The organism is Paenibacillus sp. V4I5 (assembly GCF_030817255.1).
Lineage (GTDB): Bacteria > Bacillota > Bacilli > Paenibacillales > NBRC-103111 > Paenibacillus_E.
On sequence record NZ_JAUSZB010000001.1, the window covers coordinates 115,343 to 230,685 of the forward strand.

112 protein-coding genes, 1 tRNA gene and 2 pseudogenes (1 of these 115 cut by a window edge) are annotated in these 115,343 nt (G+C 41.7%); 102 read left to right on the forward strand and 13 right to left on the reverse strand.

What is annotated here, in order from left to right:
• Window positions 1-23, forward strand: the end of a protein-coding gene (locus QFZ78_RS00560) for a GNAT family N-acetyltransferase (RefSeq protein ID WP_307544443.1). 982 nt of this gene lie to the left of the window's left edge; 23 of the gene's 1,005 nt are visible here — the last part of the coding sequence; the start codon falls outside the window, past its left edge; the stop codon is at window positions 21-23.
• 42 nt (window positions 24-65) lie between these two features.
• A complete protein-coding gene (locus QFZ78_RS00565) occupies window positions 66-371 on the forward strand; it encodes a hypothetical protein (RefSeq protein ID WP_307544445.1) in 306 nt (101 codons plus the stop codon).
• Window positions 372-434: 63 nt separating this feature from the next.
• On the opposite strand, the gene QFZ78_RS00570 is transcribed toward QFZ78_RS00565, so the two are convergent.
• On the reverse strand, window positions 435-1,439 hold the full coding sequence (locus QFZ78_RS00570) for a hypothetical protein (RefSeq protein WP_307544447.1): 1,005 nt from the start codon (window positions 1,437-1,439) through the stop codon (window positions 435-437).
• Window positions 1,440-1,937: 498 nt separating this feature from the next.
• Between QFZ78_RS00570 and QFZ78_RS00575 the strand changes: the two genes are divergently transcribed.
• From QFZ78_RS00575 to QFZ78_RS00615, 9 genes are all read left to right on the forward strand, one after another.
• Complete coding sequence (locus tag QFZ78_RS00575; protein ID WP_307544903.1) at window positions 1,938-2,486, forward strand: VanZ family protein; 549 nt, start codon at window positions 1,938-1,940, stop codon at window positions 2,484-2,486.
• 522 nt (window positions 2,487-3,008) lie between these two features.
• Entirely contained in the window at window positions 3,009-3,341 is a 333-nt protein-coding gene (locus QFZ78_RS00580) for a hypothetical protein (RefSeq protein ID WP_307544449.1), read from the forward strand.
• Window positions 3,342-3,846: 505 nt separating this feature from the next.
• The gene (locus QFZ78_RS00585) at window positions 3,847-4,866 is read left to right on the forward strand and encodes a LacI family DNA-binding transcriptional regulator (RefSeq protein WP_307544451.1); all 1,020 of its coding nucleotides are present in this window, start codon (window positions 3,847-3,849) and stop codon (window positions 4,864-4,866) included.
• 185 nt (window positions 4,867-5,051) lie between these two features.
• Entirely contained in the window at window positions 5,052-6,404 is a 1,353-nt protein-coding gene (locus QFZ78_RS00590; RefSeq protein WP_307544453.1) for an extracellular solute-binding protein, read from the forward strand.
• 15 nt (window positions 6,405-6,419) lie between these two features.
• On the forward strand, window positions 6,420-7,358 hold the full coding sequence (locus QFZ78_RS00595) for a carbohydrate ABC transporter permease (RefSeq protein ID WP_307544455.1): 939 nt from the start codon (window positions 6,420-6,422) through the stop codon (window positions 7,356-7,358).
• Between the two features lie 11 nt (window positions 7,359-7,369).
• Window positions 7,370-8,212, forward strand: a complete 843-nt coding sequence (locus QFZ78_RS00600) for a carbohydrate ABC transporter permease (protein ID WP_307544456.1) — start codon at window positions 7,370-7,372, stop codon at window positions 8,210-8,212.
• Window positions 8,213-8,239: 27 nt separating this feature from the next.
• Window positions 8,240-10,189 (forward strand): glycoside hydrolase family 125 protein, encoded by a 1,950-nt coding sequence (locus QFZ78_RS00605; RefSeq protein ID WP_307544458.1) that lies wholly within the window; start codon window positions 8,240-8,242, stop codon window positions 10,187-10,189.
• A gap of 11 nt (window positions 10,190-10,200) precedes the next feature.
• Window positions 10,201-11,340 (forward strand): glycerate kinase, encoded by a 1,140-nt coding sequence (locus tag QFZ78_RS00610; RefSeq protein WP_307544461.1) that lies wholly within the window; start codon window positions 10,201-10,203, stop codon window positions 11,338-11,340.
• 352 nt (window positions 11,341-11,692) lie between these two features.
• Window positions 11,693-12,004, forward strand: a complete 312-nt coding sequence (locus QFZ78_RS00615) for a hypothetical protein (RefSeq protein WP_307544463.1) — start codon at window positions 11,693-11,695, stop codon at window positions 12,002-12,004.
• A gap of 127 nt (window positions 12,005-12,131) precedes the next feature.
• Here QFZ78_RS00615 and QFZ78_RS00620 read toward each other — a convergent pair whose 3' ends face one another.
• Window positions 12,132-12,635, reverse strand: a complete 504-nt coding sequence (locus QFZ78_RS00620) for a P-loop NTPase family protein (protein ID WP_307544465.1) — start codon at window positions 12,633-12,635, stop codon at window positions 12,132-12,134.
• 435 nt (window positions 12,636-13,070) lie between these two features.
• Between QFZ78_RS00620 and QFZ78_RS00625 the strand changes: the two genes are divergently transcribed.
• Window positions 13,071-13,604, forward strand: a complete 534-nt coding sequence (locus QFZ78_RS00625) for a hypothetical protein (protein WP_307544467.1) — start codon at window positions 13,071-13,073, stop codon at window positions 13,602-13,604.
• 613 nt (window positions 13,605-14,217) lie between these two features.
• On the opposite strand, the gene QFZ78_RS00630 is transcribed toward QFZ78_RS00625, so the two are convergent.
• The gene (locus QFZ78_RS00630; RefSeq protein ID WP_307544469.1) at window positions 14,218-14,694 is read right to left on the reverse strand and encodes a YqeG family HAD IIIA-type phosphatase; all 477 of its coding nucleotides are present in this window, start codon (window positions 14,692-14,694) and stop codon (window positions 14,218-14,220) included.
• A 188-nt stretch (window positions 14,695-14,882) separates the two neighbouring features.
• Between QFZ78_RS00630 and QFZ78_RS00635 the strand changes: the two genes are divergently transcribed.
• The 4 genes from QFZ78_RS00635 (at window position 14,883) to QFZ78_RS00650 (ending at window position 17,728) form a co-directional block, all read left to right on the forward strand.
• A complete protein-coding gene (locus QFZ78_RS00635; RefSeq protein WP_307544471.1) occupies window positions 14,883-15,359 on the forward strand; it encodes a GNAT family N-acetyltransferase in 477 nt (158 codons plus the stop codon).
• Between the two features lie 174 nt (window positions 15,360-15,533).
• Window positions 15,534-16,022: a hypothetical protein gene (locus tag QFZ78_RS00640; protein ID WP_307544473.1), complete on the forward strand. Its 489-nt coding sequence runs from the start codon at window positions 15,534-15,536 to the stop codon at window positions 16,020-16,022.
• An 83-nt stretch (window positions 16,023-16,105) separates the two neighbouring features.
• Window positions 16,106-16,717: a hypothetical protein gene (locus QFZ78_RS00645; RefSeq protein WP_307544475.1), complete on the forward strand. Its 612-nt coding sequence runs from the start codon at window positions 16,106-16,108 to the stop codon at window positions 16,715-16,717.
• 501 nt (window positions 16,718-17,218) lie between these two features.
• Window positions 17,219-17,728 (forward strand): hypothetical protein, encoded by a 510-nt coding sequence (locus tag QFZ78_RS00650; RefSeq protein ID WP_307544477.1) that lies wholly within the window; start codon window positions 17,219-17,221, stop codon window positions 17,726-17,728.
• Between the two features lie 297 nt (window positions 17,729-18,025).
• Here QFZ78_RS00650 and QFZ78_RS00655 read toward each other — a convergent pair whose 3' ends face one another.
• The gene (locus QFZ78_RS00655; RefSeq protein ID WP_307544479.1) at window positions 18,026-18,895 is read right to left on the reverse strand and encodes an aminoglycoside 6-adenylyltransferase; all 870 of its coding nucleotides are present in this window, start codon (window positions 18,893-18,895) and stop codon (window positions 18,026-18,028) included.
• 373 nt (window positions 18,896-19,268) lie between these two features.
• Here QFZ78_RS00655 and QFZ78_RS00660 point away from each other — a divergent pair, with 373 nt between their 5' ends.
• The 12 genes and pseudogenes from QFZ78_RS00660 to QFZ78_RS00715 all read left to right on the forward strand — a co-directional run bounded on the left by QFZ78_RS00660 (window position 19,269) and on the right by QFZ78_RS00715 (window position 28,658).
• Window positions 19,269-19,793 (forward strand): protein-tyrosine phosphatase family protein, encoded by a 525-nt coding sequence (locus QFZ78_RS00660; protein ID WP_307544481.1) that lies wholly within the window; start codon window positions 19,269-19,271, stop codon window positions 19,791-19,793.
• Window positions 19,794-19,824: 31 nt separating this feature from the next.
• Window positions 19,825-19,968 (forward strand): annotated as a pseudogene (locus QFZ78_RS00665) (DinB family protein); the annotation flags it as partial.
• A 285-nt stretch (window positions 19,969-20,253) separates the two neighbouring features.
• Window positions 20,254-20,754: an NUDIX domain-containing protein gene (locus tag QFZ78_RS00670; protein WP_307544483.1), complete on the forward strand. Its 501-nt coding sequence runs from the start codon at window positions 20,254-20,256 to the stop codon at window positions 20,752-20,754.
• 166 nt (window positions 20,755-20,920) lie between these two features.
• Window positions 20,921-21,772, forward strand: coding sequence for a protein kinase family protein (locus tag QFZ78_RS00675; RefSeq protein WP_307544485.1), 852 nt, complete (start codon window positions 20,921-20,923; stop codon window positions 21,770-21,772).
• Window positions 21,773-21,962: 190 nt separating this feature from the next.
• On the forward strand, window positions 21,963-22,394 hold the full coding sequence (locus QFZ78_RS00680; protein ID WP_307544487.1) for a hypothetical protein: 432 nt from the start codon (window positions 21,963-21,965) through the stop codon (window positions 22,392-22,394).
• 191 nt (window positions 22,395-22,585) lie between these two features.
• Window positions 22,586-22,891 carry a hypothetical protein gene (locus QFZ78_RS00685; RefSeq protein ID WP_307544488.1) on the forward strand — a complete coding sequence of 102 codons (306 nt, stop codon included), beginning with the start codon at window positions 22,586-22,588 and terminating at the stop codon, window positions 22,889-22,891.
• Between the two features lie 132 nt (window positions 22,892-23,023).
• Window positions 23,024-23,416 carry a hypothetical protein gene (locus QFZ78_RS00690; protein WP_307448881.1) on the forward strand — a complete coding sequence of 131 codons (393 nt, stop codon included), beginning with the start codon at window positions 23,024-23,026 and terminating at the stop codon, window positions 23,414-23,416.
• 177 nt (window positions 23,417-23,593) lie between these two features.
• Window positions 23,594-24,040 carry a hypothetical protein gene (locus QFZ78_RS00695; RefSeq protein ID WP_307544490.1) on the forward strand — a complete coding sequence of 149 codons (447 nt, stop codon included), beginning with the start codon at window positions 23,594-23,596 and terminating at the stop codon, window positions 24,038-24,040.
• A gap of 365 nt (window positions 24,041-24,405) precedes the next feature.
• Window positions 24,406-25,365: a P1 family peptidase gene (locus QFZ78_RS00700; protein ID WP_307544491.1), complete on the forward strand. Its 960-nt coding sequence runs from the start codon at window positions 24,406-24,408 to the stop codon at window positions 25,363-25,365.
• Window positions 25,366-25,570: 205 nt separating this feature from the next.
• Window positions 25,571-26,770 (forward strand): polysaccharide deacetylase family protein, encoded by a 1,200-nt coding sequence (locus tag QFZ78_RS00705; protein WP_307544493.1) that lies wholly within the window; start codon window positions 25,571-25,573, stop codon window positions 26,768-26,770.
• Between the two features lie 204 nt (window positions 26,771-26,974).
• A complete protein-coding gene (locus tag QFZ78_RS00710) occupies window positions 26,975-27,898 on the forward strand; it encodes a phosphotransferase family protein (protein WP_307544495.1) in 924 nt (307 codons plus the stop codon).
• Between the two features lie 229 nt (window positions 27,899-28,127).
• Window positions 28,128-28,658 (forward strand): DinB family protein, encoded by a 531-nt coding sequence (locus QFZ78_RS00715; protein WP_307544498.1) that lies wholly within the window; start codon window positions 28,128-28,130, stop codon window positions 28,656-28,658.
• 290 nt (window positions 28,659-28,948) lie between these two features.
• Here the strand turns inward: QFZ78_RS00715 and QFZ78_RS00720 are convergent, their stop codons facing one another.
• Complete coding sequence (locus tag QFZ78_RS00720; RefSeq protein WP_307544500.1) at window positions 28,949-29,809, reverse strand: AraC family transcriptional regulator; 861 nt, start codon at window positions 29,807-29,809, stop codon at window positions 28,949-28,951.
• 408 nt (window positions 29,810-30,217) lie between these two features.
• Here QFZ78_RS00720 and QFZ78_RS00725 point away from each other — a divergent pair, with 408 nt between their 5' ends.
• Window positions 30,218-31,207: a phosphotransferase enzyme family protein gene (locus tag QFZ78_RS00725; RefSeq protein WP_307544502.1), complete on the forward strand. Its 990-nt coding sequence runs from the start codon at window positions 30,218-30,220 to the stop codon at window positions 31,205-31,207.
• A gap of 404 nt (window positions 31,208-31,611) precedes the next feature.
• Here the strand turns inward: QFZ78_RS00725 and QFZ78_RS00730 are convergent, their stop codons facing one another.
• Window positions 31,612-32,154 (reverse strand): hypothetical protein, encoded by a 543-nt coding sequence (locus QFZ78_RS00730; protein ID WP_307544504.1) that lies wholly within the window; start codon window positions 32,152-32,154, stop codon window positions 31,612-31,614.
• Between the two features lie 517 nt (window positions 32,155-32,671).
• Here QFZ78_RS00730 and QFZ78_RS00735 point away from each other — a divergent pair.
• From QFZ78_RS00735 to QFZ78_RS00780, 10 genes are all read left to right on the forward strand, one after another.
• Window positions 32,672-33,859, forward strand: a complete 1,188-nt coding sequence (locus QFZ78_RS00735; RefSeq protein WP_307544506.1) for an ABC transporter substrate-binding protein — start codon at window positions 32,672-32,674, stop codon at window positions 33,857-33,859.
• Between the two features lie 66 nt (window positions 33,860-33,925).
• Window positions 33,926-34,801 carry a branched-chain amino acid ABC transporter permease gene (locus QFZ78_RS00740; protein WP_307544508.1) on the forward strand — a complete coding sequence of 292 codons (876 nt, stop codon included), beginning with the start codon at window positions 33,926-33,928 and terminating at the stop codon, window positions 34,799-34,801.
• A gap of 13 nt (window positions 34,802-34,814) precedes the next feature.
• Window positions 34,815-35,762 carry a branched-chain amino acid ABC transporter permease gene (locus QFZ78_RS00745; protein ID WP_307544510.1) on the forward strand — a complete coding sequence of 316 codons (948 nt, stop codon included), beginning with the start codon at window positions 34,815-34,817 and terminating at the stop codon, window positions 35,760-35,762.
• Entirely contained in the window at window positions 35,752-36,540 is a 789-nt protein-coding gene (locus QFZ78_RS00750; protein ID WP_307544512.1) for an ABC transporter ATP-binding protein, read from the forward strand. Before QFZ78_RS00745 ends, QFZ78_RS00750 begins: the two co-directional genes overlap by 11 nt.
• The gene (locus QFZ78_RS00755; RefSeq protein ID WP_307544514.1) at window positions 36,533-37,240 is read left to right on the forward strand and encodes an ABC transporter ATP-binding protein; all 708 of its coding nucleotides are present in this window, start codon (window positions 36,533-36,535) and stop codon (window positions 37,238-37,240) included. Before QFZ78_RS00750 ends, QFZ78_RS00755 begins: the two co-directional genes overlap by 8 nt.
• A gap of 916 nt (window positions 37,241-38,156) precedes the next feature.
• The gene (locus QFZ78_RS00760) at window positions 38,157-38,633 is read left to right on the forward strand and encodes a GNAT family N-acetyltransferase (RefSeq protein WP_307544516.1); all 477 of its coding nucleotides are present in this window, start codon (window positions 38,157-38,159) and stop codon (window positions 38,631-38,633) included.
• Between the two features lie 191 nt (window positions 38,634-38,824).
• Complete coding sequence (locus QFZ78_RS00765) at window positions 38,825-39,091, forward strand: hypothetical protein (protein WP_307544518.1); 267 nt, start codon at window positions 38,825-38,827, stop codon at window positions 39,089-39,091.
• Window positions 39,092-39,135: 44 nt separating this feature from the next.
• Window positions 39,136-39,462 carry a hypothetical protein gene (locus QFZ78_RS00770; RefSeq protein WP_307544519.1) on the forward strand — a complete coding sequence of 109 codons (327 nt, stop codon included), beginning with the start codon at window positions 39,136-39,138 and terminating at the stop codon, window positions 39,460-39,462.
• 108 nt (window positions 39,463-39,570) lie between these two features.
• Window positions 39,571-40,026, forward strand: a complete 456-nt coding sequence (locus QFZ78_RS00775) for a DUF6843 domain-containing protein (RefSeq protein WP_307544521.1) — start codon at window positions 39,571-39,573, stop codon at window positions 40,024-40,026.
• A gap of 147 nt (window positions 40,027-40,173) precedes the next feature.
• On the forward strand, window positions 40,174-40,677 hold the full coding sequence (locus QFZ78_RS00780; protein WP_307544522.1) for a shikimate kinase: 504 nt from the start codon (window positions 40,174-40,176) through the stop codon (window positions 40,675-40,677).
• Between the two features lie 107 nt (window positions 40,678-40,784).
• On the opposite strand, the gene QFZ78_RS00785 is transcribed toward QFZ78_RS00780, so the two are convergent.
• The gene (locus QFZ78_RS00785) at window positions 40,785-40,982 is read right to left on the reverse strand and encodes a hypothetical protein (RefSeq protein ID WP_307544524.1); all 198 of its coding nucleotides are present in this window, start codon (window positions 40,980-40,982) and stop codon (window positions 40,785-40,787) included.
• A 259-nt stretch (window positions 40,983-41,241) separates the two neighbouring features.
• On the opposite strand from QFZ78_RS00785, the gene QFZ78_RS00790 reads away from it, so the two are divergent.
• From QFZ78_RS00790 to QFZ78_RS00870, 17 genes are all read left to right on the forward strand, one after another.
• Window positions 41,242-42,084 carry a tyrosine-type recombinase/integrase gene (locus QFZ78_RS00790; protein WP_307544525.1) on the forward strand — a complete coding sequence of 281 codons (843 nt, stop codon included), beginning with the start codon at window positions 41,242-41,244 and terminating at the stop codon, window positions 42,082-42,084.
• A 416-nt stretch (window positions 42,085-42,500) separates the two neighbouring features.
• Entirely contained in the window at window positions 42,501-43,064 is a 564-nt protein-coding gene (gene sigK, locus QFZ78_RS00795; protein ID WP_307544905.1) for an RNA polymerase sporulation sigma factor SigK, read from the forward strand.
• 62 nt (window positions 43,065-43,126) lie between these two features.
• The gene (locus QFZ78_RS00800; protein WP_307544527.1) at window positions 43,127-43,798 is read left to right on the forward strand and encodes an ABC transporter ATP-binding protein; all 672 of its coding nucleotides are present in this window, start codon (window positions 43,127-43,129) and stop codon (window positions 43,796-43,798) included.
• A 511-nt stretch (window positions 43,799-44,309) separates the two neighbouring features.
• Window positions 44,310-44,882 (forward strand): hypothetical protein, encoded by a 573-nt coding sequence (locus tag QFZ78_RS00805; RefSeq protein ID WP_307544529.1) that lies wholly within the window; start codon window positions 44,310-44,312, stop codon window positions 44,880-44,882.
• A 600-nt stretch (window positions 44,883-45,482) separates the two neighbouring features.
• Window positions 45,483-45,755: a hypothetical protein gene (locus tag QFZ78_RS00810; RefSeq protein WP_307544531.1), complete on the forward strand. Its 273-nt coding sequence runs from the start codon at window positions 45,483-45,485 to the stop codon at window positions 45,753-45,755.
• A 125-nt stretch (window positions 45,756-45,880) separates the two neighbouring features.
• Entirely contained in the window at window positions 45,881-46,645 is a 765-nt protein-coding gene (locus tag QFZ78_RS00815; RefSeq protein ID WP_307544532.1) for a DeoR/GlpR family DNA-binding transcription regulator, read from the forward strand.
• Window positions 46,646-46,765: 120 nt separating this feature from the next.
• On the forward strand, window positions 46,766-48,508 hold the full coding sequence (locus QFZ78_RS00820; RefSeq protein ID WP_307544534.1) for a class I mannose-6-phosphate isomerase: 1,743 nt from the start codon (window positions 46,766-46,768) through the stop codon (window positions 48,506-48,508).
• A gap of 28 nt (window positions 48,509-48,536) precedes the next feature.
• Entirely contained in the window at window positions 48,537-49,472 is a 936-nt protein-coding gene (locus QFZ78_RS00825) for an ROK family protein (RefSeq protein WP_307544536.1), read from the forward strand.
• A 12-nt stretch (window positions 49,473-49,484) separates the two neighbouring features.
• Window positions 49,485-50,687, forward strand: a complete 1,203-nt coding sequence (locus QFZ78_RS00830; protein WP_307544538.1) for a CdaR family transcriptional regulator — start codon at window positions 49,485-49,487, stop codon at window positions 50,685-50,687.
• A 101-nt stretch (window positions 50,688-50,788) separates the two neighbouring features.
• Window positions 50,789-52,528 carry a sugar phosphorylase gene (locus tag QFZ78_RS00835; RefSeq protein WP_307544540.1) on the forward strand — a complete coding sequence of 580 codons (1,740 nt, stop codon included), beginning with the start codon at window positions 50,789-50,791 and terminating at the stop codon, window positions 52,526-52,528.
• Window positions 52,525-53,688, forward strand: coding sequence for a glycerate kinase (locus QFZ78_RS00840; RefSeq protein ID WP_307544542.1), 1,164 nt, complete (start codon window positions 52,525-52,527; stop codon window positions 53,686-53,688). Before QFZ78_RS00835 ends, QFZ78_RS00840 begins: the two co-directional genes overlap by 4 nt.
• Window positions 53,685-55,043: a glycosyltransferase family 4 protein gene (locus tag QFZ78_RS00845; protein ID WP_307544543.1), complete on the forward strand. Its 1,359-nt coding sequence runs from the start codon at window positions 53,685-53,687 to the stop codon at window positions 55,041-55,043. Before QFZ78_RS00840 ends, QFZ78_RS00845 begins: the two co-directional genes overlap by 4 nt.
• Window positions 55,040-56,392 carry an ABC transporter substrate-binding protein gene (locus QFZ78_RS00850; protein ID WP_307544544.1) on the forward strand — a complete coding sequence of 451 codons (1,353 nt, stop codon included), beginning with the start codon at window positions 55,040-55,042 and terminating at the stop codon, window positions 56,390-56,392. Before QFZ78_RS00845 ends, QFZ78_RS00850 begins: the two co-directional genes overlap by 4 nt.
• Before the next feature lie 55 nt (window positions 56,393-56,447).
• Window positions 56,448-57,350: a carbohydrate ABC transporter permease gene (locus tag QFZ78_RS00855; protein ID WP_307544546.1), complete on the forward strand. Its 903-nt coding sequence runs from the start codon at window positions 56,448-56,450 to the stop codon at window positions 57,348-57,350.
• A gap of 12 nt (window positions 57,351-57,362) precedes the next feature.
• Window positions 57,363-58,181, forward strand: a complete 819-nt coding sequence (locus QFZ78_RS00860; protein ID WP_307544548.1) for a carbohydrate ABC transporter permease — start codon at window positions 57,363-57,365, stop codon at window positions 58,179-58,181.
• A 15-nt stretch (window positions 58,182-58,196) separates the two neighbouring features.
• The gene (locus tag QFZ78_RS00865; RefSeq protein WP_307544550.1) at window positions 58,197-58,874 is read left to right on the forward strand and encodes an SGNH/GDSL hydrolase family protein; all 678 of its coding nucleotides are present in this window, start codon (window positions 58,197-58,199) and stop codon (window positions 58,872-58,874) included.
• Between the two features lie 29 nt (window positions 58,875-58,903).
• On the forward strand, window positions 58,904-60,568 hold the full coding sequence (locus tag QFZ78_RS00870) for an MGH1-like glycoside hydrolase domain-containing protein (protein WP_307544552.1): 1,665 nt from the start codon (window positions 58,904-58,906) through the stop codon (window positions 60,566-60,568).
• Between the two features lie 433 nt (window positions 60,569-61,001).
• Here the strand turns inward: QFZ78_RS00870 and QFZ78_RS00875 are convergent, their stop codons facing one another.
• Complete coding sequence (locus QFZ78_RS00875; protein ID WP_307544554.1) at window positions 61,002-61,841, reverse strand: AraC family transcriptional regulator; 840 nt, start codon at window positions 61,839-61,841, stop codon at window positions 61,002-61,004.
• A gap of 191 nt (window positions 61,842-62,032) precedes the next feature.
• Between QFZ78_RS00875 and QFZ78_RS00880 the strand changes: the two genes are divergently transcribed.
• The 15 genes and pseudogenes from QFZ78_RS00880 (at window position 62,033) to QFZ78_RS00950 (ending at window position 78,849) form a co-directional block, all read left to right on the forward strand.
• On the forward strand, window positions 62,033-62,863 hold the full coding sequence (locus QFZ78_RS00880) for a phytanoyl-CoA dioxygenase family protein (protein WP_307544556.1): 831 nt from the start codon (window positions 62,033-62,035) through the stop codon (window positions 62,861-62,863).
• A 47-nt stretch (window positions 62,864-62,910) separates the two neighbouring features.
• Window positions 62,911-63,669: a phytanoyl-CoA dioxygenase family protein gene (locus QFZ78_RS00885; RefSeq protein ID WP_307544558.1), complete on the forward strand. Its 759-nt coding sequence runs from the start codon at window positions 62,911-62,913 to the stop codon at window positions 63,667-63,669.
• Between the two features lie 188 nt (window positions 63,670-63,857).
• A complete protein-coding gene (locus QFZ78_RS00890; RefSeq protein ID WP_307544560.1) occupies window positions 63,858-65,165 on the forward strand; it encodes a hypothetical protein in 1,308 nt (435 codons plus the stop codon).
• Between the two features lie 19 nt (window positions 65,166-65,184).
• Window positions 65,185-66,120 carry a helix-turn-helix transcriptional regulator gene (locus tag QFZ78_RS00895; protein WP_307544562.1) on the forward strand — a complete coding sequence of 312 codons (936 nt, stop codon included), beginning with the start codon at window positions 65,185-65,187 and terminating at the stop codon, window positions 66,118-66,120.
• A gap of 245 nt (window positions 66,121-66,365) precedes the next feature.
• Window positions 66,366-67,274, forward strand: coding sequence for an ABC transporter permease (locus tag QFZ78_RS00900; protein WP_307544907.1), 909 nt, complete (start codon window positions 66,366-66,368; stop codon window positions 67,272-67,274).
• Window positions 67,275-67,286: 12 nt separating this feature from the next.
• Window positions 67,287-68,159 (forward strand): carbohydrate ABC transporter permease, encoded by an 873-nt coding sequence (locus QFZ78_RS00905; protein WP_307544564.1) that lies wholly within the window; start codon window positions 67,287-67,289, stop codon window positions 68,157-68,159.
• Between the two features lie 95 nt (window positions 68,160-68,254).
• Window positions 68,255-69,766: an extracellular solute-binding protein gene (locus tag QFZ78_RS00910; RefSeq protein ID WP_307544909.1), complete on the forward strand. Its 1,512-nt coding sequence runs from the start codon at window positions 68,255-68,257 to the stop codon at window positions 69,764-69,766.
• 471 nt (window positions 69,767-70,237) lie between these two features.
• The gene (locus QFZ78_RS00915; protein ID WP_307544566.1) at window positions 70,238-70,903 is read left to right on the forward strand and encodes a phosphotransferase family protein; all 666 of its coding nucleotides are present in this window, start codon (window positions 70,238-70,240) and stop codon (window positions 70,901-70,903) included.
• 85 nt (window positions 70,904-70,988) lie between these two features.
• Entirely contained in the window at window positions 70,989-72,089 is a 1,101-nt protein-coding gene (locus tag QFZ78_RS00920; protein ID WP_307544568.1) for a DUF3626 domain-containing protein, read from the forward strand.
• 351 nt (window positions 72,090-72,440) lie between these two features.
• Entirely contained in the window at window positions 72,441-72,935 is a 495-nt protein-coding gene (locus tag QFZ78_RS00925) for a hypothetical protein (RefSeq protein WP_307544570.1), read from the forward strand.
• A 448-nt stretch (window positions 72,936-73,383) separates the two neighbouring features.
• Window positions 73,384-73,550: pseudogene (locus QFZ78_RS00930) on the forward strand (RNA polymerase subunit sigma-70); the annotation flags it as partial.
• A 144-nt stretch (window positions 73,551-73,694) separates the two neighbouring features.
• A complete protein-coding gene (locus QFZ78_RS00935; RefSeq protein WP_307544572.1) occupies window positions 73,695-75,623 on the forward strand; it encodes an AAA family ATPase in 1,929 nt (642 codons plus the stop codon).
• Between the two features lie 122 nt (window positions 75,624-75,745).
• Window positions 75,746-75,814: transfer RNA gene (locus tag QFZ78_RS00940), tRNA-Ile, on the forward strand.
• A 530-nt stretch (window positions 75,815-76,344) separates the two neighbouring features.
• The gene (locus QFZ78_RS00945) at window positions 76,345-77,172 is read left to right on the forward strand and encodes an EcsC family protein (protein ID WP_307544574.1); all 828 of its coding nucleotides are present in this window, start codon (window positions 76,345-76,347) and stop codon (window positions 77,170-77,172) included.
• Between the two features lie 852 nt (window positions 77,173-78,024).
• On the forward strand, window positions 78,025-78,849 hold the full coding sequence (locus tag QFZ78_RS00950) for an HNH endonuclease (protein ID WP_307544911.1): 825 nt from the start codon (window positions 78,025-78,027) through the stop codon (window positions 78,847-78,849).
• A 42-nt stretch (window positions 78,850-78,891) separates the two neighbouring features.
• Here the strand turns inward: QFZ78_RS00950 and QFZ78_RS00955 are convergent, their stop codons facing one another.
• The 5 genes from QFZ78_RS00955 to QFZ78_RS00975 form a co-directional block, all read right to left on the reverse strand.
• Complete coding sequence (locus QFZ78_RS00955; protein WP_307544576.1) at window positions 78,892-79,455, reverse strand: recombinase family protein; 564 nt, start codon at window positions 79,453-79,455, stop codon at window positions 78,892-78,894.
• Window positions 79,456-79,680: 225 nt separating this feature from the next.
• Complete coding sequence (locus QFZ78_RS00960) at window positions 79,681-80,646, reverse strand: tyrosine-type recombinase/integrase (RefSeq protein WP_307544578.1); 966 nt, start codon at window positions 80,644-80,646, stop codon at window positions 79,681-79,683.
• Entirely contained in the window at window positions 80,639-81,742 is a 1,104-nt protein-coding gene (locus tag QFZ78_RS00965) for a tyrosine-type recombinase/integrase (protein WP_307544581.1), read from the reverse strand. The genes QFZ78_RS00960 and QFZ78_RS00965 overlap by 8 nt, the downstream gene beginning before the upstream one ends.
• On the reverse strand, window positions 81,739-82,647 hold the full coding sequence (locus tag QFZ78_RS00970) for a tyrosine-type recombinase/integrase (RefSeq protein WP_307544583.1): 909 nt from the start codon (window positions 82,645-82,647) through the stop codon (window positions 81,739-81,741). The genes QFZ78_RS00965 and QFZ78_RS00970 overlap by 4 nt, the downstream gene beginning before the upstream one ends.
• Entirely contained in the window at window positions 82,625-83,068 is a 444-nt protein-coding gene (locus QFZ78_RS00975) for a hypothetical protein (protein ID WP_307544585.1), read from the reverse strand. The genes QFZ78_RS00970 and QFZ78_RS00975 overlap by 23 nt, the downstream gene beginning before the upstream one ends.
• A 406-nt stretch (window positions 83,069-83,474) precedes the next feature.
• On the opposite strand from QFZ78_RS00975, the gene QFZ78_RS00980 reads away from it, so the two are divergent.
• From QFZ78_RS00980 to QFZ78_RS01130, 31 genes are all read left to right on the forward strand, one after another.
• Window positions 83,475-84,974 (forward strand): hypothetical protein, encoded by a 1,500-nt coding sequence (locus QFZ78_RS00980; RefSeq protein WP_307544587.1) that lies wholly within the window; start codon window positions 83,475-83,477, stop codon window positions 84,972-84,974.
• Window positions 84,943-85,146 carry a hypothetical protein gene (locus tag QFZ78_RS00985; protein ID WP_307544589.1) on the forward strand — a complete coding sequence of 68 codons (204 nt, stop codon included), beginning with the start codon at window positions 84,943-84,945 and terminating at the stop codon, window positions 85,144-85,146. Before QFZ78_RS00980 ends, QFZ78_RS00985 begins: the two co-directional genes overlap by 32 nt.
• Window positions 85,147-85,312: 166 nt before the next feature.
• Window positions 85,313-85,477 (forward strand): hypothetical protein, encoded by a 165-nt coding sequence (locus QFZ78_RS00990; protein WP_307544591.1) that lies wholly within the window; start codon window positions 85,313-85,315, stop codon window positions 85,475-85,477.
• A 43-nt stretch (window positions 85,478-85,520) separates the two neighbouring features.
• Window positions 85,521-85,988 carry a hypothetical protein gene (locus tag QFZ78_RS00995; RefSeq protein WP_307544593.1) on the forward strand — a complete coding sequence of 156 codons (468 nt, stop codon included), beginning with the start codon at window positions 85,521-85,523 and terminating at the stop codon, window positions 85,986-85,988.
• Window positions 85,989-86,686: 698 nt separating this feature from the next.
• The gene (locus QFZ78_RS01000; protein WP_307544595.1) at window positions 86,687-87,289 is read left to right on the forward strand and encodes a hypothetical protein; all 603 of its coding nucleotides are present in this window, start codon (window positions 86,687-86,689) and stop codon (window positions 87,287-87,289) included.
• 456 nt (window positions 87,290-87,745) lie between these two features.
• Entirely contained in the window at window positions 87,746-88,117 is a 372-nt protein-coding gene (locus QFZ78_RS01005; protein ID WP_307544598.1) for a hypothetical protein, read from the forward strand.
• Window positions 88,118-88,448: 331 nt separating this feature from the next.
• On the forward strand, window positions 88,449-88,922 hold the full coding sequence (locus QFZ78_RS01010; protein ID WP_307544600.1) for a prepilin peptidase: 474 nt from the start codon (window positions 88,449-88,451) through the stop codon (window positions 88,920-88,922).
• A gap of 5 nt (window positions 88,923-88,927) precedes the next feature.
• Window positions 88,928-89,485 carry a hypothetical protein gene (locus QFZ78_RS01015; protein ID WP_307544602.1) on the forward strand — a complete coding sequence of 186 codons (558 nt, stop codon included), beginning with the start codon at window positions 88,928-88,930 and terminating at the stop codon, window positions 89,483-89,485.
• A gap of 28 nt (window positions 89,486-89,513) precedes the next feature.
• Window positions 89,514-89,813, forward strand: coding sequence for a type II toxin-antitoxin system RelE family toxin (locus tag QFZ78_RS01020; RefSeq protein WP_307544604.1), 300 nt, complete (start codon window positions 89,514-89,516; stop codon window positions 89,811-89,813).
• A 30-nt stretch (window positions 89,814-89,843) separates the two neighbouring features.
• Window positions 89,844-90,923 carry a GGDEF domain-containing protein gene (locus QFZ78_RS01025; protein WP_307544606.1) on the forward strand — a complete coding sequence of 360 codons (1,080 nt, stop codon included), beginning with the start codon at window positions 89,844-89,846 and terminating at the stop codon, window positions 90,921-90,923.
• A 152-nt stretch (window positions 90,924-91,075) separates the two neighbouring features.
• Window positions 91,076-92,617, forward strand: coding sequence for an S-layer homology domain-containing protein (locus tag QFZ78_RS01030; protein WP_307544608.1), 1,542 nt, complete (start codon window positions 91,076-91,078; stop codon window positions 92,615-92,617).
• Window positions 92,618-92,977: 360 nt separating this feature from the next.
• Window positions 92,978-93,466 carry a hypothetical protein gene (locus tag QFZ78_RS01035; RefSeq protein ID WP_307544610.1) on the forward strand — a complete coding sequence of 163 codons (489 nt, stop codon included), beginning with the start codon at window positions 92,978-92,980 and terminating at the stop codon, window positions 93,464-93,466.
• Between the two features lie 273 nt (window positions 93,467-93,739).
• Window positions 93,740-95,509, forward strand: a complete 1,770-nt coding sequence (locus QFZ78_RS01040) for a DUF4365 domain-containing protein (protein ID WP_307544613.1) — start codon at window positions 93,740-93,742, stop codon at window positions 95,507-95,509.
• A gap of 479 nt (window positions 95,510-95,988) precedes the next feature.
• Window positions 95,989-96,363 (forward strand): hypothetical protein, encoded by a 375-nt coding sequence (locus QFZ78_RS01045; RefSeq protein WP_307544615.1) that lies wholly within the window; start codon window positions 95,989-95,991, stop codon window positions 96,361-96,363.
• A gap of 117 nt (window positions 96,364-96,480) precedes the next feature.
• On the forward strand, window positions 96,481-97,413 hold the full coding sequence (locus QFZ78_RS01050; protein ID WP_307544617.1) for a helix-turn-helix domain-containing protein: 933 nt from the start codon (window positions 96,481-96,483) through the stop codon (window positions 97,411-97,413).
• Between the two features lie 77 nt (window positions 97,414-97,490).
• Window positions 97,491-98,099: a MerR family transcriptional regulator gene (locus QFZ78_RS01055; protein ID WP_307544619.1), complete on the forward strand. Its 609-nt coding sequence runs from the start codon at window positions 97,491-97,493 to the stop codon at window positions 98,097-98,099.
• A gap of 420 nt (window positions 98,100-98,519) precedes the next feature.
• Window positions 98,520-99,422: a CpaB family protein gene (locus QFZ78_RS01060; protein WP_307544621.1), complete on the forward strand. Its 903-nt coding sequence runs from the start codon at window positions 98,520-98,522 to the stop codon at window positions 99,420-99,422.
• The gene (locus tag QFZ78_RS01065) at window positions 99,419-100,648 is read left to right on the forward strand and encodes a CpaE/TadZ family protein (RefSeq protein ID WP_307544623.1); all 1,230 of its coding nucleotides are present in this window, start codon (window positions 99,419-99,421) and stop codon (window positions 100,646-100,648) included. Before QFZ78_RS01060 ends, QFZ78_RS01065 begins: the two co-directional genes overlap by 4 nt.
• 5 nt (window positions 100,649-100,653) lie before the next feature.
• Window positions 100,654-102,078 carry an ATPase, T2SS/T4P/T4SS family gene (locus QFZ78_RS01070; protein WP_307544624.1) on the forward strand — a complete coding sequence of 475 codons (1,425 nt, stop codon included), beginning with the start codon at window positions 100,654-100,656 and terminating at the stop codon, window positions 102,076-102,078.
• 3 nt (window positions 102,079-102,081) lie between these two features.
• Window positions 102,082-103,071 carry a type II secretion system F family protein gene (locus tag QFZ78_RS01075; RefSeq protein ID WP_307544626.1) on the forward strand — a complete coding sequence of 330 codons (990 nt, stop codon included), beginning with the start codon at window positions 102,082-102,084 and terminating at the stop codon, window positions 103,069-103,071.
• A 15-nt stretch (window positions 103,072-103,086) separates the two neighbouring features.
• Window positions 103,087-104,016, forward strand: coding sequence for a hypothetical protein (locus QFZ78_RS01080; RefSeq protein WP_307544628.1), 930 nt, complete (start codon window positions 103,087-103,089; stop codon window positions 104,014-104,016).
• A gap of 14 nt (window positions 104,017-104,030) precedes the next feature.
• Window positions 104,031-104,171, forward strand: coding sequence for a hypothetical protein (locus QFZ78_RS01085; protein WP_307544630.1), 141 nt, complete (start codon window positions 104,031-104,033; stop codon window positions 104,169-104,171).
• 56 nt (window positions 104,172-104,227) lie between these two features.
• Window positions 104,228-104,404 (forward strand): hypothetical protein, encoded by a 177-nt coding sequence (locus QFZ78_RS01090; RefSeq protein ID WP_307544632.1) that lies wholly within the window; start codon window positions 104,228-104,230, stop codon window positions 104,402-104,404.
• A gap of 98 nt (window positions 104,405-104,502) precedes the next feature.
• On the forward strand, window positions 104,503-104,679 hold the full coding sequence (locus QFZ78_RS01095) for a hypothetical protein (RefSeq protein WP_307544634.1): 177 nt from the start codon (window positions 104,503-104,505) through the stop codon (window positions 104,677-104,679).
• Between the two features lie 63 nt (window positions 104,680-104,742).
• Window positions 104,743-104,919, forward strand: a complete 177-nt coding sequence (locus QFZ78_RS01100; protein ID WP_307544637.1) for a hypothetical protein — start codon at window positions 104,743-104,745, stop codon at window positions 104,917-104,919.
• 184 nt (window positions 104,920-105,103) lie between these two features.
• Entirely contained in the window at window positions 105,104-105,574 is a 471-nt protein-coding gene (locus QFZ78_RS01105) for a hypothetical protein (protein ID WP_307544639.1), read from the forward strand.
• 16 nt (window positions 105,575-105,590) lie between these two features.
• The gene (locus tag QFZ78_RS01110; protein WP_307544641.1) at window positions 105,591-106,166 is read left to right on the forward strand and encodes a hypothetical protein; all 576 of its coding nucleotides are present in this window, start codon (window positions 105,591-105,593) and stop codon (window positions 106,164-106,166) included.
• Between the two features lie 58 nt (window positions 106,167-106,224).
• A complete protein-coding gene (locus QFZ78_RS01115) occupies window positions 106,225-106,782 on the forward strand; it encodes an HD-GYP domain-containing protein (RefSeq protein WP_307544643.1) in 558 nt (185 codons plus the stop codon).
• Window positions 106,783-106,986: 204 nt separating this feature from the next.
• Complete coding sequence (locus QFZ78_RS01120; RefSeq protein ID WP_307544644.1) at window positions 106,987-108,213, forward strand: S-layer homology domain-containing protein; 1,227 nt, start codon at window positions 106,987-106,989, stop codon at window positions 108,211-108,213.
• Window positions 108,214-108,311: 98 nt separating this feature from the next.
• Window positions 108,312-111,620, forward strand: coding sequence for a hypothetical protein (locus QFZ78_RS01125; RefSeq protein ID WP_307544646.1), 3,309 nt, complete (start codon window positions 108,312-108,314; stop codon window positions 111,618-111,620).
• The gene (locus QFZ78_RS01130) at window positions 111,518-115,090 is read left to right on the forward strand and encodes a glycoside hydrolase family 78 protein (RefSeq protein ID WP_307544648.1); all 3,573 of its coding nucleotides are present in this window, start codon (window positions 111,518-111,520) and stop codon (window positions 115,088-115,090) included. Before QFZ78_RS01125 ends, QFZ78_RS01130 begins: the two co-directional genes overlap by 103 nt.
• Window positions 115,091-115,343: the final 253 nt, after the last annotated feature.

Genomic DNA, 115,343 nt, shown 5'->3' on the forward strand with positions numbered 1-115,343 from the left:
TGCGGGATTCGAATACAAAATAATCGAGATGAAGGACCACTTCAGAGTTGAAGCGGTCTTTTTATATGCCTCAGCCGGTAGCGAAGGTTCTTGCGCAGAATGAAGCTGAAACTGATAAAAAAAAGGACTCCCTAACCAAAAAAAATCGTGATATGAAGAACCTTTCCGAACTTACGAAGATTGCACACGAAAAACGCGACGTACAAGCGTTGCTTTACATGCACCACATTTTACATGATATTGATTATTGGGGATTCCTTAAAGACGGCGACAAGCCGAAGGGAATCGACTTTTGGGGCGTATCAGAAACCGCACCACAGAATGACAAGGATAACCGCGCCGATATTGCGAAATACCTTGCGAAGAACTAGACACGATCGGGCGGCTAGTTAGTCTGGGCATAAAGCAGCGCGATTGTAGGAAAACGAGCATTCTTATAGCGCGAATTCTCTGAGTAATCGTTCTTCAAAATATTCATCTATGTATGTTTTAATGAACTGATTGCGTTTTTGCACATCCTCTTCTTTCTTGAACAATCCAATCTTTCTTATTCGTTCCGGTTCCGGCTTCCGACTCCAATGGTCGTAGGCTTCCTTTTCGAGGGCAAGGTTGATTCTACGAATCGTGAGATATTCATTGGTTCTTTTACGGCGCTCTTCTTCAAGATCTGGTGCAGGCGGAATGAGCTTCTGCAGCTCCTTGTTTTGCCGCTTTATCTCATCATAACGTTCTTCATGTAAGATCCTCATTTCTTCCACCAATTTTTTCTGCCGACCCTGTTCTTCCTCATGATCCGGTGGTAGTGGAATGAGTTTTTGTAACTCCTCGTTCTGCCGTTTTAGTCCATCATAATGCTGAAGCTCGAGTTTCTTCTGCTCTTCATGTAGGGTCTTCATCTCTTCCACTATCACTCGCTGCCGGCGCTCCTCTTCCTCCGTATCGCGCAAAGCCGGAAGCATCGTTTTCAGCTCCTGATTTTGGCTTAGCAGCTGCTTATTTTGATTTGCCAGATCCAATACGAGATCTGTTAGATCGGAAATACCTGCTAAAAGAGGTTTAATCGAGATATTAATGCGGTCTTCAAGCATTACCGAAAAACGCTCCTCAAACTGCTGTTTAATAGCGTCTGAAGAACGCTCTGATACCGTAGGGTCTGGTACAGGAACGGCTAGCGTTCTTGGGGCGTTCTTGCGAACATGGTTCATGGTTGAGCTTGCGGCAGTCTTCATGCTTTGACCTGCATCCAGGCGCTGTCGTAAGATTTCAAATAATTCTATGTCATTTTGAGTGAAGATCCGGTTGCCGCTTTCCTCTTTGCGAAAATTGTGCCCTCTCGCTTCGAGAGCCATAGCATATTTACGTAAGCTCGAGTCGCTTACTCTAAGATGTTCATGTACCTGCTTCGGACTGTAAACCAGTTCGAATTCTCCGTTTATCATACGGTCGTCACCTCATTACTTAGATTTTCTACAAACATTTCGGTAATTCCCACCTCTAGAACGAGTGGTCGATGCAATAAACAACGTTAGGTTCCTGCCTGCTTATGCTCTGCAAACTCATTTTCAGATTCCACGATTGGATCCACATAAAAGTCTTCTTAACTTTTAAGCCCAACGACATTTTTTCTAGGCTTCAATTCTATTAATTTCATTCTAGTTTCATATAATTGCAAATGCAGTCGAAACGAGAGTGTCGAAATCTGTTTGCCTTAGCGTAATTGGATTTAAATGTAATCACGATAGTTGAACACCGAAAGGGCTGCCGCGTGGTAGCCCTCGTTACGCTAACGGGCAGGTTAGTTCAAAAGTATGTTGGAAACATGAGGGGGAAATGGTATTTTTATAAGTGGATATATCTGCACATCATATAATTTTGTAGGAACAAGGTGAATAAGATTGTATTCAATTTATAATGCTGTCACAATAGGGTCATTATTCTTGATTCTGTATGTTCTTATTGATTTCATTAGAAATAAAACCCAGAGCATTATTAGTAGAGTAATTTTTTATAGTTTTATTTTTTACTTACTAAATGTAGTTCAAGTGACAACGGGAGGTATTATATTTCCTCCTCAGAATGATTCCGCACCAGTTTTGATGCAACTAATCCCATTTTATTTTATCGGTGACTGGATAAATATTTATCGAAATAATGGGTTTGATTGGTTCTTTTGGAATTCCGTAAAGTTATCGTTTTATAATTTGATAATGTTGGCACCGTTTGGAGTTTATTTACTGTTGTTATTCAAATCTAAACGAATTTCGAAGTCTATTCTCACCGTCTTTCTCGTAAGCCTCACCATAGAAAGTTCCCAGCTTATACTCGGATACTTAGGTTTTGTAAGAAGTCGCGAGTTTGATATTGATGATCTCATATTAACTACTTTAGGCGGCACTATTGGCTATTTATTCATTGCGTTATCAAGTAGATTTATCCAATCCTTACAAAACCGTCACAACGGAAAAGAAATGAACTCGTTACGCTAACGGAAACGTTAGTTGAATAACACACATTAGATGAGCAGGCACTGCGGTGGCCTGCTCATTTTATTAAGCTAGCTGGCAGGGTAGCGTAATAACAAAGGAGAAATTGATTGATAACATCATAAAAGCGAGGACCCCGCGAATTATATCGCAGAGTCCTCTTATAGTGGGAAGCGGTTTATTTCAAAAATACACTACTAATGCTAAGTCTTACTCAAAAAGTATCGAAGCAGAAATCTCGATCTTTTTATCCTTCTTCGTGTTTTCATGGTGAATCAACAACCTTTCGAAAACTAAAATTGAATTCCGTTTTTCGCTGTTTTTTAATACCACTTCCCACTTATCGTATGTTTACCCTTTTCCTAATATTTTGAATCAATAAGGGTAATATGGCTCTCAGAAAATAAAGTTTTAGATTGACTTGCTTAATTAACGGGCAGGATAACGCATCAAAATTTGTCACCCATAGTCTTAATACAGAGTATATAATTACTTGTGATGTATAACATACGGAGGGGATTTTGGGTGAACAAGATTAAAGTATTCGTTTTTCACACTTGTATAATCTCATCATTTATCGTTAATTTCGTATACATAAGTCGAGAACTTATCGGTTATCAACTTAGTTTTTTTGGAAACAATGACCAAACTATGTATTATGAAACGAAAAATAAACTATGGATGGCACAATCTTTTGCCATGTTTTTGTTGGTTGCAGGGGTGTTTATTGGTTATCCATTACTAAAAAGAAATCGAAAATTTGCTATTTTTTTCTGGGTAGTAGTTGTGTTGTTGTTATTAAATTCAATAGGTAATGTTTTATACCTTAAAGATGTTCTCACTTATGAAATGATTTGATTGGCTAACGAAGTAGCTTTTACTTAACTAACGAGGAACGATAGCGAACAACGGTTGCTTCGGCAGCCGTTGTTTATTTCCTCCGCTAACGAGGCAGGAGAGTTGAATACATATTAGCAACTTACTTCCCTTAATTTACGTCTATTTTGATGACTGAGTTTTATTTGAACAATTTAATTGCAAGAACAGAGCGATTAAAACCAAGTAGTTTAGGACATTGGATTCGATTTGTGCGTTCTGTTTTTCGTTTTGCTTTTGAAGAAGATGTTATCCATCTCAAGATTTCCTGTCATTCACACGGGAGCATGCTCTTCTAGAATTTCTGTATTATACGGGTTGCCGCGTCGGTGAAAGTTCAAATAAGCCCCGCTTAACTAAGTAATGTGTGAGGAAATTGTACATTTACTATCCGAAAACGTTTTCGAAAAAAGTGTTGCAACCGTATTCAATGACATGCTATACTGATCAACGAAAACGTTTTAGGAAACAGGCAGGAGGCTAGAGAGTGACCAATATAAAAAAAATAGCTAAACTAGCTGGCGTCTCCGTTTCAACGGTATCCAAAGCGTTAAACGGTTACGAAGATATTAAAGAAGAAACGAAAAGGAAAGTTTTGGAAATAGCTAAAGAGATGGATTACGTTCCGAACTTCATGGCAAGAGGGTTGATTACCAAATCAACGAAAACCATTGGTGTTTTTTTTGGCGATCAAACCAATTCCGGATTCGAAAGTCCCTTTTTAGTCGATTATTTTAGTTCCATTAAGAATGTAGTAGGCGAGGCGGGTTACGATCTGCTCATCTTCTCTAACCAAAAGCGGGATACGTCGAGCTACAAGGTCATGTGTTATGAAAAAGGAGTGGATGGCGTCATTCTCATTCTAACTGGAAATAAAAGGACGGATGAGAAGATTCACGAACTACACGAGGCGTTCCCAACGGTATATATAGACAGTTTGCCACAAGCAAGCCTGAAGGTGAATTTTGTAGAATCCGATAATGAAGCTGGAGCCTGGGATGCTACGGAGCATCTGATAAAGCTGGGGCACCGCAACATCTTAAAGATAGCTGGAGATACGATCGCCAAGGGATCCTATGACCGCATTGAAGGGTATAAGAAGGCTTGTCAGCATTATGGACTATCCGTCAAGGAAAATTGGATCCAATATGGGAAATATTCGAGGGAGGAAGCTGCTCGGCTGACGAAAGAAACTTTTTCTCAAGAAACAGATCTTACGGCTGTATTTGCCTCAAGTGATCTAATGGCTTATGGCGTAATTGATGCACTAAAGGAGCTAGGCAAACGCGTTCCTGAGGATGTTTCTGTTGTAGGTTTTGATGATATCGATTCTGCACAATATTTTAATCCGCCTTTAACCACGATTCATCAGAAACGTCTACAAATGGGGGAGTCAGCTTCTAAGATACTGTTAGACATTATTCTAGATAACGATGGGACCACCCGACATGTAAGGATACCTACACAGTTAATCGTTCGCGGCAGTAGTGCTGCACCAAAGGAATAATTTTTTTTTTTTTTTTTTTTTTTTTTTTTTTTTTTTTTTTTTTTTTTTTTTTTTTTTTTTTTTTTTTTTTTTTTTTTTTTTTGAGTTTTTCGAAAACGTTTTCGATAATACGTTTGAAGGTCCCGTACAACTCTTCTTCAATCAATGTGGCAACAACTTATTCATATAAATAGGGAGGCATTTTCATGAAAAAAAGTAAATTAGTTATGAGTACCTTGGTAACGATGGTAGGACTTTCAGCAATTCTTAGCGGATGTGGAAGCGGTTCAACACCAAAGTCAGATGGCAATGCTGATAAAGCGCAAGCAACAACAGCTGCCACTGCCACTACTGCTGCCTCAACGGATAAGAAGGTTTCTTTCCAGTGGATGGCACATACAGCGTATTCGGCGAAATCCTCAGATCCTAAACGGGTAGAGTATATTAACACTTCTTTAGAAAGCTATAAGAAAGCGCACCCAAATGTGGAAATCGATTCTCGTGATTATGACGGAAAAGTTTCCAACCTGATGATTATGGCTTCGGGAGATCGTGCTCCAGATGCTGCGATGATCGATGCCTATATGTTGCCAAAATTTTATAAATACCTACAGCCTCTGGACAGCTACTTTGAAAAAGCAGGTTTGAAGATTGATGATTTCTTCCCGTTTGCACAAAGTATTATGAAGGGCCCTGATGGGAAGATTTATGGCATTCAGTTCACGACCGATACACGGGTCTTGTACTACCGTAAGGATCTCGTACCCACTCCGCCTAAAACTTGGGATGAAGTAATTCAAGTAGGTACCAAGCTGAAAGCAGCTGGTTATGATGCCTTATTAATGCCGGCTGGACGCGCCGAAGCGGCTTCCGTTTCCGTTGTACTTCCTATGTTCCTGTCGCAAGGCGGGGAATTGGTTAATAAAGAAGGTAAGGCTGTATTTGGTGAGGGCGCCAATCGTGAGAAGATGTTGAACGTTTTTAACTTCCTGAAAAAGGCAGCTGATACGGGAGTTACTCCGAAACGGTCTGCGAATATCAAGAATGAAGCCGATCAGAATGGGGATATTGCCACTGACAAAGTTGCTATGTTTATCGGGGGTAACTGGCAGGTTAACCAATTGAAAGATACGCTGGGCGCAGAGCGTTTCGCGAAGTATGCGGTAGCGCCAGTCCCAACTATGAGCGGTGAAAATGCGGTAGCGATGTCAGGTGGTTGGGCATGGGGGCTTTTCACTAAAGATCCTGATAAACAAAAGGCAGCCCTCGATTTCCTTATGCAAACGTATATTGGGGACAAAGGAATGGCCAACTGGACAACTATCGGCGGTTATTTGCCTCCTCGTAAGTCCGTATATGACAATGCTGAATTCAAAGGCAACGAGTTTACTAAAACGTTTCGTGAAATCATGGAGAAAACGGGTAAAGCGCGCCCAGCTTCTGACGATTATTCTCTGATTTCCGAACAGCTTCAAATTGCCGCATCGAGTGTGGTATCTGGCAGCTCAACTCCTGAAGACGCGGTCAATAATGCATGGAAAGTCCTATCTCAAAAGTAAGGGTTGTGAGAGAGTATGGAGAGTACTCACGAATCTTCAAATCATATAAAACGTCATCAATCACAGTCTAAAATGCAATGGCCGAAGGCGCTGGGGAGCAATTCCCCGGTTCCTTGGCTGCTGCCAACAGCTATCGTTCTGCTTCTTGTCTTTGTATACCCGGTCATAGAAGTCATTAGATCCAGTTTTACGAATGCAAATTTAATGGATCCTCATTATACCTATACCTTACAATCATATAGGAAATTACTAAATAATCCTGATCTGCTCCATATGATAAGCATTACATTAATTTTTGTGGCTTGTAGTGTGTTTTTTCAAATGTTGCTAGGCTTTATTATCGCTCTTATGGTAGATCTGGGAAATAAGCGAAAGCTAATCGGAACAGTTGTGGTTCGGACAACTGTGCTTTCCGCTTGGGCTATTCCCGGTGTTATTATAGGTATTATCTGGAGCTTACTGTATAACGAATCAGATGCTGGTATTTTAAATTATGTAGTCACGTTAATGGGCTTTTCTAAGATCTCGTTTCTGTCCGACCCTCATATCGCACTTGCTTCCATTACTTTAGCGAACATTTGGCGGGGAACGGCTTTTTGCATGATTATGATTTATGCCGGGTTTCAGACTGTACCTGGGGATGTACTGGAAGCGGCAAAAATAGATGGCACGAGTTCGTTCCAAACCTTAATCAAAATCATTATACCGATTCTAGCACCAATCCTGTTCATTAACATGATTACCAGTGTTGTAGCTACTTTCAACACCTTTGATATGGTGTTGGCTTTAACGGCAGGTGGACCTGGGAAAAGCACAGAGGTCATCGCTTTAAATGTACACTCTCAAATCTTCCAGCTTTTCGACTTAGGGCAAGGAGCGGCTACCGCAGTTATTCTGCTGCTCATCAATCTGACGATGACCGGCTTGTATTTTCGGTTTGTTGAAAGGAAGTAGGAGGAGCAAACATGAGTAAATATGCAAGATACAGACTGGAAAATGCGGGAATATACGTGGGCTATTTGATCGTCTTTTGCTTTTTTGCTTTTCCTATATTTTGGGTCGTTTCGTTATCATTAAAATCAGTACCGGAATTATTCTTGACGCCGCCAATATGGTTCTCCAAGACACCTCAATTCCAAAACTATACATTTGTAATCAAAAATATGGAAATTCTTCACTACATGTGGAATTCAGCAAAAATTGTAGTGGTTACCATTGGATTAACACTGTTATTGTCGTTTCCTGCTGCTTATGCGCTATCCCGATTCCAGTTTAAAATGAAGCGTCCCGTTATGCTGATGATATTGGTATTCCAAATGATATCACCGGTCATTATTGCGATTCCACTCTATCGATTGTTTTCCCAAATTGGACTCATCAACCACTCGGCCGGATTAATCGCAGTTTATGTGGCAGTGGAGATTCCTCTTAGTACATGGTTTCTAAAGGGATATTTGGATACACTTCCTTTGGAATTGGATGAAGCTGCTATTGTGGATGGCTGTTCGCGTTGGTCCACTTTATGGAGAGTACTGTTACCGGTTGCCATGCCGGGCGTGGCTTCCGTAACGATTTTGATTGCAGTTGCAAGCTGGTCGCAGTTTATTATTCCGTTTATTTTATTGGACGATAAAGACATGTTCCCTATGTCACTAGGGCTTGTTACATTAAAAAATAGCTCAGACGCTATTACCACCCACTATTTGGCGGCTGCAAGCTCGATAGGTATTTTACCTGTCATGATTGCTTTCATACTCCTGCAGCGCTTTATCGTAGGAGCTCTTACGAATGGTGCGGTTAAAGGTTAAAAAGATGAACTCGGAGAAGTGATGAATATGGAACTATACTCGGTATTAAAGAGCAATGTAAACAAAAAGCCGTTAGATATCGGGTGTGGCAGCTTAACAGCGAGCATCAAAGAAAACGGCACAATCAGCACCATCAATGCGTATCACCCAACTAAGGGGTATTTGACGCTGTCCTCCCTTGAGACATTCTCAAACGGGCTTTGGTACGATTCTGAATATGTTAGGGCGTATCGCAAACGAATTGCTGGACTTGGAGAGGGAAATCGAGCTCATGGATTCGGTTTCTCACATAATAGGGAGATTCAAGATTGGCATAGCGGCTATACACCGGAAGGCAAACTGGTCATAACTTACAAGATCGATCAGCTCAACTTGGCAATTACGTTTGAGGCCATCGACGCTTCAGGAAGAGCCACAGTCGTACAAAGCATTGAAATCAAAAACAACAGTACGATGGAGCAAACTTTACCCTTCCAAATAGAGGGTACCTACAATTTAAATCGATGCAGCTACGGCCAATTGACCGAAGGCGGTCCTATTCAAATGCCAGAGCAAATCAATGATTTGGAAATCCAAGGGAATCGTATGTCTTTGCGTAATCCTTCTTTACCGGCACAAGTTGTAATGACTGTATTTGAAGATGGTAAGCCCTTTGATTTAGGAACAGAAAAACGGACGTCTAATGAACCGATTAAGCAACTTTCGAGGCATCAATGGAAATTAGCTCCCTCTGAAGTGAAACAGCTGATTATCACATATACATTAAACACAGCTGGAGAGGCTTTAAATGATGTTGAATTGCTTAACGATCCGATTACCCATTTGAAAGGCATTTCTATGATTGATGAGCCTCTTCATTTCATCGATTCGTCCTGGAGTCATTATGTGATTCGTCGTAATGTAGCATACATTCTAAATTGTTGTTCGGTTCCTATTCAAGACGAACAGGTATGTGTCATCACGGATCACCAATTGCTTCCGTTATCATGGAACCGGGATTCGTATTATATGATGAGGCTGTTAATCGATGCCGATGAACACGAGGGTATATTGACGCAAGCAGAGAGAAGTAAGGTAAGAAAGACCATTAGGGGACATTTGCTCTGGATGTTCATGACAGCCGAACGGCCTTCGGGCTACTGGGGAAGAGCTTACCTGACGAATGGCTATTGTAAGGACGATGTGTACCAGCTGGATCAGCAGTGTTATCCACTTCTTGAACTTTGTGAATATTATGAATGGACGAAAGACAAAGAGACAGTAGTTCGCTTACTGCCGTACCTTGAAGATACGATACAGGAAATTATGAAAAGCCGGCATGAGCAGTACTGGCTGTTTAGAACAGGGGAGACCCCAGCTGACGATAAGGTGGATTATCCCTATCATTTTTCCAGTCAAATTCTGATGTGGCAAACACTGCGGAAATTGGATGCTCTGAATAAGGAGATTCCATTTACGACGCAGAAACTTCACGAATGGGTGCAGCAAGTTCAGACGGATTGCTTCGATCATTTCACGATTGAGTCAGAGGGTAAACGCATGTTTGCTTATTTGGTGGACCTGCAGGGTAATCACACAACTTATCACGATGCGAATGATCTACCGACGGTATTGGCGCCTATCTGGGGATTCTGTGATGCAGATGATTCCCGCTGGATTAACACCATGGAATTCGCATTCTCGACAAGAAACATCGGAGGCTATTATGAAGGTGTATTTGGCGGATTGGGATCAATTCATACCCCTCATCCATGGCCATTAGGAGATGCTCAGCAGTTAATCTACAGCGCCTTAATTAACGATCAAGATCAATATACGCTTGTTATCCAGAAGTTAAAACAATTATGCCAGTGGGATGGACTTTATTCTGAGGCTGTCCATGAGCAGAGTGGTGAAGTGGCCTCCCGTCATTGGTTTTCATGGCCTGGCGCCTTTATTTCCCAAGCACTTCTTCTGAATAAACAGTCGAACATATAGGAGTTAGTAGGATGAAAATTGTTGTGGCTCCAGATTCGTACAAAGGAAGTCTAACGGCTAGTGAAGCGGGTGAAGCGATGCGCAAAGGCATACAGAAGGCTTCGCTTCACCATGAAATTGCTGTCATTCCTATGGCAGATGGTGGGGAAGGAAGTGTCCGCTGTTTAGTAGACGCAACCGGAGGTCAGATATTCACAACAACAGTTGAAGACTCTATTGGCAAAAACATCGAAGCGACATTTGGCGTCCTGGGGGATGGCGCAACCTGTGTAATTGAACTGGCGGCTGCTTGTGGATTGTATGTCATTGAAAAATCCGAGCGAAATCCGCTGGTTACGTCCACCTATGGGTTTGGTCAGTTGATGTTGGCAGGGCTTCAGCGCGGGTACCGTCGATTTGTTCTCTGTTTAGGCGGTAGCGGGACGAATGACGGAGGAGCAGGCATGCTGCAAGCCTTAGGCGTCAAACTGCTCGATGTGAATGGCCAGTCGATTAAGCGGGGCGCTATAGGTTTAGCAGATTTGCATGCCATCGACACGGCAAGCATGGATCCGCGAATCCATGCATGTGACATTCGAATTGCTTGTGATGTCACAAATCCTTTGGTGGGTGCTATAGGCGCATCTCGCGTTTTTGCACCGCAAAAAGGGGCAAACGAAGCCGCTGTTGAGCTATTGGAAGTGCTTATGAACAATTGGGCGGAACATCTGGAAGAGATAAGTCCCATTCAAGTGCGCTACGCTGCTGGAGCAGGAGCGGGTGGAGGGACGGGAGCAGGAATTCTAGCTCTCCTGCAAGGACAGATTAAAGCAGGCTCTTCATTTATAGCAGAGATTTCTGAATTGGAAAGACATATACAAGGTGCCGATCTTGTACTTACAGGAGAAGGCAAGGTGGATAGCCAAACCGCACACGGCAAAACACCAAGCGGTGTAGCCCTTATCGCACAAAAGTACGGCATCCCAACTGTGGTTATAGCAGGCACAGTGGGCACCGATATTGAAAACTTATATACGCAGGGTGTATGTTCGGTTCTGAGCTTGTTAAATAGGCCGGTATCTTTGGAGGAAGCCCTTGTGGATGCTGCGACCATGTTGGAAAGTACGACGGAAGCGGCTGTTCGATTGTATGCTGCTGCAAAGTCTGGATAAACCAAAGAGGATCATCGTTAAGTCGAAGGACTTATCGTTGATCCTCTTTCATGTGAATGGCCGACCGAATGTATCGGCAGACATACTGCTTTAGAATATTCAAGTACAGTTAGTGGGATTAAACATGAAATGGGAAGAAAAAGCAGTCAAGGCAACGCGATAGGGTTTACCTTCTTCAAACTTCTTATCATAAAACTCCCTTAAGCCAGATGATCGGTTGCTTTTCTCAACTAACGGGCAGGATAGTTCATTCCTGTACCAGCATTTACCTGAGTGGGGATTTGTTACTTTCGGGGGTATTTGATGCTAAAATCGAATATAATAATCAATCCGTTAACAGAAGGTGATTTGCGTGAAAATGATCGGTATAAAATTCCTATCGATACTGGCTTTGTTGCTTCTCTTTATATTCATATTTCCAATTACAAAGTTATATTTTACAGATGTAAAAGTAACCAAAGCAATTTTTAGTGAACTATATTTTATTGAAAGAGGCCCGAATGAAAGTACAAAAGACCTTATCCGTGATTATATGGAAGGAGAAGGTTGGAAGGAAATCGACAGATTGGGTGGATTGCAGACATTTGAAAAGAATGGCGAAAAGAAAAACGTTCTAAGTAGCCAAATCAAAATCATTTTTGATGAAGGAAAGTTAAAACTCTGAGGGTGTTACTCAACTAACGGATACGATAGTTCAATAAACGCAAAGAAACGGCAGCCCATAGGCTGCCGTTTTTAACTAAAGGGCAGGATAATCAATTCCCGTTCATTGCGGCGGGGTAAGGGATATCCTAACGCTCGCCTGCGCTTGCGCTCAGCAACGATTCCGACACAAAGCCGTCAATTCGCGAGTCATACTCTGCCCACGCATAGTCCTTGTTCTCGATTATCAGCTTCGGGATCATCCACGCATCGACGGCAGTGCGGACGAATGCCTGGCTCGCACTCCACACCTTTCCGACTTGAACGAAATCTTCGTCCGATTGAAAGGATACTTGTCCCCATTCGTTTCCGCGCACGCCACATATGAACCGCCACTGCTTTTCGACATCGGCGTGATAATAGTAAATCAGGTGAGGGTTCAGCGGAATTAACACCTGTTGTAGCGATTCGGTAAAGCTTTGGAGCTGCGCGAGATTCATGCCTTGTAGATGCGAGACACTGACGATGTCCTGGAAAAGGGCGCTTTCAATAATGACGATGTCTTCGGGTTTGCTTAACTGCTCCTCGACGAACCGATCGTACCGGTTGACGAGCTTCTGGATGAATACGTCGGCGCCTTCGGCGGTATTCAATGCATAATACTGCTCCATGGGGCGGCAGCAATGGGTGATTCTCTTCTTGCTCGAGCAAGCATCTTGCGCGTACGCCTTGTGCTATCAGTCGGTTGTAAATACGGGTTGCTACCGTCGTTTTGCCAGAGCCGGGGATCCCGTCGATAATAAACAATCGTTTTGACGAATGGATGGCTGGCAAGTTTCGATTTTCGTTCATGGATGTTTGGAATTCCTCCTATGATTAGTCTGTGATTGTGCTTTCGACATCAGGAAGCAATTTCCTTTTCAATTATTGAAGTAACGGGCAGGATAGTTTAGTAATGTAGGTACTTCTGGACATTCGACTCCTTAAAATAGTCTGTTAGTGACTGGCGGAATAACAACACTGTGGTAATATTTGGTACATGGTTGTGCTATATTTTGCATCAGATTCTCAGAGACAAGAGGTGTACGATGGTCGAAGAACTAAAAAAAGAAATAATAAATGAATTAATCCCTTTGATTCCGAAGGCAGTATCAGAGATTGATAAACCTCATAATGATAAGGTATGCTTTATTGCCCTTTATAGAGATGATTACGACCCATTAGTTAGCCTGATACAATTAGGATTGGTTAAGTATCGCCAAGAATGCTTTGAAAGTTCAGGGTTTTCTTTTAATTCAGGAGAACAGCCTGCAAAGTATCAGAGTGACCTAACTGACGAAAAGTTGAAAGAAAAAGAAAAACTATTAATCTCCATGTTAAACCCAGATGATTATTACGGTGAGTGGTGGAAGCAAACAGAACAGATTATGTTTGAAGTATCCATGAGACTGAACGAATATGAATGGAATGAAATGTTAGATATAACTGATGATTTTATTGTCTTTGTAGATTGGGAAGCGTGGGAGGGTGACTTGTCAGTAAGCGTTCCAAAAGGGAAAATTGAGAACCTCATCAAAAAGGGTCTGTACGATGAAAAATTTATTAAGAAGAGAGATGATTAGTGGGTTCGTTGAACTAACGCAAAACGATAGTGGAGGACAGGCTTCTCTTTGTATATTGAACGGGCAGCTGTTAAATCAGGTTCACGAATAGTGGGCGGTTTTCGAATATCAAATATTAACCCATTATGATTTAACATAGCCTTCTTTTAAGTGAAATTGTGAACAATTAAGTAAGTGCCCCGAGCCGATCGGGGCATGTAATTGCACCATTACCTACCGTCTTTGTTTTAATACGAAGTAAAAAGGAAAGACAGAACCGACAATCACGCCCAAGATTCCGGCAATATGTAAAGGTTTCATAGGTTTCATTATGTTCACTCCTGCTAGATTTTTCTAAAGTATTCCACATATGAATAATAACTATCCAAGCGAAGGTTCCTATGCATTACAGTGACATGAGCGCCATCCCACAAATATGGAAGGCGAAGTTATTCGACAATACAATTTAGCTGAATATGAGCAGACTCCGAACATAACACAGGAATGTCGGCTTTTCGTGAGGTTAAAAACCCGCGTTTTGCTGGGTGGGAATTGGTTGCCCCCCATATTACGTAAAAAGGCCGGTCAATTGACCAGCCTTACAGTAAGGAGTATTCCACGTCATTGTATCCTTTTACACTCGAAGTACTTTTACCACTAACCGTTTTATTGCTCCTATAAAACGAGGCTTTGTCCATGAAGAAGAAACAAAAATCGTATACATTCCTAGTCGATTTCCACCCCATAAATCAGTAATAATGCCATTACCAATAACCGCTGTCTCATTTTTTCGGGTTCCGAGTATATCCAAAGCAGCCATAAATGCTTTTTTCTTCGGTTTACTCGCTTCGAACAAAGCCGGAATCTCATTAATCAGCTCGTTTCCTTGCGCAGGAGGTTTACTGTTCGAGACGATAATCAGCTTAATCGCATATTGGGACTTAAAGTCTTTCAGCCATTTCTTCATCGAATCCGATGCAGACGCAGAATTCTTCGGAATTAATGTATTACTCCAGTCAAATATTATTCCTTTAATTCCTTCCCGCTGCAGCGCGTCTCCGTCTACGTCATAAATTGATCGCACAATTTGTGAAGGCTTGAAAATAGGCATAAGCTTCCTCCGTTATATTTAATTACTAACACAGCTGGTCATAAGTCGTGTATAGTTTTCCTTTACCTTCACTTTTAATACCCTTTTCCGGCGGTAGCCTGCTGCGCTAACGGGCAGGATAGTTCCAATATATGGTACAATAAACTTCGTTGTATTATCAGTAAATATAGATACGAGGTGCGTAATGTATGGAACTAATCAAGGTTTCCTTTGAAAAGAAATTGATACTACGAAACCTTATGGAATTATATCAATACGATATGAGTCAATTTGAAGATGATAGTGAAAACGATGTAAACGAATACGGTCTTTTTGACTACAAGTACCTCGACCATTACTGGACAGAAGAAGGGCGGTTCCCCTTCTTTATTATGGAGTCTGGTAAGCTCGCAGGTTTTGTTTTGGTTAGGGAAATTGCAGACGGTGAATTGCCTAAATTTTCAGTTGCGGAGTTTTTCATATTAAGAAAGTACCGAGGACAAGGAATTGGTAAAGAAGTAGCGTATAAAGTGTTTGAGATGTTTAGAGGGAATTGGAGCGTTTCTTGGTTGGAAAAAAATTTGCCTGCGAAGAGATTTTGGACGAAGGCTATCATAGAATACTCGAAAGGTAATTGTTCAGAAGCCTTACAGGAAGGAAACCCATCGTTAGAATTTAACTCATGATATTGCTACAACGAAGAACTATAGTTGAGGGGTTGCTTCCGGTAGCTCTGGATACAATAGTTCAATGAATAGGGAGCAGTTTGCCGCGCGGCAGATGCTCCCTGTTCTTATTAAATTAAAGGGCAGGACGTTTCCAATATATGGTATAATCTTGGTGTTGAAGGAGGTTAACGAATGCGTCAAACACACATTACGATCCCCATTAAACAAAAGTCCATAGGTTTTTTGTTTTTAACGTTAGGTATAATAATATTTATTATTAAATTCATGTCTGATAGTGCAGATACTGTAGGGGAGAGCCCTACACTTTTTTACATCGGGGGGAATGGTGAGGTAATCAGCCAATTTCCAGTGAAGGATGGAGAGGTTAGTTACTCAGTAACTTTTGATAACCCAACGAAACGTACGTTTAAGATCGTCTCCGTAGAGCCTATCCTTACTAGAAGAGGTCATGATGTATTGATAAATGAAGTCATGCCTCTTGATGAGATCAAAATTGTGAAACCTGGCGAGCAAGTTCAGTTTAATGGAAAATTCAACGTAAATACCAATGGGTTATCTGAGGAAGAGATTCGAAATATGATTCCATTAATTGAGGCATACAAAGTCGTGTTCAATCGGCAAGAAGAAATAATTCTTCCACTAAGTATGCTTAAGAAGTAAGTATTGTTCAACTGCGTAGATCCTTAAATATTGGGATCGGGGAACTGACGTTGAAATACCTGAGTGAGAGGAAGAAGCCTGATTTGAGCATGAATTTTCATTCTAACGGTTTTATCGTAAAGTCAATCGATAACAACCAGGAAACGTATTTGGGTGTAGATGGCGATTGTTGGAACATTGATGAGGATACGGAAGGATTAGAGAAGCAGGATAGAGACTATATAAAAAAATATATATCTCAAACCATTGCAACTTCATGGTTAGACGAACAAGCAATAGATGCCTGTTGTGATTTGAGTTTTGTGAATAAGTATATTAAAGCCTGTATTAATGCCAAAATCGACTTTCAAGTTTTATTTTGTAAAACCAATAGAACAAAGCCGAGTTACCTTTGGAATATAAACGAAGATACACCAGAAAATTTTAGATTTATTGGATTCGATTATGCCTATCCTGGAGGAAGTTTTTACTCTTGTGTATTTAGTGATTTATATACAAAGCGAATTCCTGAACTATCTTTTGTTGGATTAAATGAACATGGTTTGATACCGTCTGAAGAATTGTTAAAACAGTTTATTGAAAGACGAAATGAACTGATAGAAAAAGACCGTGTTGGTCGATTTGAACAGGGTGCATTTGCGACATATAAACTTTGGCAGTATACAGGGGAATACCCAATAAATCTAAATTATTGAACTGAAAACAATGCATACGTAAGTTTTCTCTCGGTATTCAACTAACGGAAACTATAGCACAATAACACAACTATGGGAGGCTGCCGCGGCATGATGGGTTACCTCCATTACGTTAACGGGCAGGATAGCGTAATTTCCAAATATTGGAATAGTATTAAGTATAACGACGGAGGGTGAGAACTCGTGGACAATAAGGTGCACTCACTCAGAGGACATGAAGTTCAACACAGGATTCTTTTGAAATGCAGAAACTTTAATTTGGAGGAATCATGAAGAAAAAATATAGGGTATCTATTGAAATAAAAGCAATTGGAATATTAAACACAGTTTATAATAAATGACTAATGAAATCATGTAGTTGTAATTAAGGGAAGTATGGTTTATCAAATAATCTTGAACTAACTGGGAACGATAGCTCAAAGCATCTTGGAACAGTTTTCCGTAGACAACTCCCTCCATTTTTTCCGTTTTATGAGCAGTTTTGCGTAGGAGGTTACTTATTTGCAGAGAGTTAGCAAAATTATAATAATGCTTATCATTTCAATCTTGACTTTTGTCTCCATACTGGTTGTCAATGAGAACTATAAATTAAAAGAACGAGCGGATTCTGTAAAACATTCTATAACACTTTCTCAAATACAGTGGGATCTTGTCCAATTAGAGGGGGCAATAGCTTATCAGATAGAGATTCACTGGATTCTGCCTTCTCATGTGAGTGAAAAGGTTGGTGATGTTCTGCAAGATATTATGGTGATTAGGGAAGTTAACTCAGGTATTAGCGTTTTATCTAAAAAAGACGAAGAGTATTTGGACAGTCTTTATCATAGGCTAAGTGATTACTCACATGATAATATGGTTGAACCGTTGAACGAACTAAGCCAGAACGAGATTGAAAAACTTATAAAATTAAGAAGAGCATTACGAGACGTAGGATGGGGAGTTGGATATTCGAACTCAGGACATTGGGATTCATTCATTGAAAAACTAATAAAATTATTACCTCAGATTTGAAATTACACAATAAGCCTATTTGCACAATATCACTACATGCAGAATTTTTAATGGTGTTACTTTGATCATGTGCTAACTTTCGAAAAAATACTCAGCACTTACTGTTAAAGATTACGCTAACGGAAACGAGAACTCAATACTTACAACACGAGGCTGCCGCGGGATTGAACGGCAGGCTTTGCTCACCTAACTGGCAGGCAGTTTAGTGAAATACTCTTACACAATCCCGGCAGATAATAAACGGCTGATTAGGACCATTACAAGTCCTCATCAGCCGTTGTTTCTTTATACGAAGGATCAAATGATATCTATTGCACCCGTTGGGAGGTTGTGGATCTTATGAAGATAGGAGGTCACATGCTCGTCTTCATGCATCGGATAGTCATAGCCGAAACATTCGGACACCGTTAACGCCAAATCCCGGAATAGAGTTCCCATCTCAAATAAAGCCTGCCAGATTCGCTCATAATCTCCGTCTGAAAATGTTCTTACAAATGAACCCCATTTAGACGCTTCCAAGTATTGCTCGAAATATTTGCCCTCTTTCCCTGTCTCCACTTGAAAGCTCGTTCGAACCCCGATATACCACGTGATCATTCGCATCAACATGTCCCGCACCGGGCCTTCATACGTACGCATGGCATATGGAAGCTGTCGGCGCCACAATCCCTTCGCCACATAAGTACTTACCCACCAAAACTCGTTGCAGCAATTATAAAATTGAATCTCAGATGGAGGAGTCGGCAAATAATCGCGATTGCTGGGCGATGGCACACTGTCGAAGAGGCCGTCCTTATCCAGCAAAATTACGGTTTGGCTATCATGGACATAATGGTCAAGCTGATCCGTCTGGAAAAAAGTGAGGTCGATTCGGTTCCCATCCTTAAACAGTATGAGAAAAGCAAACCTGTTGAAATGTTTCGCATGCGGGTTATCCATTCTGTCCGGTGTCTGCATAATCAAAATGTCGCCAAAATAGGATATCCACCTTTGATCATCAATAAAAGACTGTACAGAATCAACAAAGTATACAATATCGTAATCCTGAAAAATATCTCTAGTTACTTCGGGATTTGCTCGCGAGCCATTCATCATAACTGCCCGAATATTCACGTTGTTTCTGGCAAAATCACGAATGATCTGTAGCATTTTGACTTCATTACGCATCAAAGATATCCTCCTGTAATTTTATATATGGAACACACGGTTCAGGCACAGGAGGAGGGGCTCGGGCATGGTTCCGTTATAACTTATCTAACATTTTCTTCATGCTTGTATCATCTACCTTCCCATTGATTGGTTATTATCAACTTATCATTAATTATTGTAACATATGTGAGTAGATATGCGATTGCATATTGAACTAACGGATACGATAGCTCAATAATAATTGTATTGTCTAGGCTGCCGGCGATTCACTGGGCAGCCTATTCCGTTAACGGGCAGATTTGCTTAACCATACATAAATAGTTCCATAGAAAAATCTGAACGGAAATTCCTGAATATGGTAATATAAAAGCAAAGACATTAGAGGTGTAATATGAAGCATCAACCTCCAGATTGGGAAAGCAAATATGGTTACTCTGAGATAATAAAAGATAAACTATATCTCGGCGGTGAAGATGACATAGACGAGTTGTTGTATGGAGCAGTTGAAGCCCGTAATATCAATAGAACTGGAAAATTCGAAAATCAACCAACTCCTAAGATTGATGTTTGGATTGATTTAAGAGACATTAGGTCTTCAAATCGTAATGTATATACGCCAGAAGGCATTGAATATCTTGCATTTCCATTTCGTGATGGTGAATTAAATGAAGCGAAAGAGTTTTTACCAAAAGCAAAGGAAGCTCTTCAAAATAGGATCGAACAAAACAAACGAATTCTTGTTACTTGTCATCAAGGAAGGTCACGTTCTGTTATGTTACTACTGTGGTTTTTGGGTGAAAAAGGGGGCTCTTTTACACAAGCTTTTAAAGATATAAAAACAAAGCGCCCAATCATTGCGCCTGATAAAAAATTCAAACCTTTAATTGAAGAGTGGAAGCGAGAATACCCAAATTGAGTGAATGACTTAACTAACGGAAACGATTGTGGAAGCCCATAAATACGGCGAAGTGATGTGGCACGTGATTGCCCACGAGATCCACCATATCGGTCAATTATCTATATGGTCACGAGAAATCGGAAAGAAGCCGGTTACTGCAAACTTGATTGGCAGAGGGTTATACGATATTTAATGTTGATATATCCATTTAAACTAACGAGGAACGATAGCACAATAATAACTCAGGCTGCCGGTTACTTGGCAGCCTGTTCAAGTAACGGGCAGGTTAGTGGAGTTGTTACTTTGAGCGGCTCCTCTTTTATTTTCATTAAGGTATCGTGCAAGAAAGTTCAATAAGTTTGCCTTGGTACGCATTTGATACCAATATTAGAACGAATCCATCTAAATTAAATTATTTTGTAGATAAGTTTCAAGCGTTATTATAATATCATCCAGAATAATCCAAAGGGTGATAAATATGAGCGGTAGTTGGCATGATTCGTATTTAGGAAAACTTCGCAAAGTGGTTGGCACTCAAAAGATAATCGTAAACTCAGTACGAGCAATCTTACTTGATAATGAAGGTCGTGCCTTGTTTATTAAGCGTCATGGTGATAAAAAATGGGGTATGCCTGCAGGAGCTATGGAACTAGATGAATCCGTGTTTGATGCGATGAAACGTGAGGTCAAAGAAGAAACAGGGCTTGACGTTTTTCAGGCAACATTAATTGCTATTTATTCTTCTCCAACAACACAAACATTCACGGACCGTTGGGGGAACGAGCATCATGTAATTGAATATTTATTTCAGGTGGATAATTGGTCGGGTACTCTTGAAAAAGCGACAGACGAAAGTGTAGATGCTGAATTTTACGCATTGGATAATTTACCAGAAGCTTCAAGTGAGCTTTTTGCAAGACATCATCAAAGAGTATTTAAAGATTATAAAAAGTTCGATGGAAAACTAATATTGGAATAGTTGTCGGCATTCAACTAACGCAGAACGATAGCGGAGGAGCTTGCAGCGTGCAGCTCCTCTTTATTCATTGAAGAAACGGACAGTTTAATGGAGATGTAAGACGCTGGAGTAATAATTGAAGTAATAAAGATTGATTAATAATTATATAGAGGAGTTTAAGAAATTCATGAAAGATCTCACATACCCTATCATTCGATTTTCATTATCAAGCTTGAAGGATTGGAGAAACGAAGCCTTCATAACAGAGTTACTCCAATCGATTAACAAGTTTGGCAAAGATTTCATTCCTCAAAACTACGATCGGTTTCAAGCTCTTAAGAGAAAATATAATCCGGAAGATATAAGTGAAGTGGTTGATCTATTCATGAACCGGGAGACTCTTGCTTGCATCCAGGACTCTTCAATTCCTTCTATAGATGGCTCTCTTCTTATGGAGAAAAGAAGAGGACATAAAATCAGTTATAATATCTCTTGGAAAAAAAGCAATATAGTAGGTTTCAATTCCTTTAGTATGAGAATTGATATTAACTTCCTACTAAAAAGCCAAACCAATTTTCGCACTGCTTTAGAGCTATTCAAAGAAATCATAAGTATTACGGAGCCCATTCGAGGTATTATTGTGAATGAAAACATTCCAGGCGCGTTCGGCGAAGCAGAGAATCTACGCGTGATACACCCTGAGCTTCACTGGATCAACTTGTTTGGCAAGCCTTATATTGAGTTATTCGGGCGAGACAAGCTTTTAAGCGCCCCTTGTTATCATGTAGAGGAATTAAATAAAGACGTAATCGCTCTTCAGCTAACTGAGAACCCTTTCGAACCTATACCTGAAGAGGATAGGCGGTTGGTTAAACAGCATTTGGGGGAAGAAGCATTTGTCTCGGACGGTTTTACTTATCGCTATAACGAGATTGAGAAAAAGAAAACAAAGGTTCCGGATTTTGATTTCTCCGAAGTCATGTTTGATTCAAATCTTCCTATTGAACAACTAAAAATTACAAATATGTATAACAAATAATTAATCTTTTATGGGGCCAGTATTTATATTATTGAACTAACGGAAACGTTTGTTCAATAAACTGTAGAATGAGGCTGCCGGTATAATTGGCAGCCTTCGTTGCTTTATCGAGTAGGAGATTGCGAAAGGAAATACAGTGTTGAATGAAGAAATAACCTCTTAACGGTAATAAGAGGAGAGGAGTTTCTAAATGGAAGAGAAAATGGTTCTATATCATTTTGAAGAATTAATTAAAACTTTAATTACATTATCTTTTTCAGCAGAAAAACAAAAATTTATTATCGGTATTGGAAATGTGGCGGACGAGTTGGTAATAGACTTCGATACTCATTTTAACGAAAAATTGGCTATTCTTTACATAGAAATAGGAATGCTATCAACAAACGATATAATGAAACTCAACGAGTACAATAAGGTTCTTAATGAGAAATGTTTTAGTCAAGAAGCGGATTTTTTTACTGATTTTGAAGAATTAATAATCAATCCAGTATGGGAAGAAATTAGATACGAGTCATCTAGACTCCTGAAATCCTTGAACAAAGACAATCTAGATATAGAGGTAACAAGAGAAGTCACTAATAATGTTGAATGGACGAAAACAAAGTTGATTCAGATTAATTAATCTATTGTGCGACTTGGTTGCTGAACTAACGGATAACGATAGTTCAATCAATAAGGGCTGCCGCGAGGTGGCCCTTTGCTCCGAGGGACGGGCAGTAGAGCGTGGTGGCCAACGCTAAATTATTGGGCAGATTTGTGTAGTGATACAGTGGAATATGGTAAAGTAATTTTAGTTCAGAGGGGAGGAACCTTATGGGCTTAGATATTTTATTGTACGATAATAAAAACAGTCTTGTTTCGATACTTGAGATAAAAGCAGAATTACATGAAGCGATATTTGCATCCCATAAACGTTGGAATAGCTATTTACATCTGAGAAAGCTCTATGACTATTATAGTACCAACGCGGAGCTCAGCGGAGAAGGACTGGAAGGACTGGTAAATGACTTGGTAAACTATAAGTCCCTCATGGTTGTCGAACATCAAAAAGCATTCCATCTGTTGCTTGAAGCTTTATCTGATAATAAGGTCAAACGAGTCCGAATTAATGGCGATTAGTGCTAAACTAACGGCGAACGTTAGTGTAGGAGCTGCCTTGTAGTAATGCAACATGTTTTCATTCATGAGTATTAAAAGTGGTATTCACTCCATACACATAATCAATGAGACTCTGTATGGAAGGATCAAAAAATGAAAATCGTACTTTACGCCATAATCGCAATTATCTTCGTTATAATAGCTTGCAGTAACTCATTTAGCGAATCTGATGCTGTGAAAATTACTTTATTAAAGATTCATGAATTAAACGAACCTCATTTAAATGTGGATTTCCCCAAACGAACTGGATCTAAGACAATGAAGGTTCCGATAGGTGGAATGTACGGAAATAAAACCATTTTAAAGTTAACCACCCATGTTGAAATGATTGATAAACAAACATATGAAGTTACGCTTATCAAAGATTGGAATTACAAGGTGAATGATATAATAGTGCTTAGTTATTGGAAGTTTAGAGTTAATGAAAGTAATGTCATATTGTTAATGAAAGATGATAAGGATGATTTAATGGCGATAATTGGATAATATTAAACTATTTTAGAGGCCATTTTATCACCAATATGATTAAAATAACCGGAAACAACATTGAAGGGGCTGGCTTCGCGGCAGCTCTTCTTTGTGTATTAAAGTAACGGGCAGGATAGTTTGGAATTACATAGAAGTGTTAAAGGTTTAAAGAGGTCAATTAAATGGAGGAATAGCATGTATAAATATTTAGCACTTAATGATCAAAATTTATTAGGCGGTTCATTCTTTACATATCCAGGAGTTGAATATGGGAAAGAAAGTGCAAAGTTTAGGGGATCATTAATTACTTTATTTGCAGAACCTGTATATAAAACAGATAATGCTTCCAATGCTTATACATATGTGATCCTAGTCAAAGATAACAATCAGAATTCATGGATTTTTACGATTTACGAAGGACCTAGCGGAACAGCAATTGGTTATAACGGTAAGGGAGATAAGGAAACGGAAAGGGCAGCTGAAGCCTTGATAAATGAAGTTAAAATGACGATACCTAGTGATTTTGAAGAAGTTGTTTTTTATCATGATTTTGGTAATAAAATCACATATGGATGTAGTAATGGGGTTTGCTATTTTTATGAGGAATTAGGTGATATGAATTTGGAGCTTGATCAGGAATAGATAAGCTTCATAACGCATACGGATGGCAGGTAAAGTAATCAAATCCAGAACATTTTCCTTTGGAACCCACCTGCAATCGCTCATTTCATCAGAAGTAGCTAATTCTCCACCCACAACTTTACACACGAAGGTATACTGGATTTTCTTCTAGAAAAAGTGGAAACAGTATCACATTTAGTTGTAAGAAAAAGCTATGATGAATAAAAATGAAAAAAGATCAAGCAGTCTGCCAGTAATATACTCGGTGGCCTGCTGTGCTATCTGCAAGATTAGCGTAGAAACACATTTCTAATGGATTGACATGGGAGCGCATGTTCGTTATTGTGAGTGTCAATATTATACAACGATTAGGAGGTGAATCTCTAATGCATGCCGGCAAATCGAATGATAGTCTATCGCTTGAACCAGATACAAAGACTAACAAAGTTATTTTGGAATATGATTTTCCTGAGATAAAGGTGGGCGTCGCTGAATATAAAGAAGGTCCAACTGGATGTACCGTTTTGTACTTTCCAGAAACAGTTAGAGCAGCAGTTGATGTTAGAGGAGGTTCCCCTTCCACATTCACTACCGACAATCACAATTTTTCTGCAGGCGAGCGAATTCTTGACGCAATTTGTTTAACTGGTGGTTCCGTTCACGGATTAGAAGCTGTGACTGGAGTTACTTCTGAATTATTGGCCCAGAGCGGTTACTCAACAAGTTCTATGCCCAGAGTGGCGGCAGCAACCATCTATGACTTCGTCGGAAGAGATAACGCCATCTACCCAGATAAGCAACTTGGAAAAGTTGCCTTTCTAAGTGCACAAATAAACAAGTTTCCTATGGGTGCAACTGGTGCAGGACGTTCTGCAAAGGTTGGAAAAGGATATAACCAGTGGGAAACGGGAGGCCAGGGTGCAGCTTTTCGGCAAATCGGTCCGACGAAAATTGTAGTGTACACAGTTGTCAATTCGATGGGAGCCATCGTAGGAAGAGATGGTTCGATTGTAAGAGGTTATTATGATATCCAAACAAATTCACGCTATATTAACCTAGATCATCTAATGGATGACTCTGTTAAGAAGCTTGGAAATACTACATTGACAGTAGTCGTAACCAATCAGAAGTTGCCTCCAGTTTCTTTGCGCCAATTGTCCAAACAAATACATACTTCTATGGCAAGAGCAATATATCCTTTTCACACAATTGACGATGGTGACGTTTTATTTATGGCTTCAACCAATGAAGTAGATAACCCAGAACTTAATGCTGGTCATATTGGATTAATTGCATCAGAGTTGGCGTGGGATGCAGTATTAAGTAGTTTTGAAATAAATAATTAGTGTAAACTTCCGACCCTTGTGCCAGTCTGTTGTTGAACTAACGGAAAACGTTAGTTGCATGCGTTAAAACGATGAGGCTGCCGGCAAGATCGGCAGCCTCATTACGTTAACGGGCAGATTTACTCCAAAATAAGGAGTGCTATTGTTGAACAGAACCTTGCTTTGCTACGTCTTTTTGAAGGTGGATGCATAAGGAGGGATTCTTTTGAAAACGAAATACGTTTTGATTTTAAGCGGGTTGCTTGTGGGGATTCTTATAGTTTTATTTATATCTATTGAGATTGGAAGTCGTCATGTACTTACTCCGCTGCAAGATCTAAGTTCTACTGAATCACCGCAAGCATCTGCCTTCATAGATCTTGTTCCTGTTTCTGCTCCTATGCCAACCTTAGAAATAGCAGCGGCTTCACCCACTACTCCTCAACCGGTACCTGTCGAGAAACCATTAGTCCTTTTCAAAGGACAGATTGAACACATCTTTTTTCACCCTTTGATCGCATTTCCAGAGCTGGCCTTTGATGGAGATTCTATGGCGCAAGGCTATGATGACTGGTTCGTCACGGTGAAGGAATTCAACAAAATCCTAGATTCGTTATACCGCAATCAGTATGTACTCATTGACATTGGTTCGTTATATACGGAAAAAGAAGGCGTTGTAAAGCCCAAAGAGTTATGGCTGCCCGTTGATAAAAAACCCCTCGTTCTCTCTATTGACGACCTCAATTATTACACCTATATGCGCGAGAATGGCAATGCCTCTCGACTAGTCTTGGATGAACTTGGAGAGGTTGCGGCTTATTTCATAACGCCTCAAGGGAAATCAATTACGGCTCGAAATAATGAAATTGTCCCTATATTGGATGATTTTGTTCATGCTCATCCCGATTTTTCTTGGCAGGGAGCTAAGGGCGTTATTGCCCTAACTGGATATGAAGGCATTCTGGGGTACCGCACTGATCAACTAGACTCTCCTAATTATATGAACGCTAAGGAAGGTGTGCTTCCTGTTATTAAGCGCTTGAAGGAGACTGGTTGGTCGTTCGCCTCGCATGGTTACGGGCATTTGGATACAGCCAAAATAACCTTGAATCGATTCAAGCAGGATACGCTGCGCTGGAAGCAAGAAGTGGAGCCGCTGATAGGTGCCACCTCTATATACATTTATCCATTCGGTAGCAGTGTGCTGTCTAAAGATAGCAAATACCAATTCCTTGTGGAGGAGGGCTTTCACATCATGTGTTCCGTGGGTCCGGTTCCATACCTAGCTTTTAAAACGGACAGCGTCATGATGGACCGGAGGCATATAGATGGCATAGCACTTCACGACCAACGTTCAAGGCTGCTTCCCTTGTTCGACAGCCTGGAAGTTTGGGATTCTATAAGACCGGGACCGGGTCCAAAATAAATAAAGAGAAGAATTCGCTGTCACAGCAAATCCTTCTCTTTATTCTTATGACCTTGATATACAGTCAAGTAAATTTAGAAGTAACTTGATCGATTGTAAAGGAGCTTGCAATCCGGAGCTCCTTTTTGTCTTGTTGAAGTAACTGGCAGGATAACGCAGCAAAATGTTGAATTCTCTGGAAGAAATAATCACCAGAGGTGAGATATGAAACAATTTGAAGGTAAGGTAGCGGGAAATACAATGATTGACTCATTGGCGGATATTGATTGGCATGAAACAACCCCAATTTTGAACAACTTGTTTACTTCGGGGGCTGAACTGACGCTTAGCCCGCTTTCGCCGGGGCTTGAGGCGAATGTGGTTAAGATCACGCATGGGGAAATGCATTTTGTACTGAAGGTGTGGAACAAACGCTCGAAACCTGACGTCATGCGCCAATATCGCCTTTTGGAAGCTGTTCATCGTCAGGGAATCCGCGTATCCGAGCCGATCGGCTATGGTCGAACCGAAACTGGGGACGCTGTGCTGCTGACCCGTTATCACGGAACTACAGTAACGAAGGTGAGTCCGAGCATTTTTAAGAGAATTGCCGCTGTTTTAGCCGACATTCACCGGCTGCCTCCGGATGGATTGGAGGGTAGGGCGTTAGCTAAGTATGATTTTGTTGAATATTTTTTCCCGGGGATCGAAGCGTTTCCGGCGATGAAGGAGGAACTGATCCGTCTCGTCGGTTCCGCGGATATGAAAATGGACCGGATTATTCACGGCGATTTCAATTTAGGTAATATTCTAGAAAAGAATGGACAATACACGGTGATCGACTGGACGAACGGGCAACTGGGGGATCCTAGGTATGATCTGTCATGGGCTTGTCTGCTTCTGCGTATCTATTTGAGCGAGAGCAAAAGCCTTACGTTTTTGTACAAATATCAAGAGGAAATGCCCGTAGCAGCAGGGGAGTTGGAGATCTTTGAAGCGCTTGCCTGCCTGAGGTGGTTGCTGCTCGACCGAATCGCTGGAGTGCCCAAACACGCGGATACGATGAAGAAAGTAAGAAAAATCGTCAGGGACAATCGATTTTTAAATGAGTGTGCTGCTGTAACGGCAACTCCCGCTCGATTGGAGTGATGTAGACTTTTTCGTCAGTCATTACCCCAGAAGAGTCAAGGTTTATAAGATAGATATAAATTGTTCAGCTAACGGAAACGATAGTTGAATGAACACCCTGGACGAGGCTGCCGGTTTGATCGGTGGCCTTCATTACGCTAACGGGCAGATTAATTTTTGCAAATAAAGGAAAGGGCTAAGCCGTAGAGAAATGAAAATGGAATAATTCCATTTATTGGGGGCAATTAATATGCAAACTATTCAAAGGGACATGAGTTTAATGGACAGCACATCGTTACTGATTGATTTTCTCTTGAAGAAATATAAATCAGAAAAGAAAGGGACTCTGCAAGTAATTGAACAATTATCAGACGAAGATATTGTATGGGCACCCACACCTGAGAGTAACAGCATTGCCAATTTAGTGGCACACATTTGGGGAACTGTTCATCAGCGAATTGAAACCGTATTCTTTAATGTTCCAGATACTAGAGACAGAGATAAGGAATTTGATCGTGGTCTCCATCTATCAAAAGAGCTTGCTTTGGAGCTTATTGCTAAGTCTTTTGACCGTATTATTGAGGTTCTGGAGAAGGTAAAAGCTAAACCTGAAATGTTACTTGATCAACCTTATTTGAATTTGCCACCTCTAACAAATAGCGGAGTAGACAACCAAGCTACTGTCCTCGAAATGATTCTGCATCAATTTAGACATTTGCCCGGTCACACAGGACAAATCACATACATCGCCAAAATAAGGAAGGGATATTTACAGTGGTAGTTTTGCTTATAAATGATCTAAATGATCTATTGGTTAATGTGGAACATTTATATTTTAAGTATTATCCAAAGATCATTAAGCTATTGTAACAAATTGAAATCTTATATTCATGTGGCATTAATGAATCAAGCCTATAATAAAACACGACCCCCTTTTAAATATATATACTCAGACCCTCAGCCCTCGTTGCTGTGGGTCTCTTTTTTACCATTCAACTAAAGGGCAGAATAGTTCAAAGCGAATGAGGAAAGCAACACGTAGTGGTATGCACTCGTGTTGCTCTCAGTGTTCTAAGATCCAAGTTTCTTAACGATAGGGATCCAAATTTCCGTTTCATACATGTTGTTTCCCCTATCGTAAACCATTTCAAACTCGGGGGCATTTGCGAGTTCGTAATTACAGGTCGGAAACCATTCCCCCCAAATACGCTTCCACAATTCAAGAATACCACTCTGTCCGTCTGGGTTGATGCCGGTTGAGAAAATTGCGTAGGTTTGAGGTGAGATATGAAGCTTTTCAAACCCTCCCTGCAGGCCACTCTGAGGTAAAAAATAACCGATCATGTAGGAATAATTCTTGCCTTTGTTGTATTTTATCCCATGAATCTGACCATTTTCACCCAATTCCGCTGCAGTACGAATTCGATCAACGGTTCCGTCGGAAACACACTTAGTCCAAAAAGCGGGTATTTCAATAAACCCATCGACACTGACCACAGTCGATACGCCGAACATTTCAAAAGCTTGTTTGTCCTCGATTTTGTAATTCATCTCCACATCTCCTCGAATCGAAATATGAAAGGATAACCGAGGATAGGCCTTTAGTGCCACGCCTTTGTCGCGCGCTGACTTTGGCATCACACCGTGCATTTTTTTGAACGCTCTAGAAAATGCCTCTGGCGATTCGTAACCATACTTCAAAGCGATATCGATGACCTTTACACCACTTTTTTGCAGTTCAAATGCGGCAAGAGTCAGCCGTCTGCGCCTAATATACTCTGAAAGCGGCACACTGGCTATGAACGAAAACATCCGCTGAAAATGGTAGGTTGAGCAACAGGCAATTCTAGCCACTTGGTCGTAATGAATTGCTTCAGACAGGTGTGTTTCTACATATTCCATTGCGCTGTTCATGCGATCCAGCCAATCCATACAGACCATCCTTTCAAGATTAATTATAGGAGATAAAGAAAATTGAAACCTTGCAATCCATGCACCGAAAGATCATGTTCGAGATTATATTAATAAATCCTCTATTGTTGGTTACTCAACTGTAGTCTGCCTAGATGTTCAGCTAACGCAAAACTATAGTTGAGGGGCTTGCTTCGCGGCAGCTCCTTTTTTGTTTATTGAAGGACGGGCAGGTTAACGTAATTACTCAATCAATTTTCGTTGACTGTAAAAAGTTGGATTAGTATGATTGTTATGAAATAAAGATTTCCCGAAAGTGAGGCTTTCACATGTCACCAGGCATTCATTTTATTAAATTGAGGTAACAGCCGGAGTTTGGGAAAAGTTCATTCGATTGTTCAATCACGACTCAAATACCAAGGAGAACTCATGGACCCAAAAATAAAATCAATGTTTCTGGACGAACATACCGTAGAAGGCGCTGCGCGGTTTGGCGTCAGCTCAAAGGAGTTGACTTTCATTGGAGGCTTTCAGAACTTTATTTATTCCTATAATCGCGATGAATTGAAATATATTCTCCGTTTTACCCCGAGCACTCTTCGCACTTGGGACGGACTTGCAGCTGAAATAGAATGGATTCGTTATCTTTCTGAGAATGGTTTGTCGGTCTCAGATTCGGTATATTCGGTTGATGGAAAGGACTTCGAACGAATCCAAGGAAATATGATTGATTTCTACGTGACCTCCTTCAGACACGGACCCGGTCGTAAAATTGGATACCCAGAATGCCTAGGTAATTCCATACTTTATGAACAATGCGGACGCATGACCGGCCGTCTCCATGATCTTGCTAAGGAGTACAAACCTAGGGCCAAAAGACATACGTGGGAGAATAATGAATACCTCTTACGGGCCGGAAATTATATACCGTCAGAGCAGCAACCAATTCTTCTTGCCCTTGATGAACTTAAATCACATTTGGCTAGCCTGCCTGTAACTGCTGATAATTTCGGTTTAATTCACGGGGATATCAATGTAGGAAATTTCACGGTTGATGAATCAGGGGAAATGACGCTCTTCGACTTCGACGAATGCCAGTACAGTTGGTATACCGAAGACATTGCCATCCAGCTCTATTACTTGCTGTATGTATTCGGGGAAGATTCGAAGTCGGAACGGAAGTTACAGTACGAACTTTTCATTAAACATTTCGAGCAAGGTTATACAGAGGATGGCCGTCAAATGCCTGACGGCTGGAAGGAACAGCTTGGGCTCTTTCTTAGATTACGAGAAATTATCGTATTCGTCGGTATGCACCGGAGCTGGGATTTAAGTCAACCAGACGATTGGACACGCGATTTTTTGCAAGATAGTCGCATGCGGATTACAAAAGGAATATCGTTGATCGACGAGTTTTGAACACCTGAAATTGCAGATATTATTGAACTACCCTGAAAATCTCACATAACAGAGCACTAAAAATGGCAATACGAAACTAGGCGCAGCTATGATGTTTTTTTTCAAAATGCTGCGTCTCATGTTTTATTATGAGCGAGGTATTATGAGGCGTCGGGAACAGCGATTGTTACTGTAAAGCCAAGATTCTCTAGTCTACGAACGGATTGTTTGACGATGAGATCTTGCTGACGTTTTTCAAAATAATCAGCACCTAAATCTCGGTAATCTTCGTTGCGAGTTAAAAGATGGTAGGCGATCTTCATGATGGGCAGGATAGTTCGAATTATGTCTTGTTAAATGGCCATCCAGTCTAATACTTAATTTTCAGTGAACATCAGACCGCAATGTTTCATCACTTTATGGCATTATGGAGTTTCACCAAAGTCGAACCATTTGGTAACTCGTTTTACTTTGGTAAAACCTAGGTAGGTATACCGAATCGTGACTTCTTGAAGGGGCTCTTCGTCGTACCGAACGACGACTCCGTAATGGATAGGTGTCTGCTTATTCGAGTTCACTTTATTTGCAAGAATGGTTCGAATCTCTTGATCGGATAATTGCGATAGGATAGATGCGTCATGAAAATCCATAAGTTTAGTCGCTGGGTCTGTCTGATCCCCCAAAAATTGCACAAGGCGGCCGGAATCATAGGTAATGCCAAGTTGAACGCGATTCGGCATCTTCTCGCCATTGACAGTCACGCTTTGAATGTCGATATCCGATTCGCTCCTATTGACAACCTCAATGGTATAAACCTTATAATTGCCGACCGGTTCCGTATATACGGTCAAACCGTTATCAATCAACGGGTCGGCACGATGATACCAAATGATAGCTGCAATCATAATCATGACAGCCAAAGCGCTTATCATGGCTACAAGCCGTGAAATACCCGTAAGTCGTTTCAATGGCAACCCTCCAGCCAAAGTTATCTCATCACCACCATACCATATTTCCCCCTTAGGTTACGATCCTAATGTCGTCTCGTTCCCCTCGGTCATGGCAATAATTAATCTCTTACGGCGTTACGCTAACGGGCAGTAGAGCGTGGTTGAACAGCTATTTATTATCGTTCACTATTAATGATACGGGTCACCATGATATATCCGATAGCATGTCTAGGACCACTTTATTATGCTAGAGTTAACTTAAAATGTGATTTAACTAGATTACAATCAAAATAATAGAGCATGTATGCAAAACACTCCTTAACTTATCAAATAAGTTAAGGGGTGTTTTGCATTGCTGACGTTTTACAAGTTACAACTTGCTTATATATTGTCTAAAATTTTAACGAATTTATAGACAACTTGTGAACTTTGTTATAGTATAATTGACAATCGGTTAATTGATTTGCAAGTTGAACATGCTGGGTAAGTCAATTCTGTTTATTTATCCTTAAAAAATCTACAATGGGGGAATAACATGAAGAAGAATATTTTGGGAAAAGTTTCGTATTCGGTTATAAGTGCATCGTTGTTTGCGGGACTGCTGACTGGTTGCGGTGCAGTAGGAAGTGGGTCCGGAAGCTCAGGTGATGTTATCAAAATTGGAGCTAACTTGGAGCTTTCAGGGGCTGTTGCTTCTTACGGACAATCAATTGCACAAGGTATCGAGCTCGGCGCAGAAGAAATTAATAAAAATGGCGGAATCAATGGTAAGAAAATCGAAATTATTAAAGCTGACAACAAGTCAGAGGCAGCCGAAGCAACTAATGCAGCTATTAAATTAACCAGCCAAGATAAAGTGGCCGCGATTATTGGCGCAGCAACAAGCGGAGACACGGTAGCACAGGTTCAAATCGCTACTGATAACAAAACGGTATTGCTGACACCTTCTGGCACAAGCCCGAACGTAACTGTGGGAACGAGCGGCAAAGTCAATGATTATATCTTCCGTACTTGCTTTATTGACCCTTTCCAAGGTAACGTTGCTGCGAACTTTGCAGCTAAAAACTTGAACGTGAAGAAGGCGGCAATCTTTGCAGACAACGCGAGTGATTACGCGAAAGGACTTGCAGCTTCCTTTAAAGATACTTTCTCAAAAACTGGAGGTACTGTAGTCGCTCAAGAATCTTATGTAGCGAAAGATACAGACTTCCGCGCGACATTGACTCGTATCAAAGCAGCGAATCCAGAGTTTGTCTTTATTCCAGGCTACTACGAAGAAGTTGGTTTGATCATCAAGCAAGCACGGGAGATGGGGATCACGGTTCCATTCATGGGCGGAGACGGTTGGGATTCTCCGAAGCTGGTTGAACTGGCAGGCGCTGCGGCTCTGAACAATACATTTATTACGAATCATTACTCTTCCGAAGATCCGGACAAAACGATTCAAAACTTTGTTACAGCATTTAAAGGCAAATACGAGAACAAATCCCCGGACGCTTTTAACGCACTTGGCTATGACTCAGTTTACCTGATCGCAGACGGTATCAAACGTGCCGGCTCGACTGATGGAGCGAAAATTAAGGATGCAATGGCGCAAACAAAAGATTTGGCTTTAGTTTCCGGAAAAATTACATTTGACAACCAGCATAACCCGATTAAAACTGCAACAGTATTAAAGTATAAAGATGGTAAGCAACAGTTCGAAACAAAAGTTAATCCTTAATACGCGTTTAGTATGGGTGGGGGAATCTCCCTCACCCTTTTCATTTTCAGAAGGGGATTGAAAATTATGGATTGGATACAGCAGATTATTAACGGGATCTCACTTGGCAGTATCTACGCGCTTATCGCATTAGGCTATACGATGGTCTACGGTATTATTCGCCTCATTAACTTTGCGCATGGTGATGTGTTCATGGTTGGCGCGTTTATCGGCTTCTATGCTATTAAGTACGCTGGTTTAGGCTTCTTCCCGGCTCTGATCATCGCTATGGTTATCTGCGCGCTTCTTGGTGTCGTTATTGAGAGAATTGCATACAAGCGCTTGCGCAACGCGAGCCGAATAGCAGCGCTGATTACAGCGATCGGGGTTTCCCTTCTGATTGAATACGGAACTATCTATTTGCGTGGTGCTCAGCCAGAAGCGTTTCCGCAAGTATTGCCGAATCAAAGCTATAAATTTCTGGGAGCAACGATCAGCAGCGCTTCAATCTTCATTCTCTGCGTATCAGTGTTCTTAATGATTATTCTGCAATTCATCGTTCGCCGTACGAAAATCGGAAAAGCGATGAGGGCTGTATCCCACGATGCGGAAGCCGCTCGCTTGATGGGCATTAATGTGGATCGGACGATCTCGGCTACCTTTGCCATTGGTTCTGCTCTAGCAGGTGCGGCAGGGGTTATTTTCGGAATCTACTATACGAAGATCGAGCCGCTCATGGGCGTGATTCCAGGCTTGAAAGCATTCGTTGCGGCTGTGTTAGGCGGTATTGGTATTATCCCGGGAGCTGCGATCGGTGGACTTGTCCTGGGCTTGGTTGAAACGTTGGTTAGTGCGCTGGGCTACTCCAACTGGCGGGATGCTGCTGCATTCATTATTTTGATTTTAATTCTCATCTTCAAGCCGTCAGGCATTTTGGGTAAAAATACTCGCGAGAAAGTGTAGGTGACGGACGAGGATGAAAAAAACTAACGGATTTTGGTTATTCCTTATTGTTTCCATTATTGTATATGGCCTTGTTCAGTTACTCATAAGCACAGGCATATTGAATGCTTTTTATTCGAATGCGTTAATCTTTATTGTGATTAATATTATTCTCGCCGTCAGCTTACATCTGGTCATCGGGATTACAGGTCAATTCTCTATTGGTCATGCAGGCTTTTTGGCCGTAGGTGCTTATGTGGCCGCAATTTGTACGAAGCTGCATCTTCCTTTTTCGGTTGCTTTAGTTATTGGAGGCGTAATTGCAGCAGCAGCAGGCTTGCTGATTGGCATTCCGAGCTTGCGACTAAAAGGTGACTACCTAGCAATTGCTACACTCGGTTTTGGGGAGATCATCCGCATTGTGTTCGTAAATATTGAATATGTGGGCGGGGCAGCTGGGATGCAGGTTGCACATTTGACCAATTGGACATATGCCTTCCTTTGTCTGTTCATTACCTTACTTGTCATTATGAACTTTACGAATTCCACTCATGGCCGAGCTTGTATTTCGATCCGGGAAAATGAAATCGCCGCGGATGCGATGGGGATTAACACGACGTATTATAAAGTTGTCGCTTTTGCAATTGGGGCGTTTTTTGCAGGTATTGCCGGCGGTTTATACTCGCATAATTTCTATATCATTCAGCCGACGAACTTTGGCTTTTTGAAGTCCTTCGATATTTTGATTTTCGTTGTACTTGGCGGATTGGGAAGCTTATCCGGCGCGGTGCTTGCCGCGATATTGATGACGATCGTTTCAACCTTTCTGCAGAGCTATCCGGAAACTCGGATGGTCATTTACAGTGTCATACTGATTGTTGTCATGCTGTATCGACCAACAGGTTTGATGGGAACTAAAGAAATCACTTCTTACTTAGGCAAATGGTCGTTTGGCAAAGGAGGACGTTTGCATGGCAAATAAACCTTTGCTGCGAGTAAAAGATGCCGGCATTCAGTTCGGTGGATTAAAAGCGGTATCTGGATTTAATATGGAAATTCATCAAGGAGAACTCATTGGTCTGATTGGCCCCAATGGAGCGGGAAAAACGACTAGTTTTAACCTGCTGACGGGTGTATATGTGCCAACGGAGGGCGATATTCTGTTCGATGGCAAGAGGTTGAATGGACTCGCACCTTATCAAATTACACGAAGCGGGATTAGTCGGACCTTCCAGAATATTCGTCTCTTTAATGAATTGTCCGTACTCGATAACGTCAAAGTCGCTTATCACTCTTTGTCTAAGCATTCGATGATGAGCTCTATTTTGCGCCTTCCTTCACATTTTGCCGGAGAGAAGGAAATCGAAGAGAAAGCATTACAATTTCTCCGGATCTTTCAGTTAGAGTCCTATAAAGATGAAATCGCCAAAAATCTGCCCTATGGCCAGCAAAGACGATTGGAAATAGCTCGCGCATTAGCCGCAGGCCCGAAGTTGCTCCTTCTGGATGAACCGGCAGCCGGGATGAACCCGCAAGAGACACATCAACTGATGGAGCTTATTGCGTTTATCCGCCAGGAATTTCAGTTAACCGTCCTGTTGATTGAACACGATATGAAATTAGTAATGGGCATCTGTGAACGGATTTATGTGCTCGATCATGGACAGCTCATCGCACAAGGAACGCCTGATGAAATCCGCAACCATCCCAAGGTCATTGAGGCATACCTAGGCGAGGAGGTGAAGAGCGGCGATGCTTAAAGTTGATGAACTCAATGTATATTACGGCAACATTCAAGCCCTGAAGGGGGTCTCTTTGGAAGTGAATCAAGGCGAGATTGTCACCTTAATTGGTGCCAATGGTGCAGGCAAAAGCACACTTCTGAAGTCATTGTCCGGTCTCATTAAACCTAAGCAAGGTGATATCCAGTACATGGGCGGATCTATTGCGGGCAAGCCTGCACAAGAGATAGTAAAAGCGGGGATCTCCCATGTACCGGAAGGCCGCCGCGTATTTGCTAACATGTCCGTTGAAGAAAACCTGGAGCTCGGGGCTTATTTGCGAACAGATAAACGCGGCATTCGCGAAGATATGGAGAACGTGTATCGGTTGTTCCCTAGACTTCTGGAGCGTCGTAAACAGTTGTCAGGTACGCTATCCGGCGGCGAGCAGCAAATGCTAGCCATGGGTCGGGCGCTAATGGCACGCCCTAAACTGCTTTTGCTGGATGAACCATCCATGGGCCTTGCGCCATTGTTGGTTAAAACCATTTTTGAAATTATTGTAGAAATCAACCGCACCGGCACGACAGTATTGCTGGTCGAACAAAATGCGAATATGGCACTATCCATTGCTCATCGCGCTTATGTGATTGAAACCGGAAAAGTCGTGATCTCGGGAACGGCTGCTGAGTTGCAGGCCAGTGACCAAGTGAAGCAGGCTTATCTTGGCGGTCATTAAAGAGCGGCAGCTCTAGACGGGTCCTGCCAACATTTTAACGAAAATATACGCCAAGCCTTCGAACGTGTCGGCTTGGCGTTTTTCTTACTCTAAAAAAACGGTTGTATTTGCATCTCTTTCGCGATAGGACCGTTTTTGTTTTTCTCGATACTAGATTAATGAATCTTAGATTGCAAAAGCACATGTGATGATCACCAAAAGAATAAAAAGAACCAAATACTTTATGGAATATAGGATATTTATGGATTATGATTCTGAAAGTGGTGAACATCAACTGCTTATGTTCATCAGTACATTTGGGTGCCATAGCCCCATAAGAAGGTTTCTTTTTTAGAGCTGAAAGTTACTATAATCTTGCTACAAATATTGATGACCTCGAGGTAAGAAAGCACCGTTCGATTTCTACAAATATAATAATGAAGAATGGATAATAGGAGGTCGAATCTTACCACAAGGAGATTTACTGGCACCTTCGTCTGTTTATAACGAAGGGACGTGGCTTCCTAGTTTATCCGACTTAATGTATTGGTTGTCAGACAACGGCTTTACTTTTACTTTAGAGTGCAAAGAATTGGGTCATGGTTATGTAGTTCATGTACATGAAGCTCACGGAGGTATAATTAGGGGTAAGGGCGGCACTGCGGAACTCGCTTTTTCTAAGGTCATTGAGGAAATTCTTAAGGGAAGTTAGTTTTATCGAACTTGCATGTGATTAATCTCAGCATTCTCTAAGTACAGGAAATTGAAGTACATTGAACTAACGGAGAACGATAGTACCATGACAACAGGCTGCCAACACTATTGGCGGCCTGTTCAGGTAACGGGCAGGATAGTGACAAAAGAGATTGAAAACTAAAGTAAATGGTTATATAAATAAATTAGTTGATAAAAAAAGTAAAACGTGGGGGAAGAGATAATGACAATATGGAGAGAGAAGGCTTTTACGATTTCCACAGTGAAAGAAGACTTAGATATAGAAACGATATTTAATTTTCTTAATCAAGAATCGTATTGGGCAAAAGGGGTGCCAAGAGAAGTAGTAGAAAAATCGATAGAAAATTCTCCATTATGTTTTGGGATTTATAAAGAGGACGTAGAAGGAACCTGTAAACAAGTGGGCTTTGCAAGAATCATTACTGACTTAGCGACATTTGCATACCTTTGTGATGTGTTTGTCCTTCCAAATTATCGTGGTTTAGGATTATCCAAATGGTTAATCGATGTTATTACGAATCACTCTCAACTTAAAGGGGTTCGAAGAATGATGTTAGCCACCAACGATGCCCATTCTTTATATGCTAAATATGGTTTTGAACAGATAGATAAACCTGAACTTTTCATGCAAATTACCCGTAAAAATGTTTATAAGCAATCCATTGGAACAGACAATTAAAATAGGGAAACCATTTATTTTTCATTATATTTAATAGTTTATGTTTAATTAACGGGGAACGAGAGTTCAATAACAAGAAAAGGCAGCCAGCCCAAGTGGTTTGGTTGCCTTTTCTTAAGTAATGGACAGTTTAATGCAATATTATGTGCTACAATATGGTAAAAATGGACAATCAAGAACGGAGTGAAGCCTTGGATCAAGAAGTTATGTGGGGGATATTTGTTTCAGAAGATGCTAGACGTTTTCCAAACTTTTTCCCAATTGCTTTCTTCGCGACTCGTGAAAAGGCAATAGAAGTAATTCAAGGGTTACCAAAAGACATGAATTATGATTTGCTTAAACTGCCTTTGAACCATAATTTTGCTTATTTTCATAAAAAAAACGGTAAGTTGGTAGGTATGGACGGTATTTACCATGAGCACTTTCATTTTAAGGGTGAACATGAAAGTGATAATTAAACACTGGAATAACGGGTATGTGAAGTCATTTTGGAGTTGAACTGATGACTATTAGTAATAGAGGATCAAGAAAGATAACGATCGGGCAAGAGGCTTATAGATGGGTTGTCTCTCCTTCAGGCAAAGGGTCTCTTGTTTTAACTGTGCAACACGACGATTTCAATGGGCAGTTGATTAGAGTCAGTGTAGAATCAGACATTAACGAATATTGGATTGAGTTCCCGAATGTAAAGTCACTGAATATGAAGGTCATAAAGCCATCGGATGTGGCTACTATCATTATCGAGGCGATGAAACAGGGATGGACACCAAAGGATAAAGGTAAACCTTTATGCTTTTCCCTTTCTGGAAGCACTCTCGTCCCTCATTGAGCTAACGCAGAACTATAGCGCTAACGAGGAACGATAGCTGAATAACATCATTTCTAGCTAAAGTGGGAAATAGGTACAACTAAGTCGGGGTATAGAGAGGTTAAGAAGATGAAAATATTTCTTGCTTTTTCTCTTGCTTTTTCCACCATTATTTTTGTCATTTTATTAGTTATAATCGGTGGGTATACAGTGCCTGAACAACACAAATACATCGTTCAGACGGGTTATACCGGCTGGGTTGAGGTAACGTTTGACCAAGCGGATTCTCCTCCGCTGGAGAAAGAGAACGGAACCTATGTTTACCACATTCCGGCTAGCGGAAAGCTAAAAACATCTTCCCCGATGAAAGAAGGAACCTTGAGAGTATTCTACCTTGGTAGCGACGGAAATCTTACGGAAACGGACCATCATGAGGAAACCATACATGCTGTAAACACCAAAAGCCATAGTACGAGTTATGCAGACGGACGTAGAGAAGACTTCCCAACGGTCGCTAGTTTTTTTCTAGGCGACAAAGAACAATGGGAAATTGAAGCTGAAAAGCTAAAAGAAGCTAACAGATAGCTATAGTTGAACAAAACAAGGAGCAGTTCACGGGTGATATGCTCCCTGTTTTCATTGAGCTAATGAACGTTTCCCTTGGAGGATTTTTATGGAAAATACCGAATGGTTTAACGAAACTAATACCAATTAACAAAAGTGAGGAACAGTATGAATATAGTTCTTATAGGTATGTCTGGAGCTGGTAAAAGCACTTTAGGTGTGTTGCTTGCGAAAGCTTTAGGAATGGATTACGTGGATGTAGATATTGTTATACAACAGCATGAAGGTAAGCTGTTACAAGATATAATTGATAATGATGGTATTGAAAAATTTATGCAAGTCGAAGAAAAAATTGTGTCTGAGTTGCAACTAAAAAATTGCATTATATCTACAGGTGGAAGTGTTGTATATTCAGAAAAAGCTATGAATGTCCTTAAACACGGTGGACAGATTATTTATTTACATGTCCCATATGAAGAAATTAAAAGGAGACTAATTAACATTACAACCAGAGGCATTGTAATAAAGAAAGGAAATAGTCTTAAGGACGTTTACGAGGAAAGAGTTCCTCTATACATGAAGTATAGTGATAAAACTGTTGATTGCTCAAATAAGAATATAGAACAATGTGTTCTTGAAATTATAGAGAAAATACAAGAAGGTCATTGCTGATTACTATACATAGTGAAGTAGATCGTTCAACTAACGGAAACTATAGTTGAATGAGGTCAGTTTGCTTCAGATAACTCTATTCTATGACTATGAGTAATGTAATGGAATTATCTTTTACTAAGAAATTGACAATTTGCCTTAACGAACCTTTCTCCCATGGTGCTTAATACAATTTCTTCATCATGAGTTTGAATTATTACATTCTCACCTATAAGTTCACCTTGTAAAAAGATCGAGATTGGCTGTTGAAATACACGCATTCGTTCAAAGTCTGAAGGTTCTTTTAGTTGACGTTGTTTTGGCATTGTAATCTCCCTTTATGAAATAATTATCTATTACATTATTTCATAAATATGAAATTATTTACAATAGCACTCAAGAAGTTATGAAATAATTTTAACAGTCTGTTTCGACTATTTTGCTAAGATTTTGTTATTAAGCTCATGGGCACTTAGATTCAATCAGCGTGTTATCTTAATTATTTTGAAAAAGATAATTTAGACAGATTAAATCCTCCCGATTCTAGTAAAGCTAGAATTATTAGATGAATTGGGAGGGTTTGCTATGAAATTAGACGAGTTATGGATACTTTATGAAGCCGATAAACGAATATTGGGGTTCAGTCCTCACACATTAAAAGCTTACTTTCTTCAGTTAAAGATGTTGATCCGCGAAATGGGTAATCTCGAACTCGAGGAGGTATCTTTAAATCTGCTAAAAGACTATTTGGCCAAACAATCAGAGCGATTAAAGCCAAGCAGTTTAGGACATCGGATCCGATTTGTGCGTTCTCTTTTTCGTTTTGCTTTTGAAGAAGGCCATCTTCCTAAAAATCCATCCCTTAAGTTGAGAGAACCAAAGATGGATAAACGAATTCCCAAATTTCTGATTGAAGAAGATGTTATCCATCTAAAGATTTCATGTCATTCGCCACGTGAGCATGCTCTTTTAGAATTTCTGTATTGTACCGGTTGCCGTGTCGGCGAAGTACAGAAATTAAATATTGAAGACATCAACTGGGAAAACTGCTCGGCAATTGTAAATGGAAAGGGTTCCAAACAAAGGGAAGTATATTTTACGACAGAGTGCAAGGTATGGTTAAAAAGATACCTTGAGAGTCGTGAGGATTCCAGTAAAGCGTTGTTCGTCACCGAAAGTCATCCTATCCGCCGTTTGAGTATCCCAACGATCCGTCACTCATTAAAACTGTTGGCAGCGCGAAGTGAAGTAGCTGCAAATGTATACCCACATCGTTTTCGACATACCTATGCTTGTCAACTGTTAGATAACGGTGCACCATTGGAGTTTATACAAGGAATGCTTGGGCATGAAAAAGCATCAACCACTCAGATTTATGCCCAGTTGAGGGGTGAACGACGGAGAGAATTGTATCGACGTTATTTTTAGGATCCATTTGAGGCTAACGGAAAAGTAGCTATTATGCGTATAAACTATCTTGAGTTGATTACAAATGAAGAAAGGTATCTTTGTTAATCCGTTTATGATTTGCATCAGTATCAGCATTTTTTCGATCAATGTTGTACGATGTTCACTTATAGCATGGGTAATTAGAACTCGTAGAATGCGAGTGGCTATCATCACTAATCTCAATTCATTCCTATGCTTTGAATAGGTTTTGTACTATTGCTACTCCTGCGGAACTCATTTTATTTGTCCCAAAGAAATAGAAATAAAGTCTGAACACAAATTGAATTTTTCTTAATCAAAGGTCCTTGATTTTTAAGGGCTTATTGTATTAGGAAGCATAAGTTTACCATGGCAAACTTATAGGTTAAGTTACAAATTTCCCTGTAAAATTATGAATTCAACATGGTGGCCCATCACTGCAACAAACATTTACGTTGCTTCGAGTACACAACCTCAAAAAATTCGATAATACGGGGGAAGATTTGGAAGATTTGATCTCCATCGGGACGATTGGACTTATCAAAGCTATTGAATCCTTCTCCCCGAACAAGGGCACGAAGTTGGCGACTTTTGCAGCACGCTGTATAGAAAATGAGATCTTAATGCACCTGCGCTCCTTGAAGAAAACGCGAAAAGATGTATCTCTGCATGATCCTATTGGAACGGACAAAGAGGGGAATGAAATAACGCTCATCGACATACTCGGCAGCGAGGCGGATGATGTGGTGGATGCGGTACAGTTGAAGATTGAGAAGTCGAAGATATATAAAAATTTAGAAATTTTGGACGACCGCGAGAAGGAAGTTGTTGTCGGTCGGTTTGGTTTGGAGCTTGGTGGGGAAGAGCGGACACAGCGGGAGATTGCGAAGGAGCTGGGGATTTCGCGTTCGTATGTTTCAAGGATCGAGAAGCGGGCGTTGATGAAGCTATATCATGAATTTTATAAGGCGAAGCGGTAAGTCGTTAGGTTGTAGCATCGTATTCTTCATTTATTTGGCATCAAATAATGGAGGCGAAGACAATGACAGCCTTAATCCAAATTGAGAACGTTAGTAAATTTTATCATATGGGCGGCGAGACGATTCGTGCGTTGGATGACATTACGTTAGACATTGTACAGGGTGAATACGTCGCAATTATGGGGCCGTCGGGATCCGGAAAGTCCACGCTGATGAACATTATCGGGTGTTTGGATATTTCGGACGAAGGCCATTATGTTCTGGATGGAAAGCAGATTCACGCTCTAAAGGATTCGCAATTAGCTGAGATTCGGAATCGGAAGATCGGGTTTGTTTTTCAGAGCTTTAACCTGTTGCCGAGGTTGAGTGCGTTTGAGAATGTTGAGCTTCCGTTGATATATCGGGGGATGACGAGAAAACAACGGGAGCCGCTGGTAATGCAAGCGCTGGAAGCGGTGGATTTGCTCGACCGGAGGAATCATTTTCCTTCGGAGCTATCCGGCGGACAGCAGCAACGTGTTGCGATTGCTCGTACATTGGCTGGCGATCCGCCGATCATTTTGGCGGATGAGCCTACGGGTGCGTTGGATTCGAAGACAGGCGCGGAGATCATGGATATTTTCAGGCGATTGAACGAACAGGGCAGGACGATTATTGTGATTACGCATGATCGGCAGGTTGCGGAGCAGGCGAAGCGGGTTGTGCGGTTTCGGGATGGGCGGTTGGTTCATTAATATGAATAATATCCGGCCTTACGATAAAAATCGTAGGGCTTTAATCATTTAATAATGATGAGTAAACTATCTATTTCTGGACTTTGTCTTATGACTAACTTTGTTGATTACTAAAGAGAAAATTCATCGTCACAATAATGAAGTTTTGCGGATTATACCAGTAATCTTTAAAAACAGTGACTTAAGTACCGCCATATTTGATGGCGAGATGAAATAAAGATGTTTAATCTGAAATAAAGTCGTTTAACCTGAAATAAAGTCATTTAATAAAAATTACTTTTGTAAACAAGTTCTTTTGTGGAAAATAATGAATGTTTTTCTTGTTTGTACGATAATTGGAAACAAAAGGAACGAATAAATAGTGAGCAGGATTCTTAGAATCTTGCTTCTTTTTTATTTGCGTTTGATTTTACAAGCAGAATATAGAAGAAATGTGCCAGGTTGGAATAAAGTTCACATAAAAATAAGATGTATCAATATTGATGTAATTCTTGGTTATCGGGGGATTAGTGTGGATCATGACCAAGGAAATGGCGTCTGGAGCGACATTCATTGTATCGATATCCGTACAGAAAAGATCCATAATAATGGCACCTCTGGCCAGTTTATGATAGCACCGATCCTCATTTGGACGGCCAAGTATGGGAGCACAGAGGTTGGCCCGGTTAGCAATATAGAACTGACTCGAATTACCTTTGAGAACATCGACAACTTCCATTCCAAGATTCAAGGGTACGACAACACGAGCCAGGTATCCAATGTAGCTATCACGGACTTGAAGATGAACGGTAACTTCATCACAAACGCTTCTCAAGGGCTAATTGATATAAGTGCGAACACATCGAATATTACGTTTAACACGACAACCACGAATTACAAATATAGCAGTGCAAACTCAGGCAAAGTGGTATTATTTGTTCTAGTTTTACCCATCATCCTGATTGTGAGAAAGTGTATGAAGATATTTTGGGTAGATTTCCTGAGCGTTGCGATTCGCGAAGCAAAATGCAGGTGGAGGATTTCTTTCGCTTTCACTCTCCAGCGACGCTCCCAGGTCGACTTTCTCCGGGCAGGGAATGGGTAGAGTTCGATCTCGGAGGGGAATACCGAGGAGATTGGGCCGGGTGGATCACCTGCGCGCTACAGTTCATACCGGATCGCATGAGATATTACTACCATAAAGGCATTAGTGGCTTCATGTGTAGGATTCGTGGATATGCCCTAGGTCCGAACTCCAAATTTGTCGGGGATTATGCCGTTTTAAAGGGTGTACAGTCGATTAAATATGATGTGTTTTTCAAAACCTGTTGGGATATGAATATCCAACTCGCCGAAATATGGCGAATGTGTAAGAGAAGGGGATTCCCTGATCGGATGCTGGAGTTCTTTAAATTGTCGGAGAGAGTAGCGGAACAAGCACATTATGCCAATGAATCTATCGTGAATAATTTCCATTCCTCTTTTATTGGCTCGATTGAAAGATATGAGTGGCAGTTGGAATATTAGGATCATCCCTATAATACAGCTGGTCAGGAAAGGAAATGGATTTTAGAGCCGAGTGAAGAAAATCTAGCACTGATTCTTGATGAAAAGGATCAGGCGATCAGTCATGTATTGAAATGAGTGAAATCCTGGAGCAATGTAAACATGATCTCATTGAAGAGGACTATGTGGCTTTAAGGAAATGTCTGGACTATCAAATCCAGGTGATCAAAGTGTTCAAAGTGCATACGGAGATGGTTCTTCAGATAGAGTGTTAATGATGACGAAAATTGAAAATAGGCATGCGCTTCTGATGGATTGTATGAAAAGGTGTGAAAAAGAAGTCACGCTGCTTCAGGCTCATGATCAGGTACAGGCTAAAAATGCTTATGCGTTAATAAGCGACATCAAATGGCGGTTAAGTAGCGATATGAATGGTGCTTACTATCATCAGCTGGCTTACCATGGTGTTTGACCGGTAACTGAATTCATAAATGGATAAAGCTCATAGAAAACGCATCATTTTCATTTTACGAAATCTTCCCATTGTGTTATGTTATGTGATAATTACATGCAATTTATTCAATGAGGTGTTCGTTCGTGTTACCTATCCAAAGAAGGCATGTTATCAGCGAATATTTGGCTCGTCATGGAGGCGCTACAATTAAGGATTTGAGTAACCAATTTGGCGTATCGGAGATGACGATTCGGCGTGACTTTGAGCTTCTAGAGCAACAAGGCTTGGTTGCGCGGTCGCATGGTGGAGCCATATACGTAGATAAACTTATTGGAGAGCCCGCCCTGCCGGAGAAGCAATCGCGGAATCCTGAAGTGAAGGAAAGGCTTGCAGCCTATGCCGCAGAGCGGTTTGTGTCCGATGGGGATGTCCTTATTGTGGAGGGAGGGACGACGGTGTCCAGAATGGCCGCGTATCTCAAACACGAAGGTTTGACACTGATGACCAACGGACTTGATGCCCTCCAGCAGCTAAGGAGTGTGGCAGGAACGCATACGGTCTTATGTTGTGGAGGTGTATTGCGAGAACCTTCAGGCACATTTGTGGGTCCAGTGGCAGAAGCTTTTTTCTCCCAGTATCACGCGCGCACAGCTTTTCTGTCGTCACTTAGTTTTACAGTAGAAGCCGGGTTCACAGATCCGAACATGATGGATACACAGGTCAAGAAAACGATGATTCAATCGGCGGCAAGAACGATCATGTTGTTGGATTCTTCCAAAATCGGCAACCGATCGTTCGCTACGGTGGCTCAGTTAAATGAAGTGTCGGTGCTGATTACAGATAGCGGAGTGAGTGAACAAGTACGTGAAGCCTGTGAGTTAGCAGGCGTAGAATTACATGTGGTCTAACAGGTTAAACACCAATCTCTTTGTAACTACTCAGTTACAAGGAGATTTTTTTGTGGTCGAATATGTTAGTTTATGTTATCTTATGTTATATAATGATAAATTAGATGGAGGTAGCCATTCATGACGATTACATACAACAAGAAACCATCGATTCGAATTCAAGGGCACGAGCAAGAGGCACGACGAGGTTACACGGAGATTGGTGAGGTGTTGAATGCTCGTTTGCACAAAAAGCAGAAAGAAGTTCTTGTTATTGAATGTTATCCAGGTGTTCGAAAGCAAGAAATTCTAGAAGGGCTTCAACCTTACCTTCAGCCCTCCGTCGTCATCGACGTGGAAGCAGCCGCTATGGATGCAGCTGAGATGGAAAGCATGTTGGAACGTTATCTAACGGATGACCGGGTATTCGGATACATGTCTCCTTTTCATATTGAAGATTTGTATGACGCATTGAAATTGGCACAACTTAAAGAGCAAGTGGATGCGGTGTCAGAAGGGACTGTCATCCTGATTGGTTTCGGTGCCTCGCTTGTCTCCAAAGGTGATTTACTTGTATATGCAGATATCACACGATGGGAAATTCAGCTTCGCTACCGTTCGAAGGAATTTGGTAATTGGCTTGCTCATAACGAAAATGAGGATATGCTGCGTAAATACAAGCGGGGATATTTCTACGAATGGCGCATGGCGGATCGACTGAAGCGGTCGCTGTTTGATCACATGGACTATTATCTCGACACGAATGTGAAGGACGATCCGAAGCTTGTTTCATGGGAATCCTTGCGGGATGGTATGGAACAAATCGCTCGTAGACCTTTCAGACTTGTCCCTTATTTTGATCCTGGTGTTTGGGGCGGTAATTGGCTTGTGGAGAAGATGTCTTTGGAACCCAAAGAACATCCGTATGCGTGGGGCTTCGATGGCGTGCCAGAGGAAAACAGCTTGTGTCTGGACTTCGGTTCGATTCAATTGGATGTGCCAGCAATTAACCTCGTATTCTTACAGCCAAAGTCGCTGCTTGGGGAGCGGGTTTATGCCCGATTCGGCGCAGAGTTTCCGATCCGATTCGACTTCCTCGATACCGTTGGCGGCCAGCATTTAAGCTTACAAGTCCATCCAACAACTGATTATATTCGCAATCAATTCGGGATGAACTATACACAGGACGAGAGCTATTATATTTTGGATGCTAAGCCCGGGGCTGAAGTTTATTTAGGCACTAAAGATGATGTAGTGCCCGAACAGATGATCGAGGGTTTACGGAAAGCGGAGCAAGGTGTACCCTTCCCAGCCGAACAATATGTCAATATATTTCCAGCTGTGAAGCATGATCATTTCTTGATTCCTGCTGGTACCGTGCACTGCTCAGGCAGTGACTGTATGGTGCTCGAAATTAGTGCGACGCCTTATATTTTCACCTTTAAACTGTGGGATTGGGATCGCGTAGGGCTAGATGGGAAACCGCGCCCGGTTCATATTGACCATGGGGAGAAAGTAATTCAATGGGATCGTACGACAGCTTGGTCCGAGAAAGAATTAGTCGGTAGAGTAGAATCGGTAGCCGAGGGAGAAGGCTGGCGAGAAGAGCGCACAGGTCTTCATGAGTTCCAATTTATCGAAACACGTCGCCACTGGTTCTCAGAGCCCGTGCTGCATGAAGGCAATGGCAGTGTTCATATGCTTAATCTTGTTGAAGGCGATGAGGCTGTCGTGGAAAGTCCTGAAGGTTTATTTGAACCTTTCATTATTCATTATGCGGAGACGTTTATTATACCGGCATCGGTTGGGCAATATGTCATTAAACCTTCGGGCCCAAGTATCGGAAAGACGATAGCGACAATCAAGGCTTTTGTCAAAGGATAACAAGCAGGTTCAAATGGAGGGAAATAGGATGCAGGTAGGGATTTATTTAGCTTTCGATGTTGGCGGTACCTCTATTAAAGCAGGAGCCATTGATAGCTCGGGACGGATGATTGAGCAATCGATTTCGGAGTATCCGTCCAAAGCGAACGAATCCGCTGTGAATATCTTTGATCATTTTGTACAAATGGCTGTAGACCTGCTGAGATTAGCAGATCCTGAAGGCCAAGAACGGATTGTTGGGATAGGTTATGCCTTTCCCGGCCCGTTCGATTATGAACAGGGGATTAGCTATATTCAAGGCTTAAATAAATTCGATGCTTTATACGGGATGCAGGTTGGTGAACAGCTACAGAAGATGATGCTGATGGACACGCGATTAAAGGGTAGAATCATGCCTGATTTCTTGCTTAGTTTTGAGAATGATGCTTCCCTTTTTGCGATAGGAGAAGCCCATTTCGGGCAAGCGGCAAACTTTCGGAAGGCCGTTTGTCTTACTCTTGGAACTGGAGTCGGATCCGGGTTCGTGGAGTCAGGTAAGTTGATTACGCAGCGAGAGGATGTTCCAGCGAGCGGCTGGGTGTATGCGATTCCCTACCGTGCCAGTATCGCTGATGATTATATCTCGCGGCGCGGGTTGCTTGCGCTTGCATCCGAACAAGGAATTAACTTGATGGGGCGTGATGTCAAGGAGTTAGCCGAATCCGCCCGTGCTGGAGAGGCATCAACTCGGCAACTGTTCGACACGTTTGGCGAGCGAATTGCAGAGGCATTAGCAACTGTTCTGAAGACTTTTAACCCTGACATTATTGTGCTAGGCGGTCAAATTCCCAAAAGTGGAGAGCTGTTTATCCCAAGCCTTCGTCGTCAATTCATTCAAAAGGAAATACACGCCTCTGTGGTCGTTAGTCATGATACCTTACGGAGTACGCTCATGGGCATCTATCATCTGCTGCAAGAGCATTAGGAGTTGGTTCCAATGATCTCGAGTGAAAAGTCGCAATATATCGTGAAAGAGCTTTTCAAAATTATTGACCGAAATATTAACTTTATGAATGATGAAGGGATTATTATCGCGAGCACGGATCAATCTCGTATCGGTTCAGTTCATGAGGGAGCTCTGGTCGTTTTAAAAACGAAAAAAAAGCTATTGGTTAAAGATAATCAATTTGCAGGATCCAAAGCCGGCATCAATTTGCCTGTTTATTTTGAGAATCGCGTGATCGGTGTCATTGGCATTACGGCTACCGAACCGGAAGTATTAAAGATGGCAGAGATCATCCGCAAGATGACGGAGATATTAATCAAAGAACAACTCATCGATGAGCAAAACGAAATCATTAATCAGTCGAAAGAGGTCTTTATTCGTGATTGGTTGGAGGGGAGATGGAAAGAAGATAAAGTCCTCTCCTCAAGGGGATGGATGATCGGACTTAACGTTAATTTGCCGCGTGTTGTCATCACTGTCCATATTCATTACAACATCGATATTCAAAAAGGAGGGACGTCTTACGATCTGCAAAAAGAGCAAAATCGCTATAAAGGCTATTTACAAGAAGCCATAAAATTTAATGATCAAGATGTTATCATTCCGGTTGGGTTCATGAAATTTGCCTTGCTCCTGACATGTCAAGGTTCCAGTGAAGAAACTAGAAAAGATGTCGTCTCTCATAAAATCCAATATATTTTGAGGCAGTTTCCTAAATCAGAGAATTACACGATTAAGGTGGGTGTCGGGGAATATTATGATTTCATCCGCGGGATACCGATTTCCTATTTGGAATCCGAAAAAGCCGAATCTTATACGAGATCATCGGATGAATGGAGCCTGTTATTTTATGACGATCTCCGGCTAGAAATGCTGTTAGATAGTGTACCTGTGGAAAGCAGCCATGATTTTGTGCGGAAAACGTTAAATGCAACGGCTTTCTCGGATCCCAAAGAAATCATTGAAACACTGAGTTTATTTTTTGCCTGCAATCAATCGATTAATAAGACGGCTGAACGGCTGTTTATTCATAAGAATACACTTCAATACAGATTGATCAAGATTAAGGAATTAACCGGGTACGATCCACGTGTATTCGAAGAAGCGGTATTGCTATATTTAGCCATCTATTTTCATCCAGCCAATCAAGCCTCTTCTTCAGGTATAGGTCTTGGTACAGGTAACAATAATTAGCGGGAATGCGGAGCGAATGATTGGTACGTGTAATATGTTATGCGCTTTCAGAAACTGTTACGATTTAGGTATCACACAGAGTAAAGGTGGTTCTACAGCGAATGGCAATTGACCAATGCAATGCACTACTAGATAAACTTAACATCATATATGGCAACGAGAAGGCTCCTGCTATTCATGAACAAATCCAACAAATACTAAACAAATACGCTTTAGGGAAGTCGAAGGAAAAGCGTTGGGTATCGGAAAACGATGTCATGCTCATCACTTACGGTGATTCCATCCGAAGCGAAGGCGAGGCACCACTGCAGTCACTTCGAAAGTTTTTACTTCGGAATTGCGAAGGGATATTGTCATCTGTTCATATTCTTCCATTCTATCCCTACTCTTCCGACGATGGCTTTTCCGTTATCGATTATCGTGAAGTGAACCCAGAACTGGGCAATTGGGATGATGTTACGGCATTGTCACAGGACTTTGATTTAATGTTCGACGGCGTCATCAACCATATTTCACAGCACAGTGACTGGTTCCAACAATATTTGCTCGGCAATCCAGAATATGCGAATTATTTCGTTGAAGCAGATCCAGATGCGGATTACAGCAGTGTAACACGCCCGCGTGCTTTGCCACTACTGACGAAGTTCCAAACACCTGCGGGAGAGAAGCACATATGGACAACCTTCAGCGATGATCAGATCGATTTGAATTTTGCCAGTGAAAAGGTACTGTTTGAAATCGTAGAAATTCTGCTGATGTATGCAGCACGCGGGGCTCGTTACCTTCGGTTGGATGCGATCGGGTTTATGTGGAAGAAGCTCGGAACAACATGTATGCATCTTGAAGAAACGCATGCGATTGTACAGGTGATTCGTGAGGTGCTGGAAACAGCGGTACCTGACATCGTGATCATTACAGAGACGAACGTGCCGCATCATGACAATATCAGTTACTTCGGTAATGGCTCGAATGAAGCGCACATGGTGTATCAATTCCCATTGCCACCGCTTACCTTGCATACGCTGCATACGGGGGACAGCAGTAAGCTTCAGGCATGGGCTGAGTCACTCGGATCTACTACACAAGAGACGTCATTTTTTAACTTCCTAGCCTCGCATGATGGCATTGGCGTACGTCCAGTGGAAGGCATCTTGACCAAGGAAGAAGTAAACACCATGGCTTTAAAGGTGCAGGATCATGGTGGATTTGTCTCTTACAAAAACAATGGTGACGGAACGAAGAGTCCGTATGAGTTAAATATCAACTACTTAAATGCCTTATCTCATCCGGATGATGCTATTGCGCTTAAAGTCAAACGCGTTGTCGCGGCTCACTCCATTCTCTTGTCTTTCATGGGCATGCCAGCGATCTACGTTCATAGTTTGCTCGGATCTCAAAACGATCAAGAAGGTGTGAAGGCGACAGGGCGTTACCGTTCGATTAACCGAGAGCAGCTGGAACATGATCAATTGCAGCTAGAATTGGAAACAGAAGGTTCTCTGCGGGAGCAAGTTTTCCAAGCGCTTAAGAAGCTCATTGGGATTCGGGTTATACAACCAAGCTTTCATCCGAATGCTTCTCAACGTATTCTGACGAGTGACAGCCAGCTATTCGCTTTGCTTCGTACATCGTCGCAACATCAAGAGTTACTTGCCATCGTGAATATTACCAATAAAACCGTACAGCAAGACTTCGCGGCTTTACAGACAGGCTGGAAGCATGGACAAGCGGCTTTTGACTTGATTTCTGAGCAAAATATCGTTATCGAAAATTCGCTGCAACTCACTTTAGCGCCTTACCAAGTGATGTGGATCCGTCTTGAAGGGGGTGATGACAAGTGAAGATCATCATTTCGCCAGACTCCTTTAAAGGATCGATGTCCACGGTCGATGCCGCCAATCAGATCGAAGCCGGCATACTGTCTGTGTTCCCTTCCGCTCAAACTATCAAAATCCCAATGGCTGATGGAGGGGAAGGTACGGCGGAAACGTACCGAATCATTGCTGGAGGAGAAATGATCTGGCACGAAGTGATGGATCCCTGCCATCGGACCATTCAAGCCTGTTACTGCTGGATTGAAAAGGATCGGACGGCCGTCATCGAGACGGCAGCCGCTTCGGGGTTAACCCTTTTGAAGGAAAGTGAACGTAAGCCAGTCGGACTCTCTACCTATGGAACAGGTCAACTCATTCGTCACGCCTTGGAACGTGGAGCCAGGAAGATTATTATCGGGCTGGGCGGAAGCGCAACCATCGATGCAGGAATCGGCTGCCTACAAGCGTTAGGGCTTCAATGCTTTGATGGGAACGATAAAGAGATCATCGGAGAAAGTTTTCAATTGGATGCCCTTGTTCGCATGGATGCCAGCCAATTGGATGCACGTCTTCACGAAGTCGAGCTAGTCGTTGCATCCGATGTCAAAAATCCGCTGTTGGGAACCGAAGGTGCTGTCCATGTCTTCGGTCCACAGAAAGGGTTGCAGCCGCATGAGATAGCCGTCTTCGAACAACGGATCAGCCGGATTGCCGAACTCGTGTCTCAAACAGCAGGATGTGACATGCGGGAGCAGCCTGGCGCAGGAGCTGCCGGAGGGTTTGGATTTGCCTTACTTTCCTTCTTCTCCCATCTAAGAATGATGAGCGGTTTTGATTTGATTGCTCAATTAAGCCGATACAAGGAGCAATTGAAGGACGCTGACCTAGTTATCACAGGTGAAGGCAAGTTTGATACCCAATCGCTCTATGGTAAAGCGCCGATCGGCATTTCTCGCTTAGCTAAACCGTTTAACGTTCCGGTTGTCGTCTTCACAGGCATTTCGGAGGGGAGCGAGCAAGTGATGAGACGTGAGGGCATCCAAATGGTAATCCCGATCATTGATCGTGTGATGACGCTGGAAGACGCTATGAAACAGGGAGAGAAGCTGTTGAAGAAAGCCGTCATTCGGTTTTTTGAAACGATTCATCTTGCGGGACACTTTAAGGCGAAGGGGGGGGGAAGTTGAAAATTGCACTAGCCCACTTTAGGGTCGGTGAAACAGATGGTGTTTCTTTGGAGATTGAGAAGTGGAAACAAGTATTGAAGCAAATGGGACATGAGGTGCTGCTGCTCGCTGGAAGTGAAGGCCAAGTTCGTGCGCATGTGATCGCAGAGCTTCATTATAAGTATCCGATGAACGAGAAGTTCGTGTACAACGCTTATGACAACATGATGGATTATGATTCGGAAAAAGAATTTGTTGACGACGTGATAGCCTGCGCTGACATCATGGAGCGAAAGATCGTCGATTTCATTGCAACGGAATCCATCGATTTGCTTATTACTCACAACTTGTTCTCGTTAGGGTGGAGCTTACCCGCTGGAATCGCCTTCACGAATGCGTTAAAGGTAACCGGTATTCCTTGTATGGCGCTTCACCATAACTTCTACTGGCAACGAGAGCGATACTTAAATCCGACTTGTCCTACGGTAACTGAATGGCTCAACACACTGTTTCCACCAGATCTGCCGAATGTCACCCATGTCGTTACGAATCGACTGTATCACGATGAACTGATGCAGCACAGAAAACTGAATGCCGCCATCATTCCAAACGTATTCGATTTTAATGCCAAGCTTTGGGAAAGAGACGATTTCAATGCATCACTGCGTAGTGATATCGGCGTCAATGAAGACGATATTGTAATTCTGCAAGCTACCCGGGTAACCGAGCGTAAGGCGATTGAGTTAGGTATCGATACAGTGGCGGGGTTGCAAGCACAATTAGCATCGTTAAAACAACGCAATACAACTCTCTATAATGGGAAAACGCTTTCGGATCGCAACCGACTCGTTTATGTTCTAGCGGGCATGCCGGAATCCAGTTACGAATATACGGAAAAGCTAAGAATAAAAGCGGAAACCCTTGGCATCGATATACGGTTTATCAACCCATTGATCGATCAATCGCGTTCATATGCTAAGGGACAGAAAAGGTATTCACTCTGGGACGCCTATGTCATTGCGGATTTTGTCACCTTTCCAAGTGTGATTGAAGGATGGGGCAATCAATTACTCGAAGCCGTGTTCGCACAGAAACCGATCCTAATTTATGAATATCCAGTTTACCAGAAGGATATTAAGGAATTTAGATTTGACATTGTTTCCCTAGGTAACACGCATCAGATCGAAGCAAATGGGTTAGCTAGTGTGAAAAGCAAGAATGTGAAGGCAGCGGCCACCAAGATGGCACAATTGCTAACCGATGAAGACGCGTATACACAGATGGTTCAACATAATTTCAAGATTGGTAACATGAATTTCTCATATGAATCGCTTCACTTACTTTTGGAACCATTACTTGAGGAGGTCACAAGATGAACAAAAAGTTAGGTCTAATATCGATGACATGTCTAATGGGACTCATGACAGCTTGCAGCAGCACGAATACGAACGAGACATCTTCCGCGGCACCAGTTGCAAGTACACAGGCTAATAGCAATGGCAAAGTGACAAACATTAGCATGCAGATTGCATGGGCAAGCGATTCAGGCAGAGGTAAAGCGATTCGAGAAATGCTTGATCAATTCGAAAAAGAAAATAAAGATGTGAAAGTCGAATTGCTGGGCGGCGTGCAAACGGGGCAGAAGCTTCTTACACAAATTTTAAGCGGAAAATCACCAGAGGTACTTCAGGTCGCATACGGCGATGCTAAACCATTGGCTGTCCAAGGGGCATTCGTTGATTTGATGAAGGATTTCGGAGCTGAGAAAAGCAATTACATGCCGCAGATTTGGGAACTTGCTATGAATGAAGGCCAACTGACAGGCATGCCGTGGCTAGGTCACACCATTCAAGTCATTTATAACAAGAACCTGTTTGAGAAGGCTGGCATCAAGGAAGTACCGAAAACGTGGGATGAATTCTATGCAGCGGCTAAGAAATTAACCGTGGATACGAACGGGGATGGCAAGCCAGATCAATTCGGTATCGGGTTGTCAGGTAAGCAAGGTGCCGACTTGGGCTGGCAGTACGGTCTATTCGCAGGCCAAGCAGGAGCTAAACTTGTCACTACAAAGGATGGGAAAAGCGAAGTTGCGATTAATTCCCCTGAAGGGATTAAAGCCTTAGAATTTTTTACGAAGCTGTTGACCGAAACGTCACCTCCTGATGCATTAAATAAAGATGGCGCAGCCATTCAAACGGATTTCAGAAACCAAGTCGTCGCGATGGAATTGTCGGGTCCTTGGGGTGTTGCCGAAGCTTGGAAAACGAACGGTAAGTTCGAAGCGGGTGTAGCTGAAGTACCAACAGGTCCTGCTGGTAAAGCGACTGAAGTGACGTCCTACCTGCTTTCCGTTCCAACTGGGGTTGAAGGGGATAAGCTCGCTGCATCCAAGAAGCTCATCAAATACTTGAGCTCCAAACCAGCTCAGGAAATGGTCATGAAGGGTGAAAAAGCCGAAGATGGTAAATACTATCCATTCCGAATTCCAATTCGTAAAGATATGGCTGACACGCAGTTTTATAAAGACCACCCAGAATTTAATACGTTTATGAAGGGTGTCGAATATCCAGTTTCCTTATTCCCGATTCCACAATGGGCACAAATCAGTGATGAAGTATATACAAGCGCTTTAAATCAAGCTGTATCCGGCAAAATTTCGGCAGCAGATGCGCTGAAGTTAGTTCAAGAAAAAGGCAACACCATTATTAAGAATTCGAAGTAAACAAGTGGGGAGCACCCGTAGTCTGGGGGCTCCCATTTCTGAAGGGGGACTCGCAGTGAAGGTTTTAAGAAGCAAGCTCGGAGATCTCAACGCATATCTTTTTTTATTACCTTCTATCGTTATTCTAGGTCTCTTTTTGATTTACCCGATCATTTGGTCTGTCATCGTCAGTTTTAAGAACGTAAAGCCGATTGCACTCAAAAATGCAGGTCTATTCGAAATTCCGGGGACATTTGTTGGTTGGGATAACTATTCGGCGGCCATTCATAATCCGTTATTTTTCAAAGCTATTGTGAATACAGCCTATTTCGGTGTTCTATTCATTCCATTATCTATGTTTGGCGCTGTTTTTCTTGCCATACTTGTGAATCAGAAACTCAAAGGTGTTAATTTCGTCAGATCGATTTTCTTTATTCCTTATATTATTTCCATTGTAAGCGGCAGTTTAATTTTCATGTTTTTGTTTAATGGAGACAAAGGTTTAGTCAATGCGTTGCTATTGAAGTTCGGTTTAACAGGGCCTAACTGGCTTGCGAATGCTGCTTGGGCGATGCCAGTCATCGTATTGATGTCATGCTGGAGAAATATCGGTTACTATATGCTGATTTACTTATCTGGACTACAGAATATCCCTAAAGATCTTTATGAAGTAGCCGATGTGGAAGGCGCAACGAAATTCCAAAAATTCCGATTGATTACCTGGCCATTGCTAGGGCGTATCTCGTTAGTCGTTATGATATTGTTGTTAATTCACTCGTTGAACGTGTTCCAAGAAATATTCATCATGACAGGTGGCGGCCCGGGAGATTCAACCATTACGGTTCCATTCCTTATTTATAACAGGGCGTTTAAATATTATGAGTTCGGTCCTGCTGCCGCGATGTCTTACTTGTTGTTCATCTTTGTCGTAGGCGTGGCCATTATTCAAAGAAAGCTAGTAGATCGAAGATTAGGCTAGGGGGCTCGTAACATGAAAAACAAAAACGTACTGCCCACTATCACTCTTTGGGCAATTGGCATCGTATTTCTGATACCTATTTACTGGGTATTGGTTTCCAGCTTGAAAAGCGATGAGGACATTGTAAAATTTCCGCCAACGTTTTTCCCAGATACATTAGTTTGGAATAACTATCCCGATATTTGGAGTAAGCTCAATTTCGGCGTGACCTTTACTAACTCACTAGTTGTGGCAGTTCCTACTGTTATTCTTACGGTGCTGTTCTCGAGTATGGCGGGATTTGCGTTTTCCAAGAAACGCTTTCTCGGTAGGGATGTCCTATTCTCTGGTTTGATTGCAACCATGATCATTCCACCAACGGTCTTAATGTTGCCTGTTTATTTCATTATCACGAAGCTAGGCATGTTCGATTCGTTACTTGGTTTGATTCTGCCGTTCTCCGTATCTGTTTTTGCCATATTTTTTACGAAGCAATATATCGATGACATTCCAGATGAAATGCTTGAGGCAGCCAAAATGGACGGGGCAGGAGATTTCCGCACATTCGTTCAGATTATTATTCCATTGATCCGACCTGCTATAACCGCTTTAGTTATTATCGATTTCGTACAGAATTGGAACTCATTCACGATGCCGCTCGTCCTGCTGCAAAGCGAGTCTCATTTCACTTTGCCGTTAAAGCTGGCCATGATGCTAAGCAATTCTGACAACGTTCCATGGTCCAAAATATTAGCGGCCAATGTCTTGTCATTAATTCCAGCGCTTGCCGTGTTCCTCGTACTTCAGAAGCAATTTGTGAATGGATTGATGGCAGGGGCTGTAAAAGGGTAAGAAGGAGCTGCTGATATGAAACGCAAATATAAAATCGCTTGTCTAGGCGATTCCATGACGGCCTTTTGGGGGACAGACATGCCCGAGCTTAAGGCTTCCTTAGAAAGTAAATTTCCGGAGCAACCTTTTGAACTGTTCAATTATGGTGTAAGCGGAACTCGGGCGGAATATGGGATTTATCGTGTCTCCCATGACTTCCCTGGTCCGTCCGGAACCGGCATACAGAAGTGCCTTTCTTCGGTTAGTCCCGACCTCGTTGTTGTCGAATCATTCGCCTACAATCATCGTTTGGATGGGAAACATCGCATTGAAAACTATCATCACGTATTGCGCCAGTTACTAGACGAAATCAAAGCAACAACACCAGCTCAGGTGGTGTTTCTCATTACGATACCGCCTGATAAAGAGAATTTCTTGGATCATGTACCGACGTATCGAAACGTTGCCAAAGATTTAAGGCAGGAATGGGCGGGATACAGCGAGATGTACCTTCAAGCTGCCGTCCAATTTGCACAAAATGAAAATGTGCCGTATATCAATGTGTTTGAGCGTGTTAACGAAAAGGTGAGATCTGGTGTTCCGATCCGTTGGTTTATCGACCAAAATGACCATATTCACCCTAGTCGATACGCTTATGAGCTCATTGCCGAAGAAATCACAGAAGCGATTATTCGTTACGACTTTATCAAATAAACATGTCTATCGGAGTAGGAGAATCATTCATGCCAACGACTAATTATACGCAGCCAGAACAATGGACAAGAGGGTTATATTTTAATAAAAAGACTTACGCGGATACACCGCTACTGACGTTCGAGGAAGCTCGCTCATCTCTTCCAGCACCGATATTCGAGAACCGTCCTGATTATATCGAATGTTACTGGCGTACATGGGAAATTGCCTATCGAAATACCTTCGTACCAACGAAGGAAAGTGGATTTGTAAGTAATTTCATTGACGCCGCCTTTAATGATAAAATTTTCTTATGGGATACCGCCTTTATTACGATGTTTTGTAATCTAGCTCATCCCTATATTCCGGGAATCCGTTCATTAGATAATTTTTATTGCAAACAGTTGGACGACGGGGAAATCGCTCGTGAATACGTAACGAATTCCGGTGTCGAGTTCTACAAATGGGTCAATGCCGAGCGCAAACCACTGCATTCTTTCTTCCATAATCACTACAAGCACCGGGGACTCGCGCAAATTAATGATCTTGATTTTGAAGTGATGTACAAACCAGATTTGGGTCGGACTGTTGAAAACCCACCTTACTTTAGACTAGACAATTTAAATCACCCAATCGTTTCTTGGGCGGAATTGGAAAGCTATAAGCATACTGGAGATCGGGAGCGACTGGAACTGGTTTGGGAACCACTTGTGCGATACTACGATGCACTTTGTTACCACCTCTATAATCAGTTCGGTTTATTTGTGACAGATTGGGCGAGTATGGATAATTCCCCGCGAAATAAATATTTGGGCAGCGGGGTTGATATTAGCTGTGAAATGGTACTTGTTGCTCGAAGCTTAATCGAGATCGGTGACATCCTGATGGGTAAAAAAGTAGAAGAAGGCTCCAAAGAGGCTGCCAAAGATCTTGAACGTCAAATCGCAAAATTGGAAAAAGATGCTGCGACGTTTACGGCAGCGATTAACAACTTCATGTGGGATGCCGAAACGGGCTTCTATTATGATGTTAAAAATGACGGGACGCGCGCTCCTGTCAAAACCATAGCTGCCTACTGGGCGCTGCTTGCTGGGGTCGCAGATGAATCTCAGGCTGCTAAGCTATCCGAATGGTTGAATGATCCGAACACTTTCAACCGTACACATCGTGTTCCGGTATGTGCGGCCGACGAGCCAGGATATGATCCGCAAGGCGGATATTGGCGAGGTTCCGTCTGGGCTCCGACGAATACGATGGTGATTCGCGGCTTGGAGAAATACGGATATGTAGATTTAGCCAGAGAAATTGCACTCAACCATCTGGATAATGTAGTGCAAGTTTTTAAGGATACAGGTTCGATTTGGGAGAATTATCCACCTGATGCTATTGACTCGGGGAATGCTGACAAGAAAGATTTTGTTGGCTGGTCTGGTATTGCTTCGACGCTTTATTTGCTGGAGCATGCGATTGGTCTCAAGGGGGATGCTTCCAAGAATGAATTGACTTGGAGACTTCAATCGGGCATGGGTACAATCGGGTGCAATCAATACTGGTTTGCTGGTAAAACCATGGATCTGATTGCAGTTGAACAGACAGATGGGTCCTATCTCCTTACGGTTTCAAGCGATGCGCCAGTGAAACTTCACGTTGTGTATGGCGGCAATGAAATTAAGACGGAAGTCAATGGTACGATTGAAATTAGGATTAAAGCTTAAAAAAGAGGGTGTCTCAAGCCATTAAGATGGCTGGGGACACCCTCTTTTCGCTAACTATGAAACAAGTATATTGTTACTTAGGTTGTTTATTTATAAACTCACTAGGCTTACTACCGACCCATTTTTCGAAGATTTACTAAAGTATTTGGTAGTATCATATCCGACATTCTCTGCGATCTCATAGACCTTAAGATCTGTAGTAAGTAGAAGCCGCTATACCTCTTCCAATCGAAGAATTAATCTGGGGGGGGAATTATGTCAAACGCCATTGAATTTGCCCACTGTGCATAACAAATTTTATAAAGAATGGAGATTAATAGTGCAGACTATCACGTAACAGAACATTCTACCTTGCTTCGTGTTCACAACCTCAAGAGGTTATGGACACGAAACGATGTAGTTTTTTTGGACAAGTTATGTTCCATGACTCTAGTCATTCAAGAGGATCGGTATTTTGCGGAGGGTTGAAATCGCCATAATTGCTTTTGGCTGGCCGTCCTTTGTAGCGAAATCTGGACGGAGGCGCTCCGTTGTGAGATTTGAACATTTTGCTGAAATGGTATACGTCGGTGAAGCCGAGTGCGCTTGAAACCTCAGTAATGTTCATCGCTGTCTCGGACAGGAGAAATCGTGCCCGTTCCATGCGGACTCGCGTAATGTACTCCCTTAAGGAAAAACCGGTGTACTTCATGAACAGTTGACTCAAATAGCGCGGAGATACATTGACGTCCTCAGCGAGGCTTGCCACGGTTATTGCCTTTTCGCTGATTTGGTCGCGGAGCTCATCAATAACTTTGTGAATTAGCTGTTTATGCATATGGGAGATGGGTGACTGAGATCTGCTTTTTTGCTGGCGCAGCATATGCAGAAGAACGAGATGCACGAGCAGGTCGAATTCTTCTTCCTGCCGATCTTCTTCCCGAAGCTGAAGATCAACAATACGCTGTAAGCATGTTTCCGGCATAATGGTGTCCTCTAGCCGTACATGTCTTTCGGGAAGATCGACGTCCAGACCCGGTTGGATTGTAAAATGTATGAAAATGACGGTTAGCCGATGATCGAGCTCCTGAGTTGCTTTCACTTGATCGCCGGGCCGGATTAAAAAGCAGGAGCCTTTACAGATCGGGTAGCTTACTCCGTTGATGATCATTTGTCCTTTTCCTTCTATTGCATACCAGAGGTCGTAATCGGGCATGGGGCTTAAACGAGACCAGTCCCATCCTGGCTCGCAGCGGGATTTTCCCACGGAACCGTTGTAAAAAAAGGTGATCATCGCCAACACTCCTTCAAATGACGTTTGGTTTCCATTTAATCATAAGCTTCGGCCGATAGCAACGAGTTTGTGAATGCGTGATATGTACATTTATACAAAAAAGTCGCTCCTCCATCCATTTTCATTAATGAAGATAAACGTTATTGTAATAGTAACGGATGTAGATTTATCACTCTTTAAGGAGGGATACAATGAGTACAAATGTACAAAATTCAGATGACATTAACAAACGCATGTACCGATTCGACAATGTGCATCGGCCGTTGGTATCGATCAATGATTTTACGGATGAGTACATCAAACAGTACAAGGAAGCTGGATTCATTGCAATAGAGCAAATACTGAAGGTAGAAGAAGTGGGGCAGTCAATCGATGCGGTTATGGATAATATCTTTAACCGTGACACGAAGGTTAAGCTGCAATTCACCAAACCGCAGAGTGAACTAAAGACCGATGAGGAACGAGAGTTTGCGGTAAGAAAGCTTTACAACTTTGTGGACTTCGATGAGTCGCTGCGAGCGATAGCCTATCATCCGGCTATCTTATCCGTTGTCGAACGCTTGCTTGGCGAGGAAGTGAATCTAGTGCAGGACCAGGCTCTGTTGAAGCCTCCCTTCGGGGGAGCGGAAAAGCCATGGCACCAGGATATGGCTTACAACAACTTGACATGGAACAAGCCGGTGATTGGAGTTTGGATCGCACTTGACGAGGCGGGGCTCGACAACGGCTGCATGCACGTCATCCCGCGCTCCCACATGGATGGAGCCACACCGCACTACGCTGTTCGAGATTGGCAGATCTGTGACACGAACGTGCCGGTAGATAAGGACGCGGCAATTCCACTCAAGCCAGGCGGAGTTCTGTTCTTCCATGGGCTGTTGTACCATGGCACGCCGAATAATCATTCATCCAAACGCCGCCGGTCGCTGCAGTTTCACTATGCCCCCAAATCGGCAGTGAAAATGTCAGCCGGGGAATACAAACGGATGTTTACAAATGAGATGACTTCCGCAGAATGTTGAGTCTTACTCTTACCAATTTAGAATTCAGACAAGGGAGAGTGAACAGCATGGGCGATACCTTATCGTTCGAGCAATGGCAGACCTACGAAGAACAGGGATACCTCCGATTGGGAGAAGTTTTGTCGGAGAAAGAAGTAACGGCGCTTACCAACCGGATAGATGAGATTATGCTGGGAAAAGCCGAAATCGATTACGACCGTTTGATGATGCAACGGGAAGAAGGGGAAGGGTTCGAACAATCGGCTCAGACCCTGGGTTTTAAGGGAGCAACTCTTAACTACCGGAAGATCCAGAACCTGGAGCTCGATCCCTTGTATTTGGCTTATATGAAGAAGCCGCTGTTCCGCTCTATTGCGGAAAAAATATACGGAATCCACACCAGGGTTGCTTGTTTCCGCGCCATGTTTATGAATAAGCCCGCCTTTCATGGGACCCATCTGGTTTATCATCAGGACCGATGGTCCAATTTGGATCGTGACCCATTATTAACGGTATGGACCGCCTTGGACCCGGCTACCCGTGAAAACGGCTGTGTACAAGTATATCAAGGTACGCACCGACATCTTATGAATCCAAGTCATCCATCCGGATTTTTGACCAAGGAGCAGATCGAAGATTTGACAGTAAATAGGGAACCGGATTATTTGGAGCTCCAGCCCGGCGAAGCCGTCTTACTTCATAACTGGACGATTCACGGTTCGGAAGGCAATCGCAGCAGCAAATCTCGCAGGGCCTTCAGCGTATGTTACATGGATGCCGAAACAATATCCCGGCCGGCGGAACCGTTTTCAGTTATTTTTGATTAATTCGGACAATCCATATCAGATCAAGGACATCGGATCAACTTCCGGTGTTTTTTTGCGTCTTCTTCCAAACAGGATTCGACAACAATTTTCAATCTAATATACTATGCTAAATAAATGGAAATCAGCGGAAAAGAATCTTATTCTGCTTGTTGTCAATCAAGTTATAGGTGCAGGAGGACTGATTTTTGATGAAAATGAGCTGGTATCATCGCATGCTGTTGTCTTACGCCCCCCTGTTTTTCGTTGTCATTTCCGTCTTAATCTTTTCTTTTTTTTCGATTTTAAACAATTCGGCCCAAAAACAAATTGCGATGACGGATGCCTCTATTGCGACAAAGGTCATGCAGGCAGTGGACGCCAATCTGAAGGCTTCCGAACAAATGACGATCAAAGAAATTTTTACGGATGAGAAGTTAAAAGATTTCTATACTTATGCGGCAGACGATAAAACGCCTTTTGATTACTTCTTGATTTCACATAGGCTTGATGATTTCACTTCCATGTTGCCTTTTTCCAGCTCCATCTATATGTACAACGAACAGTCCGGAAAAATATTATCCAGAAACGGCCTATCAGACTTGGAGCAGTTCGGGGACCGTGATTTCCTTCTGGCTGCCTATCATTCGAAGACGGCGCCCGCGGGGTGGACAAGTCCAAGAAATTATCGTGAATTTATTCATGATTCGAGCGAGGAACAGGTGGTGTCACTCGTCAAGTTTTTCCCTTTAGATGGTATCAAACAGGGTGCTGTCGTGGTAAACATCCGCGTTCGGGCATTAGTTGGATTTATTAAGGATTTAACTCGATATGATGCCGGTTTCATTCGGCTGCTTACCGCTAACCTAGAGCCTTTTGATCGAAGCGTGACGCTGCAGAGCCAAGCCGCACCCGTACAAGAGCTAAAAAAGGAACGGATTCATTCCGATTATACGGGTTGGGTGTATATGCCCAGCGGACAAAGAGATCGGAATTTATCTTTGATGTCCCAATTTAATGACCTCTGGATGATTGTTGGCTTAGCGGCAATCCTGCTTGGAGTGATTTGGTTTACGTTTATTACTCACCGGCATTACAAGCCGATCCAGTCCATTGCGGTAAGGATCAAAGATTACACGAAACGAAAAAGCGGCGAGCTGGTTAAGCATGCGGGGGATGACGAGCTGAAATTTATAGAATCCGCCATCGATAGCTTGTTGGAAAGGACGAGCCAGTACGAAAAACTACATAAAGACGATCTGCTGATTCGTAAAAGACAAGTACTGGTCGATTGGCTGGAAGGCCATAGGATCATGAACGAAACGGAGTGGAGACATGAAACCGCCAGACTGCACTTGCCTTCCCAGTTCCAACGGTTGGCGGTGGCGATGATGGAAATCGACCGTTACTCTCAGTTTGTCGTTGACTATAGCTCGCGTGACCAGATCTTGCTTAAATTTGTCGTTAGCAACGTCCTTCAGGAAGTTGCCCAGAACGAAGGGATTTTTTGTTTGGAATGAATGGGTGGGGCCACAGCAAATGGCCGTCGTGTTTTATTTGAATGATAGCCAGAAGCCAGATGGGCATACGGTATATGATTTCATGAAGAAACTGCAGGATTGGATTCTGGAAAATCTTGAATTTACAGTGTCCGTTGGCATCGGGTCGGAGACCCAGACTCTCGGCAACATCCCGCAATGCTATGCGGAAGCCAAAGTGCATTTGTCTTATAAGCCGGTCTTTGGTTTAGGCTCACTCATTGGAATCCGGGATGTACATGCGAAAACGGAAGGTCGGATTTTCCCTCATCTGCAATCGGTTCGAACACTCGTCAAGTCGTTCCGGACGGACGACGGGCAATGGCAGAACCATATGATTTCGCTTTTTCAAGCTTTAAAGAAGGGACGGTTCTCACAAGGCGATATCAACCAGATTACCAATTATTTGATTTATCATCTGAATAAAGAACTGATGGAAATGACGGGAGAGGCACAGGAGCTGTGGGCCACGGAATATAAGCCGGTGCTTGAAGCCTTAGTGGAGCACTCTGAAAAGCTCGAGGAATGGCATGAACGGTTGGTTATGCTGCTTTCCGAGCTTGAGCCCCGTGTTCGAGCCGCTCGCTGCGCAAGGAACAATCATGAACTCATCTGCCAGGTCAAAGCGTATATCGAAACGCATTATTTCGATCCTGATCTATCCTTAAACCGGATTAGCGACCAGTATGAGATGAATCCGCGATATTTAAGCAAGCTGTTTAAAGAAGAGTTTGGGGAAAAATTTATTGATTATTTGCTGCGGATTCGTTTGGAGGAGGCGCAGAGATTACTCCTTAAGACCGACCTGCCGGTACACAATATCGCAGAACGGGTGGGCTATGTTCACGTCATTTCCTTTCACCGAGCTTTCAAAAATGGGTTAGGCGTTCCACCTGGAGACTTTCGCAAAAAAACAGAGGTAAAAAGCAATGGATAAGCCGATTTGACTAGTTAAAAATGCAAGCGCTTTAATCCGATATTCGGAAATGTTAAGGTGTGAGAAAAGGTTATGCAAGCGTTTTCTTACATTTCGATAAGGGGCGATTCATGTTAATTGAAAGTTAATTGAACATGAATTACTGTGGACATAGAATGACGAAAAGGAGGGATCATATGCCAAGTAACGAACCTGCCATGGATAAAACTTTAGCCTCTCCGTATACGGCCACTCGCTCGTCAACTATGAAGAAAAGCAGGAGACTTATCGTAGGTCAGGATTGGCAGTTGTATGCATTGCTGTCCTTGCCCATGTTGTATTTCCTGATCTTCAAGTATATCCCGATGTATGGGGTAACTATCGCTTTTAAAGATTTTAATATGTTCCAGGGAATATGGAAGAGTCCTTGGGTAGGTCTGGATGCTTTCCGTGAAATTTTTCTAATGAAGGATTTCTACAAGGTACTGCGAAACACGATGCTGCTCAACCTATTGGACTTGCTGGTTTCCTTCCCGGCACCTATCATCTTGGCTGTGTTATTGAACGAAATCCGGATCAAGTGGTTTAAGAAGGGCGCACAAACCGTATTATATCTGCCTCACTTTATTTCATGGGTCATCATCGGAGGCATGGTTTATCAGCTTCTATCCACCAATACAGGGCTTGTAAATATATTATTGAAGTCTTCTGGAATGAAAGCGATTCCTTTTCTCACCGAGCCCATCTATTGGGTGATCACTTATGTGGGAGCAGGCGTGTGGCAAAATGCCGGTTGGGGTACGATCATTTATTTGGCGGCTTTAGCGGGAATCAACAAGGAGCTGTATGAGGCGGCTGCAGTGGATGGAGCGGGGCGTCTGCGTAAAATATGGAACATCACGCTTCCCGGAATCAAACCAACTATTATGATTTTGCTGATCATCAACATTGGGCATATGGCCAGCATCGGTTTTGAACGCCCCTTTGTTCTGGCGAATCCGCTAGTCACGGATGTATCCGAAGTCATAAGTACCTTCGTCTATAAGGTCGGCATACACTCTGCCCGTTTTACAATCGCTACGGCTATCGGTTTATTCCAGGCGGTCGTCGGTCTGATCTTCCTGTTGTCTTCTAACTATATCTCCAAAAAAGTGACCGACCAAGGAATTTGGTAAGGGGGGTATCTAATGAAAGTCAGTACAAGTGACAAAATTATCGATAGCTTTATCATCCTGCTTGTAGCCGTGGCGTCTTTTATTTGCCTCGTTCCCATCCTTCATTTGGTTGCCGTCTCGTTAAGTTCCAATGCGGCGATTTTATCCAATAAGGTGACGGTATTTCCGGTAGAATGGAGCACCATGGCTTATGAAACCGTGTTTAAGGATGCCAAGATGGTCAGTTCGTTATTTTTCACGATTTTACTTGTGACTGTATTCACGGTCGTATGCATGGTCATGACGATTTGCGCAGCTTATCCGCTTACGAAGAAAAGGCTGAAGGGCCGGGATTTCTTTTTGGTTATTATCGTGTTTACGATGTTTTTCAGCGGAGGATTGATTCCGGAATATTTGCTTGTCAAATCGTTAAAGCTGACGAACACCCTCTGGGCGTTAGTACTGCCCGGCATGATCAACGCCTTCTATCTGATCATCCTGAAGTCCTTCTTCGCCTCCATTCCAGAGGAGCTGGAAGAGTCTGCACGGATTGACGGAAGCTCGCATTTCGGAACGTTATTCCGGATTGTGCTGCCGCTTTCTTTGCCGGTATTGGCAACATTGAGCTTGTTCTATGCGGTAGGCCGTTGGAACGGGTTCATGGATGCGCTCTTTTATATTACCAATCAGGATTTATACCCGATTCAGCTGAAGCTGTACCAATTGGTCATCAGCAATCAAATGAGCGACGCGACCGCGACGGAAGGGATGAATGCTACCGCCCCGATTCCCGAGAGTCTGAAAGCGGCAAGCATTATGTTTGCCACGATACCGATTTTGCTAGTCTATCCTTGGCTTCAGCGATATTTTATTTCCGGGATCATGGTCGGCGCAGTGAAGGGTTGATTGTTTCTTAAGAGGAGTCCCATTCTACCTAAAAAAGGGAGTTGAACGATTTGCGCAAACCAAAGTCGCTTATCCGGACAATTAACAGTTCACTGATGGTCATTTTATTGGCAGGTACGGTTGCTGCCTGCTCCAGCTCAGAAGGTGCGAAGGAAGGCGGGGCCAAGGGAGATCCGGTAACGCTGAAAGTCGAGCTCTTCGACCGTGGCAACACGCCGCCGGGCGCACCGCCGCTTACGGAAAGCTATTTTGTCAAATACATGCAGGAAAAGTTTGGCGACCCGAATAATATCAAGCTGCAGTTTGTAACCGTTCCGCGAACAGAGGAAGTGCCGAAGCTGAATGTGCTGATGTCGGCCAATGAGGCGCCGGATATCATATTTACCTATAGCGATCCTGCCGTACAGAATTGGGTGAAGCAGGGAGGGTTGACCGAGCTTGGAGATCTGATCAACCAGCATGGTACCAATTTGAAAAAATATCTTGGTGATAAGCTGCTGAGCTATGGTAATTTTGAAGGAAAGCAGTTCACGATCCCTGCGAAAAGAATAATTATCGCCAGTTCAACGCCGATTATCCGAAAGGACTGGCTTGACAAGCTGGGTATGCAGCCGCCTGCAACGACCGATGAGTTCTATAATGTGTTGAAAGCATTTAAGGAGAAGGATCCAGGCAATACGGGTGGGAAGGTCATCCCTTATGGCATTCGGTATAACGGCAACCTGGACCCGCTGGTCCGGACATTCTGGAAAAAAATGACGGAAGAAGAATATTACTCTCTTCCGGATTTGATGAAGCCGGGTAATAAAGATGGCTATAAGTATTTGAACAAGCTGTATAACGAAGGCTTAATTAGCCCCGATTTCGCCCTGGATAAAGACGGTAAAAAATTTCAGGCTGATTTAGTGAACGGATTGATCGGATTTGCGATCACTAATACAAACGAACCTGTCTATCAGTCGTATTATTCCACCCTGCAGAAGAATGTTCCGAGTGCCACGCTGCTGCCTGTAGATCCATTCACGAACTACGAAGGCAAGCATGTGAAACAGATTTACCATCCGCTGTCTGCTCATATCATGGTACCGAAAGCTAGCAAAAGGGCCGTAGAAGCCATTAAGTTCCTGAACTGGATGTCAGATTATAACGTTATCTTCGATTTGCAGAACGGTACGGAAGGGGTTACCTACAAAAAAGGCGATGACGGCATTCCGGTCATATTGGATACGGATGAAGCCAAAAGGGTGATGTACAACTATTTGGATTACAGCATGCTGATTAACGGCAAAGATATGGGGGATACGGAAAAAACACTAAAAGCAAACGCGGCTGATCCCAAATATAAGGACTTCACCATGAACAGTATCAAGGTTGGTGATCAGGATGGGCAGCTGCCCGCGCGTTTTGACAGACCGATCGAAGCGCAAATTAAATACAATCAAACCTTGAATGATAAAGCCATTGAAATTTATGTAAAGACGGTAACGGCTAAGCCGGCGGATTTCGACAAGCTGTATGACGATATGGTTGCGGAGTACATGAAGACTGGCGGTAAAGAGGTCATGGAAGAACAGAAGAAAGTGTATCAGGAGATGAAAAAGAAATAACTTGAAGTGAAAATAAGCTTATGATCAAGTCGTAGGCGTATTTTCAATACGCTCATATGGAAAGTAATGATCTGCGAATGATTGACTTTACGTGAGATAAACCCTTAAAACTTGGGAACTGAGAACAATAGCTGAAAAAACACCACAAGGCTGCCAGGAACGATCGGCAGCCTTGTTACGCAATTGGGCGTTATATTGAATCGTAAAGCTAGGTGCTTATTGAAGGAGGATATAATGAATGGAGGACTCTTTAGTTATACAAGCAAGACGAATTGCAGGCGATTTTCTGCTAGAACAAGTGAAAACATCATATCAGATCATAGGTAAAGGCATTGTAAATAAGGTTTGCATAGTTGAGACGGAGAGTTGTAAATTAGTTGTCCGCATGAACGATACAGGTACATTTCCAAACTTTTTGGCATCATTGGACCTGAGGTGTTGTCCATTGGTATAGCTGATGAAACAGCATATATGATTCAATCTTTTATAGATGATGACAACGGATTAGACAGTACGGTTCTCAAGTCCGATGTTTGGAGGCAACTTGGCGAATATGCCAAACTCATTCATTCGATTCAAGTGAAAGGATTCGGGGAAAATCTGATTGATCCAAACAATGGTGAGTTTCAGTCACCTTCTCATGCTGGATCAGATGGAAGTTGGCAGGGGTATGTGCAGTATAATATCAATAGTTTGACGGAGTATGATCGGTTCATTAATCTTGGAGTAATCACTCAGATGGAATCGCAGAGAGTAAGAAAACTGTTCGAGAATTTGAAGAAAGAACCGTTCCGCTTCGGTTTAAACCATGGAGATATCTCTTTAAAGAATACAATTGTCAATCAGGAAGGCCAAGTTATATTGCTAGATTGGGGCAGTGCAGAAGTAAGCGTGGTATCGCATGGAGATATTATTCAAGTGATGCAGTGCCAAATCCTAGGCGAAGGCCCGAATATTGATGAATTCAAAGCATTTTTAGACGGGTACGGGTTAAGCGAAAAAGACCTTACTGACTTGAAACATTTGCTGCTATTAAGAGCTTTCGATAAACTCAGGTGGGCTATTGATCGAAGTCCTAACCTGATCGAACCCTTTGCTGCGTTTGCGAAACAAGTCGTTGACATGATTATGGTTTAGCAGAAATTGAACGGTGTTTTTGAAACTCTAGTGAATCAAGGGTGAATAACATGCATGTCAGGTTATATCAAGGAAGGTGAAGTAAATGTTAGGTAAGAGAGGTTTATCAAGTTCGCAGCATCTGGCAATTGAGCATATTACACAGTACGCCAGAACCCGGAAATGCGAAGCTCAAAAGTCTATTAAGGAAGTTCTTCAGATGTCAAATATCCCTTGGAACACATTTGAGGATGCCGTCACTAAGCTTTTGTCGAACGCGAGGGTCGCGCTGCATTTTCATCCTGATCGGCCAATTACGGACATGAAAAGTGTGGCTCAGGCATTGCTTGATCAGGGAATATATAAGAGTCAGTTCGAAACTCTCATTTCCAATGGCAGCGTATCCGCTTATCCAGGTGGTGCACGGGATCTTTGGGAGAAAAAGATGTTTGGAGGCGCTTATCAGTTAGATGGTGTGACCAATAGCCAGCGCCCGAAGTACGGGGCGCTAGATTTAATGTTGCACCCGGATGGGCCGGCTCCGCGGTTTGGGTCATGTTACTTCCTTCTCTCACCAAAGGTCTCCTATCGCTGCACGTACACTTATTTGGATTCGCATCAAGATCCCAAGGAAAAAGGCACTTATGGAGAGTTTGATGACATTTTATCAGCGATTTTTAAAGATGCATTTTTTCGAAATGATGCGATTGGCGAGAAAAACTTGACACCACGGATATTGATTGAGCATCTGCTGTATAATCTTGAACAACCATTCAAGGATCCTTCAAAGCGTGTACCCAATCGAAACCTTAACCATTATATCGAGGCCCAGGTTCACGGTGATATCATATTAAGTAATGACGTAGAAGTGCTTGTTGTCGATCCTTCGTTCAAGGGCACTTACATAGGAGATATATTAGAACAAATAAGCTTAAAGTATTCGATTGAACTATATTGGCATATGGGATTTGCAATGCGAGTAGAAGAAATTCCCTCGGATTTTAGGGGACCAACTATGCCTTCCTTAGCTAAGCGGATAGCACGGAATGATTATATCGACGCTAGTGTGGTCGGGGCAGCTGTAAACGATTTGAAACGTAATCCAGCACTATGGAGCGATAGAGGGTTCTATGAAGAGGTGCTTCAGGAATTAAAATACATGTGGCATATTTTAGTTCGATTTGGTAACCCGTTTGTACGTTATTGAAGGGCTTATTCGTTGAGGGACGGAAAACTAAAGCTCAACAGTAAAGAACGGCAGCCTTCTCAGCTAAACGGGCAGTTATGCTCAATAATTTCTTGTATTTCACAATTACATAAAAACTGATAACTGATATTCAAGGTAATATCCTAGTACTTAAAGCCGTTTTGGAAGATATAAATCAAGAGAGGTGGATCATATTTCTTGTTTGGTGATCTAGTCGGTATTGGCCCTGTTCAATTTATTAAAAAATGAAAGAAGATACAACGGTTGGTGTGGTGCTACATAGAAAATTTAAGTTAAAACAAGCTAATATCTACAGTCCCAAAAAGATAGTTAAGGAGTACATTATTCCAAATGACAATTTATCATATTGAACATTTCATAGATAAAGGGAAGTACAAAGAGATGAAACATTTGGAATTTGTGACGAGTAAAATTAAAGAGAATATTCGGTTGTTCCAAATAGAGACCGAGGAAAAGCGGATTGAATGGAAGGAGCAAGGTGTTGTAAGTAAATTTGTTTCTAGCAAGGAATACGATTGGGATAAGGATTTTCTTAAGGAACTGTTTTTTGATTTAGGTATTTTGATTGAAGCGTGTTCGATTTGTAATGAAAGACTAAGTGATTACCAACTTACTACTTTAGTAAATAAAAGTATGAGATACGATGGGAACTACGTTCGTTTTACTCCGAATAAACTACTTAAGTTTAAATACTTCGAATGGTTTGCAGAATTGGATATCCCAGCACAGCTTTTGATATGGAAAGAATATCATAAGAAGCTTGAGGTACTACTTTTAGAGTGGGATAAACTTAGAAAAATTGCAGCTATCTCCCGATACTGCTAAAAGAGAAGCAAGCTGTTTTTGAATTTGGGACAATCTCTCTCTTGGAGAAAAAACCACTGTATTTAGTTGAGGATGTTCTTAACCTTTTCGGAATAAATGAATTATTTAATGTAGTTGTTGTAGAAATATCTAAAGTAGAGGAACTTGCAGCTAGAGGGTTCCTATGTATGTCTTACATCAAGAAATATCGAAAGGTTGTAGACGTCAAATTGAAGTTTTTCCTGATGGAGATCACAAAAGAAAAAGCGATCTTTGAATTCAATGAAAGGAGACTTAGAATGCTTTCTAATCTTAGTATGATAAGGACTAGCTCACGCAGCATAGATGAGTCAATTTAATTGACTAAATCAGGTAAAGTATTAAGTACATGCACTTCTAGGCTTACACCCACATAGACTAATACTAATCTTTAAGCGGATGCTTCCTATACAGCTATGATCCACTATTAATCAAACAGTTAACTTTGCTTGTATCCTATGTCAAAAACAATGCGTTCCACAACCTCTCACCGAGGAAGAAGAAGAAAAACATCTTAGGCTCATGGCAGAAGGAAATGACCATTCCAGAAACAAATTGATTGAACATAATTTAAGACTTGTCGCGCATATAGTACAAGCACTTCAGCTTAAGGTTGTGGACTCGAAACGATGTAGTTTTGTTGGACAAGTCCTAAATAGGCTATATTCAGAAAAAAGGAAAAAAATTGAAATATGTCGAATCCCTATAACGAAATATATATATTATTTTAGGGGGACTGACATGCAGCTTTACAGTTTGAAAATTGAGGGATATCGAAGGCACTTAGATACAGAAGTGAGTTTTTCAGATGCCACATTCTTAATTGGTGAAAACAATATTGGTAAAAGTTCTATATTGTCGGCTCTAAATATCCTTCTGAATGACGTTAAGAAAGTAACTGAAGAAGAATTTTTTTCATTTATGGAGGAAGGACTAGTTACAAATGTACGTGGAGTCAACCAAGTTGTTTTAACGGCAGAGTTTAGGGATGTTCCTGAGGAAGCAAGAGATTGGTTGGGTTTTAAAGGAAGGGTTTTAAAATACATTAAAGAAAACAATGAAATTGGGTATCGGATAGTATATAAGAAAACGTTTGCCCCGAACGTAGATTATGTTGTGGAGCTTAGACAACAAATAAAGCAAAGAAAATCACAATATGATGAGTGTACCACTTTAAATCAATTCCTCCATTCTGGATTAGACATCACAGAAGTGGCGGATAAATTAACAGGGGTTGATCATGAGAAGAAGCTAGGAAAGAAAGAAATTGGAATTCTTGAAGATCTTGAGGATTTGTATGATTATGATGAAGATAATGAAGAATGGTTTAGAAATCCAGGGGGCATTCCTGCAAACGTATTAACAAAATTGCCTAAGTTTTTATTAATACCTGCACAAGATAAAACTGAAGAGTTATCAGGCTCATCTGGAGCATTAATTTCTACTTTGAACGAACTATTCAATGATGTAAGGGAAGCTTCTGATAATTATAGGCAGGCCCAAACTTTTCTTAATCTATTGGCCGCGGAGCTTAACCCAGAAAATACAGACAGTGAATTTGGTAGAATGATGACAGAATTGAATGATGTTATGAGAGTTGTTTTTCCGAATTCAGGGTTGAAAGCTCTTACGACATTAGCTGATGCAGATAAGGTTATTAAACCACAATTTAAAATTTCAATGTTTAGTAATATAACAACATCTGTCAATTTGCAAGGGACTGGAATGATTCGATCGGCCGTTTTTGCGTTGTTACGTTACCGAAATCTTAGAGAGAATAGAAGAAATACTGGAAATCCTAGACCGCTTATTATTGGCTTCGAAGAACCAGAAATATATTTACATCCGAATGCAGCTAAGCAGATGAGAGATACAATATATGAGTTAGCTGGTGCACAAAACAATCAGATTGTGTGCACAACTCATTCGCCATATATGATTGATCTAAGTAAAAGACCTATGCAAATATTGAACTGTTTGTCTAAAGAAAAAACTCCTCTAAATCTAGCAGACCGTCAGATAGAGATTGAAAAATTGAAATGCTTCGCCTTTAACACAAGTGAAGAATTTTCAAAACTACAAGGCAATGATAAAACTTACGTTAAAATGTTATTGAAGATAGATGATTATATTGCTAGAGTATTTTTCTCTAAACATGTGTTGATTGTTGAAGGGGATACGGAAGATATTATACTAAGAGAAACCATAAATCGGATGCCAGATTTAATTAGAAAAGATGTGGAGTGTAACTGGCAAATCATTAAAGCAAGAGGAAAAGCTACAATCGTATCACTTGTAAAGTACTTAAAAGCAATGGGGATTTCCCCTGTGGTTATTCATGATAAAGATGAAGGTAATGTGCGTGCAGAGGTATTTAATAATCCGATTCTTGAGGCACTAGGTGGCGATGCTAGTAAGCGAATAATGCTTTCGAATTGTATAGAAGATGTATTAGGTTATGCCTCACCAACTAATGAAAAACCCTTTAAAGCATATAGTTATATTTCGCAAAATTGGAATGATGATTGGGATTCAGTAACAGCTCAGTGGAAGGATATTGTTACGACTGTTTTTAGAGAGTCGTTCAATTTAGTACATATGACAGCTTCTGAGGAGATTCAACTTGGACTGGCTCAAGCTGCAGTAGCGGTTCAAAATTCTGAAGAGTAAGGTAACATTCACATGTGGAGTGTGTAATATTGATCGAAATACATGAGATGTGACAGGTTGGCTCAAAAGCATTAACGACGCGTACAGTGGCGGTTTGCTCTTATTAAGATAAGATTTTTTTTGGGTAGCTCAGATGTGCGAGCGCATCGCTGATAGCGATGAGGTCAGGGGTTCGATCCCCCTAGGCTCCATACCGAAAAGCCTTGATATATAAGGCTTTTTTCTATGTCTATATGTAGTCTCAGAACACCCTTTTACTCATTTGTTGCAAATTTGTTGCAAATGATTTTAAAATGGTGTTTTTTTAATCATCTATTTCCACTAAAAGCAGAAGAGAGTCATATGCTTGTGGAACTTTCAGATAGTACATCTCGCGTTTTACACACCTAGCGAAATTAGCGTGTTTAGCGAACTTATTCAATAAAACCTTATCTACCAAGGATTTGCACGTTTTGAATTTTGAGAGTTTAAAGCGAATTTTTATGAGAAATTATCGAAATGAGTCATAAATAATATCGAGCATATCAAGTTCGTCAACGAAGCTAATTTATGATTGTTTTATACGGCTTACGGGGCTTTCTCTTAATTGCAATTTATCTTGATGTTTTTCACGTAACTATATCTGATACGCTTCAAATAGTAAGAAGGAATTTATATCCAATTTGTCGAATCTTGCTAGTGCAAGAACTATATTTCACACGGAAACGGTGGTCCTTCAGTCATGGAAGATACGATAAAAACTTTGTCTATTTATGAATCTGCACAGTTAAAGATGATTGAAGAGTGGAAAGCTCTTGAGCCAAGTATTATCAGCAAAGCATTAGGAATTGCATTAGAACCCATCGCCTGGGTTGTTCGCAAAGTTATCCCTGAGAAAGCGATTCAAGGAGCTATCGACGGTGCAAGTTCATTGGGACAATGGCTATCCGATAGCAAGGATTTAATGCGAGATGGGAAAGTTAGTCAAATTTGTGATCTTAAATATAAGGATCTGGAATTATCCGACAAACTGGCTGATGAAGTGCATAACTGGGCCATTGGTATTGCAACGGCAGAGGGAGCGGCAGCTGGTGCTTTTGGAATTCTAACTGCACCATTGGATATCCCCGCAATAATCACTTTAGCTATGCGAACTATTCATAAAATCGGAATGTGTTATGGATACGAATGTAAGACCGAACAGGATAAGCTGTTTGTTCTAGGAATATTGTCTGCATCAGGAGCTAACTCAATGGAGGAAAAATTAGCCGCTTTGACTACGTTGCGCACTATTGAAGTTATGATCGCAAAACAGACTTGGAAGGCAATGGCTGGGAAGGCCGCTCAAAGCAAGTTAAGCAAAGAAGCAGCCATAATCGGAATCAGAAACCTTGCCAAACAGTTAGGGGTCAATCTCACTAAACGTAAAGCCCTGCAAGCTATTCCTGCTATAGGGGCATTAGTAGGCGCAAGTGTTAATGGCTGGTACATTAAGGATGTTGGATGGGCGGCTCGTAGGGCATTTCAAGAGCGTTGGTTAATTGACAATAATAAGATTATTGATATCTAATTCACATTTATGTTTATCTAAGGGCCCGGGAGATTTCTTGGGTCTAATTCATATTATTACTTACTGATGTGAGTGCTGCAACGTACTCCACTTTATTAAACCATGCTTCAAAAGGAGTGTGATATCTAGAAAGCCACGTTTGTTATTCAATCCGTCTTCAAAGTGCTGCTTCTTTTTTTGGAAGTCCTCGAGTGTTAGTCCGAATGGGATCCGGTACACATACTCCGTTCCCCATGCGTGGAGGGATCTCCTCAGTAGTTGGATAGTCCTCCGCTTACCTTGAATTTCGGTAGACTTGTCCATGCTTATGCTATAAAGGAGTGATAGCGGATGTTTGGATTAGGGAAAAAGCGTTCGCCATACCGGAGAGTTCCTGGCGCAGCATAATGTCAAGCAGGAGGACGTTGCAAAAGTGACTGGACTTAACGTGATACCGTTTCGGATGTCTGTTCAGATCCGGAATACCGGCCGCGGAAGAGTACGATGAATTTGTTGACAATGGCCGTGCGGCAAGTGACCGGGAAGAACGTCGATATGCGAGATTTTTGGAGCTAAAACGCGTCGTGATGGAAAGAATACAACAACTCCACAGCTGGGTATGACGAGGTTCCCGCTTCATCCATTAGTGAAACCGCCTTGGGGCGCTGGCTATCGGATGAACTAATAACGACAGACAGTGTGGAAAACCACATACGAGTAGAAACAAGCGAAACCATGCTCAAGTTTTTTGCTGGCGGCATGGTTTTTCTTTGCCGATCGTGGCGGCAGCTTCTTCATTAATTAAAATGGAGATGATATATTGGAGAAACAGATAAGCAATTCAACATTAAGAGGGTGAGATTATTGCGCAAAGTGCTACATCAACCATTCACATACACGGATTCGACGTTCCTAGTGAGTCAGGCAATCCAATTTTTCTACGAAGATGATAATGCTAATTTTGAACTATTTTGGGATATAGAGCGGGATGAGATGATTATTCCAAAACTAACTAAATCCTCAAAAGAGACTGTTCTTCATTTATATTTGAATTACGTGTCCGGTAATTTTAGCATAATGGATGAATTTAAACATAGCGATTATAGCCGAGATGTCCTCGTGTTTTATGAGAACACTCTCAGAGATCTAGGGGTAAAAATCCCTTCAAAGAAGGTGCCAAATTTTGAATATATTGAGAAACATGGATTTTGCGAAATGTGCAGAAGCTGTAAAAAACTCACGGAGTACGTAAATTGGCTATCAGACATACTTGAGGAATATCAACCCAACATCATACATTCTGCATTCCACATTTTAATGCTTAATAAAAATTTTTTACGGGATTTCCATGAGATGATTGCAGTTTGTCTTGATGCGGACAAAAAAGAACTACACGAGAAATACCCGGATTACATTTCAGATGAAGGAATAATTGCACGAATGGGAAGTTGGCCAGCCTGGTTAAAACGCGGTATTTTCTTCCGTGATAAGGGAGTATGTACTATTTGCCGGAACCCTCTATCAGGCGATTTATTTCTTGGAATCGACCCGGATATGGATCATATTGTACCGCTTAAAAGGCACGGGAATAATGACCCTTCCAATTTACAAATTCTTTGCAATATATGTAATAACAAAAAAAGACACTATAACAGTGCAACCAGTTCATATGATATTCCATTTTGGAATTTGGACTAGCTCTCATCTGATAAGGCCTTAAAAAGAATAAGCCCCACGGAATCACACCGTTAGGGCCTTACGTTTATTGACTTCGCGGATTAGGGTGGACTTGCTAATTCCGGTCATGGCTGATACCTGATTATATGAATTGTCAGCTAGCAGTCCTATAGCGTGATCTAGTTGCTTTAACGTGTAGGACTTGGGTCTTCCTTCAGTGAAGCCTTCTTTTTGCTTGGCGGCAGCTTTACCTTCCTGTATGCGTTCAACGATCATATCCCTTTCAAATTCCGCGAAGCCTGAGAAAATGGTTAGGATCAGCCTACCAGTTACCGTGTCTTCAATCATGCCCATGTTCAATACGTGTATCCGTACCCCACGACCGAACAGTTCTTTTACCGTGGTGATAGCGTCCACAGTAGAACGTGCGAACCTGTCCAGCTTAGTAATGATCAACGTATCACCAGATTTCAGCTCAGCAAGTAGACGTGTAAATTCAGGTCTATCCTTCTTAGTCCCGGTGAACTTCTCCGAATAGATTTTTTGCCCCCTGTTAGCTTCTAGCTGTTCTATCTGTGCTTCTAGATGCTGCCCTACAGTTGACACCCTCGCATACCCGTAAATCATATTTATCCCCCTGATTGAATATGACACTAAGTTATGACACCATCTAATGCCTTGATTCTACGCTTTCCAGATACAGTTGTCATTACTTTTGAGATTTGATCCTTTTGAAGCCCCATAAGATATAGCTTTAATTGGAGAAGCCGCGGATTAAACTCACCGTTAGGAAATTAAGAAAGCACCCACATCAGTGAGTGCTCCAGGTAATACTATCTTAAGATTAAGAATTTAAAGAGATAGCTCACTAACTAACTTCTCATAGAGAAGTTTATTATTATTCACTTTTATTCCATAGTTCCTGACATAATTCGAATGGACATATCCAACTGTCGTATGCTTATCTTTATGTCTTAACAGTTGCTGAATAATTGATATATCGCTACCGTTCTCAAACAAATGAGTTGCAAAAGTGTGCCTAGTTATATGAAGGTGGTTTTCTGGAATATTGGCTAATTTCAAGTAATCTTTAAACAAACCTCTGACTGTCGCGTATGGTATGGGCCCATTCTTATTTTGGAATAAATAATCACTTGATGTGAGTTTAAACTGTTTGCAGTAAAATTCTAATCCTTTTTCCATACCATGTTTTATTACTACAGTTTGACTTTTTCCGGATTTGGTCTTACCAAGATTAATAAATCCATGGGTGAAATCGATTTGAAGCATGCGAAGGCTCAATATCTCTGAGATTCTGCAACCTGTAGCAAAAATGAGACAGAACAAAGTCAGTTCTCGATAATAATCTTGAGACTGACTTACTAAAGTATGTAAGAATCTCAAAATATCATGACGTGATAAGGTTTTTATTGGACGTTTAATCGGTTTGAGTTCCTCAAAATTGAACTCCATTTGTCTTACAGGATTAGGAAACTGGTACTCCCTTTCTAGGAATTTAAAGAACGCTCCAAGAGAATTTCTCAGTAATAAAAATTGATTATATGAAAATCCAATTTTACTTTGAAAATAGTGGTCGAGTACTCCTGAGTTTATCGGGTTGTGTTTAAGAACTTTAGCTGTTATAGGATTGGAAAGAGTAAAAATCTTCTCAAGATGAACTTCATCTAGTGGGACTACTTTAAGAGTAGATAAGAATTGTGCAAAATCTAATAAATTTTTGTAATGTATGGCTTTTCTATTTTCAGATACATTACTAGTTAGGATAAACAATTTAATGTCTTTTATTAGATTATTCATTCAAAGATTCCTCATCGATGCCAAATGCACTGAATAATAGTTTCTCAAAAGCAAATGGATACTTTTCAGTAATATGCTTTTGAAGATCACGTGGAAAAAGTTGAATATAGATGTACGTGGTTTCTGGTGATTTGTGGCCGAGAACTTGGCTTAAATAAACAGTATCCATGCCAGTCAGTAAACATTTAACAGCAAATGTGTGCCGAAAAGAATGCGCAGTATATGATTCTGTGAACTGCAGTTTATTACGAATAACAGATACCATATTGTCAATGCTGCCAACTGTAATGGGTTTTTCCCTCTTTGTACCGAAATCTCTACTAAATAAGTATCCTGTTATATTTCGGTTCCACTCTTTGACTCCAGTAAGATTTAGGTAGTCCAGTACTATTTTCTTTACCTCTGGAAATATAGGTATATATCTATCCTTGTTTCCTTTACCATTATATATTTTGATAACACCATTCTCGATATCAAAATCACAAACACGAAGTTTGGAAACTTCACTTACTCTGCATCCAGTACCAAGCAAAAAGCTAAATAGCGCATGATAACGGTAACCGTGGGTACGTTGAAGTGCTTCTTTCAGGAAATCAAACACTTCATTATCCTTAAAATAACGAGGCCTAAGATCTACAGATTGGAATGAAAATCTTTTTTTATATTGCTTATCTGTAAAGTCTGAGTAATAGCAGAAATCTAGGAATTCTCGGATTATTGCTTTATAAGTATTAGTGGTACGGATTGCTAATGTTTCAATTTTTTCTGACTTCTCTGTGAGAAGAAAATCTAGGAAAAAATCTTGATTTAATTGATAAATAGGAAGTTCAGAATGGTGTGCCAATATGAACTTTTTTAATCGCTTTAAAAAGTTAGTATAGGTTACGAATGTATTGTGAGCGATTTGATCCAACCGTTGAAGCTTTTCCAAGTGTTCCATATATTGTTCTAGAACAAATAATATGGAAGGTTCATCTTTCGAAACACTTCCTTGCGTGCCTCCGGACTGGATGAAGGCAATAAAAGCATCATAAGGTACATTTAATTCATCACACATTTCTTGATAATTATATTTAGACGTATTGTTGAGATTCATTGAATTTGATCGATCCCTTCGACTGGATTATAAGGTAAGGTATTTTCAAGCAATGTTTCGATGCTTCGATAGAAATAATGCAACGTTGAAACTAAATGCTTGTGTCCGGCTGATTCCGCAACTTGTTTGATATCATTGTGGTCATTCAGCGCATTTGTAATAAACGTATGTCTTAATGATTTTGCAGAAAAACGAGATTGACCGAATGCAAGTTTGTTGTATGCGTTTATTTGAGCTCCTATTGCTTTGGTATTCAATGGATTACCTGTTTCCAGAAGAAATAGGTGATCGGTCTCGGCGGGAAGGTTTTTACGGTATTCCAAGTAAATAGCGATATGTTTCATCACAAACTTATCGATTTTTAGAACCCGTTGACCAGATTTCAGACAATATAATGTTAATGTAGATTCTGTAATATTGACGTCAGAGATCTTAATATTGCAGACTTCGATAGGCCGGCATCCTATATCCACAAAAATGAGAGTAATTGGAAGATCCCTCTGCATATTTCGGTGGTTACTAATAACTATCGTTTCAATAAAACGTAGTCGATCTTCATTTGTAACGTATTCATTATCACGAGTTATTTTATTTCCTTTAAATTTTTGTGGGATATCATATTTATAACCAACCAGATTAATAGAGTATAAATAGTTAATAAAATTCTTGAGCTTTTGCAATTTTTTATAAGCTGTTGACTTCTTTATTTCTTTTAACAGAAACCGACTTTCGAGATGTTTCTCATAATTTTTAATAATTTCGCGAGGAAGAGAATCAAGAGTCGGAATTCCATTTTTTTTGAGAAATCTTAAGAAATAACCAATATTACTGTAATGTTCTTCAATACAGGAAGCATTACGCTTTTTCATCTGTTCGATATAATTACGAAATATCTGATTCTGCACAAAGTCCTTTTTTCTTCCTACCGTTAATGTAGAAGATCTTCTTTTCACAGTTTTTTGGTTCAGTGAATCTAGGTTTCCGTTGTTTAGCATTCTGGAAAAGTTGATTCCAATCATCAGATACGAGACCATTTAAGGTTAAAAATTGAAAGTACTTCTTTAAGCCGTTGGATGTGTCTGTATGTTCTCTTTTACTAATTTGTTTAAGAGCATAACTTTGGTTAAGTTTCTCTAAAGATAACTTCAAAAAATCAATGAGTTTAAAATTAGCAGTAAGTGGATTATCTAAAATATAATCAAATGCTGATATTTTAAATTCTTTAACCACTCTTAGAGTTGTAGACTGTTTTACAAATCCAAGCGCATTTAGATAACTTTTGAAATCATGTTGTTCTGGGGAGAAACTTTCCAATTGACTAAGCATTTGATCACCTCTAATTAAATTTTTGACACTAAACTCTATTAATATACTCATTGATTTTAGTAGTTTTATAGAATTAAGACTTCACAAATTGGTTATTTGTGGATATACTGAAATAAGGATGTTACGGGCGGTGTAAGTATCAACTAGACCTTATACCAGTAACCCATTTACGCAAGTTTAATGCCCTATGCGGCGGAATTTATTTGTAAGGGAGAAGTATGTCCACTTACAAAGGTCCCGTGCATCAGGGCTTTTTGTTTTGACCACCTGATGATCTGTAAACATTATGTATAAAGGATACGCACTCATCATACCTTGAATTATTTATATTTTATGTAAATTAATTACATAAAATCCTTAATAATTTTTGCGTTTTTCACTTATGAAAGAAGGAGGAATAGGGAGTATGACCCAACAAATTATAGATCTAACTAGTTTGCTTAAAAAGAGAATTTCAGAAGAAACCGTAGAGGAAATTCGATCACTCGACCTAAGGGAATTTGCCATTGCAATGGGAGACGAGATCAGACGTGTGGGAAAATGGTATATGACGTATCGAAATGGTGGAGAACGCACGCCTTCTGTCGGAATCAACCCAACGCAACGTAATTGGCAGGACTTTACCCGTCAGGGTGTTGGCGGAAACGATGTACTTTCCTATTATGCCTATCGATTGTATGACGAAACCTCCCTAAAAGACCGAGAACGATTCGTGGAAGCCTGTATACAAGTCTGTGGTATTGCAGGGATTCCATTGAAGTTTCAGGATGGCACGTTTCTTGAACCCGATGGAGAAAGGCGAGTTTCTCATTCACAAATTGTTGAGAGAGACGACCAAGAAGACGCTAAACGTGAAGATAATTGGCTCGATTTCTATTATCGGCGGATGTTAGATCTTTTGGATCTCGGGGATATGCATAGAGATCACCTTAAGCAGGAGCGGGGCTTTACTCCAAAGGAGATTCAAATTCGAGGATATCGTTCGGTAACCGACAATTATCGAAGTCGGTATATGCTAACAAAGGAACTCATTAATTCTTTGAAGGAGGACCCTGTCGGTGTGCCAGGCTTTGTCCTTATGCAAAAAGACCATATGCGGTATTGGACACTTGTTGCAAGGAACGGGTTCCTCATCCCCTTCCGAAACTTATGGAACCAGATTTGCGGCTTTCAACTTAGAGTCGATGACCCAAGAATGATCAAACTACCTCCTGGGTATACAGCGCGTCTGAATAACGGAGAGGTGGATATCATCGACAAAGAGAGTGAATCCGTTGTCTGGAAGGGAGTAAGGGACGATTTTCCAGTGTCTCTAGAGCGGGGAACCGCTGTGCTGGAACCTGGAGCCAAGTATGTATGGCTCTCCACCAGTAAAGATGTTCAGAGGGGAGTTATGCAAGGAGCTCGTATTGGGCATCCGACACCCGCTCCATACCATGTTGCCGTTCCCTCTGCAGTGCTTGAGATATGGAAATCCGGTGATTTAGTGAGCAACGTTTGTGATGTTACGGAGGTATGGTGGGGCGAGGGTCCGCTCAAGGGTGATATTTCCGCAGACTTAACCGACGCCATTCATCTGCAGGCTGCTGGTGTACGGAATTATCGGCAACTCTTTGAACCGACTCTTCAGATCAATCCGAAGCGAGTCATCATCGCATTTGATTCAGATGCTCAGGAGAAGGTTGCGGATGTAGGAAAGACGGTTGAGCAATGTGTAGAGGAAGCAAAGGAGTTGTTTCTTCCGAAAGGAATCGAACTCTATTATGCATCCTGGCATCCTGTTCAGAAGAATGGGATCGCGAAAGGAATAGATGACTTGCTTCGTATGGAGCTAAGGCCCATTATGTATGCATTAGGAGGTGAAGAATACCCTTATGAGTATCCATACGATGAAAAAACTCGGTGAATCTTACCAGTTTCTATATTTGGGATTCATTGTAGAAGGTGTGCTTACTGCTGAGACCTCCACCACCTATGTCTTTGATGCAGCAGCTTTGAAGGATGAGAAGACTGGCGAGAACGTAGAGATGCCGTTGCCCTTTGTGGAGATTGTTAAAGATATGGCTGAAGAATTATAACGAAAAGGATGATGGCTGCCGGGTACTCTGCCCAGGTAGCCTTTTCTTTTACAAGGGAGGCAACATTATTATGATGCAAATGCTACTCGAGTCCGGTATACGGGAGTATGGACCATGATATAATAATTTTTTTTTATGGATGATCGTGAAAGGTAATGAGGACGTGGTGAGACAGCTTTATGATCGTCACTATTCACGTCCGAAAGCCAGCATTGGCAAAGCGCAATTTAAACGCCCAGGCTATAACTTAACTATGAGAACCAAAGAAGGGGACATGCTGGATTTCGTGGCGTTCAAAATTTCCAAGGAAGGACGGATACGAGGCATATGAATCATCCCTATTTAGGAATGAATCACAGCGCCTCAGCTCGTCCATGATTAAGTGGGCGGTTTTTGCAACGATTCAGCAATGGGGGGCAATGCCGCCGGACGGATTTATTACATATGTATCCGACGCCCATGTCGAATCCCAGAATAAAGGGTGCTGTTATAAAAAAAGTGGATTTATTGAAATTGGGAGAAGCAAATCAAGAAATCTTTTGCTGCTTCAGCTCACCGAGTCCAATGCAAGACTCGTATTTAAGGAAATGTCTCTACTGCAAGAACTGCAGGAGATTAAAAACTGGATGCAGGTAGCCATATACAACGGGGAGTGGATCGAGGCGGATTCCTTCCATGAAAAGGGTCTTCTTATTGCAGAGCAGCTGCATGAATTAAAAAAGCAAATGCGCAAGCAGAAGATGGCTGGCTGGACTAAGTTTGAGAGTCCTTTGTCTAAATATGAGTTCTTACTTGAACTTTCTCCGGATGGCTTTGTACCGGAAGATAGTCTAAACATATGATGGCCCGCTTCTGCTACAGAAGGAGAACAGAAAGAAAGAGCGTTCCTCGGATTAAAATCTTATTCCGAGGGACGCTTTATTTTTGTTGCTAACATGCTTATAAGAAAGTTATCTATTGCTCTTATTGGATGACAAATATGTTTTGAAGTGACAAACTACCCGTAATATCAAACAGTCCTGTCTAAGACTTTATTATCATCTAAGACAATGTAGCCAAATTCATTAAAATATCATTTATGACAACCGTACGGTTATTAGTCAAATTCTATTGCTACCAGCCCATATTCAGTGTCTTTATCTAATGTTGCTATAAATTCTCTTATATTTTCACCTTCGTTTGTTGCATAGAACTGATCAATAAAATGTAGAATTGCATTTGGTTTAGCCTTTGCAGTCCATGATCCCCAATCTGTTTTCTTTCCTACCAACTGATTTGTATCAATGTGATCTAAAACTTCCCAGAAAACCTGCCGGCACGATCGGAGCGGGGATCGTCGGCCCTCTTTTTGTTGTCTTGCTATAAATAAGAAGTTGATATTGGTTACTTATACATATACAATAATCTCCTAAATGATAAATGGGGGAATATGGAATGGGAAGAAAATTGACTCATAAAAAAGCGCATGAACAGTATATGCTTGTTCATGATTTACTCGTAAGTAATGGAAAGCAGTATAATAAACTGCTAATGAGGTTCAATGATGAGAATTAATATTTATGCTATCATACTTGTATCAACTCTTTTTTTAAGCGGTTGCGGTACCACCCAAAGCTCAAATGTGGTTGCAGTTGAAACTCCTAAAAGCACAAACGTGGTTGCAGTTGAAACTCCTAAAAGCACAACCCTTACAGAAGACGATCTTGATCGTAAAATGAGAGAAGCAATAGATAGTGCTCGTAAAAAACAAAGTGAAGAGTTAAAATCACCGACTAAAAAAAATTCAACATCGTCACCATCAACATCATCAACAACAACATCAACAACAACATCAACAACAACATCATCATCATCAACAACATCATCATCATCAACCAGTGATTACACGGGAAGCACGTGGCATAAGACAGCTGGAGAAACAACAGGCTATGATTGGGTCAAAATGAACACTAGTCAAAAGAAAGACATAGTGTCTGGAGTTATAAAAGATTGGAAAGCAGCCAGATATAAGTTAAACGCTGATACTGACTATTTTATTACTGAACTTAACAGCTATTACGGTGATAAGTCTACTAACGATACTAATCTCGCAAAGGCAATGAGCCTGATAGGAGTCAGCGGCGGAGTTCTCAGTACTAAGTAAATTCAATGTAACCGCAGCGCATCTAAAGCAACTTGGTTCAAGTTTTAGCAATGTGCGTCTTGAGTATGAATACATATCCGTTACGTGGTGCACACAGAGGAACATTGTCATTCAAAAGTAAATTATATGAAGGTACTACGGTTGAAATATTTTTTCTAAATACATGAAAAGTCGTTGAATTGCAGAGGGAAAAGAGAATGAAGGCAGGTTGTCTAGGAGTAATTGTTGTAATTATTTTGCTTTGGATTATTGGAAGTTGTATGAGTAGTGGAGGGAGTGGTAGTTCGTCTAATCCATGTAGAGATGCAGGTTTTTCTGCTTCGGATTGTTCTAAAGGCATGAGAGAATTACAAAGAATGAAATAAGGATACATAATTTTAAACTGTATATTTACACTTTAATGAGATCTCTAATACTATTCGGCGGGTAATTAAACATTAGGAGGAACAAAGCTAAATGCCAGAAGTTGAAATTTATAAAGACTTCCCAATACATAGTTCGACACGATATCCGGGGGCTATCATAAACACTACTAATCCTGAAATCAGAAATTGGGCGTCTCAAGGAGGAATAAAAGAGTACTCCATTCACAAAGCGCCTTTTCAACCGTACCGGACTTACCCATCACTCGAGGAAGCGCAAGCGGCCATTGACGCCCACCTTACGAAGCCTCCATTTAAAGAATCGTTGCTAGCATCTCTAAAAGATCGTGTCCGCAAACTAGAAACGGGGAACGACTCTAAATTCGATCATCTAATCATGAAGGATGAGGCTGTCGAACTCCTGAACGACATAATAAAGGAGATCGAAAGCGGAAAACACGGCTAATATCCTTGTATAAACGTATGATATTGTGGACATAATGGAAGTATGGTGAAGTGCGCCTCAATTACCGTCGAGCTCTGGTAAAATGTGAGTCAGAACTGACATCTGTCTGTTATTATTCCGCGAAAGCGGCAAGTTGAGCTCCCTATGGGAAGCAGCTACAGGTTCGATACCTTAGCGCAGCCATAGGGAGTTTTTGTCTTTTCACTAAATAAAAAATCAAACATTGTGCAATGTCAAACAATACAACATTGCACAATGTCGTAAGTAGTGATAATATGGTGATAAACATTTTGGAAGATAATGGAGCATTGATAGGAAAGGAGCGGGATCTTTGGATTGGCAGCAAATACTTGTATATGGTCAGATGGTACCCATAATGGCTTCAACTGCTTATACAGACTGGAAATACAGAAAGGTGTTTAACATAGTCTCGATGCCGGCGATATTGGCTATGATTATCACCCGAATCTTTGTTCACCCGCAAGGCTGGTTGTTCTATATAGCCGCTTTAGTTCCAGCGCTATTGTATTACATCATTGCACTTATAACTGATGAAGTAGGCGGCGGGGATATTCTGATGGTTGCTTATTTAGGGATAGCAGCTGGCACCGTGGCCACAATGCTCTCAGTACTCAATGCGGGAATTCTGGGGCTAATCTTATTCTATGTCGAAGCTTTTTTCGGAAAAAAAAAGCCAAGTCTACAACAACCTTGGGTTAGCTTATTGTTCGTGGGCTTCTGCTTTGCAGTTGTGCAAATCGCTTGTCTTAAGTTCATCTTTCCATTCATTAATCCTTGGGGGTAGAAATAATGTTTCAACACCATGAAGAAGTTTTTATTTTTGCCGGCCAAAGAATCGAAGTCAGAGACTCCATGCTCGGCAACCTGTATATGGTTAGACTCAAAATCGGGGAGCGATCTGAAACGGTTGAACCGAAAGAAAAAGGATTCCTAACCGGTCCGAATTCAGAATTCTCGAAGTTGTTGGGGAAGAAAGGTTGCACTCTTATTTCAGCAAACTGCGCCAATTCTTATTTACAACGGAAGAGTCGGTATCGGCTTTCCCGCGAATCCCTTCAGATCAAAAAATGGCTAACTCAAAATGGGGCCGCGCAGGGCGGAATACTGTATGGAGAAATTGAGCCGGGACGGGTACGCGGATGGTATATCGTTTTGATGATGCAAGTGGACCGCTACGGAGGATTCATGGATTATGTTGAGCCAGGGTATCAGTTCTTGGGTGAATACTCCATGTGTTACCAGATACGTGAAGAGCGCGGAATCGACGGCATCTACAACAACGGCTGCGAGTTTTTCGTGACGACAGTAAGTGGACAAGAAGTAAAGACTATTTTAAATGTAAAATAATCTAATGATGAGAGGAAGAAAAATCGATATGTATCAAGTAGGGTTTATTTCGAAACGAGTAAAAAAGGAATTTAGCGAGTTCTCCAAACAAGAGCAAAGGGCTATGGAGGAGGCGATCGCCGAGTTAGGTTTGAATCCACGGCCATTAAGTAGAAAGTACGAACAACTTTTATGCTACACTGAAATCAAAAAAATCAAGGTCGGCAGGATTCGTGTTTTTTACAAGATTGATGAAAAGAATAATCAAATTTGGATAGGCAAGCTTGATAATCGTGATAGCCATACATACAAAACCGATCCTAAGAGTTGGTTTCAACGGTCAGCGTAACATACCTCATTATGACTGGGAGAGAAAGATATGATTCCTTATTTAAGCTTAGGTGCTGTTCCTTTACTTGCAGTGTTGCTTTATATTACCAGGTTGTTTTATCGCCTTCGAAAAAAACGCGGTTATAGGTTTCTTACAGTTGGATCGGCGATATTACTTTTATCTGCACTACTGGAAATCACCATTTCGACGACTGCACTCCAGCAACCAATGCTGCCTGTGTTTCTTCATCATCTAGTTCAAGCTCTGTTTAATATCGGCTGGTATGTGAGCGGAATCGCACTGTTTATGCTTAATCGAAACTTGGCCAAGCGAGGAAGGATAGTTCTTCTTTGTGTTCTTCCTGTGATCTTGATTATCAGCTTCATGCCGGCATATATCAGTATGTTCATCTGCGGTCTCGCTGCGATTTTTGTAGCTGTACAAATTTCTAAGTGGTTGCCTGAGGCTAATTCAGGATTCCGCTGGCTGCTCATTTTATTTGCGCTTTCTGAGCTGTACGGTGGTATAGAGCAGCTGCTTCCCAAAAGTTTGAACTTGCATTACGCAGTTCTAGTACATGATTCATTCTTTATTGTTGGCTGCAGTATGGTCCTTGTTCTCGTAACGACGCGGATTTCAGATGTTTTGGAAAACTCGTACAAGTCATCCATTACCGACGGTCTTACTGGGCTCTTTAACAGAAAGTACTTTATGAGTGCAGTGCAAAAATATGTGGAGCGGGCCTCGGACGTGGCGATAATCTTTTTTGACCTCGATAATTTCAAAAAGGTCAATGACACACAAGGACACAAGGCTGGAGATGATGCTCTCAAGATAGTGGCTTCCATCCTGAAGGAAGAGATTGAGGGTCGTGGGATTGCTGGAAGGTTCGGCGGAGAAGAGATGGTTGTGCTCGTAACGTCGAATGAAACGGTTTTGCTTATAGAAGAATTCTCGGAGCGGGTGCGTAAACGTATTGAAAAGGAATGCGTTACAACAGCAAGTATTGGTTTCGCTCGGTATTCGAAAGGCCTTCCTGCAGATGAGCTCCTGAAGCGCGCCGATGAAGCTATGTATTTCTCTAAGTCAAATGGCAAAAATCGTGTCACGGGTTTCATGGTTGCATGAGCAGAAACTCCACTCCTGATCAAGGAAAATAAAGTTCGTTAGTGGAAAATAGAATTCGTTAGTGGATATCACAAAAGTAAACAGTTTATCATCAAGCGAAATAACCGCGGTAGTTTTTGCATTTGTTTCTATTACATACATCGGGGGTTCTCATGAGAAAAAGAATTGTAAGGCTTGTTGCAAGCAACGCATTAATAGCATCCTTATTTACTATGGCAACAGCGAATGCACAATCTTCCACCTTTATGGATACCAAGGGTCATTGGGCTGAGGAAGCCATACAAAACATGATTCAGCTAAACATCGCAACCGGATATGAGGATGGAACATTTAAACCCGATGTAACCATAAGCAGAGCAGAGTTTGTAACAATGCTATCGAAAGCGTTAGGCCTCAAACCAGAGGTAAATACAAATCAAAAATGGTATCAGCCGTTTATTAACGCAGCCGTTGCTGCAGGGATTCATCGTTATGAAGATTTTACCCAAGACGTAGAACGACCTATTACTAGACTAGAAATAGCTAGATTAGTAGTCAGATCAATCGGGAATGAAAATAAAGATTCAATTGCGACCACTGATAGGTACTATGCTTATAGAGCAACGGAAACCGGACTTCTGCAAGGTTTAACCGGCGGTCAACTTGGACTGGACGAAATATCGACACGTGCGCAGGCGGTAACAGTTATCAACCGTGTCCTGCAACTAAGATCAGGCGGTAAGCTAAAGGTAGATAGAGCTGCATTAGAATTAGCTGATGTAGCATTAAATGGTACCAATTTCAGATCCAAATTAGACAGGGCATCTAATATAGAATTTCCCTATACAGTTGAACTTGGCGGGATAAACTGGACCCTCCATGAGGTTTACCTGATAGACGGTAATGATACCAACTCTCCTTTTATGCAAATTGTACGAGAGGAAGATGCCAAGTATCCGCATATAAAAAGAAATTATGATGGACAGATTATTACCATTCTGAAAATGACTTATGATTTGGGAGACGGCGGACGAGGAGATACCGTTATTGCAGATCATTATTTCAGTACAGGTGGCAACTCAATAATTAAAGCCTTTAGGAAAGACGAGACCGGCATTAGGGAAGGGTACCAAATTTATGTTGAATCCAAGAAAAAGTATATTCGTTCAGGGCCCTATATCCAATTAAGCGATTGGAGAACTAATGAAGATCACCAATTGCTTACGGCTTATGCAGATGAACATCCCATACCTTATAAAAAGGAAGAATTGTTGGATGCTATTCTAAAGTCAGTTGACAGCAGTTGGTTAGAATTCTCAAACAGACGGATGTCTCCTGACTTTAAAGGTACGTGGTATGTTCCCGGGGTAGAAGAAATAAACGGTAAGATTTATGGCGGTTTTCTCTATCGGGACTCATTAAATCCTAGTTATTCTAAGCTTGTTGCATCTTATACATCAAAAGGGGTTATGCCCTATGTCAAAATAGAAGATGTGTTAAGTGCGAATAATGAACCTAACATGGAAAATTTCAAGGTTGCAGTTAACTTAATGAAAATTTTTGGCCACAAAGTGGACGATAGTCTTATCAACGAATTTAGTGAGGTTGCAAAAACTTCCATCACTAAAGATGTTCAGTGTGAGGGTTATTCCGTACACATCTACAAAAATAATAATCAGATCACTGTGCAGTTTATTCTCCAGCTTGATTCTTAGGAAGGCACAAAAACAATAAACTGGTCATTGACTAACGAACTTTATTTTCCTGAATCAACTCCTGCTGCTGATCGGGGAAATTAGAGATCGTTAGTGGAAAATAAAGTGTTTTACTAGAAAATAAAGTTCGTTAATCGGTTTTACAACTGTAAACATTACGAAATTAGCGCCAGGATCAGACTAAATACACGGTCGTCGGGGAGGTTACCGGTATTAGAATAAAAATAATAGCTAAACCTAAAGCTTTTAAGCTCGGATACTAAGGGCTTTTCATGCGATAGAGATCGATCCTAATGAGAAGTTTTTAATACTGATCATGCAAGATGAAGATTAAACTGACGTGATAGGAGGATGCAACACATGCGCTTTTACAGTAATAATAATGTCTCAATTGCTTCTATTAACGTACTCAAGCTAATCTTTATTTTAATAATTCCTGGTACCATATTAGGGTTTATAATGTTCCCCGAAGCAGGTCTATTCGCTCCAATAATGGGTATTTTCATACCAGTAATTGGATTCATTGTTTTTATTTTTATCATTAATCTCATAACTCCGAAACGACACGGAAAGTTTACAGATTATGATGGTTCACCTGTTGAAGTGAAAATAAATCAGCTTGAGTACCGTGGAAAAACAATAAACTTTGATTCAATACAATATGCCAATGAAACATATCTTTATAGTAGATGTTATACGATTAGCTATGTTGACGATAAAGGAAGATATGTCAAAGAGCGTATCAGTTTTGGTTTTGAAAGGAAAAACGAATTTGAAATGTTCAAATCAGACTTTCTATCAAAATACAGAATGCATATCAGTCCACGAGAAAATATTTGTGTAGGGTGAATATTCCCCTCCCTTGATAATTCGATAGTGGTTTTTTTTTTGGCTAACTGATGACCATGCTACTGCCGCTGCTGCTGCTGAGAAACATTTAATGAAATCATCGGAAAATATAGATACAGCCGAAACTGTGCTTATCAATGTTAGTAGATATAAGCGATTAGCATGGCACGAGCGACTACAATAATGCTGCCCAATAATTTGAATACGAGTTGTAGAATTTGTACAATGCTATTGTTGGAAAAATTATCTTATTCGAAAAGGATGATGGCACAGATGATGCTGTCCAATACACAAATAGAGCGCCTAGCTGTAGGTGCAGTTACAACTGCGGCACATCAACCAGGCTCATACTTGAATGCAGATATACCTGTCGGTGATAAGGGAATATCTTTTGACGGGTCCATATCTGTATTTAGAGATGGATCCGAGAAAAAGGAATCCTTGGTAGGAATCGTCCCAGTACAAGTAAAAGGTAATACGGTGGATCATTTCCATGAAGAAAATCGGTCTTTTTCCTTAGAAATGGCCCATTATAGAAATTATTTAAACAGCGATGGCGCCTTGCTGCTCGTCGTTGATGTCAAGATGAGTGGTGCGACTAAAATATTTTATAAATCACTCTTAGGGATGGAACTCACTCGAATTATTGAGAAGTACGGTCACCAGAAGACCAAATCCGTAGAATTACGTCCACTTGAGGAAACGAATCTCTATTCGGTTTGTCGAAAGTTTTTATCAGAGAAGGAACATCAACCCAAAGTCCTTGTAAAGAACAATTTGTTCCCTAAGGACTCTTTCCAAGCATATACGCTCACTAGCTTAACGTATAATCCTACGCATACTACGACTAGCTCGATATTTGAGCACGACTTTACTATTTACGGGATGGCGAATAACATTCGAATACCTCTAGATATTGGTAGAATCCAATCCTTAGGAACAGCAGGATTAACAAGATTCGAAGTTAACGGGCATTCATATGACTTTCGTACGAAAATATCCGTAGAAGAAGATAAAACAATCCTCATTCTTGAAGAAGTGTTCTCCATTACTATCGAACAGAGCAATATGAAGTTACATTTTCGTTTTTTAGGGTTCCATTCTCTAGCCGCGCAATTACAAGTCATCCCTTTCCTCAATGATATGTTTGCTGGCCATCCCGTGCAGTTTGCAGGTTCATTTTTTGAAATTACACAAGGCAAAGAATTACAAGATGAGCTCCAAAGTGTAAAACAACTTCATAGAGAAATTGAAGATGCTTCTATTCTTTTTAAGCATTTAGGAATTCAAAATAATACAGTTTTTAATGAAGCAAAGGATGCTGATGATCTCGGTTTGATTTTATACTTATTGACAAAATCAATTAATCAGAAAAAATTAGTAGGTATCAAGATTAAGGATCCAGAAAGTACCAAGCTTATTAACGTAGAGCTCGGGGATAAGTCTGTTCTCGTATATTATAATCCAAAAGGGGATTTGCTAATATCTAACGGCTACGGAATGGATATGCTTGAGTTACGCATTGATATCCAGTTCGAATCTGGGGATACTTTTCCGCACAGTGTCTATACCATGCTTAGTGTGGATACATTGGCGAAAGCGGTAAATCTTAACCCCGAAACATTAAAGAGGTCGTTCGATCATTTTGATCCATATGAAACTGAGGCTGCGTCTAACTGGACTAATCAGTTTTGTCTCAGATGTATAAACGCTTTTGACTTAAGCGGAAATACTGATCTGCTCGAGGTTGCTGATCATTTGTATCAGAGAGCACGATCTTCAAATCCGCCCGACCCGGTAAAAATCATTAACAGGCTTCAAATAAAAAAACGAATACATGGGAGCCTAAGGGAGGAAGACAATGAAATTCTCATCCAGTTAAAATTGGATGGAACTAAACAGGATAATCTGGAGCTTGTATTTTGTACTAACGTGTTACTCGCGAACAAAATGGAGGCGAATTCAGCCTATCGGCAGTTTGAAAAAGAGAAAAAGGAATTTTATGAAGACCTTCCCATATTTAAGTTGTTAAAGGATCTGTAATTGAAGACTCTCACTCCTTTGTTTCTAGTGCTAGTATCTGACAGATATCAATGGTTCAGAACTAATTCTTATATATGGGCTGATAAGTCTGAAGTGTCAGATGACTTAATACAGTATATTACGTAATACTAGAAAAATAGCTATTCAACTCCCTCGGTGAACGTTACTTAAATTTAGATCTCCAGCGGCCAGTCAGTAGATAAACGGATTATTAGTTGCCATACTTATTAATAAAATAAGCCTTATCTTTTAATACTGTCAGGAATCAAATTAGTTGGGGGATATGATGATTTTACAAGAGTAAACATCACTAACGAACTTTATTTTCCACTTTCACCTCATTACATTTTGAAAAAGTCTCCTAAGTAACAAACTAATTTTTAATTATAATTCTCATAAAAACTGCTTAATTACTGGATATTGGCTAACGAACTTTATTTTCCTGAATCAATCATTTTATGAAAGGTGGTTGTACTTAAGTGATTAAATTATTGATTGTTGAAAAAAAGAACCATCTTCTTGAAGGTGGTATATGGAAAGCGATTATTGATCCCAATGCCATTTCTGTCGTATATGTGGGTTCAATTGATGAAGCTGTCGAACTGGAACATAAGGAAGCAATTAACGTAATAATTGTTAGTGGTTCTTTGCTTATAGATAGTCATCTAGAATCGCGTAAGACTATTGATCAAAACTTTCCGAATGCAAAGTTCTACATTACTTCAATGTATGAAGAGGAAAGCTTTAAATGTTTTGCGGCGGATGGTTTTGTGTCAAAGAAGGCAGCCAATGCTATTGAGTTTATTAAACAATTGCAAGGGATAGTGAATTTGCATGTGACTAGGGAAGGCTAGATGATTGATTGCTGCTTTAATTGATCCACCTCAGATGCGAGATGGAAAATACATCTTCCCAGAAGGGAAAATTCAATCAAAATTAGTCGATAGTAATTTATTTGGGGGTAACGGGCTTTGCTAACAACTGATGACGCGATGACCGAGCTTAACTTGTCTAGACGGACTATTTTTGAATGGATCAAGAAAGGGATATTGCACCCCATTGGATCGCGGGATGGATTACGATTTTCCCCTGATGAGATTAAAAAAGTTAGAGAATTTTTTAATGAACATGTAACCATGAGAGAGGCAGCTCTCATATTAGAAGTCCCGTTGCAATTCATCAAAAGCTGGATTGAGAAAAACGTAGACCCTGCATTCCCTTCACATCCATACCTGCGTAATGCAACTTATGCCATCCCTAAGAAGTGGATTGATTCTCACCGTGTTGAGATATGTGGAGAATTTAATGGTCACAAAAACAGGAAAAGAAATACGCCAAAAGAGATAAAGGGGCGTGAGTTGAATCCCTTTTTTAATGGATACCGCCTGTTCGATAGCGTAGATAGGGATGGGGAACATTGCTGGATTGTTGATACGGATCCGGTCACAATCCTTTGTAATGGCAAAATGGTAGTATTGGATAAATCCGTTCCAGAGGGGACTAGTGAGCCTTGTCTTAATTTGCCTTATGCTGCAAGCAAAGGGGCAGTACGATTCAGTATACCGCACGCATCATTGGATGATACGACTCTACACATGTTGGGGACCATGGTCCATCAATTTGGCACGAAGAATATTCGGATTTTTTGGGAGCAAAATTCATACCTGGTTGTCGTGAGGAATGGCATGGTCTTACGTAACCGTGAGAATGAAACGTTATTGAAGAATTATATTGTTGATGGTGAGGTCTTCTCAACTGATGAAGGGATTATCTTAGGCGATTTTGTACATAGACTAACGATCTCCTTACATTATTCAGAATTTCAAAAATTACACAAAGCAACTGATGGTCATGTACAAGAATTGATATCGAAAATTATTAGACAGCATTTGGAGAATAATTAATTTGAATGAATTGCCTTTAATTGGTATTTTATTCTAACTTTATTTTATAAAGAGTTGGTTTGTGGTAATATTATACTATGAAGAATGAGTACAAAGTAGGAGAATTCGCAAAATTGATTGGCAGAACTGTAAAAACACTACAGAGATGGGACCGTGATGGAACTTTAGTTGCTCACCGCACTGAAGGAAATCGTCGCTTTTATACCCATGATCAGTATTTGCAAGTGAAATTTAGAGATCATCGTTCGGCAGGAAAGGGGGCTGTTGTCGGATATTGCCGTGTTTTCAACAGCGAGAGAAGGCATCTGTACGACTACCAACATAGAGTGATTCTCGAGTATGCTATTGAAAATAATATTTCAGTTGATCATTGGTTGTATGATACCGGTGGACTTCTAAACGAACGGAAAGAATATACCAAACTTTATCAAATGGTCGTAGCCGGTGATGTGAGTCTATTAATTGTTCCAATACAAGATAGATTAATGAGATACGGATATGAAGCATTTACCTTCTTGTGTGGGTTACATGGGACTACAGTGATATGTGTTAGCGACTATCGTCCAGTGAATGAACACTTGATTTCTCCGCCTGATGAAGAGACGGATGAATTATTACAGCTATTGACTTTTTATCGCCGAGTAAATAAACAAAAAGTCATTGAGAAAATTAATGAAATGCCTTAGTGCTAACATATTGCATTTGAACGTGTGCAAGTTTATACTAAACGTGTGTGTTACTAGTTCAGCATTGAGAGTTGCTGAACTAATTGTTCAAGATAACGTGGCTCTATGAGTCGCACCTTCCTTAGGGAAAGTGTGTCATCATAGAGCTTTTTTGTGTTTACAACTACGTAATATGACAGGTTTCGACATTAGTTCTTTATATCTATTTACACGATTCGACAAACTTAGATTACAGTGTCTTTTAGACCATATAAATAGAAAAATTTGTCGCTATTTTAGTCCTATGTGTGTATAATAAACACGTACAACACAATAGAAGGAAAACATTTACATATAATTTGTCGATACATAGGTCTTGTATCTTGTACATCATAGAGTAGAATGCCCGTAGGACATAGGGCTATCTGGGGAGTGATTCGTTTGCGGAAAGTAATTATTGGGGCTTCGGGAGTAGCCCTTATGGCGATTTCTGTCGTTGGCAATCTATATTTTTCCAAATTAACAGAGGTCAAATTCACCTCTACAATTACGGTTAAGCCAACTCGGTTGCTCAAGTCAGGGGAAATCATCGAAGCATCCATGCTGCGACAAGTATCCATACCCGAGGCCGCTCACGTCAAAGAAGCAATCATTGATTCAAAGGATCTCCTAGGCAAGGAAGTACTCGTGCCTGTTGGGGAGAACGAGGAAATTGCATCATGGAAAGTCGGTACTCCGGGTTATGTTCCGAGGGAAGGCGAACGTTATTACAGTTTTAAGACGGATGTCACGACGAACGTTAATAATATGGTCCGCCTCGGAGATTCGGTAGATGTTTGGGTTGAGTTTGATAGTCCAAAGTTGATCCGGACTCCAAACGGGTTGGAAACGATAGGTGCTGTAAAGATCATTGAAGGGCTTCGAGTTACATCGATCAAGACCGCAGAGGGAGTTGAGGTTTGGGACGTTAATGCGTTGGAAAACCTGGTTCAAAGTGACTCCGACCAACTCGCGAATAGTCGTGCAAAATCAACAGGAAAGCCCGAAACGAATACATACATCATGAACGATGACACTTACAGTGCGTACGCACTTGGTTCAATTGGCGGGAAAATAAAACTCGCGTTACCAAACCTAAATAAACGTGACATGCCACCGGCTAAAGTTACGGATTCCTTCCTAGAGTTGCAGAGGGCGGATGCCTTTTCGAAACAAAATAAGGGAGAAGTTACGGTAAAGAGCAATCTTAAAGATACGGAAGTTAAAGGGAGCAATTCTAGTGCCCAACAGCCTCAGTCATCAACTCCGCCAGTAACACCTACAGCTACGGAGGTACGTAAATGAGAGTTCTAATAGGTATCAAGCAACAAGAGGCAATGGAAAGGCTTCTGGAATATCGAAAAGAAGGTATGGAATTTCAGATTGTTGATCAAAAAGACGAATTTTTATTCCACCTTGCAAATAATTATGATGTCGTTTGTGCTGATGCCGGTCTATTCACCGATCTGTATCCATGGGTATGGGTTGATGAAATTAAGCGTGCGTCAACAGGTGCGCTGGTTTACATCACATTAGACACGGTTACGTACGATTCAGCGATGATATCAATTATCGAGAAGTTGGCGTTGGATTACGATTTCACTATTCTTCCAGCACAAATTTCATCTGAAAAGACAGCTTATGAATTTGCCAAAAACATACTCGGGTTTGAACGAAGTCAAGATCAACACGTTGAAGGCGGCAAATTTATTTCAGTATTGCCAGCAGCTGCGGCGGACGGCGCCTCGACGGTCGCAATGAATACGGCCCTTGCTATTGCTTCGAAAACAAAATTACGTGTGGGATTAATCGACGGGAATCTGAAAAACCCCTCATTGCGATCTCACTTAAACATTTCGGATCGGATTAAAAGTAATTTTCAAATACGAGCAAAGCTGCAGTCGGGTACGCTGGACCCATCCTCTTTAGAAGCTGCATCTGTCGTACATAAAAAGTTTTCTAATCTTTATGTTTTGCCAGGCAGCCACCGTAGGGAAACGGCCTCTGATGTGACACCGGAGATGATTTATCACCTAATGAGCGTCGCTAGACAGACTTTTCATATTACGATCATGGATGTCAGTTCCTTTGCAGATAATGCAGCCACGATATGTGGTGTTAGATATGCGGATGAGAGATGGTTGGTTTCTCAACCGATTTATACATCGTACCGGATCAGCTGGAAAGAATGGTTGGAATGCTACTGGCGACTATGTGGTTTAAGTTCAAAAGACTTTAAGCTTGTGATTAACCGGCTACAAGAAAATGATAAGCTCGAAGATATGATTAACTATCTCGACATGGATGTAGCAGGGAAGATCCCGAACGTGGGTGGTGGATTGGGTGTTAAATCCATTCACGATGGTATCCCTCTATACTTACAAGCTGATTCGCAGATCGATTCCTTTAACCAAGCAATTAATCAACTGGCCTCAACGATTGCAGATAGTAATAGTACGGACTTTGTCGCTGCCGCTTCTGAGCAAAAGCAGCCTGGCTTCTTTCGTAAAATATTCCAGAATAGGGGGTGACTATTGTGACGGAAACTGTGATGAAAATGAAACCGCGTATTGCCTTCGATTCATATAAACATCTGCAAGATATTCGACAAGCGAAGGCAAAAGAACAAGCGAGTTCATCCCTTCGTCTCATTCATCTTGGAGAGGGACGACGCATTCCTTTATCTCAAGCTGTAGAGATAGTCCATAAGCATTTAATGGATCGGCAGCAGAAGGATCAAGAATTATATCGAGACATCCTTGCGGCGGGCCTTGGTGAGATCAGTGCAAAAGACCGGATGAAAGCAGTTATCGATACGCTCATTATGGAGTATCGGATTGAAATGGATCCTGATACTTTAATAGAAGGAATGAACGCAACCGAAAGTATTTTTGCTCAAACATGTGGAGCTAGTCTTATTGAAGATTTAAAGGATCTTCCAGGTGTCGAAGAAATTCAAGTCATTGATAAGGATATTTTCCTCATTATGAAAGGGGAAACGATCCCCTATACCAAGCGAAAGTTCAATTCCACCGAAGAGGTCCTTATCTTACAAGATCGACTTGCTCTATGTGGGAAAAAGCCGATAAATGAAAACGCTCCGTGGGTACAGTCGTATTTATGGAACGGGTCGAGGCTTGTTATGTCAAGAGCGCCATACTCGGATGTGCCAGCCATACATATTCGGAATTTTATTGTTCGTGATGTCACTCTTGAAATGCTCTCATCGGTGGAGTACCGAACGATCAATTCCAAGATGGTAAAATTGCTAAAACTTTTTGTTCGTTATCACGCTTGTATGTTGATCGGGGGTTCTACAAATACAGGTAAGACTACTTTCTTGTTTGGTCTTTGTCAGGAAATCCCTGAGCAGGAGCGTATCAGGACTTTGGAATCTGATTTTGAAATTGCCCTTAGAAGAAGGTTGAAGGGAATTCGAAGCATCCTAGGTGTACGCAAAGTTGATGATATTGGCCTCACCATGGAGGAAGCTTTTAAACCTTTACTTGTCATGTCTCCGCACTGGGTTGTGCTCGGCGAGGGGCGGGGGGCGGAAATTAATCAGGCCATACAGGGAGCTCTACGTGGACATGACGTCATGGCGACAATGCATACCAAGTATCGTGAATCATTTGTCAGTGACGTCATTGATATGATGAAGCAAGACGGTCGTATTCATGATACAGAGGATGCAAAAAAACGGATTGCTCGAGCTTTCAATATTATTATATTCCTACGACTGGTAAAGATAGATGGTCAGAATTACAGAATCGCTACAGAGATCACAGAACTTTCAGTGGATGATGAAGAGAAAGTTCAGGTCAGGCCTTTGATCGAATGGGATTACCTTAACCGGGAGTGGAAACTAACGGGGCACAAAATTAGCCGTCCCCTCATGGACCATATGATTGCCAATGGTGCGAATCCGAGCGAGTTTAAAGAGCTCGGATTCTGGGAGTAGGACATGATGAGTAATCTTTTTTCTCCAATGCTTGTATCTGGGTTCGCAAAGGGACTATTCATTTCTTTGTGGATTATTGGAACGGTAATGATTGCTATTCCGGTTCTTCAAAAAATTGCCGCTGCTATTCAAAAAAGAAGAAGATTCAGGAGTCTTGGCGATCCGGAAAAGGAAATAAAAATATCTTTTCGGAAGATACCGCTCGTCGATCGCTTCGCTGTTGAAATGGAGATTGCAGAAATCAAGACGAGTGTAGAAGTTGTACTTTCGATTATGCTTGTGGGCTTGTTGGTTGGCGGATTTGGATCGACCGGGGCGATTTATCTTCTGCAACAGGCCTACGCTACCGGTACCGATCGGATAGCTTCAACGAATCCAGTGTTCTTGAGTTTATGTACAGGAATATTATTCGCTTCATTCCCTTATTTTTATATTCGCTTTCGATTACAGCGCAAGAGGCATCGCATTGCACTTCGTATGATTGCACTTGTGCAAAACTTGATCGGTCATTATCGGCCTCGCATCACGATGGCAGAACTTGCTTCAAAAGCAGGTCCTACCATGCACGCAGATGTTCGTGCCGAATGGAAGAGACTCGAGCTCTCCCTTCGCATTAAACCAATTAAAGATGCCCTTTATGAATTTGCGGAGCGCTTAGACAACCACTGGGCTGATGATCTAGTAGACATCCTCCTTATTGGGATTACGCGAGGTGTTAATGTAACGGGGGCTCTTCAAAAGTTAGTGAAGGATATGCTGACGTCAAAGAAAAATGAGGAGAATCGGCTCGCAATGATTACGGTATATCGTATCGGTACAGTGTTCCTAGTGCTTGCTGCGTTTGGTATCGTCCTTTTTAACGTTATTGCTGATCCGCCTAATTTTAAGCACTATTTCTTGGAACCATTCGGTAAATTCCTTATGGTCCTTACGTTAGTCGTTCTGATGGGATCCATGATCATGGTACTTAAATCAGGACGTAAGCGATTCTAGCAAGGGGGGGAGCGCTTGGATTTTTGGTATTATTTCTGGAATTACGGATTTAAGGGGATCTTAATAATCTGTTTTGGAGCAGGTGCCTTGTTCTTCTGGTTGCCGATTGTATCTAATATTCGGTTTACCCGTAACAGCCGTCTTGCAAGATTGCTCGAAGACTTAAGAAAAACAGAAGAAGCACAGTCGTTTTATCAAAGATTAGCTGATGATGAGGAAATGCCCTTAAAGGTCCGCAATTACTATGAGAGAGCAAGACTAGCAGGTCTTCCACACACTTTGACGCATTCGTGGTTTCAGCTTGTTCGTTGGAGTATGGCTACCATATTTACATTGTTTGCCTTTATGTCACAAGTGAGAAGTATAAACGTACTACTAAATCTAAATCTTGGAGCGTATTTCTTCATACTTCTTCTCCTACTGGCTGCGGGATTACTTGGATATTGGCTTCCATTTGTACTCGTAATGGTCTCAGCAAATGGGAAAAAGACAGAGTACCTAATTGAGATCGCTAAGTTATCTCAAAGGTTGCAACTCTGTGTCAATGAAAAGTCGGACATAAGAGAAACCTTCCTTATGGCAAGCAGACCTCTAAAACTGCTTAAGCCGCACATTCAAGAAATGGCTGCTGCATGGGGTAACAATCAAAGGGCTGCTATTGAACGCTTTAAAGATTCCGTTGGCATCTCGGAGGTATATCCTCTCGTGAATGCCCTAATATCGCTAAGCGAAACGGAAGCTAAAGAGATTGTCGAAGTTCTGAAAAATGAGGCCGAAAACATAGATGCTACTCTGGAATCTGATGTTAATCGTCGCATTGAGAACGCGCCAGTATTTATTAGCTTTTATATCATGATTCCTTTTGGAATTGATGTAGTCTTATTTTTATATCCGTGGCTTACCTCCATTAGCACTCAAATTATGACGAGTTTTACAACTCCTTAGGAGGTCCTTTCATCATGACAAAGCTTCTTGTTACGTTGCTTGTATGCGCACTCCTTATGGGTGTTTCAATGTATGTGTTCGGCTCACAGATCTTACCTGCTACTGGAACAGCCGGCACTACTCAGCGTACAAATATTCAGAACGCGTTTAACTAAGCCTTCCAATGGCAAATCGCAAAGCAAATTAAACAATTCCATAGGAGGAATTATTAATGACTAAACTCGTGGTTACTCTTTTGGTCTGTGCATTGCTTGCAGGAGTCGCTTTGTATGTTGGAGGGACGAGGGTTGCCCCTGCAGCAGTAACGAAATCCGGCGGTATAAATACTGCTGTCACAGGATCTTCAGTAGACGAAACTACTGGAACTTTCACAGGAACAGCACCTTGATTGTTCTTGAGAACGTGCTTAAATTATTTCTACCACATAATCCGAATACCAAGCATTTTTAATATGAATTTATTCTTATCTAAATGGAGGAGTTTTCAATGACTAAACTTGTCGTAACTTTGTTAGTATGTGCACTGCTTGCCGGAGTCGCATTGTATGTTGGAGGGACAAGGGTTGCCCCTGCAGCAGTAACGAAATCTGGTGGTATTAATACCGCTGTCACAGGTTCTTCAGTTAACGCCACAACTGGAACGTTTACAGGAACAGCGCCTTAATTGTTCCCCGACTTAGTACTTAATGTTTCTAATAATTTTCATAACTAAATGGAGGGGATTTATTTGACAAAGCTTGTTGTAACTTTGTTGGTATGTGCATTGCTAGCCGGAGTTGGATTGTATGTTGGGGGGACGAGGGTTGCCCCTGCAGCAGTAACGAAATCAGGAAATATAAATACGTCCGTTACCGGAGCAACCGTGAATACTACCACGGGTGTAGCGACGGCCACGGCCCCCTAAGCTATGTCAAAACTCATTATTACTCTATTATTGTGCACGTTTATTTTCGGAATTGGGATTTTCATTTTCCTTGGTAATGGTGGCATCGTACAAGATCTCCAGAATGGCCATAGTCAGATTACCAATAAAGCCCGAGGTTTTGACTATAATACCAATTAGAAAACAGGACAGAAGTGATGGATGTATGACAAAGAGCAGATTTATCCGAGTTCTTACTAACGAAAGGGGCATTGCGAGTCTCCTTGTGACCTTGCTTGTAATGCCCATCCTTTTATTTTTATGCTTTGCGATCGTGCCCTTTTTTGTTTACGCAATGCGGCTCGATCATATGCATATGATTGCTAACCACGCTTTGAAAGAGGCCGAAGTAGTAGGACACGTAAGTCCATCAGTCATAACCAATACAAATGCGCGTCTAAATGCATTGGGGTTAGGGGCAGTTACAGTTGGAGGAACAAGTTACCCATCTTATACAGGCAGTACATCGACGAAAGTTCTAAGGGACGCCGCAGATCCTACCATTACACTAACCTTAAAATACCCTGCTCCTAATTTGACTAAAATGCTGGCTGCAATTCGAGGTTCGGGGAGTAGCTCTACCAACGAAGGTTATTATGTAATAACCCTTTACGGTAGAAGCGAAGCATACAATTGATGAGGAGGGAATTAAGTTGAATTGGCTGACTGCACTTCGCCGGCGAAACCAAGTTTTATTTCGCGAGCAGCGCGGTGGCGTACATATCTTATTGTTTTCCCTTCTTGCTATATTAGCAATTGTATGGATGTGGGTGGTTATCGTGAACTGGATGCTCCAAACGGTTATCACTGACAAAACTAAGCCCCTTATAGATCATGCAACTCACGCCGCATCTTTAGATATAGATCCAGTACAAGCAGCAAAGGGACTTCTTGTCTATAACACCACGGCAGGTACAAACAGTTTTTATAAATACTTACGTCTTAATATGCGGCTCGATTCTACGAACATTCCTGTCGCAGGGAGCTATTTAAGCCAGGCGCCGGTTGTTCATTGGATTGAATTTGTAACGAATCCAAGTTATCCATTTGTCATTCATCGGTCGATCATAGCAAATGGCGGAACATCGGCGCAGGTTACCAGAAACATAGATGTTACAATCTACGGTCCATCGGTTGTGGCTATTGTAGAAATTCGTCAAAATTTAATTGGCTTTGGAAGACAAGAGCCAATTGTCATTAGTAGTGTAGCAAACGTCCGGTTCCGATAACGACATCGTGTTAAAAGCATCCCGGATAAAATAAAATTGGATATCGGGCGGTGAAAGGATGGCTGACTATCTCATATTAGAACGGCTAAGGAAACATCACGCAGAGACTTACTACCATTCTCTTCGCGTTTCACAGCTCTGCTTCCAGGTTGCACAGATGATTGGAATGGATCATGATCAAAGCATCTCTGCGTTACGGTCAGGTCTACTTCACGATGTAGGAAAAATGAATATACCTGATCATATTCTTTCCAAGAAAGGCAAGTTGATGGAATCTGAGTACCAGTTTATACAGAAACATGTTGAATTTGGAGTGCAGATTTTGAAAGATAACGGCTACGAGCAAAATATCATATCCGCCATAGAAGGCCATCATGAGAGAGAAGATGGATGTGGTTATCCAAAACAGATTATTCCGGAAGATGCATTATCCAAGATCGTGGCTGTATGCGACGTATATGATGCCATGACGGAGAAACGATCCTATAAAGAATCCTTACCAAAAGAGTTTGTACTTGAACAAATGGAAATCGGAAAAATAGGAGCCTTTTACTTGCAATATGTAGAGGCTCTAAGATATACAGTTTTGTCAGTTTCAAAAGCAAGTTCAGAATAAAAAATGGCAGAGCGTGTCCAAAATCGTTGTACCAAATGGGATTTGCATGTGATATCATTTAGGGTAGATCAGTACTACCTTCCGCAAGCAAGCGACCCTATGGGTGCAGCGTATGCCATGACAGAATTTTTCTGTCTGTCAAAGACGCGCCTCATAGGGTTTTTTCTTTTGGCAATTAGCGAGAAGAGGCGGGCTGAAATTCATATGAAAAGTGAGTTGATTATGATGATATGGAAAAAGGCTTTTCTCATTGGAGCTGCATTTAGTGTGATGGCTGCTTCAGGTTGTAAGGCAAGCGGAGGCGATCAAATAGCAGTTGCGAACTCAACGCAAGCAAAGGTTGATCTCGTAGACATATCTGATCATTGGGCAAAGGATTCCATCTTGAGTGCCGTAAACAAAGGATATGTAGATGGCTATGAGGATCATTCCTTTAAACCGGATTTTAACTTAAGCCGGGGCGAATTCATTAAAATGGTCGTAACGGCCATGAAATTACCTGTAACAGCGACGACAAATGGTGGAATGTGGTATGTGCCCTATGTGAATGCAGCGAAAACTGCAGGGATTTATCAAAGTGGAGACTTTGATATTAATGAAATGAATCAAGAGATTAGTCGCGTTGATATGTCAAAATTGTCCTTGCGTGCAACCGATAAAACGTTGCAGAATCCAGTCTTGAGGATGGATGATGTTTCTGTTATGTACAACGCCGTAAAGAAAGGTCTGATTCAAGGCCTAATCAACGGGGAACTCGGACCAGAGAAAACCACGACTCGAGCACAAAGCGTAACGATCATCGAACGCATATTAAGGGTACAAGCGGGAGAAAAGCTCCCTACTGACAAGTATGCTGCAAGCAATGCCGAAATTGCGCTAAAGAAAACAAATATTTTCTCCATGGCACCAAGCATTTTTGGCGGTGATCAAACAACCAAATGGGATCCTACTAATCTCTTTATTGCAAGTTCTGATGGAAAGTATAAGGGAGTGATCGACAGCCTAATCCTTATCGATTTGGCGGACCCGAACGATCCCCACCGTTCACTTTTGGGGGATTTCAATTCCTTACGTTGGTTAGCAAATAAGGGGCCGGGAAAGGATCCGTTCGTTAAGGACTACCCCGATAGTTATGTTTTATTCTTTAATATGCATAACGAAGTAAATGAGGATACGGACAAGTACGTGGCTAAAATACCTCGTATTAGCATTCATGGGTTTAGTTCACCAGATCAGACTGCGTTAAAAGATGGGACACTAAACTCACTTGCAGTGGTTTACCGAAAAACTCCTTCTGATTTGCCGGCTTACGTTATCCCGAAAAGTGGACTGCAATCAAGGAGTGGTCGATTCACTATTGATATGAACGTACCGACCCGCGAATCCATGCCAGAAGTGAAAGTAATTTTTGGTGCCCTTTTTACAAATTAACAAGCTCAACTAGGGAGGATCAGTCCTCCTTGGATTGACCATTTGCCAACGTAAGTGATCAATCCAAGTGGGATTGGGAATCAAAAGGAGGTGAAGATATGAAGAAATTGAGAAAGAAATTTCCATACATCTCACTAACATTTATTGCAATTCTGTTATTTCTGGGGGCGCTGCTGTCCGTTATTAGTAAGTTCTCATCAGCCGAGGCAGCAACGACACCACCGCAGTCTACGGTTGACGTTCAATATACATCGTCTTCGGGATATACAGTAGGAAGTGAAATGTTTGATGCTACACCGACGCTGGCGACTGATAACTTTAGCATTACAGCACCTGTTGGGTATGTCATCGATAACGTTACGGTAACACAAGTTGACGGGACGACTGGAACGGTATCCCCAGAGCTAGGCTCATCTAGCAATTGGAAGGGTCAATCGACTTGGACAGGCAAGGCTATTGTTCCGGGTCTTCCGCAAACTGTATCGTCAATAGGTAACAACTCGGAGCAAGGCTATTGGGCGTGGTACAGATACATAAAGAACGACCCTCGCTCGCCATATTGGTACGCCGATTTAAATTTTTCAGACGGTTCCTCGCAAAAGGTGAAGTCAAAACCGTCAGCCTATCCCTCTGATCCCGACACCATTGATAGTGACGGGACAGGATTGCCAGCGTATCCCGGGTTTACATCAAGCAGCTTTGGAAAGTCCCTTCAATTAGTGGCTGCTAGGAATAAGGCATACTATTTAGGTTCTACGTATATCCATTCTACGGCGGTTGCTTCATCTTCCGTCCGTGCAATCGACAAAAGCCTAGATACCGCTAAACCTATTGATGGTCCGGCGGGAGTAGATTCCGGGTACACGATGCCATCCACGATTCCGAGTTTTACGGTTGCAAGTGGGGGCGATTCAGATCACTATAACATCGATGCTGTCGTTGACTTCAACCAGGCGAGTTACTACTCCAAGCAACTGAATTCGCCAGCAAATGGGGCCGCAGTGATGGTATACTACTATGCCTTTACGGTGGACTTAGAGGGGACAACATACCGTTATCGTCCTAAAGTGAATGTCACATTTGCGCCGGCACCGACTACAGCAGACCTTGGAAATTTAGCCGTAACATCAGCAAATTCTTGCTTTACACCTGGCACTGCTGAAACATTCAACTTCTCTTTCCAGAACTATGGGACCCAGGACATTAATTCTACGATTACAGCCCATGTTAGAGTAGATGGAAGTCCTCTGCAAGATTTCACTTATGGTTCCGGGCTTAGGGCAGGACAGAAGGCGACAGGGAGCTTCACTTACACCTTTTCAGCTGCGACGACGAAGTCATTCACGCTGATCGTAGATTCCCTTCCGGGGGAAAGCAATACTTCTGACAATATCCAGAGCTTTATGTTCACGGCTAAGTCGACGTGTATGTCTCCAGAAACGGTAACGGCGGATTTTATTGTCCAAAAGCCGTCGATTCCATTCGGTGATAAAAACGGGATTCAAGCTAACAATATCTCGGTTTCTGGAGGAAGCGGCTGCTCCATCCAAGAGGTAGCGTATACGATAACACAGAATGGGAACAGTGAGGTCAAAAAATCGACATCTGCCTTCTCATTTGATATTGGTGGGTTTACGCCTCAACCGAAATGGCTATCGGTAGGTACTGTCACAGTAACGCTAAAAGTCACATCGACTTGTGGCGGGCAGGCAACAGCAGGACCGAAGTCGTTTGAAGTTACAAAGCCAGTATCATGTACACCTTCCAATAATGCTCCTCAGTTTAAAGCGGGATTTGTTTACCATGGAGCAAGCTCAATGCCTTATGCAGTAGACACGGCATTCCCAGGAGATTGGTTGGATGTACAAATCATACAAGATACAATATCTGACCCGGCGACTCCGAGAGATCCTGATGGTGACCCGTATTACTTCTATTGGGACTGGAGCGGAGCTGCTGCCAAGGATTCATGGCTCAAAAAATACGTTGATGATTACGATCCTTGGGAGTATGAAGAAAGGTATTCCTTCCCATTCTCCATGCGATTGACGAGTGCAGAAGATGGTACGCACTCAATTGATGTTTACGCTACGGACCTTTGTGGCAACACATCAATGAGTAAGGCCAGCGTGACCGTCATGGAGCCGAATCCGATTCCGGCGATTACATTGCCACCGAAGGTTGTAGAGGGTAGACCATTCAGCCCAGACATCAGCGGCGCAAGCAGTTGGAGTCCTATGAAGCGTTCCATTACAGGTTATGATTGGCATAATACAAAGCAAGCAGTTTATCCAAGCGCAGGAAATTACTCGATTAAGCTGGATGTCACAGACAGCGCGGGACTAAGATCGCTTTCTCCTGCAAATGCAACGCTCAACGTTTTGCCTGATCTTCCGCCTATAGCAGATGCAAGCTTAGCATCTAAAGGTCTGCGGGGCATCGCGATGAATATGCACGACAGTTCATTCAGTCCTGATGGTGATACTATTGTTAAGCATGTGAATACCATTACTTGCGATACAAATTTGAATGGTGTCTATACCGACGATCCTGTGACCACCGTCACACCAGATGGTAGTGGTAATTTCACATTTACTCCTACTGTACTGTCTTCTTGTAAATTGAAGATTTATGTTGAAGAGGATTGGGGTAAATCAGCAACAAAAGAATTCCTTTTCACCGTAGTGAATCAGCAGCCAACATTAGCAATTGATGTAAAAGGCGATATGCCCGCCCCACCCGTTGTAGAGGGTGTGAATTACAACATGCAGGAATTGCTGACCGACACTTCCAGATTTAAAGTTGACGATGCCTACAGTGCTAATCGCCTTGCTGGGATGTATTATGACCCAACTGAAAAAGCGTTAGCTGCGCCTGCTAGGTCTTACAGTCTGTACTCTGTACCAACTAATGGGACATTCAGTATGGCCACAACAGGTTATGACATGTATGAGTATGTTTGGGGAACTCGTGGTCAGACATATGTACCGATGGGTGAGAGGGGCTCGAAGGATTCTTGGTATAGGTTTGCTACCGACGGTTCTTTCATGTGTTCTAGTGCTTGTTGGACACCATATGGCTATTATTTTAGTGTCTTCGATGCAAGAACCAATACCGCTAGAACAATGTCCAGTACCGACTCTACTCGTATTTGGGAAGCCCATGTCAATCCTGTGGCGGACATGTTGTGGATGCGTAGTTACAATCACCCACGCAGCTGCAGTAGTGATTACTGGAGATGCCCATCAATGGGAACTGTTACCGACCGCTATTCAAGCTTTCCAACGTTGCCTCAGGAAACTATGTGCCATATCAAACAACAAGTGGACCTTATCAGGGAGCACATCAAGCTGGGCAATATGCCTTCTGGATGGTACCTGATAACGCACCTCCAGCGGGTTGGGTAAGTCCTGCTCCGGTACCTCCAAAGCCAGTAGACACACCACCGTTTAACTTTATCAACAATGGTGTCAAGTCCACTGTTCCTACGGCCATCAACCAGAAACGAGATAAGGCAGGTAACTTCTACGCCTTTAAGTGTACTTCCTCGAAGGTTGGTTATGGTCAGGATGATAACGGGAACACTACCTATATAGATAGCTTCAGCTGTAACCTACAAAAGTATAGTCCTGATGGTGGGACAGCCCTGTGGACAGGTGCCAAGACCTATATCAACTACGATAGCGGTTGTTGTTACTGGTCTGTAATGACTTCTTCACCATATTTGGATATCGTGTACCACACTGCTGATAACAAGAGATTGATTACCAGTGATGGAATATACGATAACGATACAGGGGCATATATTGGGCAGGTGCCTGGCTTTGACTATTCTGGGTTGAAGGGTGTGAATCAATATCCTGCCAACGGGTATGGTTATGGGCAGATCTACAACAACATGTTTGAAAAATCCTATCAAGATGTTGTTTACTATCAAAGAATCAAGACGGTTTCTAGTTATAACTGTGGAAGTGACGATAGTAGTACCTGCTATAACTATGTAATTATGCACACCTTGTATAACATAAAAACTGGGCAGATTGTTTTAGAGATTCAGGGCGCAGCGTATAACAGTGATAGTGATAACAATCAGTACTTCCGTACTACAGGGGTATTGACTTCTGACGGTAAGTTTGTACTCCCACTTACTGGTTATGTGCGGAAAATTGTACCACCGTACACATGGGAGCAAACATTTTCTGCTATCTCTATGAGGGTTTATGACGTGTTAACGGGAGACAAGCTTATGGAGTCCCCGATGTTTGAAAACTTTGCAAAATCGGATAGGTGTAGTACTTGGGGTGGGGATATCCAAACTATCCTGACTGGCGATGGTGAGGGTTATTTCCGGTGGAGCAGTGATGATGAAAGTGATGGTAGCTTTGATAACTTCTGTTACTCGAGTCGTAAGTTTACTTTCTCTGGCTCTAGTACTAGTGACGGCAAGTTCAGTTATGGTAACGTCGTTGATAACTCGCAGACTCTGGCAGATGGTTCTATGTATGTTTCTGTTAAGTATACAGACACTACATTCAGTGATCAAAATGGTGCTGGAATAACCTTCCGTGCGCAAGATAATAAGAACTATTATCAAGCTGAATTGACCACTCAGGGAGTTGTCCTAAACAAGGTCGTTAACGGAGTACGAACACAATTGGACAAACAAACCAATCCGTTAATACCTGGAGTCTACTCCGATCTGAAGGTCAAGGCAAATAAGAATCATATAACTGTATATGTAAACGGCGTTCCTTTGATCGATGTCTATGATTCACAGTTTTCTAGTGGTAAAGTTGGCATATTTGCGAGTGCACCCAACTTGTTCATGAAGAGGTTCCATATCGAAAAGTATCCAAACAACAGCACGACTGTTGATAACGTGGTGCTTGTCGACTCAACGATCCAGTACAATGTGAACTTTACGGATCCAGAAAATGATCCCGCCATTCCGCAACTCGGCAAATGGACATACACCAATACAACACCTCAGAAGTTTCTCGATGCGGGGGATGGAAAGTCAGATACGAATGCAACAAATTCGTATGTGGATAGGGAAGTGAATTCTCCGATTGCGAGTATTAACAAGGTTGGGATATTCAAAATCAGCTTTACGGAACCAGACGATCCTGCACCTGTAGGAAAGCGATATCCCGATAACACTTACGCCGCATTTCGAAGCTTCGCAGACCCTGATACCAAGTTAGTTGCCGTTCATCGGAAACCGATTAGCTTCTTCACGGTTAACCAGAATGCAGACTTCACGCTAACTTGGAACGAAGGCGGCTACGACCCAGACAGGTGGTTAAGCTCAACTAACTATTCGACCGAAAAAGCCGAATTTGCTACAAATCGCGGTATTTACCAACGCATGTATGGTTATACCGACCCTGATGGAAATGTTGTAAGTGGAATGCTCACTCGTCCTAGCAAACAAGGGACATATACCTTGCGCGAAGCTGTTGCAGATGAATATGGGGCTTGGAGCGATTGGCATGAGACCTCAGTATTTGTTCTTACACCACCTCCGAACAATCCGCCAAACGTGGTACAGACTTTCCCAACTGGGACGCAAAGTAGTCCAGACTACGTAAGCTCACTTACACCGACCGTTACTTGGACTCAGAGTGATCCGGATCCAGGCACCATTTTCACGCAAGCGAGAATTTTGGTGAAGGACGAATTAGGGAACACGGTCATCGATCGAACCGTCACTCAAGGCACGACGTCAGCGAGTGGTTCATGGCAACTCGACACTGCTTTGGCTGTTGGAGCCAAGTACCAAATGCAAGTAATGATCAGTGACGACGCCGGGGCATGGAGTCCATGGTCAAGTATCGGATGGATCATTACAAACCGTCCGCCAAGTTCCACAATGACTTATCCAACCGGTGCATCCGCAGCGAGCCCGACGATCGTGAATACGTTGCGACCAGGATTCACTTGGAGTCAAACCGATCCAGATCCGGGTACGGTATTTACGTACTTCCAGTTGCAAGTAATGAATAGTAGCGGAACAGTGATTTATGACACGGGGCAGTATTTCCAAGGATCAGCGTCGGCGACGCAAGGTTGGGTTCCAACTGTAGACATGCCGGCGAATCAGCCGCTTCAAGTACATGTTCGTGTATTTGACGGGTATGCATGGTCGCCATATTCAGCATCAACGTGGTTCTTTATCAACCGTCCGCCAAGTGGTAACATAACATTCACGACGCCGATATATCAAAACGACACTCCGACTTTTACTGTGAACGTGTCAGATCCGGATGGAAATGCACTAAGTGTGAAGGTGGATATCAGTTTCAATGGCGGGGCATACACCAATTTGATGTCGTGGAGCAATGTGGCTTCGGGTTCGACGAGAACTTTCACGTACGGACCGCTGAATCAAGGAACCTATAGCCTAAGACTAACTTTGGATGATGGGTTAGGCGGTACATATTCGCAGACGTACACTTTTACTGCATTACCGCTAAGCATAACCGGACAAGTCACACACACTCCGGAGTGGGAAGCTTATCGACAGTCATGGAATTTGATGTACCCTACGAAGAGCAGAGGTGCAAATGTATTCTGGGCCGGCGAGGCCTTTGAATTATCTGCTCAGGTTACGGATACGGGTTCTTCGGCTACAAAGCCTGTAAGTGTAAGTGCAAGACTCGTGCAGACCAATGATACAGCTGCCATGTCCTCTTCGAATCGGATTAATTACACCGGCGAGATGCTGAATACGAATTTCGTCCATACACTATCAAGTGGACCGTATACAATGCGATTTACTGTTCAATGGAATAATGGACTCATTCAGACCACTGATGTCCCGATCACTATTGCGGGAAATATTTATGACGTAATTGTGAATCAGCTTAGAAGTTAGAAGAAGGATCAACTCCTTCTTCTCTTCTTTTTTCTAGTATTCGGATTTGGGGTAGAACATCGATATTATGTCAGGAAAAAATGCTTTTCCGAATTGATGGATTATATGTTGGTGGAATTAGGGTAGCTCCTTAATGGAAATCGGAAAATAGGAGCCTTTTATTTGCATTATATAAAGGTTCTAAGATATACAATAATAAATTAAAAATCATGTCGAAAATCGCTGTAGCAAATGGTTTTTGCTTGTGATATCA

What these genes read in the sequence shown, in the direction of transcription:
- QFZ78_RS00565 (WP_307544445.1), top strand. Translation starts at nt 66, where the DNA reads ATGCCTCAGCCGGTAGCGAAGGTTCTTGCGCAGAATGAAGCTGAAACT.
- QFZ78_RS00570 (WP_307544447.1), bottom strand. Translation starts at nt 1,439, where the DNA reads ATGATAAACGGAGAATTCGAACTGGTTTACAGTCCGAAGCAGGTACAT.
- QFZ78_RS00590 (WP_307544453.1), top strand. Translation starts at nt 5,052, where the DNA reads ATGAAAAAAAGTAAATTAGTTATGAGTACCTTGGTAACGATGGTAGGA.
- QFZ78_RS00595 (WP_307544455.1), top strand. Translation starts at nt 6,420, where the DNA reads ATGGAGAGTACTCACGAATCTTCAAATCATATAAAACGTCATCAATCA.
- QFZ78_RS00600 (WP_307544456.1), top strand. Translation starts at nt 7,370, where the DNA reads ATGAGTAAATATGCAAGATACAGACTGGAAAATGCGGGAATATACGTG.
- QFZ78_RS00605 (WP_307544458.1), top strand. Translation starts at nt 8,240, where the DNA reads ATGGAACTATACTCGGTATTAAAGAGCAATGTAAACAAAAAGCCGTTA.
- QFZ78_RS00610 (WP_307544461.1), top strand. Translation starts at nt 10,201, where the DNA reads ATGAAAATTGTTGTGGCTCCAGATTCGTACAAAGGAAGTCTAACGGCT.
- QFZ78_RS00625 (WP_307544467.1), top strand. Translation starts at nt 13,071, where the DNA reads ATGGTCGAAGAACTAAAAAAAGAAATAATAAATGAATTAATCCCTTTG.
- QFZ78_RS00630 (WP_307544469.1), bottom strand. Translation starts at nt 14,694, where the DNA reads ATGCCTATTTTCAAGCCTTCACAAATTGTGCGATCAATTTATGACGTA.
- QFZ78_RS00635 (WP_307544471.1), top strand. Translation starts at nt 14,883, where the DNA reads ATGGAACTAATCAAGGTTTCCTTTGAAAAGAAATTGATACTACGAAAC.
- QFZ78_RS00640 (WP_307544473.1), top strand. Translation starts at nt 15,534, where the DNA reads ATGCGTCAAACACACATTACGATCCCCATTAAACAAAAGTCCATAGGT.
- QFZ78_RS00655 (WP_307544479.1), bottom strand. Translation starts at nt 18,895, where the DNA reads ATGCGTAATGAAGTCAAAATGCTACAGATCATTCGTGATTTTGCCAGA.
- QFZ78_RS00660 (WP_307544481.1), top strand. Translation starts at nt 19,269, where the DNA reads ATGAAGCATCAACCTCCAGATTGGGAAAGCAAATATGGTTACTCTGAG.
- QFZ78_RS00670 (WP_307544483.1), top strand. Translation starts at nt 20,254, where the DNA reads ATGAGCGGTAGTTGGCATGATTCGTATTTAGGAAAACTTCGCAAAGTG.
- QFZ78_RS00675 (WP_307544485.1), top strand. Translation starts at nt 20,921, where the DNA reads ATGAAAGATCTCACATACCCTATCATTCGATTTTCATTATCAAGCTTG.
- QFZ78_RS00680 (WP_307544487.1), top strand. Translation starts at nt 21,963, where the DNA reads ATGGAAGAGAAAATGGTTCTATATCATTTTGAAGAATTAATTAAAACT.
- QFZ78_RS00685 (WP_307544488.1), top strand. Translation starts at nt 22,586, where the DNA reads ATGGGCTTAGATATTTTATTGTACGATAATAAAAACAGTCTTGTTTCG.
- QFZ78_RS00690 (WP_307448881.1), top strand. Translation starts at nt 23,024, where the DNA reads ATGAAAATCGTACTTTACGCCATAATCGCAATTATCTTCGTTATAATA.
- QFZ78_RS00695 (WP_307544490.1), top strand. Translation starts at nt 23,594, where the DNA reads ATGTATAAATATTTAGCACTTAATGATCAAAATTTATTAGGCGGTTCA.
- QFZ78_RS00700 (WP_307544491.1), top strand. Translation starts at nt 24,406, where the DNA reads ATGCATGCCGGCAAATCGAATGATAGTCTATCGCTTGAACCAGATACA.
- QFZ78_RS00710 (WP_307544495.1), top strand. Translation starts at nt 26,975, where the DNA reads ATGAAACAATTTGAAGGTAAGGTAGCGGGAAATACAATGATTGACTCA.
- QFZ78_RS00715 (WP_307544498.1), top strand. Translation starts at nt 28,128, where the DNA reads ATGCAAACTATTCAAAGGGACATGAGTTTAATGGACAGCACATCGTTA.
- QFZ78_RS00720 (WP_307544500.1), bottom strand. Translation starts at nt 29,809, where the DNA reads ATGGATTGGCTGGATCGCATGAACAGCGCAATGGAATATGTAGAAACA.
- QFZ78_RS00725 (WP_307544502.1), top strand. Translation starts at nt 30,218, where the DNA reads ATGGACCCAAAAATAAAATCAATGTTTCTGGACGAACATACCGTAGAA.
- QFZ78_RS00735 (WP_307544506.1), top strand. Translation starts at nt 32,672, where the DNA reads ATGAAGAAGAATATTTTGGGAAAAGTTTCGTATTCGGTTATAAGTGCA.
- QFZ78_RS00740 (WP_307544508.1), top strand. Translation starts at nt 33,926, where the DNA reads ATGGATTGGATACAGCAGATTATTAACGGGATCTCACTTGGCAGTATC.
- QFZ78_RS00745 (WP_307544510.1), top strand. Translation starts at nt 34,815, where the DNA reads ATGAAAAAAACTAACGGATTTTGGTTATTCCTTATTGTTTCCATTATT.
- QFZ78_RS00750 (WP_307544512.1), top strand. Translation starts at nt 35,752, where the DNA reads ATGGCAAATAAACCTTTGCTGCGAGTAAAAGATGCCGGCATTCAGTTC.
- QFZ78_RS00755 (WP_307544514.1), top strand. Translation starts at nt 36,533, where the DNA reads ATGCTTAAAGTTGATGAACTCAATGTATATTACGGCAACATTCAAGCC.
- QFZ78_RS00760 (WP_307544516.1), top strand. Translation starts at nt 38,157, where the DNA reads ATGACAATATGGAGAGAGAAGGCTTTTACGATTTCCACAGTGAAAGAA.
- QFZ78_RS00770 (WP_307544519.1), top strand. Translation starts at nt 39,136, where the DNA reads ATGACTATTAGTAATAGAGGATCAAGAAAGATAACGATCGGGCAAGAG.
- QFZ78_RS00775 (WP_307544521.1), top strand. Translation starts at nt 39,571, where the DNA reads ATGAAAATATTTCTTGCTTTTTCTCTTGCTTTTTCCACCATTATTTTT.
- QFZ78_RS00780 (WP_307544522.1), top strand. Translation starts at nt 40,174, where the DNA reads ATGAATATAGTTCTTATAGGTATGTCTGGAGCTGGTAAAAGCACTTTA.
- QFZ78_RS00785 (WP_307544524.1), bottom strand. Translation starts at nt 40,982, where the DNA reads ATGCCAAAACAACGTCAACTAAAAGAACCTTCAGACTTTGAACGAATG.
- QFZ78_RS00790 (WP_307544525.1), top strand. Translation starts at nt 41,242, where the DNA reads ATGAAATTAGACGAGTTATGGATACTTTATGAAGCCGATAAACGAATA.
- QFZ78_RS00800 (WP_307544527.1), top strand. Translation starts at nt 43,127, where the DNA reads ATGACAGCCTTAATCCAAATTGAGAACGTTAGTAAATTTTATCATATG.
- QFZ78_RS00810 (WP_307544531.1), top strand. Translation starts at nt 45,483, where the DNA reads ATGTCTGGACTATCAAATCCAGGTGATCAAAGTGTTCAAAGTGCATAC.
- QFZ78_RS00820 (WP_307544534.1), top strand. Translation starts at nt 46,766, where the DNA reads ATGACGATTACATACAACAAGAAACCATCGATTCGAATTCAAGGGCAC.
- QFZ78_RS00825 (WP_307544536.1), top strand. Translation starts at nt 48,537, where the DNA reads ATGCAGGTAGGGATTTATTTAGCTTTCGATGTTGGCGGTACCTCTATT.
- QFZ78_RS00830 (WP_307544538.1), top strand. Translation starts at nt 49,485, where the DNA reads ATGATCTCGAGTGAAAAGTCGCAATATATCGTGAAAGAGCTTTTCAAA.
- QFZ78_RS00835 (WP_307544540.1), top strand. Translation starts at nt 50,789, where the DNA reads ATGGCAATTGACCAATGCAATGCACTACTAGATAAACTTAACATCATA.
- QFZ78_RS00850 (WP_307544544.1), top strand. Translation starts at nt 55,040, where the DNA reads ATGAACAAAAAGTTAGGTCTAATATCGATGACATGTCTAATGGGACTC.
- QFZ78_RS00860 (WP_307544548.1), top strand. Translation starts at nt 57,363, where the DNA reads ATGAAAAACAAAAACGTACTGCCCACTATCACTCTTTGGGCAATTGGC.
- QFZ78_RS00865 (WP_307544550.1), top strand. Translation starts at nt 58,197, where the DNA reads ATGAAACGCAAATATAAAATCGCTTGTCTAGGCGATTCCATGACGGCC.
- QFZ78_RS00870 (WP_307544552.1), top strand. Translation starts at nt 58,904, where the DNA reads ATGCCAACGACTAATTATACGCAGCCAGAACAATGGACAAGAGGGTTA.
- QFZ78_RS00875 (WP_307544554.1), bottom strand. Translation starts at nt 61,841, where the DNA reads ATGATCACCTTTTTTTACAACGGTTCCGTGGGAAAATCCCGCTGCGAG.
- QFZ78_RS00880 (WP_307544556.1), top strand. Translation starts at nt 62,033, where the DNA reads ATGAGTACAAATGTACAAAATTCAGATGACATTAACAAACGCATGTAC.
- QFZ78_RS00885 (WP_307544558.1), top strand. Translation starts at nt 62,911, where the DNA reads ATGGGCGATACCTTATCGTTCGAGCAATGGCAGACCTACGAAGAACAG.
- QFZ78_RS00890 (WP_307544560.1), top strand. Translation starts at nt 63,858, where the DNA reads ATGAAAATGAGCTGGTATCATCGCATGCTGTTGTCTTACGCCCCCCTG.
- QFZ78_RS00895 (WP_307544562.1), top strand. Translation starts at nt 65,185, where the DNA reads ATGGCCGTCGTGTTTTATTTGAATGATAGCCAGAAGCCAGATGGGCAT.
- QFZ78_RS00900 (WP_307544907.1), top strand. Translation starts at nt 66,366, where the DNA reads ATGAAGAAAAGCAGGAGACTTATCGTAGGTCAGGATTGGCAGTTGTAT.
- QFZ78_RS00905 (WP_307544564.1), top strand. Translation starts at nt 67,287, where the DNA reads ATGAAAGTCAGTACAAGTGACAAAATTATCGATAGCTTTATCATCCTG.
- QFZ78_RS00910 (WP_307544909.1), top strand. Translation starts at nt 68,255, where the DNA reads ATGGTCATTTTATTGGCAGGTACGGTTGCTGCCTGCTCCAGCTCAGAA.
- QFZ78_RS00915 (WP_307544566.1), top strand. Translation starts at nt 70,238, where the DNA reads ATGATTCAATCTTTTATAGATGATGACAACGGATTAGACAGTACGGTT.
- QFZ78_RS00920 (WP_307544568.1), top strand. Translation starts at nt 70,989, where the DNA reads ATGTTAGGTAAGAGAGGTTTATCAAGTTCGCAGCATCTGGCAATTGAG.
- QFZ78_RS00925 (WP_307544570.1), top strand. Translation starts at nt 72,441, where the DNA reads ATGACAATTTATCATATTGAACATTTCATAGATAAAGGGAAGTACAAA.
- QFZ78_RS00935 (WP_307544572.1), top strand. Translation starts at nt 73,695, where the DNA reads ATGCAGCTTTACAGTTTGAAAATTGAGGGATATCGAAGGCACTTAGAT.
- QFZ78_RS00945 (WP_307544574.1), top strand. Translation starts at nt 76,345, where the DNA reads ATGGAAGATACGATAAAAACTTTGTCTATTTATGAATCTGCACAGTTA.
- QFZ78_RS00955 (WP_307544576.1), bottom strand. Translation starts at nt 79,455, where the DNA reads ATGATTTACGGGTATGCGAGGGTGTCAACTGTAGGGCAGCATCTAGAA.
- QFZ78_RS00960 (WP_307544578.1), bottom strand. Translation starts at nt 80,646, where the DNA reads ATGAATAATCTAATAAAAGACATTAAATTGTTTATCCTAACTAGTAAT.
- QFZ78_RS00965 (WP_307544581.1), bottom strand. Translation starts at nt 81,742, where the DNA reads ATGAATCTCAACAATACGTCTAAATATAATTATCAAGAAATGTGTGAT.
- QFZ78_RS00975 (WP_307544585.1), bottom strand. Translation starts at nt 83,068, where the DNA reads ATGCTTAGTCAATTGGAAAGTTTCTCCCCAGAACAACATGATTTCAAA.
- QFZ78_RS00980 (WP_307544587.1), top strand. Translation starts at nt 83,475, where the DNA reads ATGACCCAACAAATTATAGATCTAACTAGTTTGCTTAAAAAGAGAATT.
- QFZ78_RS00985 (WP_307544589.1), top strand. Translation starts at nt 84,943, where the DNA reads ATGAGTATCCATACGATGAAAAAACTCGGTGAATCTTACCAGTTTCTA.
- QFZ78_RS00995 (WP_307544593.1), top strand. Translation starts at nt 85,521, where the DNA reads ATGATTAAGTGGGCGGTTTTTGCAACGATTCAGCAATGGGGGGCAATG.
- QFZ78_RS01000 (WP_307544595.1), top strand. Translation starts at nt 86,687, where the DNA reads ATGATGAGAATTAATATTTATGCTATCATACTTGTATCAACTCTTTTT.
- QFZ78_RS01005 (WP_307544598.1), top strand. Translation starts at nt 87,746, where the DNA reads ATGCCAGAAGTTGAAATTTATAAAGACTTCCCAATACATAGTTCGACA.
- QFZ78_RS01015 (WP_307544602.1), top strand. Translation starts at nt 88,928, where the DNA reads ATGTTTCAACACCATGAAGAAGTTTTTATTTTTGCCGGCCAAAGAATC.
- QFZ78_RS01020 (WP_307544604.1), top strand. Translation starts at nt 89,514, where the DNA reads ATGTATCAAGTAGGGTTTATTTCGAAACGAGTAAAAAAGGAATTTAGC.
- QFZ78_RS01025 (WP_307544606.1), top strand. Translation starts at nt 89,844, where the DNA reads ATGATTCCTTATTTAAGCTTAGGTGCTGTTCCTTTACTTGCAGTGTTG.
- QFZ78_RS01030 (WP_307544608.1), top strand. Translation starts at nt 91,076, where the DNA reads ATGAGAAAAAGAATTGTAAGGCTTGTTGCAAGCAACGCATTAATAGCA.
- QFZ78_RS01035 (WP_307544610.1), top strand. Translation starts at nt 92,978, where the DNA reads ATGCGCTTTTACAGTAATAATAATGTCTCAATTGCTTCTATTAACGTA.
- QFZ78_RS01040 (WP_307544613.1), top strand. Translation starts at nt 93,740, where the DNA reads ATGATGCTGTCCAATACACAAATAGAGCGCCTAGCTGTAGGTGCAGTT.
- QFZ78_RS01055 (WP_307544619.1), top strand. Translation starts at nt 97,491, where the DNA reads ATGAAGAATGAGTACAAAGTAGGAGAATTCGCAAAATTGATTGGCAGA.
- QFZ78_RS01065 (WP_307544623.1), top strand. Translation starts at nt 99,419, where the DNA reads ATGAGAGTTCTAATAGGTATCAAGCAACAAGAGGCAATGGAAAGGCTT.
- QFZ78_RS01075 (WP_307544626.1), top strand. Translation starts at nt 102,082, where the DNA reads ATGATGAGTAATCTTTTTTCTCCAATGCTTGTATCTGGGTTCGCAAAG.
- QFZ78_RS01085 (WP_307544630.1), top strand. Translation starts at nt 104,031, where the DNA reads ATGACAAAGCTTCTTGTTACGTTGCTTGTATGCGCACTCCTTATGGGT.
- QFZ78_RS01090 (WP_307544632.1), top strand. Translation starts at nt 104,228, where the DNA reads ATGACTAAACTCGTGGTTACTCTTTTGGTCTGTGCATTGCTTGCAGGA.
- QFZ78_RS01095 (WP_307544634.1), top strand. Translation starts at nt 104,503, where the DNA reads ATGACTAAACTTGTCGTAACTTTGTTAGTATGTGCACTGCTTGCCGGA.
- QFZ78_RS01105 (WP_307544639.1), top strand. Translation starts at nt 105,104, where the DNA reads ATGACAAAGAGCAGATTTATCCGAGTTCTTACTAACGAAAGGGGCATT.
- QFZ78_RS01115 (WP_307544643.1), top strand. Translation starts at nt 106,225, where the DNA reads ATGGCTGACTATCTCATATTAGAACGGCTAAGGAAACATCACGCAGAG.
- QFZ78_RS01120 (WP_307544644.1), top strand. Translation starts at nt 106,987, where the DNA reads ATGAAAAGTGAGTTGATTATGATGATATGGAAAAAGGCTTTTCTCATT.
- QFZ78_RS01125 (WP_307544646.1), top strand. Translation starts at nt 108,312, where the DNA reads ATGAAGAAATTGAGAAAGAAATTTCCATACATCTCACTAACATTTATT.